The sequence below is a fragment of the Saliphagus sp. GCM10025334 genome (genome assembly GCF_042663485.1).
Lineage (GTDB): Archaea > Halobacteriota > Halobacteria > Halobacteriales > Natrialbaceae > Natronosalvus.
The window spans coordinates 1-112,290 of sequence record NZ_JBHTAF010000001.1; the positions used below are offsets into that span (position 1 = coordinate 1).

108 protein-coding genes, 1 tRNA gene and 3 pseudogenes (1 of these 112 only partly in view) are annotated in these 112,290 nt (G+C 59.5%); 58 read left to right on the top strand and 54 right to left on the bottom strand.

The features are described 5' to 3' along the window. Positions 1–387: 387 nt before the first annotated feature. From ACFQO4_RS00005 to ACFQO4_RS00025, 5 genes are all read right to left on the bottom strand, one after another. A complete protein-coding gene (locus tag ACFQO4_RS00005) occupies positions 388–2,964 on the bottom strand; it encodes a disk-shape morphogenesis protein volactin (protein ID WP_500258976.1) in 2,577 nt (858 codons plus the stop codon). 105 nt (positions 2,965–3,069) lie between these two features. After that, positions 3,070–4,038, bottom strand: a complete 969-nt coding sequence (locus ACFQO4_RS00010) for an NAD-dependent epimerase/dehydratase family protein (protein ID WP_500258977.1) — start codon at positions 4,036–4,038, stop codon at positions 3,070–3,072. Positions 4,039–4,170: 132 nt separating this feature from the next. Then, positions 4,171–4,971: an MOSC domain-containing protein gene (locus tag ACFQO4_RS00015; RefSeq protein WP_500258978.1), complete on the bottom strand. Its 801-nt coding sequence runs from the start codon at positions 4,969–4,971 to the stop codon at positions 4,171–4,173. 57 nt (positions 4,972–5,028) lie between these two features. Next, positions 5,029–6,774: a thiamine pyrophosphate-binding protein gene (locus tag ACFQO4_RS00020; RefSeq protein WP_500258979.1), complete on the bottom strand. Its 1,746-nt coding sequence runs from the start codon at positions 6,772–6,774 to the stop codon at positions 5,029–5,031. A 10-nt stretch (positions 6,775–6,784) separates the two neighbouring features. Continuing rightward, positions 6,785–7,126, bottom strand: a complete 342-nt coding sequence (locus tag ACFQO4_RS00025; RefSeq protein WP_500258980.1) for an EthD family reductase — start codon at positions 7,124–7,126, stop codon at positions 6,785–6,787. Between the two features lie 258 nt (positions 7,127–7,384). Here ACFQO4_RS00025 and ACFQO4_RS00030 point away from each other — a divergent pair, with 258 nt between their 5' ends. Next, on the top strand, positions 7,385–9,019 hold the full coding sequence (locus ACFQO4_RS00030) for a phosphoenolpyruvate carboxykinase (ATP) (protein WP_500258981.1): 1,635 nt from the start codon (positions 7,385–7,387) through the stop codon (positions 9,017–9,019). Between the two features lie 150 nt (positions 9,020–9,169). Continuing rightward, the gene (locus tag ACFQO4_RS00035) at positions 9,170–9,340 is read left to right on the top strand and encodes an HEWD family protein (protein ID WP_500258982.1); all 171 of its coding nucleotides are present in this window, start codon (positions 9,170–9,172) and stop codon (positions 9,338–9,340) included. A gap of 70 nt (positions 9,341–9,410) precedes the next feature. On the opposite strand, the gene ACFQO4_RS00040 is transcribed toward ACFQO4_RS00035, so the two are convergent. Both ACFQO4_RS00040 and ACFQO4_RS00045 read right to left on the bottom strand, forming a co-directional pair. Then, a complete protein-coding gene (locus tag ACFQO4_RS00040; protein WP_500258983.1) occupies positions 9,411–10,607 on the bottom strand; it encodes a TIGR04347 family pseudo-SAM/SPASM protein in 1,197 nt (398 codons plus the stop codon). After that, positions 10,604–10,945, bottom strand: coding sequence for an Htur_1727 family rSAM-partnered candidate RiPP (locus tag ACFQO4_RS00045; RefSeq protein ID WP_500258984.1), 342 nt, complete (start codon positions 10,943–10,945; stop codon positions 10,604–10,606). Before ACFQO4_RS00045 ends, ACFQO4_RS00040 begins: the two co-directional genes overlap by 4 nt. Positions 10,946–11,074: 129 nt before the next feature. On the opposite strand from ACFQO4_RS00045, the gene ACFQO4_RS00050 reads away from it, so the two are divergent. After that, positions 11,075–12,217 carry a TIGR04053 family radical SAM/SPASM domain-containing protein gene (locus tag ACFQO4_RS00050; RefSeq protein ID WP_500258985.1) on the top strand — a complete coding sequence of 381 codons (1,143 nt, stop codon included), beginning with the start codon at positions 11,075–11,077 and terminating at the stop codon, positions 12,215–12,217. Positions 12,218–12,351: 134 nt separating this feature from the next. Beyond that, the gene (locus ACFQO4_RS00055) at positions 12,352–13,017 is read left to right on the top strand and encodes a helix-turn-helix domain-containing protein (RefSeq protein WP_500258986.1); all 666 of its coding nucleotides are present in this window, start codon (positions 12,352–12,354) and stop codon (positions 13,015–13,017) included. Here the strand turns inward: ACFQO4_RS00055 and gcvPB are convergent. The 7 genes from gcvPB to ACFQO4_RS00090 all read right to left on the bottom strand — a co-directional run bounded on the left by gcvPB (position 13,009) and on the right by ACFQO4_RS00090 (position 21,688). Continuing rightward, entirely contained in the window at positions 13,009–14,532 is a 1,524-nt protein-coding gene (gcvPB, locus tag ACFQO4_RS00060; RefSeq protein WP_500258987.1) for an aminomethyl-transferring glycine dehydrogenase subunit GcvPB, read from the bottom strand. The genes ACFQO4_RS00055 and gcvPB overlap by 9 nt on opposite strands. After that, complete coding sequence (gcvPA, locus tag ACFQO4_RS00065) at positions 14,529–15,866, bottom strand: aminomethyl-transferring glycine dehydrogenase subunit GcvPA (protein ID WP_500258988.1); 1,338 nt, start codon at positions 15,864–15,866, stop codon at positions 14,529–14,531. The genes gcvPB and gcvPA overlap by 4 nt, the downstream gene beginning before the upstream one ends. A 153-nt stretch (positions 15,867–16,019) precedes the next feature. Next, the gene (gene hmgB, locus ACFQO4_RS00070; RefSeq protein WP_500258989.1) at positions 16,020–17,357 is read right to left on the bottom strand and encodes a hydroxymethylglutaryl-CoA synthase; all 1,338 of its coding nucleotides are present in this window, start codon (positions 17,355–17,357) and stop codon (positions 16,020–16,022) included. Positions 17,358–17,461: 104 nt separating this feature from the next. Next, positions 17,462–19,486 (bottom strand): CARDB domain-containing protein, encoded by a 2,025-nt coding sequence (locus tag ACFQO4_RS00075; RefSeq protein WP_500258990.1) that lies wholly within the window; start codon positions 19,484–19,486, stop codon positions 17,462–17,464. A 97-nt stretch (positions 19,487–19,583) separates the two neighbouring features. After that, complete coding sequence (locus tag ACFQO4_RS00080) at positions 19,584–20,162, bottom strand: DUF2150 family protein (RefSeq protein WP_254156223.1); 579 nt, start codon at positions 20,160–20,162, stop codon at positions 19,584–19,586. Positions 20,163–20,240: 78 nt separating this feature from the next. Then, complete coding sequence (locus ACFQO4_RS00085; RefSeq protein WP_500258991.1) at positions 20,241–21,110, bottom strand: TatD family hydrolase; 870 nt, start codon at positions 21,108–21,110, stop codon at positions 20,241–20,243. Between the two features lie 119 nt (positions 21,111–21,229). Further along, entirely contained in the window at positions 21,230–21,688 is a 459-nt protein-coding gene (locus ACFQO4_RS00090) for an NYN domain-containing protein (protein ID WP_500258992.1), read from the bottom strand. A gap of 337 nt (positions 21,689–22,025) precedes the next feature. Here ACFQO4_RS00090 and ACFQO4_RS00095 point away from each other — a divergent pair, with 337 nt between their 5' ends. From ACFQO4_RS00095 to gcvH, 3 genes are all read left to right on the top strand, one after another. Beyond that, positions 22,026–23,618, top strand: coding sequence for a S8 family serine peptidase (locus ACFQO4_RS00095; RefSeq protein ID WP_500260428.1), 1,593 nt, complete (start codon positions 22,026–22,028; stop codon positions 23,616–23,618). Between the two features lie 127 nt (positions 23,619–23,745). Continuing rightward, the gene (gcvT, locus tag ACFQO4_RS00100) at positions 23,746–24,867 is read left to right on the top strand and encodes a glycine cleavage system aminomethyltransferase GcvT (RefSeq protein ID WP_500258993.1); all 1,122 of its coding nucleotides are present in this window, start codon (positions 23,746–23,748) and stop codon (positions 24,865–24,867) included. Beyond that, a complete protein-coding gene (gene gcvH, locus ACFQO4_RS00105) occupies positions 24,867–25,250 on the top strand; it encodes a glycine cleavage system protein GcvH (protein ID WP_500258994.1) in 384 nt (127 codons plus the stop codon). The genes gcvT and gcvH overlap by 1 nt, the downstream gene beginning before the upstream one ends. A gap of 84 nt (positions 25,251–25,334) precedes the next feature. On the opposite strand, the gene ACFQO4_RS00110 is transcribed toward gcvH, so the two are convergent. Then, positions 25,335–26,057: a helix-turn-helix domain-containing protein gene (locus tag ACFQO4_RS00110; RefSeq protein WP_500258995.1), complete on the bottom strand. Its 723-nt coding sequence runs from the start codon at positions 26,055–26,057 to the stop codon at positions 25,335–25,337. An 88-nt stretch (positions 26,058–26,145) separates the two neighbouring features. Here ACFQO4_RS00110 and ACFQO4_RS00115 point away from each other — a divergent pair, with 88 nt between their 5' ends. Continuing rightward, complete coding sequence (locus tag ACFQO4_RS00115) at positions 26,146–26,808, top strand: metal-dependent hydrolase (protein WP_500258996.1); 663 nt, start codon at positions 26,146–26,148, stop codon at positions 26,806–26,808. 57 nt (positions 26,809–26,865) lie between these two features. Here ACFQO4_RS00115 and ACFQO4_RS00120 read toward each other — a convergent pair whose 3' ends face one another. Both ACFQO4_RS00120 and dacZ read right to left on the bottom strand, forming a co-directional pair. Then, positions 26,866–27,630: a mechanosensitive ion channel domain-containing protein gene (locus tag ACFQO4_RS00120; RefSeq protein WP_500258997.1), complete on the bottom strand. Its 765-nt coding sequence runs from the start codon at positions 27,628–27,630 to the stop codon at positions 26,866–26,868. Position 27,631: 1 nt separating this feature from the next. Continuing rightward, positions 27,632–28,444, bottom strand: coding sequence for a diadenylate cyclase DacZ (dacZ, locus tag ACFQO4_RS00125; RefSeq protein WP_254156206.1), 813 nt, complete (start codon positions 28,442–28,444; stop codon positions 27,632–27,634). A gap of 185 nt (positions 28,445–28,629) precedes the next feature. On the opposite strand from dacZ, the gene ACFQO4_RS00130 reads away from it, so the two are divergent. Further along, positions 28,630–29,256, top strand: a complete 627-nt coding sequence (locus tag ACFQO4_RS00130; protein ID WP_500258998.1) for an RAD55 family ATPase — start codon at positions 28,630–28,632, stop codon at positions 29,254–29,256. Positions 29,257–29,363: 107 nt separating this feature from the next. Here ACFQO4_RS00130 and ACFQO4_RS00135 read toward each other — a convergent pair whose 3' ends face one another. Together ACFQO4_RS00135 and ACFQO4_RS00140 are read right to left on the bottom strand one after the other, a co-directional pair. Then, positions 29,364–30,419 (bottom strand): sensor histidine kinase, encoded by a 1,056-nt coding sequence (locus ACFQO4_RS00135; RefSeq protein WP_500258999.1) that lies wholly within the window; start codon positions 30,417–30,419, stop codon positions 29,364–29,366. 120 nt (positions 30,420–30,539) lie between these two features. Beyond that, positions 30,540–31,544: an FKBP-type peptidyl-prolyl cis-trans isomerase gene (locus tag ACFQO4_RS00140; protein WP_500259000.1), complete on the bottom strand. Its 1,005-nt coding sequence runs from the start codon at positions 31,542–31,544 to the stop codon at positions 30,540–30,542. Between the two features lie 165 nt (positions 31,545–31,709). Here ACFQO4_RS00140 and cyaB point away from each other — a divergent pair, with 165 nt between their 5' ends. Continuing rightward, positions 31,710–32,303 (top strand): class IV adenylate cyclase, encoded by a 594-nt coding sequence (gene cyaB / locus ACFQO4_RS00145; RefSeq protein ID WP_500259001.1) that lies wholly within the window; start codon positions 31,710–31,712, stop codon positions 32,301–32,303. Positions 32,304–32,381: 78 nt separating this feature from the next. Here the strand turns inward: cyaB and ACFQO4_RS00150 are convergent, their stop codons facing one another. Together ACFQO4_RS00150 and ACFQO4_RS00155 are read right to left on the bottom strand one after the other, a co-directional pair. Continuing rightward, on the bottom strand, positions 32,382–32,969 hold the full coding sequence (locus tag ACFQO4_RS00150; protein WP_500259002.1) for a DJ-1/PfpI family protein: 588 nt from the start codon (positions 32,967–32,969) through the stop codon (positions 32,382–32,384). A gap of 118 nt (positions 32,970–33,087) precedes the next feature. Next, complete coding sequence (locus ACFQO4_RS00155; protein WP_500259003.1) at positions 33,088–33,633, bottom strand: GNAT family N-acetyltransferase; 546 nt, start codon at positions 33,631–33,633, stop codon at positions 33,088–33,090. Positions 33,634–33,943: 310 nt separating this feature from the next. On the opposite strand from ACFQO4_RS00155, the gene ACFQO4_RS00160 reads away from it, so the two are divergent. Further along, entirely contained in the window at positions 33,944–34,507 is a 564-nt protein-coding gene (locus ACFQO4_RS00160) for a hypothetical protein (protein ID WP_500259004.1), read from the top strand. Here ACFQO4_RS00160 and ACFQO4_RS00165 read toward each other — a convergent pair. Beyond that, complete coding sequence (locus tag ACFQO4_RS00165) at positions 34,498–34,875, bottom strand: DUF1428 domain-containing protein (protein WP_500259005.1); 378 nt, start codon at positions 34,873–34,875, stop codon at positions 34,498–34,500. The two genes, ACFQO4_RS00160 and ACFQO4_RS00165, sit on opposite strands and share 10 nt — an antisense overlap. Positions 34,876–35,194: 319 nt before the next feature. Here ACFQO4_RS00165 and ACFQO4_RS00170 point away from each other — a divergent pair, with 319 nt between their 5' ends. Continuing rightward, complete coding sequence (locus tag ACFQO4_RS00170; protein ID WP_500259006.1) at positions 35,195–35,791, top strand: arsinothricin resistance N-acetyltransferase ArsN1 family B; 597 nt, start codon at positions 35,195–35,197, stop codon at positions 35,789–35,791. Positions 35,792–35,837: 46 nt separating this feature from the next. Here ACFQO4_RS00170 and ACFQO4_RS00175 read toward each other — a convergent pair whose 3' ends face one another. Then, a complete protein-coding gene (locus ACFQO4_RS00175) occupies positions 35,838–36,056 on the bottom strand; it encodes a DUF8066 domain-containing protein (RefSeq protein ID WP_500259007.1) in 219 nt (72 codons plus the stop codon). 275 nt (positions 36,057–36,331) lie between these two features. Here ACFQO4_RS00175 and ACFQO4_RS00180 point away from each other — a divergent pair, with 275 nt between their 5' ends. Together ACFQO4_RS00180 and ACFQO4_RS00185 are read left to right on the top strand one after the other, a co-directional pair. Then, positions 36,332–37,537, top strand: coding sequence for a methionine adenosyltransferase (locus ACFQO4_RS00180; protein ID WP_500259008.1), 1,206 nt, complete (start codon positions 36,332–36,334; stop codon positions 37,535–37,537). 144 nt (positions 37,538–37,681) lie between these two features. Further along, entirely contained in the window at positions 37,682–38,989 is a 1,308-nt protein-coding gene (locus tag ACFQO4_RS00185; RefSeq protein WP_500259009.1) for an MFS transporter, read from the top strand. Here ACFQO4_RS00185 and ACFQO4_RS00190 read toward each other — a convergent pair. Next, on the bottom strand, positions 38,986–39,846 hold the full coding sequence (locus ACFQO4_RS00190; RefSeq protein WP_500259010.1) for a UbiA family prenyltransferase: 861 nt from the start codon (positions 39,844–39,846) through the stop codon (positions 38,986–38,988). The genes ACFQO4_RS00185 and ACFQO4_RS00190 overlap by 4 nt on opposite strands. Before the next feature lie 272 nt (positions 39,847–40,118). On the opposite strand from ACFQO4_RS00190, the gene ACFQO4_RS00195 reads away from it, so the two are divergent. Next, complete coding sequence (locus ACFQO4_RS00195) at positions 40,119–41,393, top strand: S8 family peptidase (RefSeq protein ID WP_500259011.1); 1,275 nt, start codon at positions 40,119–40,121, stop codon at positions 41,391–41,393. Positions 41,394–41,499: 106 nt separating this feature from the next. Then, a complete protein-coding gene (locus tag ACFQO4_RS00200; protein WP_500259012.1) occupies positions 41,500–41,799 on the top strand; it encodes a DUF8152 family protein in 300 nt (99 codons plus the stop codon). A gap of 226 nt (positions 41,800–42,025) precedes the next feature. On the opposite strand, the gene ACFQO4_RS00205 is transcribed toward ACFQO4_RS00200, so the two are convergent. Next, entirely contained in the window at positions 42,026–43,147 is a 1,122-nt protein-coding gene (locus tag ACFQO4_RS00205; RefSeq protein WP_500259013.1) for a pyridoxal phosphate-dependent aminotransferase, read from the bottom strand. Between the two features lie 134 nt (positions 43,148–43,281). Here ACFQO4_RS00205 and ACFQO4_RS00210 point away from each other — a divergent pair, with 134 nt between their 5' ends. Then, on the top strand, positions 43,282–43,959 hold the full coding sequence (locus ACFQO4_RS00210; RefSeq protein WP_500259014.1) for a DUF6517 family protein: 678 nt from the start codon (positions 43,282–43,284) through the stop codon (positions 43,957–43,959). Between the two features lie 79 nt (positions 43,960–44,038). On the opposite strand, the gene ACFQO4_RS00215 is transcribed toward ACFQO4_RS00210, so the two are convergent. The 3 genes from ACFQO4_RS00215 to ACFQO4_RS00225 form a co-directional block, all read right to left on the bottom strand. Next, positions 44,039–44,902: a 2-oxoacid:ferredoxin oxidoreductase subunit beta gene (locus ACFQO4_RS00215; protein ID WP_500259015.1), complete on the bottom strand. Its 864-nt coding sequence runs from the start codon at positions 44,900–44,902 to the stop codon at positions 44,039–44,041. Then, entirely contained in the window at positions 44,899–46,653 is a 1,755-nt protein-coding gene (locus tag ACFQO4_RS00220) for a 2-oxoacid:acceptor oxidoreductase subunit alpha (RefSeq protein WP_500259016.1), read from the bottom strand. Before ACFQO4_RS00220 ends, ACFQO4_RS00215 begins: the two co-directional genes overlap by 4 nt. A 148-nt stretch (positions 46,654–46,801) precedes the next feature. Next, a complete protein-coding gene (locus ACFQO4_RS00225; RefSeq protein WP_500259017.1) occupies positions 46,802–48,109 on the bottom strand; it encodes a nucleotide exchange factor GrpE in 1,308 nt (435 codons plus the stop codon). A gap of 149 nt (positions 48,110–48,258) precedes the next feature. Here ACFQO4_RS00225 and ACFQO4_RS00230 point away from each other — a divergent pair, with 149 nt between their 5' ends. Then, complete coding sequence (locus tag ACFQO4_RS00230) at positions 48,259–49,704, top strand: DEAD/DEAH box helicase (protein ID WP_500259018.1); 1,446 nt, start codon at positions 48,259–48,261, stop codon at positions 49,702–49,704. Between the two features lie 101 nt (positions 49,705–49,805). Continuing rightward, positions 49,806–50,405, top strand: a complete 600-nt coding sequence (locus ACFQO4_RS00235) for a VOC family protein (protein ID WP_500259019.1) — start codon at positions 49,806–49,808, stop codon at positions 50,403–50,405. Between the two features lie 84 nt (positions 50,406–50,489). Here the strand turns inward: ACFQO4_RS00235 and tmcA are convergent, their stop codons facing one another. Next, complete coding sequence (gene tmcA, locus ACFQO4_RS00240; protein ID WP_500259020.1) at positions 50,490–52,817, bottom strand: tRNA(Met) cytidine acetyltransferase TmcA; 2,328 nt, start codon at positions 52,815–52,817, stop codon at positions 50,490–50,492. A gap of 342 nt (positions 52,818–53,159) precedes the next feature. On the opposite strand from tmcA, the gene rpl7ae reads away from it, so the two are divergent. The 7 genes from rpl7ae (at position 53,160) to ACFQO4_RS00275 (ending at position 56,479) form a co-directional block, all read left to right on the top strand. Then, a complete protein-coding gene (gene rpl7ae, locus ACFQO4_RS00245; protein WP_254156170.1) occupies positions 53,160–53,522 on the top strand; it encodes a 50S ribosomal protein L7Ae in 363 nt (120 codons plus the stop codon). Between the two features lie 11 nt (positions 53,523–53,533). After that, on the top strand, positions 53,534–53,758 hold the full coding sequence (locus tag ACFQO4_RS00250) for a 30S ribosomal protein S28e (RefSeq protein ID WP_253435051.1): 225 nt from the start codon (positions 53,534–53,536) through the stop codon (positions 53,756–53,758). Then, a complete protein-coding gene (locus ACFQO4_RS00255) occupies positions 53,758–54,240 on the top strand; it encodes a 50S ribosomal protein L24e (RefSeq protein ID WP_500259021.1) in 483 nt (160 codons plus the stop codon). Before ACFQO4_RS00250 ends, ACFQO4_RS00255 begins: the two co-directional genes overlap by 1 nt. Then, entirely contained in the window at positions 54,237–54,701 is a 465-nt protein-coding gene (gene ndk, locus ACFQO4_RS00260) for a nucleoside-diphosphate kinase (RefSeq protein ID WP_500259022.1), read from the top strand. The genes ACFQO4_RS00255 and ndk overlap by 4 nt, the downstream gene beginning before the upstream one ends. Positions 54,702–54,917: 216 nt before the next feature. Continuing rightward, the gene (locus ACFQO4_RS00265) at positions 54,918–55,283 is read left to right on the top strand and encodes a DUF7344 domain-containing protein (protein WP_500259023.1); all 366 of its coding nucleotides are present in this window, start codon (positions 54,918–54,920) and stop codon (positions 55,281–55,283) included. A 129-nt stretch (positions 55,284–55,412) separates the two neighbouring features. Beyond that, complete coding sequence (gene sod, locus ACFQO4_RS00270) at positions 55,413–56,015, top strand: superoxide dismutase [Mn] (protein WP_497901425.1); 603 nt, start codon at positions 55,413–55,415, stop codon at positions 56,013–56,015. 197 nt (positions 56,016–56,212) lie between these two features. After that, positions 56,213–56,479: a DUF5827 family protein gene (locus tag ACFQO4_RS00275; RefSeq protein WP_312907645.1), complete on the top strand. Its 267-nt coding sequence runs from the start codon at positions 56,213–56,215 to the stop codon at positions 56,477–56,479. 43 nt (positions 56,480–56,522) lie between these two features. Here ACFQO4_RS00275 and ACFQO4_RS00280 read toward each other — a convergent pair whose 3' ends face one another. Next, positions 56,523–57,101 carry an MBL fold metallo-hydrolase gene (locus ACFQO4_RS00280; protein WP_500260429.1) on the bottom strand — a complete coding sequence of 193 codons (579 nt, stop codon included), beginning with the start codon at positions 57,099–57,101 and terminating at the stop codon, positions 56,523–56,525. 127 nt (positions 57,102–57,228) lie between these two features. Here ACFQO4_RS00280 and ACFQO4_RS00285 point away from each other — a divergent pair, with 127 nt between their 5' ends. The 3 genes from ACFQO4_RS00285 to ACFQO4_RS00295 all read left to right on the top strand — a co-directional run bounded on the left by ACFQO4_RS00285 (position 57,229) and on the right by ACFQO4_RS00295 (position 59,853). Further along, positions 57,229–58,425, top strand: a complete 1,197-nt coding sequence (locus tag ACFQO4_RS00285) for a DUF4897 domain-containing protein (RefSeq protein ID WP_500259024.1) — start codon at positions 57,229–57,231, stop codon at positions 58,423–58,425. An 82-nt stretch (positions 58,426–58,507) separates the two neighbouring features. Continuing rightward, positions 58,508–58,582: transfer RNA gene (locus ACFQO4_RS00290), tRNA-Glu, on the top strand. Between the two features lie 167 nt (positions 58,583–58,749). Then, positions 58,750–59,853: a tyrosine-type recombinase/integrase gene (locus ACFQO4_RS00295; RefSeq protein ID WP_500259025.1), complete on the top strand. Its 1,104-nt coding sequence runs from the start codon at positions 58,750–58,752 to the stop codon at positions 59,851–59,853. Between the two features lie 142 nt (positions 59,854–59,995). Here ACFQO4_RS00295 and ACFQO4_RS00300 read toward each other — a convergent pair whose 3' ends face one another. Continuing rightward, positions 59,996–60,427: an ester cyclase gene (locus ACFQO4_RS00300; protein ID WP_500259026.1), complete on the bottom strand. Its 432-nt coding sequence runs from the start codon at positions 60,425–60,427 to the stop codon at positions 59,996–59,998. Between the two features lie 509 nt (positions 60,428–60,936). On the opposite strand from ACFQO4_RS00300, the gene ACFQO4_RS00305 reads away from it, so the two are divergent. Then, a complete protein-coding gene (locus ACFQO4_RS00305; protein WP_500259027.1) occupies positions 60,937–61,599 on the top strand; it encodes a helix-turn-helix domain-containing protein in 663 nt (220 codons plus the stop codon). 93 nt (positions 61,600–61,692) lie between these two features. Further along, positions 61,693–62,082, top strand: a complete 390-nt coding sequence (locus ACFQO4_RS00310; RefSeq protein WP_500259028.1) for a DUF7344 domain-containing protein — start codon at positions 61,693–61,695, stop codon at positions 62,080–62,082. 529 nt (positions 62,083–62,611) lie between these two features. On the opposite strand, the gene ACFQO4_RS00315 is transcribed toward ACFQO4_RS00310, so the two are convergent. Then, positions 62,612–63,010, bottom strand: coding sequence for a carboxymuconolactone decarboxylase family protein (locus ACFQO4_RS00315; RefSeq protein ID WP_500259029.1), 399 nt, complete (start codon positions 63,008–63,010; stop codon positions 62,612–62,614). A 609-nt stretch (positions 63,011–63,619) separates the two neighbouring features. On the opposite strand from ACFQO4_RS00315, the gene ACFQO4_RS00320 reads away from it, so the two are divergent. The 5 genes from ACFQO4_RS00320 (at position 63,620) to ACFQO4_RS00340 (ending at position 66,761) form a co-directional block, all read left to right on the top strand. Further along, positions 63,620–64,057: a hypothetical protein gene (locus ACFQO4_RS00320; protein ID WP_500259030.1), complete on the top strand. Its 438-nt coding sequence runs from the start codon at positions 63,620–63,622 to the stop codon at positions 64,055–64,057. 284 nt (positions 64,058–64,341) lie between these two features. Beyond that, positions 64,342–65,004: a helix-turn-helix domain-containing protein gene (locus tag ACFQO4_RS00325; RefSeq protein WP_500259031.1), complete on the top strand. Its 663-nt coding sequence runs from the start codon at positions 64,342–64,344 to the stop codon at positions 65,002–65,004. A 75-nt stretch (positions 65,005–65,079) separates the two neighbouring features. Continuing rightward, on the top strand, positions 65,080–65,433 hold the full coding sequence (locus ACFQO4_RS00330) for a DUF7344 domain-containing protein (RefSeq protein ID WP_500259032.1): 354 nt from the start codon (positions 65,080–65,082) through the stop codon (positions 65,431–65,433). 584 nt (positions 65,434–66,017) lie between these two features. Continuing rightward, a complete protein-coding gene (locus tag ACFQO4_RS00335; RefSeq protein ID WP_500259033.1) occupies positions 66,018–66,416 on the top strand; it encodes a cupin domain-containing protein in 399 nt (132 codons plus the stop codon). Positions 66,417–66,599: 183 nt separating this feature from the next. Next, the gene (locus ACFQO4_RS00340) at positions 66,600–66,761 is read left to right on the top strand and encodes a rubrerythrin-like domain-containing protein (protein ID WP_500259034.1); all 162 of its coding nucleotides are present in this window, start codon (positions 66,600–66,602) and stop codon (positions 66,759–66,761) included. Positions 66,762–67,072: 311 nt separating this feature from the next. Here the strand turns inward: ACFQO4_RS00340 and ACFQO4_RS00345 are convergent, their stop codons facing one another. From ACFQO4_RS00345 to ACFQO4_RS00355, 3 genes are all read right to left on the bottom strand, one after another. Next, positions 67,073–67,504: a plastocyanin/azurin family copper-binding protein gene (locus ACFQO4_RS00345; RefSeq protein ID WP_500259035.1), complete on the bottom strand. Its 432-nt coding sequence runs from the start codon at positions 67,502–67,504 to the stop codon at positions 67,073–67,075. Positions 67,505–68,059: 555 nt separating this feature from the next. Continuing rightward, the gene (locus ACFQO4_RS00350) at positions 68,060–68,407 is read right to left on the bottom strand and encodes a DUF7344 domain-containing protein (RefSeq protein WP_500259036.1); all 348 of its coding nucleotides are present in this window, start codon (positions 68,405–68,407) and stop codon (positions 68,060–68,062) included. Between the two features lie 65 nt (positions 68,408–68,472). Then, positions 68,473–69,111, bottom strand: a complete 639-nt coding sequence (locus ACFQO4_RS00355) for a helix-turn-helix domain-containing protein (protein ID WP_500259037.1) — start codon at positions 69,109–69,111, stop codon at positions 68,473–68,475. Between the two features lie 547 nt (positions 69,112–69,658). Between ACFQO4_RS00355 and ACFQO4_RS00360 the strand changes: the two genes are divergently transcribed. Beyond that, on the top strand, positions 69,659–69,922 hold the full coding sequence (locus ACFQO4_RS00360; protein ID WP_500259038.1) for a hypothetical protein: 264 nt from the start codon (positions 69,659–69,661) through the stop codon (positions 69,920–69,922). A 190-nt stretch (positions 69,923–70,112) separates the two neighbouring features. Next, the gene (locus ACFQO4_RS00365; protein ID WP_500259039.1) at positions 70,113–70,469 is read left to right on the top strand and encodes a DUF7344 domain-containing protein; all 357 of its coding nucleotides are present in this window, start codon (positions 70,113–70,115) and stop codon (positions 70,467–70,469) included. A gap of 258 nt (positions 70,470–70,727) precedes the next feature. Here ACFQO4_RS00365 and ACFQO4_RS00370 read toward each other — a convergent pair whose 3' ends face one another. Further along, a complete protein-coding gene (locus tag ACFQO4_RS00370) occupies positions 70,728–71,096 on the bottom strand; it encodes a DUF7344 domain-containing protein (protein ID WP_500259040.1) in 369 nt (122 codons plus the stop codon). Between the two features lie 136 nt (positions 71,097–71,232). After that, positions 71,233–71,637 (bottom strand): Lrp/AsnC family transcriptional regulator, encoded by a 405-nt coding sequence (locus tag ACFQO4_RS00375; protein WP_500259041.1) that lies wholly within the window; start codon positions 71,635–71,637, stop codon positions 71,233–71,235. A 186-nt stretch (positions 71,638–71,823) separates the two neighbouring features. On the opposite strand from ACFQO4_RS00375, the gene ACFQO4_RS00380 reads away from it, so the two are divergent. The 5 genes from ACFQO4_RS00380 to ACFQO4_RS00400 all read left to right on the top strand — a co-directional run bounded on the left by ACFQO4_RS00380 (position 71,824) and on the right by ACFQO4_RS00400 (position 77,580). Continuing rightward, the gene (locus ACFQO4_RS00380) at positions 71,824–72,474 is read left to right on the top strand and encodes a helix-turn-helix domain-containing protein (RefSeq protein WP_500259042.1); all 651 of its coding nucleotides are present in this window, start codon (positions 71,824–71,826) and stop codon (positions 72,472–72,474) included. A 78-nt stretch (positions 72,475–72,552) separates the two neighbouring features. Next, positions 72,553–72,894, top strand: a complete 342-nt coding sequence (ddfA, locus tag ACFQO4_RS00385; RefSeq protein ID WP_500259043.1) for a DdfA family disk-determining factor — start codon at positions 72,553–72,555, stop codon at positions 72,892–72,894. Between the two features lie 144 nt (positions 72,895–73,038). Continuing rightward, on the top strand, positions 73,039–73,287 hold the full coding sequence (locus tag ACFQO4_RS00390) for a hypothetical protein (protein WP_500259044.1): 249 nt from the start codon (positions 73,039–73,041) through the stop codon (positions 73,285–73,287). 129 nt (positions 73,288–73,416) lie between these two features. Then, positions 73,417–74,073 (top strand): helix-turn-helix domain-containing protein, encoded by a 657-nt coding sequence (locus ACFQO4_RS00395; protein ID WP_500259045.1) that lies wholly within the window; start codon positions 73,417–73,419, stop codon positions 74,071–74,073. 1,167 nt (positions 74,074–75,240) lie between these two features. Continuing rightward, a complete protein-coding gene (locus ACFQO4_RS00400; RefSeq protein ID WP_500259046.1) occupies positions 75,241–77,580 on the top strand; it encodes a PAS domain S-box protein in 2,340 nt (779 codons plus the stop codon). 263 nt (positions 77,581–77,843) lie between these two features. Here ACFQO4_RS00400 and ACFQO4_RS00405 read toward each other — a convergent pair whose 3' ends face one another. The 4 genes from ACFQO4_RS00405 to ACFQO4_RS00420 all read right to left on the bottom strand — a co-directional run bounded on the left by ACFQO4_RS00405 (position 77,844) and on the right by ACFQO4_RS00420 (position 80,362). Then, positions 77,844–78,458 carry a class I SAM-dependent methyltransferase gene (locus tag ACFQO4_RS00405; RefSeq protein ID WP_500259047.1) on the bottom strand — a complete coding sequence of 205 codons (615 nt, stop codon included), beginning with the start codon at positions 78,456–78,458 and terminating at the stop codon, positions 77,844–77,846. Between the two features lie 300 nt (positions 78,459–78,758). Beyond that, positions 78,759–79,217: a response regulator gene (locus tag ACFQO4_RS00410; RefSeq protein WP_500259048.1), complete on the bottom strand. Its 459-nt coding sequence runs from the start codon at positions 79,215–79,217 to the stop codon at positions 78,759–78,761. Positions 79,218–79,514: 297 nt separating this feature from the next. Further along, positions 79,515–79,946 (bottom strand): response regulator, encoded by a 432-nt coding sequence (locus ACFQO4_RS00415; protein WP_500259049.1) that lies wholly within the window; start codon positions 79,944–79,946, stop codon positions 79,515–79,517. Positions 79,947–80,236: 290 nt separating this feature from the next. Further along, complete coding sequence (locus tag ACFQO4_RS00420; RefSeq protein WP_500260486.1) at positions 80,237–80,362, bottom strand: hypothetical protein; 126 nt, start codon at positions 80,360–80,362, stop codon at positions 80,237–80,239. On the opposite strand from ACFQO4_RS00420, the gene ACFQO4_RS00425 reads away from it, so the two are divergent. Then, entirely contained in the window at positions 80,357–80,530 is a 174-nt protein-coding gene (locus tag ACFQO4_RS00425; RefSeq protein WP_500260430.1) for a hypothetical protein, read from the top strand. The two genes, ACFQO4_RS00420 and ACFQO4_RS00425, sit on opposite strands and share 6 nt — an antisense overlap. Positions 80,531–80,778: 248 nt before the next feature. Here the strand turns inward: ACFQO4_RS00425 and ACFQO4_RS00430 are convergent, their stop codons facing one another. After that, positions 80,779–83,205 (bottom strand): sensor histidine kinase, encoded by a 2,427-nt coding sequence (locus tag ACFQO4_RS00430; protein ID WP_500259050.1) that lies wholly within the window; start codon positions 83,203–83,205, stop codon positions 80,779–80,781. A gap of 377 nt (positions 83,206–83,582) precedes the next feature. Here ACFQO4_RS00430 and ACFQO4_RS00435 point away from each other — a divergent pair, with 377 nt between their 5' ends. Next, complete coding sequence (locus tag ACFQO4_RS00435; RefSeq protein WP_500259051.1) at positions 83,583–84,188, top strand: DUF1326 domain-containing protein; 606 nt, start codon at positions 83,583–83,585, stop codon at positions 84,186–84,188. A 26-nt stretch (positions 84,189–84,214) separates the two neighbouring features. Further along, positions 84,215–85,006 carry a DUF2182 domain-containing protein gene (locus tag ACFQO4_RS00440; RefSeq protein ID WP_500259052.1) on the top strand — a complete coding sequence of 264 codons (792 nt, stop codon included), beginning with the start codon at positions 84,215–84,217 and terminating at the stop codon, positions 85,004–85,006. Between the two features lie 233 nt (positions 85,007–85,239). On the opposite strand, the gene ACFQO4_RS00445 is transcribed toward ACFQO4_RS00440, so the two are convergent. Continuing rightward, the gene (locus ACFQO4_RS00445; RefSeq protein ID WP_500259053.1) at positions 85,240–86,001 is read right to left on the bottom strand and encodes an MBL fold metallo-hydrolase; all 762 of its coding nucleotides are present in this window, start codon (positions 85,999–86,001) and stop codon (positions 85,240–85,242) included. Positions 86,002–86,286: 285 nt separating this feature from the next. Between ACFQO4_RS00445 and ACFQO4_RS00450 the strand changes: the two genes are divergently transcribed. After that, positions 86,287–87,090 carry an alpha/beta fold hydrolase gene (locus ACFQO4_RS00450; protein ID WP_500259054.1) on the top strand — a complete coding sequence of 268 codons (804 nt, stop codon included), beginning with the start codon at positions 86,287–86,289 and terminating at the stop codon, positions 87,088–87,090. A gap of 182 nt (positions 87,091–87,272) precedes the next feature. Here the strand turns inward: ACFQO4_RS00450 and ACFQO4_RS00455 are convergent, their stop codons facing one another. Together ACFQO4_RS00455 and ACFQO4_RS00460 are read right to left on the bottom strand one after the other, a co-directional pair. After that, positions 87,273–87,593 (bottom strand): hypothetical protein, encoded by a 321-nt coding sequence (locus tag ACFQO4_RS00455; RefSeq protein ID WP_500259055.1) that lies wholly within the window; start codon positions 87,591–87,593, stop codon positions 87,273–87,275. Positions 87,594–87,688: 95 nt separating this feature from the next. Next, positions 87,689–88,036 (bottom strand): four-helix bundle copper-binding protein, encoded by a 348-nt coding sequence (locus ACFQO4_RS00460; RefSeq protein ID WP_500259056.1) that lies wholly within the window; start codon positions 88,034–88,036, stop codon positions 87,689–87,691. Between the two features lie 423 nt (positions 88,037–88,459). On the opposite strand from ACFQO4_RS00460, the gene ACFQO4_RS00465 reads away from it, so the two are divergent. Both ACFQO4_RS00465 and ACFQO4_RS00470 read left to right on the top strand, forming a co-directional pair. Then, positions 88,460–89,530 (top strand): hemolysin family protein, encoded by a 1,071-nt coding sequence (locus ACFQO4_RS00465; protein ID WP_500259057.1) that lies wholly within the window; start codon positions 88,460–88,462, stop codon positions 89,528–89,530. 73 nt (positions 89,531–89,603) lie between these two features. Continuing rightward, complete coding sequence (locus tag ACFQO4_RS00470) at positions 89,604–90,029, top strand: universal stress protein (protein WP_500259058.1); 426 nt, start codon at positions 89,604–89,606, stop codon at positions 90,027–90,029. Positions 90,030–90,103: 74 nt separating this feature from the next. Here ACFQO4_RS00470 and ACFQO4_RS00475 read toward each other — a convergent pair whose 3' ends face one another. Then, the gene (locus tag ACFQO4_RS00475) at positions 90,104–91,015 is read right to left on the bottom strand and encodes a DUF7972 family membrane protein (protein WP_500259059.1); all 912 of its coding nucleotides are present in this window, start codon (positions 91,013–91,015) and stop codon (positions 90,104–90,106) included. A 269-nt stretch (positions 91,016–91,284) separates the two neighbouring features. Between ACFQO4_RS00475 and ACFQO4_RS00480 the strand changes: the two genes are divergently transcribed. Together ACFQO4_RS00480 and ACFQO4_RS00485 are read left to right on the top strand one after the other, a co-directional pair. After that, positions 91,285–91,926: a DUF2238 domain-containing protein gene (locus ACFQO4_RS00480; RefSeq protein ID WP_500259060.1), complete on the top strand. Its 642-nt coding sequence runs from the start codon at positions 91,285–91,287 to the stop codon at positions 91,924–91,926. Positions 91,927–92,075: 149 nt separating this feature from the next. After that, positions 92,076–92,335 (top strand): annotated as a pseudogene (locus ACFQO4_RS00485) (hypothetical protein). Positions 92,336–92,475: 140 nt separating this feature from the next. Here ACFQO4_RS00485 and ACFQO4_RS00490 read toward each other — a convergent pair. Further along, positions 92,476–93,758 (bottom strand): annotated as a pseudogene (locus ACFQO4_RS00490) (cation:proton antiporter domain-containing protein). Positions 93,759–93,940: 182 nt separating this feature from the next. Here ACFQO4_RS00490 and ACFQO4_RS00495 point away from each other — a divergent pair. The 4 genes from ACFQO4_RS00495 (at position 93,941) to ACFQO4_RS00510 (ending at position 102,264) form a co-directional block, all read left to right on the top strand. After that, positions 93,941–94,171, top strand: a complete 231-nt coding sequence (locus ACFQO4_RS00495; RefSeq protein WP_500259061.1) for a hypothetical protein — start codon at positions 93,941–93,943, stop codon at positions 94,169–94,171. Then, on the top strand, positions 94,161–95,096 hold the full coding sequence (locus ACFQO4_RS00500; protein ID WP_500259062.1) for a diacylglycerol/lipid kinase family protein: 936 nt from the start codon (positions 94,161–94,163) through the stop codon (positions 95,094–95,096). The genes ACFQO4_RS00495 and ACFQO4_RS00500 overlap by 11 nt, the downstream gene beginning before the upstream one ends. Before the next feature lie 339 nt (positions 95,097–95,435). Then, positions 95,436–98,612 (top strand): PD-(D/E)XK nuclease family protein, encoded by a 3,177-nt coding sequence (locus ACFQO4_RS00505; protein WP_500259063.1) that lies wholly within the window; start codon positions 95,436–95,438, stop codon positions 98,610–98,612. Then, positions 98,605–102,264 (top strand): UvrD-helicase domain-containing protein, encoded by a 3,660-nt coding sequence (locus ACFQO4_RS00510; RefSeq protein ID WP_500259064.1) that lies wholly within the window; start codon positions 98,605–98,607, stop codon positions 102,262–102,264. Before ACFQO4_RS00505 ends, ACFQO4_RS00510 begins: the two co-directional genes overlap by 8 nt. Before the next feature lie 27 nt (positions 102,265–102,291). Here ACFQO4_RS00510 and ACFQO4_RS00515 read toward each other — a convergent pair whose 3' ends face one another. Next, positions 102,292–102,711: a winged helix-turn-helix transcriptional regulator gene (locus ACFQO4_RS00515; RefSeq protein WP_500259065.1), complete on the bottom strand. Its 420-nt coding sequence runs from the start codon at positions 102,709–102,711 to the stop codon at positions 102,292–102,294. A 128-nt stretch (positions 102,712–102,839) separates the two neighbouring features. On the opposite strand from ACFQO4_RS00515, the gene ACFQO4_RS00520 reads away from it, so the two are divergent. Genes ACFQO4_RS00520 through ACFQO4_RS00530 form a run of 3 tightly spaced genes read left to right on the top strand, consistent with a single transcriptional unit; the run spans position 102,840 to position 104,874 of the window. Then, positions 102,840–103,298: a DUF6069 family protein gene (locus tag ACFQO4_RS00520; RefSeq protein ID WP_500259066.1), complete on the top strand. Its 459-nt coding sequence runs from the start codon at positions 102,840–102,842 to the stop codon at positions 103,296–103,298. Next, positions 103,295–103,909, top strand: coding sequence for an NADPH-dependent FMN reductase (locus ACFQO4_RS00525; protein WP_500259067.1), 615 nt, complete (start codon positions 103,295–103,297; stop codon positions 103,907–103,909). Before ACFQO4_RS00520 ends, ACFQO4_RS00525 begins: the two co-directional genes overlap by 4 nt. Continuing rightward, positions 103,906–104,874, top strand: coding sequence for a WD40/YVTN/BNR-like repeat-containing protein (locus tag ACFQO4_RS00530; protein WP_500259068.1), 969 nt, complete (start codon positions 103,906–103,908; stop codon positions 104,872–104,874). The genes ACFQO4_RS00525 and ACFQO4_RS00530 overlap by 4 nt, the downstream gene beginning before the upstream one ends. Before the next feature lie 154 nt (positions 104,875–105,028). On the opposite strand, the gene ACFQO4_RS00535 is transcribed toward ACFQO4_RS00530, so the two are convergent. The 6 genes and pseudogenes from ACFQO4_RS00535 to ACFQO4_RS00560 all read right to left on the bottom strand — a co-directional run. Next, on the bottom strand, positions 105,029–106,066 hold the full coding sequence (locus ACFQO4_RS00535; protein ID WP_500259069.1) for a PIN domain-containing protein: 1,038 nt from the start codon (positions 106,064–106,066) through the stop codon (positions 105,029–105,031). After that, entirely contained in the window at positions 106,066–106,545 is a 480-nt protein-coding gene (locus ACFQO4_RS00540) for a hypothetical protein (RefSeq protein ID WP_500259070.1), read from the bottom strand. Before ACFQO4_RS00540 ends, ACFQO4_RS00535 begins: the two co-directional genes overlap by 1 nt. A 216-nt stretch (positions 106,546–106,761) precedes the next feature. Further along, a pseudogene (locus tag ACFQO4_RS00545) lies at positions 106,762–107,322 on the bottom strand (integrase core domain-containing protein); the annotation flags it as partial. Between the two features lie 189 nt (positions 107,323–107,511). Beyond that, on the bottom strand, positions 107,512–109,344 hold the full coding sequence (locus ACFQO4_RS00550; protein WP_500259071.1) for a BCCT family transporter: 1,833 nt from the start codon (positions 109,342–109,344) through the stop codon (positions 107,512–107,514). An 855-nt stretch (positions 109,345–110,199) separates the two neighbouring features. Beyond that, positions 110,200–111,150 carry a hypothetical protein gene (locus tag ACFQO4_RS00555; RefSeq protein ID WP_500259072.1) on the bottom strand — a complete coding sequence of 317 codons (951 nt, stop codon included), beginning with the start codon at positions 111,148–111,150 and terminating at the stop codon, positions 110,200–110,202. Then, positions 111,147–112,290 carry the 3' portion of a hypothetical protein gene (locus tag ACFQO4_RS00560; protein WP_500259073.1) on the bottom strand. It continues 437 nt past the right edge of the window, so 1,144 of the gene's 1,581 nt are visible here — the last part of the coding sequence; its start codon lies beyond the right edge, outside the window; its stop codon occupies positions 111,147–111,149. The genes ACFQO4_RS00555 and ACFQO4_RS00560 overlap by 4 nt, the downstream gene beginning before the upstream one ends.

Sequence of the window (112,290 nt, forward strand, 5' to 3'; positions counted from 1 at the left end):
GCTCCCAGCACTCCGGCCAGTTCTCCTCGAACTCCTCGTAAATCCCCGGATCACTCACGTTCGCTTGCTCGACGAACGACGACGGCGGCTCGTACGTCTCCCCCTCGGCTAACCGTGCCTCGAGTTCGGTTCCCTCCTCAGTATCTGGTTCCTCGGCCATGACTAGTGCAAACATCGGGCATGAGCGGGATAAACGTTATCCTCGTCGCCGTTTCTCGTGGCGATTTTGGGTCGTCGGCGCGACGAGAGCGATTCCCCGCTCGGCGCGGCAGTTCTCGAGCAAGCGTATGTCTCCGATTCCGGCGGCGGAGTCCGGCGCAGCAAAAGAAGTGCGTCGGCGATCAGTACGTGGAGTCAGGTCCGTGGAAAGCGACCGATGAAAGGAATTCAGATCCGCTCGCCCGCCACAAACGCGAACGCGAGCGCAGCGAGTCCGAGGACGACGGCCGCTAGGCCCACTGGGGTCGCACCCGACATCGCCACCGTTCCACCGGCGACGACGCCGGCGCTGCCGCCACCGACGGCTACGATCCGAACGAGGTCGGCGTTCTCGGTCGGTTTCGATTCCTCGGACTGCACATCGAGGTCGTCGACCGCCAACGCGAGTGTCTCGAGGCGGTCGGCCTGGACCGACTGCTGGTTTTCGATGGCCTCGAATCGGTCCAACTGGCCCTCTCGTTCGTCGGCCAGTGCGTCGATCTGTTCGGTCACCGTGGCTCCCGAATCGACCGAGGATTCGACGTCCGCGAGGCGGTCTGCGAGTGCGGACGTTCCTTCCTCGAGCGACGACTCGATCGATTCGACGCGCTCGAGTGCCGCCACCGCGCGTTCGTCGGTTGACTCGATCCGATCGTCGCGCTCGGACGCGTCCGCCTCGAGCGCGGAGACTGCGTCGTCGAGACTCGATACGTCGTTCTCGAGGGCGGTAACAGCGTTTCGGGTCGTCTCGAGGTCGTCGGATTGAGACTCGAGTGCTGCCGCCTGATCCTCGAGAACGACTTCCATCTCGCGAACGGTGACCACCTGTTCGTCGACTTCCGCCTCGACGTCGTGAATCGCCGTCCCGTGGTCCTCCAGTGTGGTCTCGACAGCGTCGACCCTCTGGGTGACGTGCTCGATGTCCAACGAGACCGACTCAACTGCCGCGGTGGCGGTGTCGACGTCCCGGACCGCCTCGTCGAGGTCCGATCGGACGGCCTCGATCGCGTCGTCCGAGGGGACCGTCTCTTCGAGCGCTGAGAGGTCATCCTCGAGGGACGATACGCTGTCGGCGAGTTCGTCGCGGACCTGGGCCGCGTCCGAGAACCGCTCGTCGGTGTCGGACTTGAGCACCGAGAGGTCCGCCTCGAGTTCGTCCGCGGTCTCGGTGATCGATTCGACGGTTTGCTCGAGTCGACGAACCGCTTCCAGCGTCGATTCCACGTCGTCCTCGACGGCCGTCAGCGACGTCTGCGTCGCGCGAGCGTCAAGCGCTGATTCGACGGATTCGAGGTCGTCGGCGAGCGCCTGGACCGCCGAACTGGTCGACTCCACCGCTTCGGTCGTCGACTCGAGGTCACCTGTAACGTCCTCGAGGCGGGTCTCGAGCGTATCAACGTCCTCGGTCGTCGCACTGGCGTCGGAGACGTCCTCGAGGTCGTCGGCGAGCGACTCGACGTCGGTCGTGATCGCCTCGACAGTCTCATCGATCCCCGAGATCGACGAGTCCATCGCCGAAACCGTCGACTCGAGGGCCTCGAGGTCGCCGATCACTGTATCGATCTCGTCGTTTCTCGAGCCCAGGCGCTCGAACAGTTGCGTGATGGCGTCGTCACTTCGAGCGCGCTCGGTCTGGCTGGCCGCGTCGTCGAACGAGAGCGTGGTATCGGTATCGGTATCAGCACCGGACGACGCGCTCGCACCTCCTCCCGCCTCCGCATCAGGCAAGGGCGACGAGGCGTCGACTGCCGCGTTCGACTGGCCGGAGTGGTGGCCGTGACCCCAGAGGACCCCCTCGTACGCGACGACGCCGTCTCTGGCGGCCTCGAGTGCACCTCGGACCGGGCTCTCGGCAGGGTTCTCGGCGAGGCGAACGCCGCGAATCGAGAACGGGAGCGACGCGGCGTCGAACCGGCCGCCGAGGAGGAACTCGATTCCAACGACCGCCTCGTCCCCGGCGACCGCGACGGGAACGCTGAGTCCTCGCTGGAAGTCGGCGTCGCCCGCACGAGCGCGTATCAGGGCGATCAGGTCGGCCACAAGTTCGTCGTGAGCCCGTGCGAGGGCGCTCTCGACGTCGCCGGTCGCCGCACTCGGATCGAGCGTGAAGCCCTCGAGGATCGCCGCTATCTGGTCGGGAGCGTGATCGGTCTGGGCGGCGGCGCGCTCGACGAGCCAGTCGCTCCCCCGTGCGAGCGAGCAGGTGAGCACCGGGACGCCGTAGTACGACAGGCCGACGCTCGTCGTCTGAGACTCGATGCAGACACCCAGCCCCGTGTAGTTGTCCTCGCCGAGTTGATCGTAGACGACGGCGAAGCCCTTGCCGATCGGCGTCGCCTCGTCGACGCACTCGGCGACGGCGGCCGCGACCGTCTCTCGCACCTCGGCCGCGGTTCCGTCGGTCTCGACGAGCGTTCCCGGCGTTGTGTACCAGCACTCCGTCGCGTCCGATCCATCCAAGACGGCGGCCACGAGCGTCTCGAGAGCGCGGCCGCACCACTCGTGCTCGAGCGTTCCGTTCGTGAACAACGGGACCGTTTCGTCGCCGTTCGCTCGGGCGGCTGAACGGGCCGCCCTCCCGACGAGGTACGTCGTTCCGTCGTGTTCGAACGACAGTTTCGATTGTTCTTCCTCCGGTACGTCTGCGCCGTCCACGCCGTCTTCGAGCGGGAACACCGCAGCCGGTTGACTCGTGACGACCGTCTCCGAGCCGTCGTCTCTCGCCGACCGGAGGGCCCCCGTTCCGATATCGAGACCGATAGCCATGCGACCGGATGACGGGGTGGCCTCTTTGCCTTTTGGCTCAAAATACCAGAATTGAAAATCAGCGCGTCGCGAAACGCGGATCGGCCGTCGCTCGCTGTCGTCCGATCAGAGGGGCTCGAGACCGTTTTCGGCCCGCAAGACGTCGATGTACTCCCGGAACCCGGTCTCGAGGTCGTACTCGGGGTCGTACCCCAGGTCGTCCTTCGCGGCAGTCATGTCGAGTTTCTGCGTCCACGGGAGCTCGCCCTCGTCGGACACCTCGAGGTCGGCGTCGGGGACGATGGATTCGACCGTCTCGGCGGCCTCGCGGATGGTCGCCACGGTCCCGCGAACGTTGTAGACGCGACGAGAGAGGCGCTCGTCGGGGGCGAACGTCGCCTTGCGGAACGCCTGGGCGATGTCGCGGACGTACTGCCAGTCGATTACCTGGTCGCCATACTCCACGCTGAACGGCTCGCCGAGGGCGGGCTTCTCGATGATGTTCGCCAGGAACGCGGAGCCCCCGGTCTCGCGGTAGGGGCCGTACGCGACGGTCGGGCGGAGCGCGACGTGGGAGACGCCGTGGTCCTCGTAGTACACTCGCGCCTGGTGTTCGTTGTACTCCTTGGTCGCCCCGTAGAGCGTGTCGGGGTAGACGAGGTCGTCCTCGGTGACCCAGCCGTCGTTTTCCGTGTAGTTCGTCGGCGGCGCGAACACCGCGGCCGAGGACGCCCAGGCGACGCGCTCGACCTGGTCGTCGAGGATTCGAGCGGCTTCGAAGACGTTGTTCGTCCCCTCGATGTTGACGGTCATCGCCGCGCGGGGGTTCTCGCGCGCGGTAGTCGTCAGCAGCGCTGCGAGGTGGACGATGTGCGTCGCGCCGGTCTCGCGAACGGCGCCGATGACGTCGGTCACCTCGGAGACGTCCCCGCGGCGGATGTCGACGTCGTCGGCGACGCCGAGTTTCTCGAGGATCCGCGGATCGGTCGAGAGGTCGAACGCGACGACGTCGTGACCCGCTTCGACCAGGTCCTCGACGACGTACGAACCGATGAATCCCGTGCCACCCGTGACGAGTACTGTGTCCGCAGACATTATCACGAATCTCCATCGTAGACGGCAAAAGCGTTCTGACATGGCGCCGTGGCTCGAGGCCGTGTTGCGAACACCCGAGAGTCGACGTACTGACCTGGATTGGACGAAAGAACCTCGAGATCTGGGGGACGGTTACGAACTGGCGACTCGAGTCGACTCGCCGAGGCGCACGTCGTCGCCGACCGAGAGGGTGGTTTCCCACTGGTCGTTGGGGACCCTCGTGTTGACCATAAGTCGGAAGTAGTGGTCGAACCAGTCCGACCCGGCCCACGACGGGAGCGTCGCTTCCCGGCGTTCGACGAACGTCCCGCGAAAACCAGGGGTGTCCTCACCCGTGTCCGGATCACGCGTCGGTACGACGCAGCGCTGGCAGGGGTTGATTCCCAGAAGCGTCACGTCGCCGAGTTCGAACGCGACCGCCCGGCCCGGCCGGTCGTACAGGCGATCCTCCCAGAACGCCTCGTCGGCGTTGACCTCGAGGTTCGCCCGCAGACGCCGGCGTATCTCGTCGACGTCGATGCCCTCGTACCAGTCGGCGACGGCCTCGAGCGTCTCCATGCTGATGACCGTCGGCCCGGAGGCGTCGGTGTCGTCCGGGAACCCGCCTTCGTCGTCACAGACGACCTGGACGGGGTAGCCGAAGAAGTCCGTGAGCCACGACTCGAGTGAATCCCGGTCGACGTCGAGGTGGTAGGTTCGCGTCTTTCCGCCTCGTTCGCCGATCGCGACCGTCTTCCGCTCGAGGTCGTACTCCGTGTGCAACCGGTGGACTGCCCGCTCGCGCTTTCCGTTGACGTACGCGTCGGACTCGTCGACGATCGCGTACCGTCGGTCCCACTCGAGCGCTCCGTTTGCACCAATCTGGGCCGCATCCACGGAAACGGGATCGAGTGACTTGATCGGGTAGACGGAGAGCCGCTCGAGGTGTGCCATCAACGAGGAGTAGCGATCAGCGGATAAATAAATTCGCGAAGCTATCGATGCGGCGACTTATTCGTGGAGACCGCCGACCTCGTCGTAGAACGACGACGAGAGCTGGTCGGCCATCTCCTCGTCGGGGTCGATCCGGACGTCGACGACCGTCGGCACCGATGCAGCCTTCGTGTCCGCGATGGCATCCTCGAGGTTCGCGGGGTCGGTGACCTGGACGCCCTCTCCGCCGAGCGCCTCCGCCACACCGACGAAGTCCGTGTCGTGGAAGTGCGCGCCGGGGATGGCGTCGTCCATCTGGCGAACCATGCCCAGCGAGGTGTCGTTGAGGACGACGAACGTCGGCGCGACGTCGCAGTCCACGGCAGTCTCGAGGGCCGTCATCGTCATGGCGAAGCCGCCGTCCCCGGCGACGCAGATGGCGTCCTTCCCGAGGAGGGCACCCGTGACGGCGGCTGGCGCCGCCCACCCCATCGCGCCGACGCCGCCACTCCCGTAGTAGCTTCCCGCCGTCTCGGTCTGGAGGTAGTTCAGGAGCCAGAAGCGGTTGTTTCCGGAGTCCGCAGTGACGACCGTGTCCTCGTCGACGACCGCCTCGATCGCCTTGCACACCCGCTGGGGTTTGATGGGTGTGCTCTCGGCCTCGCACGCGGGCACGTGGAAGTCGTCACGCGCTTCGGCCGCTCGCTCGAGCGCCCAGTCGTTTTCGGCGCCGCGGCCATCGCTCGCCTCGAGCAGCGCAGCGAGCGTTTCGCCGGCATCGCCGATCAGGCCGACGTCGGCCGGATAGACCCAGCCGGCGTTTCGCGAGTCGACGTCCGCGTGGATGATCGTCTGTTCGTCGGGGCGGATGAACGACTCGGCCTGCCAGTTCGTGTCCATCGGGTTCATCCGACAGCCGACGACGACCAGGACGTCCGCCTCGCTGACGACGCGGTTCGCCCCCTCGTGGCCGAACGAGCCGATGACGCCTGCTGCGCGCTCGTGGGTCTCGGGAATCGTCGACTTGCCCAAATAGGAGGTGGCGACGACGGCATCGTAGGCGTCGGCCACAGCCTCGAGTCGGTCGTAGGCGTCGGGCTCGCCGGTTTCATTGCCGCCAGCGCTCGCGTGAACGCCGTTACCGGCCAGGATAACGGGGCGGTCGGCGTTCTCGAGCGCGTCCGCGGCGGCTTCGACGTCGCGGTCCGTCGGTCGGGAATCCCAGTTTCTGACCTGCGTCTCATCGTCCCAGAGACCGGGCGTGACGTCTTCGGGTAGGTCGTCCGTAATCGCCGAGCCGTCGAAGATGACGGCGCATGGGCCGTTCCGACCGGCGGTCGCGTGCTTGAACGCGAGCTGAACCGTGCGGACGGTTTCCGGCGGCGTGCGCGGGAACCACCACTCCTTGGTCACGCCGTCGAGAATCTTCGGCAGCGAGAGGCCGCCGTAGTCGCCCCTGGACTGCTGATAGGGCGCGAGCGTGGAGTAGTCGCCGCGCTCGGAAGCCTCGGTGAGCACGACCATCGGCGAGGAGCCGAGACGGGCCTCCATCTGGCCGATGGCGCCGAGACTGCCGATCCAGGGCCCCTGTCCGGCGAGTACAGCAGGGGAGCCGGTCATCCGGCCGTAGGCTTCGGCCATGACGCTCGCCTCGCGCTCGTCGCGCGGGCGGACGACCGTCACCTCGGTGTCCCGGTGGCCGATCGTCTCGAACACCTCGATGAGGCGCCCCCCAGGATAGCCGAAGACGTACTCGACGTCGAGCGCCTCGAGCGTGTCGACGACGCGGTCGGCGGTCGTCTGCGTGGAGTGCGTGTCGTCCATGGTAGTCGGCTCAGTCGTCCTCCGACGGGAGCGGCGTCTCGGTGACGTGGGCGGTCTCCTCGACGACCATCGTCTCGCTCGCCTCCATGTCGGCGAACGTCGCCGCGTCGGCCTGCACCTCCTGGCCCACATCGGACTCGAACGCGGCGGCCATCGCCGCGCCGTCCGCGAACGTCAGCCGGACGATGCCGTCGTACGCCGACTTCGAGGGATCGATCGGCGTCGACGTGACGTACCGCTCGAGGCCGGGAAGATCAGACGCGAGGTCGGTGTGGTCGCCCAGCCAGCGCTCACAGAACTCCTCGTGACTGAGGTCGTCGTCGCGTACCAGCAAGTTGACGAACGTGATCATGTTCCGTGCGTGGCGTCTTCGGGTTCGACCTTTGCTCTGTCGGTCCGGTCCTCTCACTCGAGCAAGATACATTGTTTCGCCATCGAGTAAATTTGGACTACCTATCTCATTTCGAACATTGGATTTCGGGAGATTACTCTCCAGATAATCGCGACCAGAGAGCGCAAAATCGAGTTACTGAACCGGGTCGTAGAAATGGAGGCATACCGACTGGCAAATCCTTCGGATTTATGTATCAGAGTGGTGGTTTTTCCTAGTATGTCCGAAACCGGGACGCAGCCGCGTCACGTCCGTGAGTCCCTGGCCGATCCGAAGCGCGCCCCGAACGTCCAGTACTACGGCCCGGTGGGCTCGACGACTGTCGAGGAACCGCCCACCCATCGCACCGACGACGACCTGATCTCCGGGCTCCGTGAACTCGCCGCCGTCGACGAGACGACGACCGAGTTCGGCTCCGCGTCGTACGTGAGCGAGTTCCGGTCCAGAAGCGCCGATAGGACGAAAAACGCCGTCGATGACGACTTCGGTGAGACGGATTACGCCGTCATCGACCGGGCGACCGAGGCCGTCGAGAACCGCGCGATGCTCTGTGTCGACCGGCTCGTCGGCACGCACCCGGAGGCGACGTTTTGCTGTCGACTGTACGTCCCGGTCGAGTACGCGCGAATCGCTCACGGGTGGGCGATGCTGTTCGACCCGACCGACGGACGCGACCCGGATTTCGTCACGGTACAGGTTCCGGACGCGTCGGAGACGGCGATCCGAGTCCTCCCGGACGACGGGTTTACCGCCGTCGTCGGCAGCGACTACACCGGCGAAGCGAAGAAATCGTTCCTCCGGCTGTTCATGCACCGGGCGAAACGACTCGGGGGCCTCGGCCTGCACGCCGGCAGCAAGCGCGTTCGCGTGGCTCGAGCGGCCGACGACGACAGTGTCGAACCCGAGAACCACCTCGAACGCGAGGACGGAACCGACGCCGACCCCGACCTCGAGACCGTCGGCCAACTCTTCATGGGGCTCTCAGCGACCGGAAAATCGACGCTCACAGCCCACGGCTGCTGGCTCGAGGCCCCCGAGGAGGCGGTCATGGTTCAGGACGACGTCTGTGCACTCCTCCCCGATGGATCGGTCGCCGGCAGCGAGGGCGGCGGCCTCTACGTGAAGACGCACGGCCTGGACGCCGACGAGCAACCGGGAATACACGCCGCAGTCACCGACGAATCGGCTGCGTTCGAGAACGTCGTCGTCGACGAAGACGGGACGGTCGACTTCGACGACGACCGATACACGAAGAACGGTCGCGCCGTCATCCGGCGCTCGAAACTGCCCAGCGCGAGCGAGGACATCGACCTCGAGGACGTCGATCAGCTCTTTTTCATCACCCGGAACCCGCTGATGCCGCCGGTTGCCAGACTCGACGACGAACAGGCGGCGGTCGCGTTCATGCTGGGCGAATCGATCGAAACGAGCGCCGGCGACCCCGACCGCGCCGGCGAACGCATCCGGGTCGTGGGGACGAATCCGTTCATCATCGGTCCGGAAGGCGAGGAGGGGAACCGGCTGCGAGAGCTGGTCGCCTCGCTCGACCTCGAGTGCTACGTCGTGAACACGGGCACGGTCGGCTACCCCGACGCGAACTCGAGAGACGTCGGTGTAACCGAGTCCGTGACGATCCTGACCGAACTCGCACGAGGGACCGTCGAGTGGACCCGGGACGAGCAACTCGGCCTCGACGTCCCTGCGAACGTGCCCGGGATGGACGTCGAGGCGTTCCGCGTCGCAGACTACGTCGACGATTACGACGGCGAACTCGAGACCCTGCGCGAGGAGCGACGCGAGTACCTCGAGTCGTTCGAACGACTCGACCCGGAGATCGTCGACGCGGTGTACTGACCGCTCAGCGCCTTCCCAAAGTGGTCTCGAGCGAGGAGGACTGACCTCGACTGCCTGATGTGAGGACGGAACTCGAGCGAAGGAGGTGGAGGTGGGCAGCACTTGCCGGTCACAGCTACTGTTATATGCACAGCGTTCTCATCGTGGGCAATGAGCGTCCAGATGCAGAAACCAACGACGCGGGTATGCGAACGCTGTGGCCGGACGGAACGCTGGGACGACACCCAGTCCGCCTGGCAACACGCACCCGACGTTGAGCGCGGTCACCCCCACTGTATTCACGAGTGGGACATCAACGGGTCGTTCACCCCCTACGAGTAACGCGACCGGTCTGTGCCCGAGGCCCGCCTCGAGGGCCCCACATGCCCCTGGCGAGCATCTAATATGGCTATCAACGAGCGATCGGCAACTCGCCGTGACGCTCAGTTTCTGTGAGATAACACTGGGGGTCGGGTCCGAAGAGGGAATCACTCGAGAGCGCCCGTAATCGAGATCCACCGCGACAGATCGACCGATACTGGCACGTCGAACACCGCCCGGTGAGGTGGTCCTCGCGCGCTCGAAGATCGTCGAGCAACGGATTCGTCTCGTCGTCCCAGATGTTGCCGAACGGTCGGTCGCGAACGTTACCCAGACTGTAAGCCTGCCAGAACTGGGTCAGGTGGACGTTGCCCTCGTAGTCGACGTCCGCGATGCGCTCGCCCGTCGGGTCGCCCCCGTTTCGTACGAGATGGCGGTAGACCGACTCGGCTTTTTCGGGGCCAAAGCGGTCGGCGGCGTACTCGACGAGGAAGGGCGCGTCGACGTAGTTGCCGACTAGCAGAGTCTCGATCTCCTCGCCGCGGTCGTGGTACTCGAGCGTCAGGTCACAGAGTCGCCTGACCGCGTCGCGGGTCGCCTCGAGGCTGAGGTCGATGTCGGTGATGTCGGCGGCGCGGCCGCCGTAATCGAGGTGATAGAAGCAAAAGCGGTCTACCCCCACGTCGGTCAGCAGGTCGACGACGCCCTCGAGGTCGGCGGCGTTCGCCTCGGTAATCGTGTATCGCAGTCCGGTCTTGAGGCCGGCGGACTGACAGGCCTCGATCCCCCGGACGGCGGCATTGAAGGCACCCTCCTTCCCACGGAATGCGTCGTTGCGCTCCGGGAGTCCGTCGACGGAGATGCCGGCGTACTGTAGCCCGGCTGCCTCGAGTCGAGCCGCTTTCTCCGGCGTGATGAGCGTCCCGTTAGTCGAGAGAACGGGCCGGAGGCCGAGGTCCGCAGCGTACGAAACGAGTTCGGGAAGGTCCGGCCTGACGAGTGGTTCCCCGCCGGAAAAGAGCACGACGGGGACGCCGTAGTCGGCCAGCTGCTCGAGGAACCGTCGGGCTTCAGTCGTCGAAAACTCGCCCGCCGCGGGCTCGGTTTCGGCCGCCGCGTAACAGTGTGCGCAGTGGAGATTGCAGCGGCGAGTCGCGTTCCAGACGACGACCGGACGCCGCTGCTTTCCGGTCGTGATCTGGGGCTTGCTCGAGCCATCGGCGGCGTCGTAGCGCATCCCGTCCCCCTCGGCGTCGAGGTCACAGAGGAGCTTGCTGATCGAGATCACGAGTCGTTCACCTGCGGGACTCCGCCGCCTTCTTCGGAAGCGCGAGGTTCGAGAGAAACCTCGCGATCCACCGCCTCGTCCGGCGAGTCGGCTGCGGTGGACAGCGGGCGCGTCGAGTACCGCCCGACCGCCTCGGCCGGGCACACCCAGAGGTCTGCGGCGTACCGGCCGAAGAGCCGCGAGGCGTATTCGACGGCCTCTTCGGCGCTCGTCGCCGAAACGCTACCGACGTGGTGCAGCCGTTCGTCTCGATTCTCCCGAAGGAAGACCTCCCACTGGGGAAGGGGCGTTCCGCGGCGATTCCCCGCCACTCGCTCGCGACGTGCAGGTTCGACCATCGTATTCGTTTGCCGTTGGGTTTTCGGGGGTATATCGCTCGTTGCGAACGTCTTCGGGCGGCGTTCTCAGGTCCCGAGAACGAGAACCGACCCTTTGTAGGCGGCGTCTCCAACGGCGGGTGAGTATCTATGCCAGCGCCACCCGGTCGCCGGTCGATCGACACGTCGAAACGCCCGTTCGTGCTGATCTGGGAGGTGACCCAGGCCTGTGCGCTCGCGTGCACGCACTGTCGGGCCGACGCCCAACCGGAACGCCACCCCGACGAGTTGACGACCGCCGACGGGAAGCGACTGCTCGAGGACGCGAGCGACTTCGGAGAGGGCCAGCTCGTGGTGCTCTCGGGCGGCGACCCGCTGGTCCGTGACGATGTCCCGGAGCTGGTCGAGTACGGAACCGACCTCGGTCTACGGATGACGATTACACCGAGCGGGACCCGATCGGTCACGAGAGACCGCATCGAGGCGCTCTCCGACGCGGGGCTCCGACGGATGGCGCTCAGCCTCGACGGCGCGACCCCCGAGAGCCACGACGCCTTCCGTGGCGAGGCAGGAAGCTTCGGGGAGACGATTCGGGCGATGAAGGACGCCCGTGCGGCCGGCGTTCCCGCCCAGATCAACACGACCGTCTGCCGGCAGACCGTCGACGAACTTCCGGCGATCAGGTCCCTGATCGCCGACCTCGGCGTCGTCATGTGGAGCGTCTTCTTCCTCGTCCCCGTCGGACGCGGGCGAATCCTCGAGCCGATTTCCCCCGAGGAAGCCGACGCGGTCATGTCGTGGCTGGCCGAGGTCAGTGACAGTGAACCGTTCGGGGTCAAGACCACCGAGGCGCCACAGTACCGACGCGTGCGTCTGCAAGAGCGACGGGAATCGGACGACGGGGCCGTGGACGCATCGGGCCTCCGACGTCGAAGCGGAATCGTCGCCGGCGACGGCTTCGCGTTCGTCAGCCACGTCGGCGAGGTCTACCCGTCCGGCTTCCTCCCGGCCTCTGCGGGCAACGTCCGCGAGGAGCCGATTTCGGACATCTATCGCGACTCGGCGCTGTTTCGATCCCTCCGTGATCGAGGTCAACTTCGTGGCAAATGCGGGGCCTGTGAGTTCCGAACGGTCTGTGGAGGGAGTCGCTCTCGAGCCTACGCCTACACCGACGATCCCCTCGAGAGCGACCCGCTGTGTCCGTACGTTCCAGCGGAGTACGACGGCCCGCTGCCGTGGGACGATCCGACGAGTGCTCCCTCGCCACCCTCGAGGCCGGCCGACGTCGATTGAGCGGGTCCGGCGGTCGAACGGTGAGGGAGAAAAGAGGAGGGTCCGAGAGACGGGGAGGTAGAGGGATTCGATGAACAGTAACCACCGAACGTGTTCGTACTGAAGTCCTTCGACCCGCAGTACGACGGGTACCTATGAACGCTTTGAACGAGACGATTCGCGTCGAGATCGACGTACGGACACCGTCGACCTGTCCGGTCGCTGCAGCCTCCGAAACGACCGGCACCCCCGTCGAGACCGTGACGCGGGCATCCGGGCGAAACATGGGGCCGCACGTCGACGAGGAATTTACCATCGCGAGCGACGCTGCCGTCGACCTCGAGACGTACGACGCGGTCGAGGACGCCGACCGAATCTTCGACCTCGACTCGCACGCGGTCTATCGATTCACTCGCTCGGCGACGTCCCCGTGCGTCTGTGATCGCATCGAGGAACTCGGCTGGCCAGTCTCGGACATCAGCGCGGAGAACGGATCGCTGCTAGTCACCTGCTACGTCGACGATCAGACTGGGTTTTCGGAACTCATGTCGGACCTCCAGGACCGGTTCGGAGACGTCCGCGTACGGCGACTGCTTCGCTCTGGGGGCGACGGCGACGGTAACGGACCACTGGTCCTCGAGGTCGATTCCCTGACCGCCCGACAACGGGAAGTGCTCGAGACGGCCCACGAGATGGGGTACTTCGAGTATCCCCGCGAGTCGAACGCCGGGGACGTCGCCGACGCACTCGGGATCACGCGCTCGACGTTCGGCGAACACCTCGCGGCGGCCCAGCGAAAAGTTCTGCAGACGTTAGGCTGAGTCCTCGCCCGAGTTGGTATCCTGAAGCGCCTGCCAGGAGAGCCGCGGGTTTCGCGCCGCGCTCGTCTGATCGATCCGGCCCACGGCGGTTCGGTTGGGCGCGGACTCGAGTTCGTCGTCGCTCGAGGCCGCCGCCTGCTGGAAGGCCTTCGCGAGGGTGTCGAGCGTTTCCTTGCTCTCGACCTCGGTCGGTTCGGTCATCAGCGCCTGCGGGACGATCTCGGGCCACTTCGTCGTCGGCGGGTGGACGCCGAAGTCGAGCATCCGTCTGGCGACGTCGGCCGCGTCCTGGTCGCCCGCGCTGGCGACGAACTCGTGGTGGAAGGGACCGTAGGGAACCTCGTAGTCGATCTGACTGGCGAGGTAATTCGCGTTGAGGACGGCCTTCGCGCTCGCGTCGAGCAGTCCCTCGTCTCCGAGTCGGGCGATGTAGGCGAACGCCTTGACCAGGACGAGCCAGTTGCCCTGGAAGCCGTGGACGTGGCCGATCGAGTGTTCCGGGGTGAACAGTTCGAACTCGCTTCCGTCCTCCTCTGCGCCATCGCCCCCACACTCACGAACGCGAACGCGAGGTTCGGGCAGGAACGGCGCTAACTCGTCGACGACGCCGACCGGCCCGGCCCCCGGACCGCCGCCGCCGTGGGGCGTCGCGAACGTCTTGTGGACGTTGTAGTGCATCACGTCGAAGCCCATGTCCCCCGGGCGCGCCCGCCCGAGGAGCGCGTTGAGGTTCGCGCCGTCGTAGTACAGGAGACCGCCCACGTCGTGAACCATCTCGGCGATTTCGGTGATGTCACGTTCGAACAACCCGAGGGTATTCGGGTTCGTCAGCATGAGCGCCGCCGTTCGCTCGGAGAGGGCCGCCTCAAGGGCCTCCAGGTCGACGCGACCGCCGTCGTCGCTCGGGAGCGTGACGACGTCGTACCCGCCCAGGGCCGCGGTCGCGAAGTTCGTTCCGTGGGCGCTCTCGGGAACGATCACCTCGTCTCGCTGGTCGTCCCCGTTGTGCTCGTGATAGGCGCTGGCGACCCGAATGCCGACGAACTCGCCCGCGGCGCCGGCCGGCGGTTGGAGCGTCACGGCGTCCATCCCGCCGATTCGCGCGAGGTAATCTTGTAGCCGGTAGAGCAACTCGAGGGTCCCCTGGATCGACCCTGCAGAGCGGTCGGGGTGGACCGCTGCAGTGTCGAGGGCGGCGACGTCCTCGGTGAACTTCGGGTTGTACTTCATCGTACACGACCCCAGCGGGTACGGCCCGCTGTCGATCCCGTAGATCATCTGGGAGAGGCGTGTGTAGTGACGGGCGAGTTCCGGTTCGGAGAGTTCCGGGAGCTCGAGGGAATCGCGCGTCAGGTCGTTCGGGAGCGGCGAGTCACTACCGACGTCGACGCGAGTGCTGTCTTTCTCCGACAGAAGCGGTTCGTAGTGACCGTTGCTGACGTATCTTGCCTGATCGTACCGTCGGCCCTGTCTCTCTCCCTGTTCGAGCTCTCGTTTCCGTCCCTGATCGCTCATCGAAGCACCTCCTCGAACGTGTCGACGAACGCGTCGATCTCTTCGTCCGAGACGCCCGCGACACAGACCTGCAGTTCGTGTTCGCCGACGACGTGCACCGCGAAGCCCCGCTCCTCGAGGTCGTCCGCGATCACCTGGGCGGGCTGATCGACGTGTGCGACGAACTCGCGAATGTGGTGGCGGTCGTGGACAGGCGCGGTCGCGCCGACGAGGTCGTCGATGCGTGCGGCGAGGTCCTCGGCTCGAGTCACGTCCCGTTTCGCGAGGTCGACCAGTCCCGAGGGGCCGAGCGAGGCGGCGTGCATCGCGGTCCGCAGGGCGACCCAGGCCTGGTTCGTACAGATGTTGCTCGTCGCCCGCTCACGACGGATGTGCTGCTCGCGGGTCTGGAGGGTGAGCGTGAACGCCCGGCGATCGGTTGCGTCCTCGCTCACGCCGACCAGGCGACCGGGAACCTGCCGGAGGTAGCTCTCCCGGGTCGCGAACAGTCCCAGCCCCATGCCGTAACTCGTCGGCAGTCCGAGGACGCTCGCGTCGCCAACGACGACGTCAACGCCCACGTCGGCCGGCCGCTGGAGCAGCGAGAGTGCGACGGGATCCGATCCAAGCACGTACAGCGCGTCGTGCTCGTGGGCGAGGTCGCCGATCTCTGTGAGGCGTTCCTCGATCGTGCCGCGAACGGTGGGGTTCTCGACGTAGCACAGGACGACCTCCTCGTCGATGGTATCCGTGAGGGCCTCGACGTCCACGGTGCTGTCGTCGGTCGGGTACGTCTCGACCTCCAGGTCCGTGCCGGCGACGTAGTTCTCGAGGGTGCTCCGGCGTCCCTCGAGCAGGAGGTCCGGAACGAGCACGCGGTGGCCCGAGGTGTCTCGAACGCGGTCGGCGAGCGTCGCCGCCTCCCCGAGAGCCGTCGCTGCGTCGTACATCGAACAGTTCGCAATCTCGAGTCCGGTGAGTTCGACCAGCAACGACTGGTACTCGAACAGCGCCTGCAGGAAGCCCTGGGAGACCTCGGGCTGATACTGGGTGTAGGAGGTCAGAAACTCCGATCGATCCGCGAGGTGATCGACCAGCGACGGTACGTAGTAGCCGTAGTGGCCCCGACCCAGTAACTCGACCAGGTCGTCGTTTCGCTCGAGCGTCTGGCGGACCAGCTGGCGCGTCTCGCGTTCGCTTCGCGCGTCGATTCCGAACTCGTCGTCGAACCATACCGCCGACGGAATGTCGAACAGGTCGTCGACGGAGTCGGCGCCTACCGCCTCGAGCATCGCCGCCGTGTCGTCGTCCGTGTGAGGAGCGTACGGACTCCCCGTGGTGCGTGTTCCGTTCATGGTAGCGCAGGTGTGCCTTCGCTGATTGAAAAGTCGGTCGCCCCCACTGCTTGCCGGCCGCAGGGTTCGGTCCCAGACACGTTACGTGCGGGTTCGGAGCACGGGGTTATCAACGCATCTCTTTCCCGCCGTCCGCTCGGGTTTCGCGCCGAGTCACTCGACGTACCGATACTTCCGCTCGCCCATCCGGCCCCAGCCGTCGAAGGCGAACTCGCCTTCCGGGGTCGTCAGCGGCTCGATGTCGACGTCCATCTCGTGGTTGTGCGCGTCGTGGATCTCCTCGTAGTCGTCCCAGTCGATGTCGTAGCGCGATTCGAGTTGCTCGTCGACGTTCAGCGCCTCGATCTCCTCGAGCCAGTTTTCCTGGACGGTTTCGGTGTGAATTTCGGCCTGGGCGCCGCTCCCGTAGGAGCCGACCAGGAGTTGCTCGCCGACCATGTCGCGGTCGTTCTCCGCGGCGTGTTTTAACGCGCTCGCGCGGGCGACGTGGACCGAGCCGGTGTACCAGTTGCCGACGTCTCGAGCGATCGTCAGCGTCGGGTCGATGGTTTCGGCGTACCACGCCTGGTAGCGCTCGGTGCGCTTCAGTCCGTCCATGTACTCCCGGATCGCGTCGGTGTACGCCTCCTCGTCCTCGAATGCTTCCTCGCGGGGCTGGCGACCGATCTCCTCGGCCAGTTCCTCTTCGATCTCCGTGTCGCGGGTGATGTGGCGATACGCCAGCAGGGCGGCCTTCCGGACCATGCCCGGGAACGGCGTGTGGAACGGCGCGTACTGGAAGTCGTCGACCGTGATCTCGCCGGCCTCGCGCTGGTAGTCGATCAACGCCTCGCGCATGCGGGCGAGGTAGACCTGGACCGAGCGCTTGCCGTCGACGCTCGGGAACTGCTGGTTGGGCTTGAGGAAGTCGGTCTCGTCGGCCGAGCCGAAGCCCTGTTCGGCCGAGAGTTCGACCAGGTTGGGGTCCTCGCTGATGAGCATGGCGACCGCGCCCGCGCCCTGGGTCGCCTCGCCGGCGTCGCCGCGGGCGTACAGGGCGGTGTCGGTGGCGATGACGATGGCCGAGCGGCCGCGATGTCGATCCGCGCGGATCCAGTTGTACGCGTCGTCGAGGCTCTGGGTGCCGGCGATGCAGGCGAACTTCCGCTCGCCCTTGTTCGCGTGGTGGAAGTCACCCTCGAACACCTGCTCGAGGCAGCCTGCGACGTACGTCGAAACCGGCTTCGAGTTGTCGAAGGCGCTTTCGGTTGCGACGTCGATCCGGCCGATGTCGTCGGGCTCGAGGCCCTTGCGGTCCATGAGGCGGTAGGCGGCGTTGGCGCCCATGGTGACGATGTCCTCGTAGCTGTCGGGGAACGAGGAGGCGTTGAGTCCCAGCCCTTTGGTGTACTTTTCGGGGTCTTCGCCCTTCTGTGGAGCGAAGGTGCCGGGCAAGTCGAGTTTGAGGTTGCCCGTCCAGATTTCGACGGCGTCGATACCGACGGATGTCATACCGTAATGCTACCGGTGCGGATACATGATATTGTCGTTCGTGGTTTCGACGAATGTCGAGTTCCTCCGATTGGGCATCTCTGCCTCGAAGCGACGAGAATAGGTTAGTTAATTGGTTCGCTTTCTATCGTTTGATCGCCTTTTTCATCGGTTACTGTCAGTTGGACCCGAGCGGCATTACCGCTCGATAGCGAGGTCGTCCTGCTCGCGGTTGCTCCAGCCACATTGATTGTCGTAGAGTCGCCGATATCCCCGTTTCCTTTGTACAGTTCAACGGTGACCTGCGCCAAGTCGCCATCTGGATCGCTGACTTTCCAATTTACATTATATGAGTTTCCGTTATTCGAAGTTACGTTGAGTGAATCGACGACCGGAGACTGCCCGGATTCTTCGACGGTCACTGTTTTCGAATGCGAGTTGTCGGCGCTCGAAACCGTCGCCGTATATTCGCCCGCATCACCAGTTTGGGTGACCCATTCGAAGGAGATCGACCGAAAGCCTCCGTCCTCAAGGTTCTCGACGGAGATCGTCTCCGTGTACGTTCCATCACCGATGTCCAGCGTAACGTCCTGCGTATCCGCATTCTCGCCCGTGTTTTCAACGGTCGCGTCGAGGATCAGGGTATCACCCTCGGAGATTGGGTCGTTCGTATCCGTGATCTCGACCGCGAAGAACGGCGCATTAGCCCCGATCACCTCGGTCGCGTCAGTATCGAGTTCGCTCGCTCTGGAATCGATTTCGTAGAGCGTCGCCGTCAGTAAGTCACCCCGAGCAAACTCGAGACCGGTGACCGTGACGGTATCCTCGCCAACCGTGTCGAAGGTAACCTCGTGCGATTCGTTCTCGACGACGAGGTAGCCGCCCGTCGTGGAATCGAGATTGTCGAAGTCAGAGGTACTAACCTCGAACTCGCCGTCGTTCTCCCGAATTTCGTCGTGAATGTCGACGGCGCCACTTGCCCCTCCAGCGTTCGAGGAATCGGAGACGAACACCTCCCTGGTCACGTTTTCCGGGCGGTCGCCGTCGAGTTCTGGCGGCGCATGATCGACAGTAAAGCTGGTTCCGAGCGTTACCGTCTTCCCTCCGTCGTCCTGGACTGCCTCGTACGAAAAGGTCACTCGACCGTTTGGTCCAGTCGAGCGGTTCTCCGGGGAGATACTTCCGGCACCGTCGGTGCTAGCGTTCACCAAGACGCTCGAGACCGGGTTGTTGTACTGATCTCGAACTTCGACGGTCATTCGGGTCGTTTCGCCGACGCGAACGTCTCGAGGTTCGTCGACGACGGTGAGATAGGCAGAGCCGTCGTCCGCTGATTCAGCGTTGTTCCCGAGACCAACTTTCGCAACCTGTAACTGGTAGTCGCCGTCCTCGAGTGTAATCTGTACGATCCCACTGCCGCCGTCGACGGAGACGACTCGAGGTTCGTCCTCGAGCAATCGTTCCCACTTCTCGACGCTTAACGTGGTCGGAATTGCCAGCGTCACGTTCCCCTGAGACTCGAGCGAGATCGCGTTCTCGGAGGCGCTCACTGTTTCGAAGTCGACCGCGACCGTTCCGGATCGACTCGAGGAGTATTCCCCATCGAGCGACACGAGTTGAATCGTATTGCCGTCGATGAGTCGCTGACCCGTCAGCGTAGCCTGGTTCCCATCCTGAGCGTTATAGAGGACCGAATTCTCGTAGATTACGGTGGGTGCGTTGCGATACTCGCTGTATCGGGATTGGTAGACCAGACCGCCCGTTTCGAAGGAAAGATCCCGGCCGTCCCAGTAGTCCGCTGCGTCCTCGTCCGTGACCGTCACGTTCTCGAGCCGTATCGACTCGTTCGCCTCCACGAGTTCCAGCGACCCCGATGAAGGCGGCGGATTCACCGTGAAACTCCGCGGCGGATACGTCGTTCCGAGCGAAACCGAGTACGAACCGACGCGGCGATCGGGTGCGTTCACGAGACCGTTTCGGACGTCCAGGAGCTGGCCCTGCACGGTCTGGTGGTGCTCGTGCTCTACCGCCTGATTCTCGTCGGGAACCACGTTCACCTGGTACAGCGCGAGCGCCGATACCAGAATCCCGAGCATGAGGACCGCTCCGACCACCGTGGACACGCCACGCTCCTCACCTCGGCCTATCATACGCAGTGATAGTCCCGATGACGTATACGCTTATTGGCTCCCACCAAACCGCAGCGCGAGCCCCGAAAAGCAGTCTATTCGCCGCTCGTCTCCTCCGTTACTCGTCTTCCTCGACAACTTCTGGATCGCTCATCGCACTCTGGAGGCTGTCCAGCCCGTTGACCCACTCCGTCACGAGGCCGTACTCGAGTTGCTCCGCGATCGTCATGTCGAGTTCCTCGCCGTCGATGATGAGCGTCCCTGCCTGGGCCGCGTACCCGAGCGCGGCGTCCAGGTCCTCCTCGGCTTCGGCGTCCGCGGCCGCGCCGATGTAGTCGTTGACGCTCGCCTCCTCGGCCGGTCCGCTGGCGACGTACTCCTCGGCGGCGATGAAGACACAGACCAGACTCGTCTGGACGCCGTCGACCAGCATCCGGGTCTCCTCGTCGTCGATGTCGACCTCCGAGAGGACGATCTCGCGGACGTCGGCGATCTCCTCGAGGGCCTGCTCCTGGTCGAGTTCGTCGTCGTCGTACGCCGCGACGATTTTGGCAATGGCGATGGCGGTGTCGTCCTGGAGGTTCAGGAGGAGGCGGGCAGAGGACTCGTCCTCCGGATCGATCTCTTCGTCGTCGATGCGGTCGATCCAGTTCTGCCAGCGTTCGGCCGAATAGAACTCGGTCGGGGAATTGCTCATACTCTCACCTACACCGGCCGCTTGAAATGCCTTTCTCTACTCTTCGCTTTCTCGACCGGCGGTGAAATCCGTCGGCGATCAATCCTCGAGCGTCGCTTCGGACTCCTCGAGTGTCGCCTCGGTGTCGATTCCGTACACCAGTTGCGGTGTCTCGACGTGGGCGTTCCTGATCGCCTCGTCGTGCCCCTCCTCGAGGAGCCAGCGAACCCGCCGCGGGACCGTCTTCGGGCCGAGGACGGCTCCTGGCCGGTCGGGGTCGTCGACGAAGTCGGTCTCCATGAGGAACGGATCGCCAGCCTCCGCAGCGGTCTCGAGGCGATCCTTCTCGCTCATCACGCTGGGCGTGACGCCCGCGAGGCGGCCACCGGCGTAGTGTTTGACGACCCGATGTGCCGGCAAGCCGGCGTCTTCGGCCCACTCGGCGACCGTCGTCAGGTCCTCGGTGGCCTCGGTGTGGAGCTGGACGGCACACTCGAGGTCGGCGCCGAGTTCGAACGCGTGGCGCATGACGTTGTTCGACGCAGCCCAGACCTCGTCGTCCACGTCGTAGTGTGGGCGTCCCGATTTCAGCCCCAGCGCGTCGCCCGCGTCGACGTACTCGGCGGCGACCTCGAGGCCGGCCCGCATGATGGATTCGGCTTCGTCGGGTGTCTTTCCGCGTTCGTCGACCAGCCGCGAGATCAGTCCGGGGTGGACGCCCAGGATGGGCCAGGCGCGGCCTTCGAGTCGCTCGCTCGCTTCGGAAACGATCTCGAGGGTTCGCTCGAAGACCGGTCGGAAGTCCTCGCCCGCGTCGGCTTCGACGTCGAGGTGCCAGGAAGGTTTGTTGACGACTAAAAGGTGTGTCCCGCCCATGCGTGCGAAGTCGTCGACTGCCTCGAGACCCCGGCCGTGATCCGGGTCGAGGTGGAGGTGATCGTCGAGGATCGGCGTCTCGTGATCGTTCATGAATCGACCTTGGGTGAGCGGTGGCGGAAAAGGCATCGGCTTCGCGCCAATCCCCTCGACGCTCGAAACAATGGCTCGTGAACGTCTCGCCGCTCTAACCGGTGGTCTGTCGCCTCGAGTCAGTCCTCGAGCGTCAACGCCGTGTCGGCGGCGTTCTGGAGGGCGTCCGACCGTCCGTACGAACCGGGCGCGATGGCGACCGTCTCCACGCCTCTCGCACCGGCGTACTCGAGAACGGGTTTGAAGTCCGTGTCACGCGAGGCGATGGCGAGGACGTCGATTCGGTCCTCGACGACGCTGGCCGTGGCGTCGACGGCGAGTTTGACGTCTACGTCGCCGCTGGTGATGACCACCTCGAAGCCCCGAGCTTCGGCCGCCTGGATCAGCCCTGGCGTGGCGTGTTCGTCGAGGTAGAGCCGACGAATCGCGGTTCGCCCCTGGTCGGAGACGGCGGTTCGGAGGTCGTCGAGGTCGACGTCGAACTCCTCGCGAAAGACGTTCGGTCCGTCGACGAAGAGGCCGACTCCCGACTGTTTCGTTTGGTCGGCCGACACCCACTCGCGCACGGACTCGAACATACTCACGGTCACGGTAGCCAGTGTGGTACAATAGGTGTAGCGAAGAAACTCGAGATGCGGAGCTATTCCTCGTTACAGTAATAGCGTCACCGCCATCTCGTCAGTCGGAAATTGGCGTGTCCAGCCAACTATCGTATCCTGGTAATCGATTATTTTAATAAACTTACACTTCGTTGTTTTCCCCTCTCGAGGTATATTTCAAACCTGGATCGATCAATATTCGCGTCAATATTTACTTTCCCAACCCCGAACTCTCAAATCAATTGACCTACTGACAGTAAATTCCGCCGAGTTTCATAACTATTTAATTATAGATGGCGGTATGCATAGTCACACCATGCCAGAACATGGCAGTCCAGGTTACGATCGCCGTTCCGTACTGAAAGCAGCCGGTGCCCTCGGTGCGTTCATGGGTCTTGGCGGGATCACCGCCGCTACTCCCGGACGCACCCCTGGCCCGAAGGAGAACGAAATTCTCGTCGGAAAATCGAACACAGTGGGGCTGGCCACTGCGCGAGCCAAAGTCGAAGAGAACACACCCGACCACGCCGCCGTCGTTCACGAGAACGAGACGCTCGGCTACATGGCGCTCGAGGTCGACGAAGATCGAGTCGGAACGATGGACTCGATCATCGACCAGCTCGAACGGCGACCGGAAGTGGAGTACGCGGAGCGAAACGCGACGTTCGAGACGCAACTTCAGCCGAACGACCCAAGTTACAGCGATCAGTACGCCCCACAGCAGGTTCGCGCCGACCAGGCGTGGGACACCACCCTCGGCTCGATGGACGTGACTGTTTCAGTCGTGGACCAGGGCATCGAATACGGTCACGCCGACCTTACTGACCGATTCGGAAGTAACAAAGGATACGATTTCGTCGACAACGACAGCGACCCCGCGCCAGTCGACTCGAGCGAAAACCACGGTACGCACGTCGGTGGGATCGCGGCCGCAACGACCGACAACGGAACCGGGATTGCCGGCATCTCTAACTCTCGATTGCTCTCGGCGCGAGCGCTCGGTGCGGATGGCGGCGGTTCGCTCTCGGACATCGCCGACGCGATCCAGTGGTCGGCCGACCAGGGCGCGGATATCATCAACCTGTCGCTCGGTGGTGGTGGCTACACGGACACGATGAACAACGCGATCAACTACGCGGTCGACAACGGGTCGCTGCCGATCGCCGCTGCCGGGAACGATTACGGCAGTTCGGTTTCATATCCGGCCGCCTACGAGAACTGCGTCGCGGTTTCTGCCGTGGACGAGAACGAAAATCTCGCGAGTTTCTCGAACAAGGGGCCGGAGATCGACGTCGCTGCACCTGGCGTCGATATCCTGTCGACGGTACCCTACGGCGGCTACGACACCCTCTCGGGGACCTCGATGGCCTGTCCCGCGGCGGCCGGCGTCGCCGCGCTCGGGAAGGCAGCCTACCCCAACGATACGCCCGGCGAACTCCGCCAGCGCCTCAAGGACGCGGCCGTCGACATCGGCCTCCAGTCCGACGAACAGGGTGCCGGTCGCGTCGACGCCCTGAACATGGTCGAGGGTGGGTCCGATGATCCGGACGACCCGGACGACCCCGACGACCCCGGAGACGGAGAGTGCGGTGACGTCGTCGAGACGGCGTCGGCCGAGGACTACCTTTACAGTGGTGACAGTCACTCGTACTCGTACTCGCTCCAGACGGCGAACCCGTGTAGCGCGACAGTGACGCTCTCCGGCCCGTCCGACGCCGACTTCGACCTCTACCTGACCCTCGACGGCCGCACGCCGTCGACCTGGGACTACGACGAGCGCTCGATCACCTACGACAGCGAGGAGGAGATCACCGTCTCGCTCTCCGGTGACGAAGAGCTCGGCATCCTCGTCGACTCCTACAGCGGCAGCGGGTACTACACCCTCTCCGTCGAAGAACTCGGCAAGTAACGCCAGCCAATCACCCTCGCCATCACGGCAGGCACCCACCCGTACACCCCTCTTTTTTGAAAGAACTGGTCCCTCGAGCACCGGCTGAATGTAAAAACATTACTTACCCGCGGGTGACGTGACGTGTATGTCGCTGCAGATGCCGCCGTTGCGTGGGGTCCACGACGAGCGGGGAGCGAAAGTCACCGAATTCGGCGGCTGGGAGATGCCAGTCGAGTTCGACTCGATCCAGGAAGAACACCGCGCAGTCCGGGAATCCGTCGGCAAGTTCGACGTCTCCCACATGGGCGAGATCGAGGTCAGCGGTCCGGACGCCCGGGCGTTGATGCAACGGCTCACGTCGAACGACGTGACCGCCCTCGACGTCGGTGACTCCCAGTACGCGACGATCACCGACGAGGACGGCGTGATCATCGACGACACGGTGATCTACCGACTCCCGGACGAGGGTGACGACCACGTCTTCCTCTTCATCCCGAACGCCGGCAACGACGAGGCTATGACCGAACGCTGGCGAACCCACCGCGACGAGTGGGGGCTCGAGGCGTCCGTCGAGAACCAGACGCACGAGTACGCGATGTTCGCGATCCAGGGGCCGGACGCCCGCGAACTGGCGCTCGACGTCGTCGCCGACCCCGACCGGGTGAGCGACCTCAGTCGGTTCGAGGCGACGTACACAACGGTTAAGGGTACGGAGTCCGAGTCCGAATCCAAGTGCTGGGTCGCCCGCACCGGCTACACCGGCGAGGACGGTCTCGAGGTCATCGCCCCGTGGGACGACGCGGAATCTGTCTGGTCGGCCTTCGACTGTCAGCCCTGTGGCCTGGGCGCGAGGGATACCCTCCGCCTCGAGGCCGGATTCGTCCTGGCCGGGCAGGACTTCGACCGCGAGACGAACCCGCGCACACCGTACGAGTGTGGCATCGGTTTCACGGTCAAACTCGACACCGAGTTCGTCGGCCGGGACGCACTCGAGCGTGCGAAAGAGGAGGGCGTCGAGGAGAAACTCGTCGGCTTCCGCCTCGTCGACCGCGGGATCGCCCGCCACGGCTACGACATCACGACCACCGACGGCGACGTCATCGGGACGGTCACGAGCGGGACGATGAGCCCGACACTCGAGGCAGCCATCGGCCTGGGCTACGTGCCCGTCGAGTACGCCGATGCTGGGACGAAAATTCGCGTCGATGTCCGCGGCCGGCCCAAAAAGGCAAAGATTGAAACGCCTCCCTTCGTCGATACAGTATAATGAGCTTCGATACCCCAGACGACCGACGGTACCAGGAATCGCACGAGTGGGCGCTCGAGACAGACGACGGCGTCAGAATCGGTATCACCGACTTCGCGCAGGACGAACTCGGCGACGTGGTCTTCGTGGAACTGCCCGACGAGGGCGAGGATATCACGGCGGGAGAGAGCTTCGGCGTCGTCGAGTCGATCAAGGCGGTCTCCGATCTGTACGCGCCGATCAGTGGCACGGTGACGGCCGTCAACGAGGACCTGTTCGACGCCCCCGAACTCGTCAACGAGGACCCCTTCGACGAGGGGTGGATGCTCGCGATCGACCCCGACGACGAGAGCGAACTCGAGGACCTGCTCACTGCCGAGGAGTACGAAGAACAGGTCGCCTGAGCGCTCGACGTTCACCCTTCAGCAGTAGCGTTCAACAGAAACGCTCAGCGTTAAACCCTCAGCAGAAGCATATAGCAGCCTTTCTTACTCGAGCCCAGCCAGCCGCTCCAGTAATTCCTCGAGCGGTAGCGTCGACGTCGACAGCGCGTAACCGTCGATTCGCGCGAGATCGGCGGCGTGCTCCCAGAGGTCGTCGGACTCGAGTCCGTGGAGGACCACGGCGTTGGGAGTCGGGTTGACGACGCGAAGGGCGACCAGCGGCGACTCCCCGCGCGTGACGCCGGTGAACACCAGCGCCCGATTGGTGCTCTGGCCGTAGAGGCGGAAGAACTCCTCGCTCGAGAGGCGAGTGATCGCTTCGATGCTGTTGATGACCGTGTGACCGCTGATCCGGTCGGAGTGACCCGGGGCGATTTCGGTCGCCTCGATCGTCTCGTAGAGGTGGTCGAGCGGATACGTCGTCGCGTACTCGCGCAGGTCGTAGATGACGTCGCTGTCGAAGCCCGCCGAGAGCACGCGGCCGTACTGTCGAATTCGATCGCCGCCGCGGCGTTCGTCGATCTCGAGGAGCCCCTCGACGAGTCGGCGGACGACCCCGATACCGGGGCTCTCGCGACGGCCGCTCTCGTAGTCCGAGATCACCGACGAGGAGACGTCGAGTTCGCTCGCGAGATCGGTCTGGGAGACATCGAAGTCCGTTCGCCACTTTCGAAGCGTCGCGCCTGGGTCGTTGCTCAGCGTGATCTCTCCCGCGATCTTCTCCGCCAGTTCTCGCTTTGGCCCGCGTCCACGTCCACGTCCGCCCATACCCCTGGCTCTCGTGGGCGCGGCAAGTAGCTACCGGCATTTGACCGACGAGGCGAACACTCAAGGTCCGAGGCTCTGAGGTGTGGACATGCCGTCGACCGTCGTACACGTCGGGCTGGCGGGCCTGGTCGGGGTCGCCCTCCTCGCCGATCGTTTCGACACGCGAGCGATCCTGTTCGTCATGGCCGTGACTGCCCTCCTCGACCTCGATACGTTGCTCGGCATCGTCGTTCCTGGAACCCATCGCGCTGCCTTCCACAATCTCTGGATCGTCCTGGTTCCCGCACTCGTCCTGTACTGGGACTGGAGGCGTGACCGATCAGTCGTCCGCTCGCGGTGGGGCGCCTACGGCTACCGAATCGGGTGGGTGACCCTCGTCGCCGTGCTGTTCGCCCACATCCTGCTCGATGCGTTCTACAACGGCGTCAACCTCTTCTGGCCCGTCTACGACCGATTCTTCGACCTCTCGGGCAAACTCCTGGTCACCGACCAGCGCGGGCTCGTTCAGACGTTCGTCGAACTCGAGTCCAGTGAATCTGGAACCACAGTCTCGGAGTCGACAGCTCGCGGCACGACGGCGGATACCCACTACTCGACGGGCTTCGATCCCTCGCGCGGATCGGACCCAGAACCGGCGGACGTCGAGCGAATCTTTCCGATCGCGAGTTCCGGCGAGCTGTTCGTCGTGACGCTCGTCGGGTATCTGACCGTCGGGTATCGAGTGCTCGAGTCGCGTTGGCGGCGCGAGTGATGGCCAGTGCCAGCGTCAGCACCAGCACCAGCGCACGAACCCGCCCTCGAAGAACAGTCAGTCTCGGATCCGGACGAACCCGTCCTCGAAGACTACACGATTCGGGATGACGTGTTCCCTCGAGTCCGACTCGATCTTCGTCACGAAGAGGTCCACCTCCTGGACGATCCCCGCGTGGTCGCCGATCTCGACGCGATCGCCGATCCCGTAGGGCTGGTTGAGCAGCAGGTAAATGCCGACCGCACTCGAGACCAGGAAGTCCTTGAACGCGAACGCGCCGATCAGGACGAGGCCGGTGGTGTAGACGGTCAGGAGGATCAGAAGCGGCAAGACCGCCACGTTGATCTGGGCGAGCGCGATGAGAAAGGCGACGAAGAGGACGGAGTACTTGACGACCCTGGGGATGATCGAGACCTCGGGGAGTTTGACCCCCCGAAGGTACTCGCTGACAGCCAGTTCGGCCTTATCGGCAACGACGAACCCGACGAGGACGACGAGGACCGCGACGAACACCTGCGGAACGAACGTCCAGATGGTCTGCCAGAACGCCTCCGTCGGTAGGAGCTGGGCGATGTGAATCGCCGTTAGCAGGGCGATGCCGTAAATGAACCAGGAACTGAGACGGGCGACGATCTTGACCGTCGAGGTGCCGAGCGACTGGGCGGTTCGCTCGAACGGCGTTCCCTCGACGGCCTCCGGGACCTCGGCTGCCCGCAGGAGTTCTTCGTTCAGTCGACCGACGACGTATCCGACGACGAGGCCGAGAACCAGTACGGCCAGCGCTATCACGACGGGTTCGTCGACGATCGTCTGTATCTCCATGTCAGTACTCCTCCGGGTCGACCTCCAGAATAATCTCTCCGGCCTTGAACGCGCGCACCATCCCGTCGCTCTCGGAGAGGACGATCGCGATCGCGTTCGTATCTCGCGTAATCGCCCCGCCGGCCATGTGCCGGGCGCCCAGCCCCTTCGGGATGTCGACGCCCTCTGCGGAAGGCTCGAGGTAGCGGTACGCCGAGACGAGTTTGCCCGAGTCCGAGATGACGAACGCGCCGTCGAGCCGGGAGAACTCCTTGAGCATGACGTTCACAATCGGATCGCCGACGTGGACGTGGGACTTCTCGAAGGGGTTGTACGAAAGCGGCCGGGACTTGTTCATCACTTTTCCGGCGTCGCCGACGATGAACAGCGCGCCGACGGGTTTGCCCTTCTGGCCCTTCTTCCCGAGTTCGACCGCCAGTTCGAGGACGGCCTTGATGACGTCGGGGTCGGCCCGCGATTTCGCGAAGAGGTTGTAGATACCCGACTGGTTGTCGATGTTCGCCCGGACCCGCGAGACGGTGTCGATGCCGTCGCCGAAGACGCTCGTCGCGCAGGCCAGTTCGTCGCCGTCCTCGATGATGCCCTGTTCCAGACCACCTTCGAGTCCGAACCGGATCCGCTCGGAGACGTCCTGGAACTCGAGGGGCAACTCAACGAACGTCTCGGCGCTGACGGTGTTTTCGGTCCCGACGACGATTACCTCGAGGTCGTCGACGGCCGCCAGGCGGTCGTAGTACGATCCGCTGGGCGCAAAGAGCGCGACCGCGTCGACGTCCGAAAAGAGATCCCCAAATACGTCGCCTAGTTCGACCATTGTCTCTTACAAGCAGTTCGCGGCCGAATAAACGTTTTGGGCCGTCTGACGTACGTCCGCCGATTATTCGAGTTCGACTGGTCAATAATACAATGCCGCACGGTGAGATTTCCCGGAACCGCCCGAGTGAACGGCGATTCGGGCCAAAGAGTTATGCGGGCGCTGCGACAAGAGGTCACAATCGCATGGTTGGTCGGCTGGAAACGGGTATCGACGTGCTTGATCGGAAGTTAGACGGCGGATTGCCCCCGGGTTGTGTCGTTGCCTACACCGCGAGCCCCGCCAGCCAGTCGGAACTGCTCCTGTACGAACTGACGGCCGCTCGCGGCACCCTGTACCTGACGACCGAGCGAACCGACGACACCGTCCGCCACGCCATCGAATCCTCGATGAGTCGAGTCGGCAGTCCCACCGTTCGCCAGGTCACCGAATCCGACCCACTCGAGGAAGCGACCCGCCTCATCAGCGCCCTGCCCGACGGCGCGAACCTCATCATCGACACGATGGACGTCCTCGAGCGCGCCAACGGCGACGCCTACCTCGAGTTTCTCAACGACCTCAAGTCCCACATGCTCGAGACTGGCTCGATCGCCGTCCTTCACTGTCTCAAGCGCCCCAACCCGCCGGACAACCGTCCGACTACCGAACACGTGGCCGACGCGGTCTTCGATCTGCGAACCTCCCTCGACGGAACCGAAATCGAGAACCACCTGGCGATCCCGAAGTTCCGTGGTGGCGGCGCCTCCCCGGAGATCATCAAGCTCCAGCTCTCCGAACGGGTCGAGATCGACACGAGTCGGGACATCGCGTGACGACGGATGCTTTTACGGACGGTTCGGGTCTCGAGAGCGGGCCACTCGAGTCTCGGCAGCGCGCGATTCAACTCTCGAGAACGAGCTACCCGTGTCTCAGCAACGGACTACCCGAGGTCGACCTCGGTGAACTCGAACCGGGCGCCACCATCTCCACTCTCGGCGAGCACCCACTCCCAGTCGTAGATCGCAGCTAGCTGCGTGACGAGCGTCAGGCCGAGCCCGGTCCCGCGTGAACTCGTCGTAAATCCCGGTTCGACGACCTGGCTGTGCGTCTCAGGCGGGATACCGGGGCCGTCGTCCTCGACGAAGAAGCCGTCCTCGAGGTCGCCGACGCGAACGGTCACGCCCTCGTGAGCGTGTTCCAAGCTGTTTTGGAAGAGGTTCGCCAGCAGATAATGCAGGTGCACCGCGTCGCCGCGGATCGATCGGTCGGTGTCGAGGACGAGCGTGGCCGTCGCCGTTTCCTCGGTGGCGTCCCACGCCTGCTCGGCCACGGCCGCGAGGTCGACCCGTTCCTCGTCGACGTGGATGGGCGATTCACCGACGATAACGAGGAGGATGTCGATCATCTCCTCGATACGCTCGTGGGCGAGTGCCACCTGTCTGGCGGCGTCTTCGTCCCGCGGACGGGACTGGTCGTGGTAGCCTTTCGCGATCGTCAATGGGTTCCGCAGTTCGTGGGCGAGCATGCCCGCGAAGCTCTCCAGTCGATTGTTCTGGTAGGCGAGTTCCTGGCTCCGTTGCTCGGCCTCCCGTGCTCGAGTTCGCGCCTGTGCATCGTAGACGCCCATTCCGAACCCGGCGAGGGCGCTCAGTGCAGTGAGGATCAGCACGTTCGGAACGACGCTCGTCAGGTCGCTGACGAGACTCGAGGTGGCGATAATCGTGACCATGACCCCGATCGCGCCGAGACACCAGCCGGCGATCCGGCCGTAGAGCGCCGCGTGAATGGTCGATTGTGGCAATCGATAGCCGCCGTAGAGCAGAACCAGTCCTGGCATAGCCGTCAGGACGACGACCATCAGGAGGGCGCCCCGTGGGAGCTCGTCGCTCCCAGGAAAAACGATGGGGAGGACGGACAACACGACGTACGCGACGCCGAGCGCCATCACGACGCGCTGGCCGTCGGCTACCGAACGTACTGGGAGGACGTGCCGCATTGTCGTCTACAAAAAAGTGGACGACTATCACAGTATCGGCCGACCAGTACGTCCGCTCGAGAAGTCACGAACCACAGGACAGCGACCGCTGCTGGGGTTCGAAGAATCGAAAAACTGGGCTTACTCGTCGTTGGCTTCGACTTCGGCTTCGAGTTCCTCGACGATTTCGTCGGCGTCGACGTCGGCGTCCTCGAGCGCGGCCTCGATGTCGGCCTCGTCGCCAGCGCCGGCACCACCCATGCCGCCCATCATGCCACCCATACCGCCCATCATGCCGCCCATCCCCTCGATGACTTCCTGGACGATGACGCGGTCGACGCCGACCTTGTCCATGACGTCCTGTGCGATCTGTTGCTTCTGGAACATCCACTGCTGGTTCATCGCCATCTGGGGCGTGGACTCGACGTAGAGGGTCTTCTTCTCGACAACTTCGGTTTCGAACTCGGGTTCGGCGTCTTCGTCTTCCTCGTCATCGTCGTCGGACTCGATGGGAACCTCTTCTTCGACCTCGTCGGTTTCGATCCAGAGGTCGGGCTCCGTCTCGAGGTACATCCCGAAGAGACCAGCGGCCTGCTCCTCGCGGTCGTCGACTTCCTCGACGACCTCGTACTCGTACTCGACGTCCTCTCCGGCGAGGGGGTGATTGAAGTCGACGCGGGCGCGCCCGCCGACGATGGTACTGATGTAGCCGTGACGGCCGTCGATGTGGACGTGCGCGCCGGGGTAGCGGTCGTCCTCGTCGATCTTGTCCGCGCTGATCGTCTCGACGGCGTCGTTGTCGTACTCGCCGAAGGCCTCCTCGGCGGGGATGGTAACCTCGCCCTCCTCACCGGCTTCGCTGCCGATGATGGCGTCCTCGACGGCGCCGAAGATGTGGCCCTCTCCGAGGACGATCGTTCGCGGGGCGAACTCTCGATCCTGGGCGTCGACGCCCTCCTCCTCAGCGACCTCGGCGTCGGTCGTGTCGACGAGCTGGTCACCCTCGACGGTGCGAGCGGTGTAGGCGATCTTCACGAAGTCACCGGGCTGGAACCCGCTCTCGGGCTCGCTCTCCTCGGCTTCGGTGTCTTCGGCTTCCGTTTCGACGTCATCGGCCGATGTCTCGGCCTCCTCTTCCTCGGTCATACGTGGTACCATCAGCCGTCCGCATTTAAGACCGACGTTTTCGTTCGGGCGCTCGGTTTCCGCTCGTTACCAGTTCCTTCCCGCTCGAACACCGAGTTCGTGACCGAGAGCGAGAGTCAACCGTGGAACGACACGTTCCTATGGCTCCCGGCCCTCGAGCGACGTATGTACGAAGTCGAACTCAAGGTCGAGGTTCCCGCGACTCTCGAGCCGGTCCGAGCGCGTCTCGAGGCCCTCGGTGCGACGCACGAGGCGACGGTCGTCCAAGCGGATACCTACTACGACGCCCCTCACCGGTCGTTCGCCAAGTCCGACGAGGCGCTTCGCATTCGGCGAGAGACGGAAGACGACTCAGATACCGACGCTGATGCCGACACCGCCGTCGCCATCCACGACGTCGACCACGAGGCTCGAGTGACCTACAAAGGGCCGCTGCTCGAAGACGACTCGAAGACCCGTACCGAACACGAAACGGCCGTTGGCGACGGCGAGACGATGGACGCCGCGCTCACGGAGCTCGGCTTCGAGCCCGTCGCGACGGTCGAGAAACGCCGCGAGCGCTACTCGCTCGAGGGGTACACCGTCACGCTCGACGCAGTCGAGGGGGCCGGCGAGTTCGTCGAGGTGGAGGCCGACGCCGAGACTGAAGCCGAGATCGAGGCGGTTCGTGAGGGAGCGGCAACGATTCTCGAACGTCTCGACCTCGATCCTGCGGCACAGCTTCGAACGTCGTACCTGGAGCTCTTACTCGAGGGATGAGCGGGGTGGAAGAGCGGAGAAAGGATTGCGAAAAGGCGGTTCAGCAGCTGGCGCGGGACGAGTTGTGAAACAGGCGATTCAGTCGGCCGTCGCGGCCTCGGCGTGGCTGATGTCCGTTCCGAGCAGGTCGAGGAACTCCGCAAGCCACTCGGCGTGGTCGGGCCAGGCCTGGCCGGTGACGAGGTTGCCGTCGCGGACGACACCGTCGACCCACGAACAGCCAGCAGCCTCACACTCCGCGCGGACCGCCGGGTACGAGGTCATCTCGTAGCCCTCGAGGACGTCCGCCGCGGCGAGAATCTGCGGGCCGTGACAGAGCGTCGCCACGGGTTTGTCTTCCTCGAAGAAGTGCTGGACGGCGTCGATGACCTCGTCGTAGGTCCGGAGGTACTCCGGCGCGCGGCCGCCGGGGACGCAGAGTGCGTCGTAGTCGGCAGGGTCGATCTCGTCCATCGTCGCGTTCAACTCGAAGTCGTGACCGCGCTCCTCGAGGTACGTCTGATCGCCGCGGAAGTCGTGAATCGCCGTCTTGACCGTCTCGCCCGCGTCTTTGTCCGGACACACGGCGTCGACGTCGTGGCCGACCATCTGCAACGCCTGGAACGGGACCATTATCTCGAGGTCTTCGCCGAAGTCGCCGACGATCATGAGGATGTCTTTGCCCATTGGGAACACCGGAGTCGTGTACGGCCTCGAGTGTTATAAGTTCACAACTCACAGGGGAAACGATTCCGACGTGTCGACCGGGGTGACCGTTCCTGCCAATGTTCACAGACGCCGCCGACTACCGCTCTCGCCACGCCTCGCGAAGGAGGCCGTACTGAATCATATCGCGGTACGCGCCGTCGATGAACCGATCACGACGGATCCGCCCCTCCTCCTCGAAACCCAGCGACTCGAGCAGGCCTCGAGAGGCGTCGTTGAAGTCGAAGACGCCGGCGCCGACGGCGGGGTGATCGTAGACGCGAAAGACGTAGTCGACGACGAGCGAGACGGCCTCGGAGCCGTACCCCTGACCGTGGTACGCTGGCGAGAGCCAGTAGCCCAGTTCCGGTCGTCGGTAGTGGGCGTCGCCGACGTAGACGACGCCGAGTCGCTCCACGTCGTCCTCGTCGGGTTGACCCGGCCGCCCGTCGTCGAGGCAGACGAGAAACTGGTCGCTGTCGTCGTCATCGGTGGAGATTTCTACTTGCTCTTGATTCCGGAGGGGGTTACCGATCGGATACCTGATCTCGGGGTTGGCGAACGCCCGCTGGAGAAACGGAACATCTTCGCGTTCCACCGTGCGAAGCGTGACTCGCTCACTGCTCGTGATGCGTGCACCCGGCATACGTTGACGGATCGATGCCTCGACAATAGGTCTTCTGGGGACCGAATACCTGGACAGTGGAAACGAGCGATCAGCGCCCGTTCGTCGTGATCGGGTTCGGCTGCTCGAGAATGATACTCTCCTTAGAGGTTTTGGGCTCTGTTGAACCCCTCAGAAGTTGATAGAAACTGTGTGCTGAATACACGACGTGTATTTGCATGAAGTTCAACATGTGTTCGGGTTTAGTACGGATGACGAGGGGATAGAGCCCTTAGTACACAATTGAAGTTTCAGCGCCAATGATTTGGCTCTCGATGTCCATCTCTGCCAAATGGGACAAACAGGAATTCCCCTGGCTGAAGTAGCCCGGAATTGGCTCCGTCGTGAAAATAAAAAACTCTATCGAGACTTTGACTTTGAGCGGAAGGAAGCGGAGTGGGAGCTCGTTGGGGAACTACTCTGTCAGTGCCCGTTTCAGGCCGCATTCATTTGGCAACATCATATCACGTGGTATGCAGCGGAGCTGGATAAGACGGAATTTCTACGTCTCAAAGTAATTGACGGACCAGCAGACAGCTCGTGGCGAAAGCTCTCGCCAGATAACACGATACGAGGGGCCGCAAAGCGTATCGTCGAGTCGGAATTACCGGACACGTTCGAAGATATTGACGTAGCCCATATCAAGCGGCTCGCTGACAGCTTCGAAACGACGACGCACGAGGAACGATTAACACTCTTTCAACCCGACCCCGATGAAGCGTCGATTGTCGTGGACGGGAACCACTATTCGACGGCGAAGGCGATTCATCAGATCCGAAGTGGCGCGTACGACCCACAACCAGTCTATCTCGGGGTTCGTCAAGACTGCACGATACACGACGATGGTTACTCGTAGCTGACGAGTGAACGGAAACCACCGTACGCCATGCGCTCCGGATCGAAGGGCATCTCCTCTCCGTAGTTGTCGGAGTCCATTGTAGGATCTTCCATCACCTTCGCGTTCACTTCGTCGCGGTGATCCCGCGACTCGAAGACGATAAATGAAAACACGACCGTCTCGTCGTCCCCTGTGTCTGCGAGTTGTGGGAAGGTTACCATCGGCATGCCGTCCATGTCGGGCTCCATGTCGTCTCCGACCCCTTCGAAATACTCGAGAGCGCCGTGTTCGATCCAGAGCTTTCCGGCCTCGCTGGCCATTTCACGGTATGCATCGAGCTGTTCGTTCAGGATCGGGATGACGAATCCATCGACGTATCGTTCCATAGCTTTCGTAAGGAGGACATGAGAGGAGTTGAACTTTTTTGCACCAATCTAGAGCTATCTCAAAAACGAATCTTGCTCTGCTCCATACATTCTCTCTATTCAGCATAGCTCCGCTAAACTATCACTAATTGAGGATTTCGACGGCGCCAGGTTTTACTGAACCTCGCTGGCAGAGGTGCTCCACGAAAGGATACGGTCATTACTGCTGTACAACTCACGCAAATACTGGGTGGGGAAATGATGGTGGTCGTAAGAGATACTCGTGTATGCATCACCTCGCCGGACGGTACTTTTGGTGCATGGTTCCGTATTCCCGCAAATGGAACCGACAATTCGGCTGGCAACGGAGGGGGATGCAGATGCTATTACAGCGATTTATACCCCGATCGTCGAAAAGACGCACATTTCGTTTGAAACTCATCCCCCGACCGTCGAAGAGATGGCTCAACGCATCCGAAATACTGTGGAACGATTGCCGTGGCTGGTGTGTGAGTACGACGGCCAAATAACGGGCTACGCGTACGCGAGCACGCACAACGAGCGCCCAGCGTACCAGTGGGCAGTCGACGTCTCCGTGTACGTGAACGAGGCCTGGCAACGGAAGGGAATTGCGAGCGCGCTCTACGAATCGCTCTTCGCGCTCCTGGACCTGCAGGGATTGCGCAATGCGTACGCTGTAATCGCACTACCGAACCCTCGGAGCGTCGCGTTTCACGAATCGCGTGGATTCGAAAAAGTCGGTGTGTACCGCAACGTTGGATACAAGAACGGAACGTGGCGTGATGTGGGACACTGGGAATTACCGGTTCAGTCCCTTGGGGCACCCCCATCGCCACCGACTCCTCTCGAGGAACTCCGGAACACCGACGGATACACCAGTGCGCTCCTGACAGGTGAATCGTCGCTTCGATCGTGATTTCTCCGTTTTAGCACACCTGCGACTCGAGCGAACTGCTCCTCGATCACTGTTCGTAGGCGATCCGTTCGACAGCACGCACCAGCCGATAGAAGAGGTAGACCACGAACACGGATAGTCCGAGGGAGAGCAACGCGAAGAGCCCCCATACCCAGAGGAGGATTTTCGCAGTGATCACCGCGTAGGCGAAACTAACCAATACAATCGCTCCGAGGACGATGCCGTATCGGGTAGGAATACGTCGCCGATTGTAGATGGAGGACATGGAACTACGTCAACACTAACTGGTAAATCGGTTTCGGTCAACGAGTCGCGCTCACCACCGTTTTTACTTCCTGTGTCGGTCGAACTGGGCATCAAAAGGATCAGACAGCACCGACGTCGACAGGTCTTGCACCAGTACACCGTGGGACGTGAGCGCTCGAGTATTCGACAGTCGAACGATGGACAGACCCGGCCATCGGTGTATAACCCCGCCGCATATTTCTGCCCGTCAACGTTTTCGCAAGTTATAGAACCACCCCAGCGCAACCTCGAGTAATGAGCGAACGGAACATCAGGGTCGAACGGATCGACCGCAGCGCAGTCGAGGACCAGGAGGTCGAAATCGTCGAGCGAAAGGGGATCGGTCACCCCGATTCGATCTGTGACGGAATCGCCGAGAGCGTCGGCAGCGCACTCGCCCGCGAGTACCTCGACAGGGTCGGGAAGGTGCTTCACTTCAACACGGACGAGACCCAGCTGGTCGCCGGGGAAGCCGCCCCCGCCTTCGGCGGCGGCGAGGTCGTCGACCCGATCTACATTTTGATCGTCGGTCGCGCGACCAAACACTACGATGGACAGACCATCCCCACCGAGCGCATCGCGCTGACGGCCGCCCGCGAGTACCTCGAGGCCGAGATCCCTAAACTCACCTTCGGCGAGGACGTCGTCGTCGACGTGAAGCTGGGCGAGGGGAGCGGTGACCTGCAGGACGTCTTCGGGGAGGACGAAGTGCAGGTGCCGATGGCCAACGACACGAGTTTCGGCGTCGGTCACGCGCCGCTGTCGGAGACCGAACAGATCGTCTACAACGCCGAGCAGCGCCTCAACCGCGAGTTCGCCGCCGAGAACCCCTACCTCGGCTCGGACGTGAAGATTATGGGCAAGCGCGAGGGCGACAGCATCGACGTGACCGTCGCCGCGGCGATGATCGACGAGCACGTGCCCGACATGGACGCCTACGTCGACGCCGTGGCGTCGGTACGTGAGTACGTCGCCGACGTCGCGAGCGAGTACACCGACCGCGACGTCTCGGTCTACGTCAACACCGCCGACGCCGTCGAGGCTGGATCGATCTACCTGACTGTCACCGGCACCTCCGCCGAACAGGGTGACGACGGCTCCGTCGGCCGCGGCAATCGCGCAAACGGCCTCATTACCCCAAATCGGTCGATGTCGATGGAGGCCACGAGCGGGAAGAACCCGGTCAACCACATCGGCAAGATCTACAATCTCCTCTCGACGGACATCGCGGAGAACGTCGTGAGCGAAGTCGACGGCATCCGTGACCTCCGGGTGCGCCTCCTGAGCCAAATCGGGCGACCGATCGACGAACCTCACGTCGCCGACGTTCACGTCGTCACCGAAGACAACGTCGACCTCGAGACCGTCCGCCCCGAAATCGAGGCTATCGTGGATGACGGCCTCGCGAACGTCACGGACATCACCCAGCGCGTCATCGACGGCGAGTTGGATACGTTCTGACGGCGTCTGAAAGCGCCTGAACGCATCCGGAAGCGCTACTTTTCATCAGCGTCGTCGAACTCGCGTTCGCCCCTCGAATGCCGCCTTCGCAAGAACCAAACGGGCGTCGACCGTGTCTCGAAACGAAACACCGAGTGTCTCGCCGTGCCGGACTCGATCTCTGCCGAACCCAGCCCCCGCCGTGTCGTGTTCGCCGTCGTCGCGAGTACCTTCTTCGTCGGCTTCGGCGGCGGGGTCGTCTTCCCGATTTTGCCGAACCTCGGCGAGGTGCTCGGCATCTCGGCGGTCATGGTGGGTCTCATTCTCTCGGCGAACCGCTGGACGCGACTGGTGGCGAACGCGCCTGCGGGTGTGCTCATCGACCGGATCGGCACCCGCACACCGTTCGTCGTCGGACTGGCGATCGAGGGAGTAGCCACCTTTGGGTACGTGCTCGCAATGTACGCTTCGAGGCCCGACACCCCCCTCGGTTCCGCGGTGGGCGTCGTCTCCTCGAGTCCGGAAGCGTGGTTCGTGCTCGCCAGGGTTCTCTGGGGACTCGGAAGCGCGCTCGTGTTCGCCACGGCGTACACCATCACCGCGGACGTGAGCGAGGCCGATTCTCGGGGAACGAGCATGGGCATCGTCCGGGCGGGGATCACGTTCGGGTTTCCGGCGGGGCTGGTACTCGGCGGGGTCGCGAGCGAGGTGTACGGCAACTCGACGGCGTTCGTCCTCGCGGCGGCCTTCGCCGGGTTGGCGAGCATTATTGCCTACGCCGTGGTTCCGGAGACTCACGTCGAGGAACACGATTCGTCGGTGAGTCCACTCGACCTCGAGGTGACGGTGCCGGCGCTGACGGTCGGGTTCGTGAACTTCGGGCTCTACTTCGCCTACGTGGGCATCCTGTTCTCGACGCTGGTGCTCTACCTCGGCGCTGAGTCGCTGACCATTTCGACGACGCTCCTGGGTTTCGATGTCAACTTCGGGGAGCAGGGAACCTCGGGGATGCTCATGGCGATTACCGTGCTCATAGGTGCCATCTTCACCATCTCTGGTGGCGTCGCGAGCGACACTGTCGGCGCGCGAGTACCCGTGCTCGTGTCTTTCCTGCTGTTGAACGCGGTCGGCTTCCTGGTGTTGACCCTCGCAGGCTCGTTCGTCGCCGTGGTCGTCGGCTGTGCCCTCATCGGTGCCGGCCAGGGTGGCGTCGGCGGTCCGCTCACGGCTCTCCTGGCGGACCTCACCCCTGAAGACCGTATGGGGCGAGCGATGGGAACGAACAACGTCCTCGGCGACGTCGGTGGTGGACTCGGTCCCCTGGTGTCCCTCCCGCTGGCGAGGACCGTCGGTTTCGAGGTGATGTACGCCGCCAGCGCGGGAATCGCCCTCCTCGCAGGGCTCCTCCTCGTCGTCGGCATCTACGCCCACACGGGGAGCGTCAGCCCGTCTGTCGAGGAGTCGGTCATCTAGAAGAGGGCCTCGAGCGGTTCGAACCAGGCCGCGGCGACGAGCACGGCGAGAAAGACGTACGATCCCCGGATGAGGAGCATCGTCGCCAGTTCCGGTTCCGCCCGCCGGGCGACGACGGCGACTGCACCGAACGCGAGCACTGCGAGCACGCTCGAGGGAGGGAACACGCGAGCGATAGCCAGGCCGGTGACGACGAACAGGCCCGCGATCATCAGTCCGTAGGCGACGGCGTAGGCCCGGTCCGGGCCGACGACGACGGCGACGGTTCGCTTGCGGATCGAGCGGTCGTAGTCGTAGTCCTGCGTGTCGTCGATCACCTTGATTCCCGACAGCAAGACGAGGAAGACGACCGCAAAGCCGAACGCGAGGAGGGTGATCGCTGTCGCCTGTGTGTAGTACCCACCGAGAACGCTCAGGGCGATTCCCAGCGGATAGCCGGTCGTCGCCGTGAGGGGATTCGTGTCGAGTTGTGGGGCGTGGTGGTAGGCGACGAGCCACGTCGGAACGGTGAGCGCGACGGCGACCCAGTCGACGGAGTGGTACAAGAAGAGACAGCACGCGGCGAACAGACTCGACGAGGCCAGGAGACCGACGCGACAGCCAGCGACGGTGAGCGGGTGGTCGTCGTCCTCGCCCCGAACGTGGAAGTCGACGTAGCCGTCCTTGAGGTGGGCGGTGTAAACCGCCGCGAACATCGCGAGGACGTGAACGCCCGCGACACCGGGGTCGATCCCTCGCGCGAGAATCGCACCGAATAGCGACGCGGCGAGTGGCGGCAGCATGAACACCGGATGCACCTGTGACCAGTATGCTCGAGCGGCCGCCTCGAGTCCGGACCCGCGTCTGGCGAGTGCCATAGTTCCCCAGACGTTCGCACGAAACATAATACCGGAGGGACGTTTCGACTCGCGAGAATACTACCGCGGAACGCGTCCGTAGCGACGTCGATGCAATCCAGTGTAGCCATCCTCTCCGCCGAAAAACGGATCGATCAATCTCGAGGTGACCCGGGGCGGCGACCACGCCGATGTATAGCTACCGGTCGCGTTCATCTCACGTGCAAGCACATAACATATATACTGGTAGTCGCCTGTGTTATACTATCCCTCCCACGGGACATTCACACACAATGACGACACGACGATCACTCTTGCAGGGACTGGGTGCACTGGGCGCAACGATGACGTTTACCGGACTCGCGACCGCGAGCGACGGACAGGCGCGCTACCTCGCCAGAACAACGGGCGACGCAGCCGATGCCGTCTCGGCCGCCGGATTCGACGTTCGGTCTACGCTCGCGAACGGCCGCGTGCTCCTCGTGACCGGTCCGGCAGACGCGACCGACGACCTCGAGTCCGTCAGCGGCGTCTCGCTCGCGGTGCCCGACCTCGCGTTCGAACTTGAGACGCCCGCCGTCGTGGAGATGTCGGGAACCGAGGACAGCACGGCGGTCGATCAGGTCTACGACCAGCTCCTCTGGGACAAACAGGTACAGGAGGTCAGGGAAGCTCACGAACACGCGACCGGCGCGGGTCGGACCGTCGCGATCATCGACACCGGCGTCGACGACACGCATCCCGACCTCACTGTCGATACCGACGCAAGCATTTCGATCATCGAGGGTCAGGTCGGCGACCACACGGGCGACGTCGGGTATCACGGCACGCACGTGGCCGGGACGACGGCTGCAAACGGCAGCGTCGGTATGCTCGGTACGGCGCCCGATGCGACCATCGTCTCGATTCGCGTCTTCGGCGCCGAGGGTGGAGCCACCTTCGGCGACATTCTTACCGGCATGGAGTACGCCGCGGAAATCGGGGCCGACGCCGCGAACATGAGCATCGGTACGGATCCGATCCCGCCAGCGGCGAACGCCGACCAGTATCGGCGAGTCATGGAACCGATCGCCCAGTCGGTCACGAGCGCCGGAACCTTACTCGTCGGCTCCGCGGGTAACTCCGATGCGAACCTCCAGCAGACCGGCCTCTTCACGCTCCCCAACAGCCTCTCCGGGGTGCTCTCGGTGAGCGCAACTGCCCCGAACGACGAGCGGGCGTTCTACTCGAACTACGGGGCGAACGAGATCGCCGTCGGCGCGCCTGGCGGCGGGTACGAGACTCTCGAGAAGACCCTCAGCGAGGACTCCGACGAGGTTGAGTGGCCGTACCCCACCAACCTCGTGTACTCGACCGTTCCCGGAGGCTACGGCTGGGCCGCCGGCACCTCGATGGCCGCCCCGCAGGTCACCGGCCTCGCCGGACTCGTGCGCGAACTCACACCCGACAGCAACACTCGGCGAGTCTGGGACGCAATCGCTCAGGGCGCCGAGGGAACGGACGGACGAAGCGACCCCGAGTTCGGGGCCGGTCGGACGAACGCGCTTAAAACGGTCGAACGTCTCTAGGCATCTAGAGCCGATCCGCCTCGATCACTTTTCTTCGCGTTCGAGCCAGCAACCAGGGAACCGACGGTCCAGAACAACCACGTTGCTGGCGTTCGTACGTGAAGCGATGGCTGACCCGGACTCCCTCGAGGCTCGCCTCCATCGCCTCCACGACCACCTCGAGGCCACGGCCGAACTCCCGATCGACCACCGCACGAACCGTTGGCTCGGCGAAGCCGAAGCTGTGGCCCGCGACGCCACGGAGAACGACCTGGACGAGGCGACGACTCGAAAGCGAGTTCGACAGGTCGCACACTTGCTCGCGGAAGCGGACTCGCCCGAACACGAGCGGGCGAAGATACATCTCGAATCCGCTCGTGAGCTGTGTACGGCGATTCTGGGTGACTCGAGTGATGCTTCAAGGTGAACAGTATCACCGACTGAATCGTACTGGCCCAATTACTTCAAAAAATGCATCAATTCGCTACTGATTCTATAGTTACGCATTGACGCTGGGCAGGTCATCTATCAGCCGAAGGGATCTGCCTGCCCTCCCGATCTATTTCGCTTATTTCACCTACCCCACCTATTGTGGCTATTCTACCTATTGTTCCCCGCCAGCTACCGGGCTAGTTCCGCTGTACGTACCGAGCTTACCGGACCGCTTGAGTTGCTTCCTGAATAATCTCGAGGGCCTCCTCGAGTTCGTCCATGCTGGTCGCGTAGGAGAGTCGAGCGTAGCCCGCACCGTTTTCCCCGAAGGCTTCGCCGGGGACGACGACGACGTCGCGGGAGAGTACCTCGTCGCACCAGCCCTCGGGAACCTTCGGCATCACGTAGAACGCGCCCTTGGGCGTCGGGACCTCGAGTCCGGCCGCCTCGAGGCCTTCGACGACGACGTCGCGGCGCTCTTCGAAGGCGGCGACCATCTCGTCGACGGGATCCTGGGGACCCGTGAGGGCGGCCTCGGCGGCGTACTGGGCGGGGGCAGAGGCACAGGCCTGGCAGTACTGGTGGACCCGGAGCATTCGCTCGATGCGGCGGTTCGAACCGACGACCCAGCCCAGCCGCCAGCCGGTCATCGAGTAGGTCTTCGAGCACGCGCTGACGACGACGACGTTGTCGGTGCTCGCGAACTCCATTGGCGAGCGGTGCTCGCCGTCGAAGACGATATGCTCGTACACCTCGTCGGAGATGCAGAGCACGTCGTGTTCGTCGGCAATTCGGGCGAACTCTCGCATGTCGGTTTCGCTCTGGACGGCCCCCGTGGGGTTGCCGGGACTGTTGACGACGAAGGCGGCCGTGTCGACGGTGATCGCGTCCTCGACGTCGCCGGGGTCGAGGGTCAGGTCCTCGCGCAGGTCGACCGGCTTCGGCGTTCCGCTCGCGAGTCGGGTCAGGGCGTCGTACGCGACGAAACCCGGGTCCGGGAAGATGACCTCCTGGCCGGGGTCGACGTGGGCCTCGAGCGCCAGGTGGAGCGCCTCGCTGCCGCCCGCGGTGACGATGGCGTCGCCCGGGTCGACATCGAGCCCGTAGTCCCGGTCGTACTTCGCGGAGATTGCCTCGCGCAACTCGAGGGTGCCCTTGTTGGAGGTGTAGGCGTCGGCCTTCCCGGCCTCGATGGCGTCGACGGCCGCCTGGCGAGCGTGCTCGGGGGTCGGGAAGTCCGGCTGTCCGATGCCGAGGTTGATCGCGTCCTCGCCCGCGGCCTCGAACACTTCGCGGATTCCACTGATCGACACCGCTTCCACTCGGCTGGAAAATGCCGTCATACCAGAACGCGCGTGGCCCACCCCGATAACTGTTGATACGTTCGCTCGACACTCCCTCGAGCCGACCCGGATAATTGTCGTCCGCTCGACTGGTAGCCAGAACGCATATACTTCCGCTGTGACTCTTACCGGTAATGATCAACCGGAGATCGGTCCTGGCTGGCGCCGGTACCGGGGTGCTCGCGGCGACCGCCGGCTGTCTCGACTTTCTGCTGGGAAATGAACCACTCGAGTACACCGCCGAACCGGTGCTCCCTGCCGAGGCGACTCTCGAGTCGACGGGCTACGCCGAGTACCAGTCGGGCTGGCAACGCGTGACCGAGGAGGCCGCCGGTCGAGAAATCGCCGCCTCGGCCTGGTCGGTCGCGTACACGAACGAGGTGACCATCCAGGGAAAGAGTCGGGATGCCGCCGTCTTCGCCGCCATCTCCATGCCGAAGATGTCGGTCGGGGGAAAGACGATGAACCCGCTCGCCGACATGGATACCGACGAACTGCTCGAGGAACTCGGCGGCGAACTCGAGGGCGAGTTCGACGGCCTGGCAGAACCGCAACCGACCGGCGAATCGTTTGCCCTCGGTATTCTGGGCGCGAACCGGACCGTCGACGAGTTCGCCTCCGAGGCTCAGTTCGACGACGAACGCCTCGAGATCACCCTCTGGGTGACGAAGTTCACACACGACGACGATCTGATCGTGCTGATCGGCGGTTTCCCGACGCAACTGCCCGACGAAGGCGTCTACATCGAGGATCTGATGCGGTCGGTCGAACACCCGGCGTCTCGAGACGTGCCCGCACCGACTCTCGAGTAGTGACGGCGGGCCGAAACGCGGTACGAAACGAAAATTGAGCCGTGGCGGTACTCTGTACTGGGTACTCAGTACCCGATACTCAGTAGAACTCGCGAACGAGGTCCGTAGCGTTCTCGGGCGCGCCGTCGGGAATCTCGGCCATGTTCTCGGTGACCCCGTGTCGCTCGTGGTAGGGGATCGAGTTCTCGTTCTGGTACATGACGCCCTGGTACTCCTTGTCAGTGTCGAGGATGACTCCCTTCGCTGCTTCGTAATCGTGACGGTCGTGGTCCTCCTCCTTCAGGTCGACGAGCGAGTCACGGAAGTAGTCGTAGGTGTCGACGTCGTTGAACGTCACGCAGGGGCTGAACACGTTGACGAAGCCGAAGCCGTCGTGTTCGATGGCCTCCTCGATAATCTCGGCGTGGCGAATCGCGTCCGAGGCGAAGGACTGGGCGATGAACGTCGCTCCCGAGGCGAGCGCGAGCGCGAGGGGATTGACTGGCGGCTGCTGGGACCCTTCGGGCGTCGTCGACGTCTCGAAGTCCGAGCGCGAGGTCGGCGAGGCCTGTCCCTTCGTCAGCCCGTAGATGCGGTTGTCCATGACGACGTAGGTCATGTCGACGTTACGCCGGGTGGCGTGGACGAAGTGACCGGCACCGATCGAGTAGCCGTCGCCGTCGCCGCCGGCGGCCATGACCTCGATGTCGGGGCGGGCCATCTTGACGCCCGTCGCGACGGGCAGGGCCCGGCCGTGGACGCCGTGGATGGCGTAGCTGTGCATGTAGGTCCCGATTTTCCCCGAACAGCCGATGCCGGCCACGAGGAACGTGTTGTCGGGATCGTTGCCCGTGTTCGCGAGGGCCTTCATCATGCCGTTCATCGTCCCGAAGTCGCCACAGCCGGGACACCAGGTCGGTTGCTTGTCGGATTTGAAGTCGGTGAATCGTACCTCAGAGCTCATTGTGCTGGCACCTCCTCTTTCAGTTTCGCGGTAATTTCCTCGGCGAGTTCGTCGGCCTTGAACCGCACGCCAGTGTACTTGTTGATCCGCTTGACCCGCTGGAGCGTGTCGTGCTCGAGCACGTCGGCGAACTGGCCGGTCGCGTTACACTCGACGACGATGACGTCGTCGGCGGCCTCGAACTCCTCGGAGAGGTCTGGTCGCGGGAAGATGTACGGCACCGAGATGACCCGGACCGGGACGTCGTCGTCCTCGAGCAGGGCGACCGCCTCTCGAAGGGCCCCCTCGTTGGAGCCCCAGGAGACGACGAGGTCGTCGGCGTCTTCGTCGCCGAACTCGCGGTAATCCCACTCTTCTTCGGTCTTCGCGGTCTCGACCTTGCGGTTGCGCTTGTCGACCTGCTCGACGCGGACCTCGGTGTCCTCGGTTCGCCGCCCGAGTTCGTCGTGCTCGAGACCCGTGCTCATGTGTGCGCCGTCGGTCATGCCGGGAATCGCGCGCGGGCTGATACCGTCCTCGGTGGCGGCGTGGGCGCGGAAGTGGCCCTGGTCGTCGAGCCACTCGGCGACCTGGTCGTCCTCGAGCAAGTTTCCGCGATCGATTTCGACGGCGTCCATGTCGAACGTCTCGGGGGAGAACGTCTGTTCGGTGACTGCCAACGCGAGGTCGGCGACGACGTAGACGGGCGTCTGGTATTTCTCGGCGTAGTTGAACGCTTCGACGGTCTTCCAGAAGCACTCGTCGATGGTCGTCGGCGCGACGACGAAGCGCGGAATCTCGCCGTGGCCGCCGTAGAGGGTCATGTTGAGGTCGCCCTGTTCCTGCTTGGTCGGCATCCCTGTCGAGGGGCCCGAGCGCATCACGTCCACGATGACCAGCGGCGTCTCGCTGGTCGCCACGAGGCCGAACGTCTCGGCCATCAGGTCGATGCCGGGGCCGGAGGTCGCGGTCATCGACCGGGCGCCGCCGCGGGCCGCGCCGAGGGCCATGTTGATCGCCGAGAGTTCGTCCTCGGCCTGGACGACGTGGCCGCCGTACTGTTCGATTCGCCCGATCAGGTACTCCATCACGTTCGTCGCGGGCGTGATCGGGTAGCCGGCGTAGAAGCGACACCCGGCAGCGAGTGCGCCCATTCCGATGGCCTCGTCCCCGTTGAGCAGGACGTAATCCTCGTCGGTCGTCTCGAGGGCGTAGCCCAGGTCCAGGTCGTAGTTCTCCTGGACGTAGTCTCGCCCCTTGCGGGCTGCGTCTTTGTTGTTGTCGACGATCTTCGACCCTTTCCCGCCGAAGCGCTTCTCGAGCGCCTCGTCGAGGTAAGCGACGTCGAAGCCCGTGAGTTCGCAGGCGGCCCCGAGGGCGACGACGTTGAGCATGATCGCGCCGCCGGCCTCCTCGGCCAGCGATTTGAGCGGTACGTCGACGGCGGTGATTTCGTCCGGAATCTCGGCGTCCCAGGAGCGTTCGCCGTCGTAGATGACGGCGCTTCCTTCGTGGAGTTCGTCGAGGTTCTCGTCGATGGTTCGCTGGGTGAGCGCGACGAGAATGTCGAGCCGATCGACGACACTCTGGACGCGGTCCGTGGAGGTGCGTATCTTGTAGGCGGTGTAGCCGCCCCGGATTCGCGATGCGAAATCCTTCGACGTAAAGACGTGTCGTCCGGCCCTGGAGAGTGCCTGGGCGAAGATCTTCCCGGTGGAGTCGATGCCGTCCCCGGCCTCGCCTCCGATAGCCCAGTTCAAGTCCTCGGTCATGTCGTAGCGAACGTTGCCTCTAGCCCGTCAAAAGACTTCTGAAACCCCACCCGAAACCGCGCTCGAACGGAGTTATTACACCGATCGTAGTGAATGTTTTATCAGCCGATCGCGGTCTCGAGTCAGTGTGGTCGAGCAACCAGAAGGGCTATTCCTCGGCGTCCTCGAGGTCGTCCTCGGAGGCGACTTCGCCGCCGAGTTCGATCGCGTCGTCGGTTTCGTCGGACGTCTCGTCCGATGATTCGCCGGCTTCGCCTTCATCGTCCTCGTCGACTGTATCGCTCTCGTCGACTTCGCCGTCTTCGGCCTCCTCGACGTCGTCGTCTTCGTCCGTCGATGCGTCGGTTTCCCCGGATTCGTCGTCGGGTGCTGGCTCTTCGATGTCGCCGTCTTCGTCGGCGTCGGCCTCGCTGCCGTCACCGCCTTCGTCGTCAGGTTCACCGTCGTCGTCCGCTTCTGCACCCGCGTCGTCGGCGTTCTCGTCCTCGTCCTCTCCCTCGAGCTCGCCGTTGCTCACCGTCACCTGGGCGTTCTGGATCACTTTCTCGCCCATCTCGTAGCCAGGCGTGAACACCTCGGCGATCGTCCCCTCCGGCTGGTCACTGTCGATTTGCACCATGACCTCGTGACGCTGGGGGTCGACTTCGGTTCCTGGATCGGGATCGATCTCCTCGACGTTCTCCTCGGCCAAGACGCGGTCGAACTCGCGAAGCGTCATCTCGACGCCCTCCCGCAGCGTCTCGACGTCGCCGCTCTCCTCCGAAAGCGCTCGCTTGAGATTGTCGCGGACGCCGACGAGCCGCCCGACGAGGTCCTCGGTCGCGCGCTCTTTGAGCTGTTCCTGGCGCTTCTTCGCTCGCTTCTTGTAGTTCTGGAAGTCCGCCTGGGTCCGCTTGACGTGGCCCTTGAGGTCCTCAATCTGTTGCTCGTGCTCCTCGATCGTTGCCTCGCGGTCGGCGAGTTCCTCCTCGCGCTCCTCGAGTTGGTCCTGGAGTTCGCCGATGGTTTCGGCCTGGGCCTCGACGCGCTCGCTCAGGTCCTCGAGTTCCTCGCGCTGGTCGGTGACGGTCCCGTTCAGCTCGCGGGCCATCTCGACGATGGAGGTGACGTCGCGGGCGATTTCGGCGTCGTAGCCCCGCAGCGTCTCGAGCAGGTCGCGGATCTCGTCGCTAGTCTGTGGAACTGCGTCCCCGTTTTCGGGAGTCGTCTCCGCCGATTCTGCGGGTTCCGCAGCCTCTGTGAGTTCTCCAGTATCCCGCGCCGAATCCGACACCCCCTCGTTCTCGTCCTCCCCGGCAGGCGAGTCCTCGACGTTCTCGTCACGGTCCTCCGGACGCTCGTTGTCAGCGTCGGCGTCCGAACCATCACCATCGGTTTCGGTATCGGTCCCCGGTTCGGCGTCGCCTTCCGCAGGCACGCCCTGGGCTGTGGGGGTTGCGCCCTCGTCTTCGCTCATGTCCCAGACAAGGCACAGCGGTAATAAAAGGGTTGAGGTATGCGTTCTCGTTTCCACTCTCTGGACTGGAGGTCGAGGACTCGAGTCACCGAAGCCGTCGTGAACGAACACGGGAATTATGTACTCGTCGTCCCGACTGTCGGTAGTCGATGCCACTTGCTGGCTCCCCGTCGTCGATCCGTCTCCGGTACGAGGACGGGACGATCCGGATCGAGGCGCCCGAGGCTGGAGCCGAGGCGCTCCTCGAGGACGTCTCACTGGCCACGGTCGAACTCGAGTTCGACCATCGTTCGGACACTCTGCGAACCGAAGCCGTTCACTACGCTCGACTTCGGGCGGCGCTCGCCCGACGCGGCGAGTCGGTCGAGGACGCGGTCCTCGCGGCGACTACCAGTATGCCTGAGGGCCTCGCCTCCGAGTACGAACTTCGATCCTACCAGCGGACGGGCCTCGAGCGCTGGCTCGAGACGGACCGCTGGGAGGGCCTGTCGTTCGCCGACGGTGGCCCGTCCCACCCGGCGCCCGCGGGCGTCCTCGAGTTGCCGACTGGCAGCGGGAAGACCGTCATCGCCATCGAGGCCATCGAACGACTCGCGGTCCCGACGCTGGTCGTCGTTCCGACGATCGACCTGCTCGAGCAATGGGCGACGGAACTCGAGGCGGAGTTCGACGTCCCCATCGGCCGATTCGGTGGCGGCGAGCAGCGACTCGAGGCGCTGACCGTCTCGACGTACGACTCCGCGTACCTGAAAGCTGACGCAGTCGGCGACCGGTTCGGGTTCGTCGTCTTCGACGAGGTCCACCACCTTGGCGGCGAGGGCTACCGCCAGATCGCCCGGCTGCTGGCCGCACCGGCCAGGCTGGGACTCACCGCGACGTTCGAGCGGCCCGACGACGCCCACGAGGTGATCGAAGAGCTCGTCGGTCCCGTCGTCCACCGACTCTCGCCCGACGACCTCGCGGGCCAACATCTGGCGCCCTACGACGTCAAGCGCCGGGAGATCGAGCTCTCGGAGCGCGAGCGCGAGGCCTACGAGCGCCACCAGGGAACCTTCACCGACTACCTCGCGCGCTCGAACATCCGAATGCAGTCGGGTTCGGACTACCAGGAACTCGTCAAGCGCTCGGGAAGCGACCCGGCCGCGCGAGAGGCGCTCCTGGCCCGCCAGCGCGCCCGCGAGATCATGCTCGGCGCCGAGGGGAAGATCGAGGCGCTCGCGGAGGTGCTCGAGACCCACCGCGGCGAGCGGACGATCGTCTTCACGGCCTACAACGACCTCGCCTACGAGGTCGGCGAGCGATTTTTGATCCCGGTGATCACCCATCAGACGGGAACCGCCGAGCGACGGGAGGTCCTCGAGCGGTTTCGCGACGGGACCTACTCCCGCGTCGTGACCTCGAACGTCCTGGACGAGGGGGTCGACGTGCCCGACGCCTCGGTCGCAGTCGTGCTCTCGGGGAGCGGAAGCGAGCGGGAGTTCACCCAGCGCCTGGGTCGAATCCTGCGCCCGAAGGGCGACGGCGGGCGGGCGATCCTCTACGAACTCGTGGCCGCCGAGACGAGCGAGGAATCGATCGCCGATCGCCGTCGGTAACGGTGAACTCGAGTCGGTGGTCTCCAGGTCCTCGCCCGCGCCGGGATTCGCCACTCGGCGTATCCCACAGCGTTATTCTGTGTTCTCACGAGGGTACGCGTATGGCCCAATCGACGCTCTTTCACCTCCATTTCAACACGCCGTCCGTCGACGAAGCCGCCGCTCGTCTCGAGCGGGCCGGTCTCCCACTCGATCAGCGGTTCGGGAGCGTCTGCGGCGAGGGCGTTTCCCTCGAGCCGGACGACGAGACTCCCGACGGGTTTCGGTTCAAACTTCAGGTCCACCAGCGAGGGGGTGCGAACGTTACGCTCGCTCCCGGCCGTCGTCCGCACTTCGACCACCTTGGCCTGATCGTGGACGATTTCGAGGGGGCACTCGACCGCGCGGAATCGCGGGGTTGGTCGGTCCGTCGAAACGAACGACGAACGTTCGTGATGACACCGTGGGGGTTTCGCGTCGAAGCCCACCCGTCAGACGGCGAGGGGGTCGTGGGCCTCGGAGACGTTTCCGACTGTCGGCTCGAGGAAACAGTCCTCTATCTTCCCGAGGCCGATGCGGCGCGAGCGGCCTTTGTCGACGTGTTCGGAGAGGTCCCAGCGCTTCGAATCGAACCTGGTGAGAGTGCGTGGGTGGAGACGTTCGTCCTGGCAACGAGTCGAACGTCCAAGAAAGTGGCCGCTGACGAACTCCTCGGCGCGTAGGCTACCGTATCGATCGAAAAACGTAGGATCCCGAATCGACCGAAACGACCGCAGCCTGTTCTCAGTGTCTAATGGGACCGTCAGTTACTCACGTGTCTCGTCGAGAAACCGGTCACGAACTGTCTGCGCAACGTCCGTGCCGTAGTGATCGACTAGCGGCTGGAGCGCTGATCCGAACGCCCGCATGCACTGGCGCGAGGAGTGGTACTCGAGTCCCGCCGTCACTTCGTCCCAGGTGTGAGCCTGAAGGACGCGCCGAACCAGCAACCGCTCCTGACGCGTGGTGAGCGCGTCCTCGAGTTCCGGCGGTCGCTCGATCAGCGCCGAAATTACCAGTCGCCTGAACGGCCCGGGATCGACGTCGTAGAGGCCAGGGCCGTACGCCGCGCCGGCGACGACCCGCCACTCGTGGGACGATAGCTCGAGCGGGAGCGTGTACTCGGTCCCGACCGATCGGGTAACTGCCCGAACCACGTCAGGATCGAGGTCGTGCAGGGTGTCGGAGAGCACTCTCGGCAAGCGCCTGGCGAAGCGAGTCGCGTGGCGCTCGAGCAGGGCCTCCCCCGCCTCGGTCATCGGTGCGAGCATGATTGCCGAGTACTCTCCGCTCGTGTCGTTGCGAGTCGTCGAGAGGTGGACCGTCCGGTAGCCGTTCGCCCGCCAGAACGAGACGAGGTTGGGGGTCGCACCGAAGCCGGTGCCGAGCCAGTCGACCGCCCCGTCGAACTCCTCCTGGATGCGCTCCAGGAGGTGTGATCCGAGCCCCCGTTCGCGCCGCGCGTGGTGGGTCGCGATCCGAACCACGCGAATCCCGGCGTACTCGCCTGCCGACTCGTCGCGCACGTGACTCGTCAGTATGTCCGGGATCATGTTCCCGCGGATGCGCCCGCCCTCGTACATCCGTTCTCGATCCGCTGCCGAGAGATTCCCCTCCCGTGCCAGCAGGGCAACGCTGACGACGTGACTGTCGTGGAGCAAGGCCCGCGTCTCGAGGTTCGGCGCGTCGAGCAGTCGGGCGAGGTCGTTCGGCTCGGTTCGGTAGTGGGCGAGCACGAGCAGGCCGACGACCTCCCGGAGGAGCGACTCGTCTTCGAGGAGGGCATCGGGCTCGAGGCGGCGATACTCGACCGACTCCGGGGTCGCGCCCTCGATCAGTGGAGCTACCGGTGGGCTGGCGTCGAGCAACAGCGCTCGAAACGACCAAACCTCGAGCGGGTCTCCGGCGGCGTACCGGATCGGCTCCTGCAGGGCGTACTCGAAGACGTCGTGGTCGCTCGCCTCGAGCCGATCCCGAAAGCGAACCGAGAATCCGCGTCCGGCTCCCTCGTAGCCGTGGATCGTCGTCGCGAACGCGATTCGATCGGCGGCCAGCAGCGACTCGAGTACCGTCACCGAGAGGGCGGCGGCCTCGTCGACCAGCACGACGTCGGCGGTTTCGATGCGGGAGACGGCCTCGAGCGGTGGGGCGTACTCTATGGTTCCGCCGTCGACGGTCTGCAGTACCTGACTGGTCGCCCCGTGGTCTCCCTCGAGGTCGCCGCGCCCCTCGAGCAACTCACTCGCCCGCGCGAAGGCTTCAGCCGCGTTCGCCCAGGCGGGCGCGGTAACCAGGACGTGATCGCCCGTTGCGGCGAAACAGCCGGCTGCCAGCCCGATCGCACTCGACTTGCCGCGGCCGCGGTCAGCCTCGAGGACGACCGCGTTCTCGGGAGCGCGAAGGCGCTCGAGGCTCTCGAGTGCCGTTCGCTGGTCGTCGGTGTAACAAGCATCGTATGCGTCCCGAGGGAACGCTCGAGTCTCCCTGACGCCGTCTGCAGCGTCCGTCTCGCGGGCGAAGTCGTCGGGCACTTCTCGCGTCTGAATGGGGTCCCCGCGGTACACTAGCCGGGGGGCCGGGTGCGTCAACCCGTCGTCCTCGAGGTGGTCGTCGTCGACGTTCACGATAGCGATCCCGCGGTGGGCGCGAAGCGTCTCGACGAGCCGCGCTCGAAAGCGTCCGGTCACGTCCGCGAGGTCGAACGGGGGAACGGCCATCGACCGCTCGAACGAACCTCGCTCGTCGGGCCACTCTTCGAGCGGCGGCGTCAACAGGATCAAGAGTCCTCCGGCGTCGATCGTTCCCACGAGTTTCCCCAGTGCGTTCGGCTCGAGGGTGTCGTGGGCGTCGAGGATTACGATCTCTCGGGTCGTCCCCAGGAGTGCTCCGGCTTCGGACTGGGTCCGGTGTTCACAGCGAAGTCGATCCCCGGGGCCGACCAGCGTCGTCCGCGAAATCGGGACGTCGAGGGACTCGAGGACGGTCGCCAGTACCTCGTACCCCCGCTCGCGATCGCCCGCGAGCACGAGACCGCGACGCTCGTCGACAGAGGCGGCCTCCTCCCTGAGGACTCGAGCGTGCGCGGCGACGTTCATGTGGGCTCATCGGACAGGTGATCGTAAGTTACTGTCGGCTGGCACTCCCCCGCGAGTTACTGTCGACTGACACCTGCTCACGACTCTCTCCTGACGAGTGGTCGTCGGTAGCGACAAAAGCGACCGTGAGCCGTCGGCCAGCCTCCGTCCCGTGCAACGGTTTCCCACGCCTCCGTTCGTTTGAACACGCTTTTAAGGGGGGCACCGTTACTGGGAAGTACACCCTACGCGGGGTTGATGATACTCCTAGCCTCACAGGACTTTCGCCGGACGAACCCGGCCCGGGCCCAGCCCCGGACGGCAGGGGAGTGCGAGCCCGCGCGTAGGAGAGGTGAACAACCAATGGCAGTCTACGTAACCACAGACATCCCAGCCGACCTCGCCGACGACGCCCTCGAGGCGCTCGAGGTCGCCCGAGACACAGGCAGCGTAAAGAAAGGAACCAACGAAACGACCAAGGCCATCGAGCGCGGCAACGCCGAGCTCGTCTACGTCGCCGAGGACGTCTCGCCAGAGGAGATCGTGATGCACCTCCCCGAACTCGCCGACGAGAAGGGCATCCCGGTCGTCTTCGTCGAGACCCAGGACGACGTCGGTCACGCCGCCGGCCTCGAGGTCGGCTCGGCGGCCGCGGCGATCGTCGACGCCGGCGAGGCGTCGAGCGACGTCGAAGACATCGCCGGAAAGGTCGAGGACCTCGACTGAGGTGATCACAGATGAGTGCTGAAGAAGCAGAAAACGGGTCAACGCCCGCCGAGGTCATCGAGATCGTCGGCAAGACCGGCATGCACGGCGAAGCCATGCAGGTCAAGTGTCGGATCAAGGAGGGCGAGAACCAGGGACGCATCATCACCCGAAACTGCCTCGGGCCGGTCCGCGAGGGGGACATCCTCCAGCTGCGCGAGACCGCCCGCGAGGCCGACTCCATCGGAGGACAATAATGGTCGAGAAGCGAACCTGCGACTACACGGGCGAAGAGATCGAGCCCGGCACGGGCATCATGTACGTTCGCACCGACGGTACCGTGCTCCACTTCGTCGACTCGAAGGCGGAGAAAAACTACAAGCTCGGCCGCGAACCGCGCGACCTCGAGTGGACCGAAGAAGGCCGACGCGGCAAGGGTCCAACCCAGGTCGACACGTCGGCGGACGAATCCACGGAACCCGACCAGGAGGACGAAGCAGGAGAAGACGAAGGCGAAGCTGACGAGGACACCGAGTCCGCCGGCGACGAAGAGGACTCCGAGGAGGAGGCCGTCGAAGGCGAGGCGGAAGCCGAGGACGACGCCGGAACGGGCGAGGAAGGTGAAGCGGAAGCCGATGCGGAAGCCGAGGAGGAAGCGGAAGCCGATGCGGAAGCCGAGGAGGAAGCTGAAGCCGAGGAGGAAGCTGAAGCCGATGCGGAAGCAGGTGAAGAAGCGTGAGCGATCACGAACGCACCTTCGTCATGGTCAAACCCGACGCCTTCGCCCGCGGACTCGTGGGCGAAGTCGTCTCTCGACTCGAGGACCGCGGCCTCAAACTCGTCGGCATCAAAGTGATCAACATGCCCGAAGAGCGGGCCAGAGAGCACTACGCCGAGCACGAGGACAAGCCGTTCTTCGACGGTCTGATCGAGTTCATCACCGCGGGACCCGTCGTCCCGATGGTCTGGGAAGGCCAGGACGCCACGCGTCAGGTCCGACAGATGATCGGCGCGACCGATCCGCTCGAAGCTGCCCCCGGAACGATCCGCGGCGACTACGCACTGGACCTCGGTCGGAACGTCGTTCACGCGGCAGATCACGAGGACGAAGGCGCGAACGAGCGCGAAATCGCGATCCACTTCGACGAGGACGAACTGATCGACTACGACCAGCACGACGCGTCCTGGCTCTACGAATAACTCGAGCGGGTTCCGGAGCCCCTCTCGGTATCTGGCCCGAGAGTAGACCAGCGTCGAACGGAACGACCCGCGCGACGACCGGCGAATTTTTGCCATCTCGATCGACTGTATGAAGAAATACAGGTACGTATTCGGATAGACGTAACATCTAATGTGTACCCACCAGTATAAGTGGGTGGTGGTTTCGAATGTTAAGTTACGGTAGGTGGTTTGTAAATGAGTAACAGGGAGAAGGGATCCACGGCTCGAGCATGTTATACGACGCCCTCACTGGACTTGGTTTTTGAACTGCTCTCGAGCCGTCGTCGTCGCCAGGCGCTCTATTATCTGTCCGAGCGATCGGACGGCGTCGCGTCGGTCGACGAGATCGCCGACTACGTACACACCAATGACGACCGGAGCGATTGTTCGGCGGACGGACGGTCCGAGATTGCCGCGGGTCTCAGACACGTTCATCTTCCAAAACTCGAGGATGCTGGCGTGATCGACCACGATCCGCGGAGCCAAACGGTCAGGTACTGGTCCCAGCCGTCGCTGGAGGAGTGGCTCGAACACGCCTATCACAAGGAGTCGATCAAATAGTACCGCTCTCGACAGAGATCCGTCGGAGACGGTGACGGTCACGAAAGCCGATATATTATGGGGTGTGATAGCGTTTCCCTCCTCAATGTTTAACAGGTCAGCGGTCGATTGCTCAACCGGTGTTCACCAATGACTGACCACGAACTGCCACCGCTGCCGTACGATTACGACGCACTCGAGCCATCTATCTCCGAACAGGTCGTGACCTGGCACCACGACACCCACCATCAGGGCTACGTCAACGGCCTGAACTCGGCCGAGGAGGAACTGGCGCAGAACCGCGAGGACGGCGACTTCGATTCGACCCCGGCGGCGCTGGAGAACGTCACGCACAACGGCTGTGGGCACTATCTCCACACGCTGTTCTGGGAGAACATGTCCCCGAACGGCGGCGGCGAACCCGAGGGTGACCTCGCCGACCGCATCGAGGAAGACTTCGGCTCCTACGAGGCCTGGGAGGGCGAGTTCAAGGCCGCCGCGGGCGCTGCCGGCGGCTGGGCGCTGCTGGTCTACGACCCCGTCGCGAAGCAGCTCCGCAACCTCAAGGTCGACCGGCACGACCTCCACGCGCTCTGGGGCGCTCACCCCATCCTCGCGCTGGACGTCTGGGAACACTCGTACTACTACGACTACGGCCCGGACCGTGGAAGCTTCATCGACAGCTTCTTCGACGTCGTCAACTGGGACTCCGTCGCCGAGGAGTACCAGACGTGCCTCGACCACTTCGAGTAAGCGACGACTCCGTACACTATCGCACTTTTTTGGCACGACAGTGAGCGAGTAGTGGTGCGAGTCTCGCCTCGTGTCGAGCGGTAAGCGGCGAACAGTGAACAGTGAGCAGCGAACGACGAACGACGAGCACGTCGAGCACGACGAACGACGAACGGCAAAACCCACACCGTTTAGCCACGAGGCCCGTTAGTCGAGATATGCCCGTTCCGAAGGACGAATTCGACACCTTGCCACCGTGTGATTTCTACACGCCCGAGGAACTCCTCGAGGCCGACCAGATGTACAGCGTCTACGAAATCGCCCGACTCTTGCAGGGGCTGGATCCGAACGCGGAAATCGACCGCGAGACGGAGGACATCCTCCTCGACTGGGCGATTCCGTGGATCATGACCAACGCAGAGGACCTGGTGGTGGGCGAACCGCGAACCGACGACGAACCGGGCTACTACGGCCTCAAATCCTGATCGTCGAGGAGACCAGTGAGACCAGTGAGGCCAGCGAGCGCTGTCAGGCCTGCCTGGCCATCCGACTCGCCAGTTCGACGTGTTCGTACGGCTCGTCGGTGACGCTCGGCCCGTGGCCGACGTGAAGCGCCTCGAGTCCGGGGTCGATTCGCTCGAGTAGCCGATCGATGCTGTCGATGAGCGTCGATCGATCACCTTCCGGGAGGTCGGTACGCCCGAATGCACCGTTCTGGAAGACGAGGTCGCCAGCGAACAGCACGCCTGTCTCGCGTGCGTACAGACAGAGGTGATCGTCCTTGTGGCCCGGCGTGTGCAACGCGACGTACTCGCCGTCGCCGAGGACTACCGTCGCCTCGTCTGCAAGTTCGTGGTCGACGCCATCGGCCGACGCGTCGAACCCCCAGACCTCGACGTCGAAGGCCGTCGCAACGGCCTCGAGATTACCGACGTGATCGGGGTGGGTGTGAGTGAGCACGACGGCATCGAGCGCGTCGACGTGTTCGCGGATCGCCTCGACGACGTCGAAGTTCGCTCCCGTATCCACGAGGACGGTCCGATCGCCAGTGACCAGGAACGCGTTGCTCGTGAACACCTGCTTGCCCGCGGCGAGATTTACGATCATCGCCAGCAGGTACGTCTCGGGCCACTTTGTGCGTGTCGACACGCAATTTCGGGCGGTTGGGTGTGCGTACCGCAGTGGAATCGACATTCACAAGGTCTTTTACTGAGAGCACGTACAAGAGAGACGAATGAACGGGTCGGCTCTTCGAACAGGGATCCTCGTGATCACTCTCCTCGTCGCCGCAGTCGGTGGCGGAACGCTGGTGGCCGCCAACGATTCGACCACCGCGGTCGAACGGGAACGGCAACCGGGTATGGACACCGGGCAGCCAGCGTTCGGCGCTAGCGACGATCGATTCGCGAACACCGCCGCCTCGTTCCAGGAGCAGGGCTTCGAAACGACGACGTTCATCGTTACAGTCAACGACGACGGATCGGCCATCTGGACGTTCCGATACGAACGCATTCTCGAGGACGACGAGGCTGAGGCGGAATTCGAGACGTTCGCCGAGGAGTTCGAGTCCGAAGAGACCGAACGATACACGGACTTCAAGGACCAGGCAAACGCCCTCCTCACTATCGGTCGAGAGGAGACCGGCCGCGAAATGAAGGCGACCGACTTCAACCGAACGGCCAGAATCGAACAGCGGTTCAATACGAGAGGCGTCGTCGAGATGTCGTTCACGTGGAACGGATTCGCGCAGGTAAACGACGGCGAAGTCGTCGCTGGCGACGTGTTCGAAGGGAACTTCGTCATCTCCTCCGACCAGACACTCGTCATCGAAACGGGTGACGACCTGCGGTTCGCCGACGTCCAACCGGCCGGCGAGCTCAGTGCATCGTCCCTCGAAGCCAGCGATTCGGTCACCTGGACCGGCCGAAAGCAATTCCTGGACGGTCAGCCACGCGTCATTTTCGAGAGCGAATCGGCGGGTGGATCGGTCGAACCAGACGAGGACACGGAAAACGAGTCGGCGCTCCCGATATCCACCATCGCACTGGCACTCGCTGGCGGCGCGATCTTGCTCGGTCTCCTCGCCGCCGGTATCTCCCGGTACGGCCTCCTGTCGAGGACAGACCAATCGGATCCGGACGTCCACCCCGAACCGACTCGAGAACCCGATCAATCGGCCGCCCAGCCGATACCGGACGACGAACTCCTCAGCGACGAGGATCGGGTCATCTCACTCATTCGAGAGCGAGGCGGCCGAATGAAGCAGGTCAACATCGTCGACGAAACCGGCTGGTCGAAGTCGAAGGTGAGCATGTTGCTCTCAGAGATGGAATCCGACGGCACCATCAGCAAACTCCGGGTCGGTCGAGAGAACATCATCAGCCTCGAGGGATTCGAACCAGAGGCCACCAGGTCACCGTTCGAGGAGTAATTTGCGCATGCGACGGCTGGACACGGTACCGATGAAACGCAACCCTTAAACAGTCTTCTCGGCAAGCATAGATTGCAAACCCGCTCCGTTGGTGTAGTCCGGCCAATCATATTGCCCTCTCACGGCAATGACCAGGGTTCGAATCCCTGACGGAGCATCCTTTTCCCGACGCCGTCTCCCGATTTCGAGCCCGTGCTAACCTCACGTAAGCATGAAACTCGAAGGCAATGCGATTGAGATGGTCGGGTTACCCCGACGCCGTATAGCGATTCCAATTATTTGCCCTGCAATCCGATTCGCAGGATTCGTTCGGGAGGTAACGCGATGGATCTAAGTGATTTCACGCTCGTTCCGGGCCCGACTGAAGACCGCCTCGGTAAACGACAACTGGTCGATTACCGAACCGAACGAGAGGGCATGGTCAAGTGGCTCCTCACGTTCGGTATCGAACCGGAGAAAGCGAACGGCTACGCAGAGAGCACGGTCAAAAACCGGATCTACCGGATGGACCAGTTCTGCCGGTTCGTCTGGGACCGCGAGGGCCAGTACACGACGGCAGTCACGCACGAGCACGCGGATGCATGGATGCAGGAACTGGCCTACGCCGAGTGTAGCGACACCCACCGTGACCTGTGTCAGAAGGCTGTGCGGATGCTGTTCAAGTGGCGTGCTCACGAGCGCGGTGGGAAAGAGTGGGAGCCGACGATCACGTTCAGTTCGAACGACGGGACGACAACGCCGCGCGACTACCTCACGCTCCAGGAGCGAAAGCTCATCCGCGAAGCGGCGCTGGAGTACGGAAGCATCCCGTCCTACAACAACGTCAGTCCACGAGAGCGCAGCGAGATTAACGCCTATCTCGCCCAGCGGTTCGAGAAACCCGGTGCGGAGATCACGAAACGCGACTGGGAGCGTGCGAACAACTGGAAGATCCCCAGCCTCGTCAGCGTCAGCCTCGACGCTGCGCTCCGACCGATCGAAGTCGAGCGGTCCGTGACCGGATGGGTCGATCTCGGAAACGGGATTTTGCGCATCCCGATCGAGGATAGCTCGAAAAACGAAGATAACTGGCGCGTTAGCCTCAGCAAGCGCTCTGTCAGTATGCTCGAGCGGTGGCTCGAACAACGAGCAACCTACGACCTGTACGATGGACGCGATGAACTGTGGTTGACGCGCGAGGGAAACCCATACGGGTCCGCGTCGCTCCGTCGCATCCTCCACCAACTATGTGAAATCGCTGATATCGACTACGAGAACCGGAAGATGAGTTGGTACACCATCCGCCACTCCACAGGAACGTATATGACACGCGAAGAAGATCTGGCGGCTGCACAGACACAGTTACGGCACAAGAGCCCGGAGACGACGATGAAGTACGACCAGGCACCAGTTGAGGATCGACAGGATGCGCTCGATCGCATCGGTTGATCCAGAAATTCAGCTTGTTTAAACCCATAGCATTTGATAGGATTTGTCTGCTGAATATAGAGGATATAGTCAGCAGATCAGAATTGACCGTGGATGGAACTCTCTCTTCTCGTGCGTGTGCTGAAAAATTTCTGTGACCGGGTTACTCTCCCGGCGATTCGACGACCCCGAGTTGCTGCATGAGCCCGAACTGGTCGGGTTGAATCCACCGTTCGGCCAACTTTCCATCCTTCATGCGGGTGAACACCATGTTCTGGATTTCGAACTCTTTGCCAGTCGGTTCGATTCCCATAAATTCGCCCACGTGGGTCCCCCGCAGGGTCACCCGCATTGCGACGGTATCGCTTTCGGCGATAATGTCCTCAACGGTCGCCGAGAAGTCCCCAAACGCCGAGAGCAGATATTCAGTCTGTTTCTTGAGTTCTTCTCGACCCTTGATCTCGCCGAGCGGGCTGTGATCGATTACGTCCTCGGCGCAGATCTCGTCGATGACGTCAATATTTCCGGTCGCCACCTCTTCTGGGAAGCGACGAACGACTCGCTTGTTCTCCCCTGTTGTGGATGTTGCTGCCATTGGCTCCTCCGTTCATAGCGCCTCACTCAACAAATCCCATCTCCCACGTGACTCCGAAGTGAACGCTGGTATCCTCTACGCGGCCCAATATGTTAGATGTTACCATGCCACGTTGTCTCGTCCGATTCGACTGCTCCGATCAGTCCACTGCCCTATCCAAGAGACGCGCTCTTTATTCAGTATACTCTGAGCGATCTATCGAAATGCTGCCAAGAAGAGCATGCAAGATACAGAGGATGAGTGCAGCACGGCACCTACGTTTATTCCATGTGCTTAGTCCGAAACCAACCCGCACATACGGATGCGTACTTACTGCTGACTCGAACTTGTCTGTTTGACTCTGCCGTGCTTCTTGATCACACTGGTCCCAAAGTTAGTGAATGTATAAATAAATTATCGGAGATTTTTCATAAACTACCACAGTGCAGGATTGTTGGAATTCAGTCTGCCATCAGCCAATAGAAATAGTTACGACCATCAACAACTAGGTTGAATCAACAGTCCTCATAATGACTCTCAGCACGAAGTTTCGAGTTCCAGTCAAAGTCCTTCCGTTGGGATCTATTTTATCAAACTTCGACGATATTGTGTTTGAACTCGTTCGTGTTATCCCGACCCGAGATGGATTCATTCCGTACTTTTGGGTGTCGGGTGAGAATTTGGATGAGTTTGAACACGCCCTTGAAGACCATCCTCGTATCCTCTCACTCAAACTGCTTGATACTGTTAATCACGACCGTCTCTATCAAGCCGAATGGGACGTGAAACATGGAGAGTTCTTCGCAGGCCTTATCGACACGGATGCCGCAGTTCTGGAGGCATATAGCACCGACAGAAACTGGTTTTTTCATTTCCGTTTCCCGGATCATGACCAATTGACTCAGTTCTACAACTATTGCGTGGAGAACGAGATTACGGGAATTGAACTAGAACACGTCTATTCGTTGAATGAGCGGTCAAGCCACTTTTTCGAGTACAATCTTACTCCAGAACAACGAGAGGCGCTTGTCCTTGCCGCTCAACACGGATACTTCAGCACACCACGTGAGGTAACTCTTGAGGAACTCGCTACTGAACTTGACATCTCTCAACAAGCGCTTTCGCAACGGATTAGAGGCGCCATCGAAAAAGTCATATTAGGTGCATTGAACCTGCCTCTCAAACCGGAATAGGATTGAAGTGAAATGCCAAATTCCAATCCCTCCTTACTAAGACCCTTGTTTGGACAAGGGTTAAAATCAGTACCACAAGGGTCAGTGGCCTATATGAATATGGATACCAATCCACAACAAGATCAGTTATTCGACTGTCTGGCACATCACCATCGGCGGATAATCATAGAGGTATTGCGGAACTCAAACTCGCCAAAACCGACTATCGAATTAACACAGGACGTCATAGAGAGAATCCGTAAAATGTCTGATGAAGATATTTTATCTCCCGAATCTATGCAAACATCCCTCTATCACTCGCACCTTCCGAAACTGAAAGAAGCTGGTCTCGTCGAATTTGATGAGGAGAGAGATCTGGTAGCGCCTACTGAGTACGTATCTCATTTAGGTATTCTTGTGGATCTGGCAGAGCTAATTGCTGGGGAACGTCGCCAACTAGATCTTGAGGCTCGTGACTGGGATGATGAACAGATTACAGGCTAGGAAATAAGAATGTAATATTAAAAATAATGTCTGGTCAGTGATTATTTTGGCCCGGAAATATACCTTGTCGTATTCTGTTGATCTGTGCTTCACCTGTACTGATCGATCACTCCCATCCAGATTGGCTCTCAGTCCGTGCCACATTCGCGCTGTGTAGTCAACAACCCGTTCTCAAGATCCACGCTAACTGGCAGATTCTTTAGCGATCAATAGGCAGCCGCATATATCGGTTGGTTTCGAACTGAGCAATTGGAATAAACGAACTCGCCGTACTGCACACATCCTCTGTACTGACAAATTATCACTCTCGAAGATCGACATCTGAACCGTGCCATATTCGTGCCTGTATCTTGCAGAGACTCGAACAACCACCGAGTTGCTGTCTGAAGAGGGGTGCAAGATACAGGTCAAGCGAGTAACGGAGCGGGGGTCAATTTCACTGATTACCTTCAAGAAACCGTGCTAAAGACAGAGAATAGATGCAGCAGATCGATCTCCCACAGGAGACGTTCCTCTCGTAGCGGTCGACTTAGTCGTCTGCTGCTGCTTCTTGTTCTTTGATGTACTCGACAATCTCGTCCGTTTCGGTAACGAAGTCGTCATAATCGATCTCATTTCCGTGGAGTACTGTCGAGAAATATTTGGTAACACCGGCTAGGTTCACCGCCTCTTCGAGTTCATCCTCTGTCACCTCCGCCAGCCGTGCTTCTTGCTTGTGGAAGTAGGTGCAGTAGGGGCATTTCATTGCAGCGGCTGCACTCACCTCGACGAGCGCCTTCTCGCGTGGGGAGAGGTCAGTTTCTCCGAGGCCAAGATCCCGAAAGATTCCCCAACTGTGATCACTGGCTGACTCTGCAAGCATCTCCATCCAACTCGGTACCTGTCCGAGATACTCCTCAATCTCCTGTTGTGTTTGCTTTGTTGCCATAGTCTCTCACCTCCCGTTCTTCGACGGAACGGAGCTTTGTGCTCAATACTATGTCTGCTGGTACCGAGCACCATTCTCTCTATCCCAATACGTTACTTAGTCCTTTCTGGTGAAAATAATCCATAACTCGTGCCGAATATTCGCTGCTCAATCCAGTTGTCCAGCCAACCACACCGGGAGTGATACCCTGCAAGAGACACGTAGGAGGTCCACATACGGCTCTGGGAATACGAGAGCTGGTCGATAGAACCCCAGCAATGAATCCGCATCCGCCTATATCGGTTGGTTCTGCTCTGGGTAAGTGAAAGAAACGAACTCATCGTGCTGTACACATCCTCTATTTTGACCGATCCCCCCCCCACCCTCCCCCTCCCTCTGATCAGCCACCAACTCCTGCCACATTCGCGCTATGTATCTTGCACATTACTCTCGACCTATTCATCAAGAGTCACAAACGACGAGTGAGATACAGAAGATGAGTTCAGTACGGCGAATCCATTTATTTCACACACTCTGACCGGACAACCGATACATGCAGATGCCTATTGTGTACATGAGCAGAAGCAGTGAGTGAAACTATTTACCTCTGTATTGATAAATAGATGATTAATGGTCGGATTGTCCGCAACGCCCTCTACTCATACTGAAGGCGTTTCTCGGCGAAAAGTGCTTGCTTTGACGGGAGTATTAGCCTCAATCTCTGTTTCGGGATGTAGCGAACTCGTCTTCTCTAATGACACGAGAGGAGAAGCTGATTCAATTGAAATTATAGTTGAGAATCAAACGGAAGAACTCACAATGATAGGTGTTCGGGTAGAAGACGATGAGGGAGAGCTGTTGTTTAGTCAGGTGTACGAACTTGAACCCGGTCACCTTGATTCAGCTGCTGCTATCGAAACGACTCCGTCAACGGTGACGGTTTTCACTCAAGATGGTAACTCCGCTACGTGGGAGTATGCACCTGATTTGGACATCGACTGTGACGGCGAAGATATCGGAGTTACATTACAATCAGATCACTCAATCGATTCGTGGTACGCCTGCTAAGTACACCTCCTGGACTGATCGATCGGCGCCCTACGCAAACTGAACCGAACCGAGTGCCACATTCGCGCTTTGTATCCTGCAGAGATGTATCGAGCTATCGATTTTCTGTTGGTAGGAGCATGCGAGATACAGAGAATGAGTGCAGCACGACAACTTCATTTGCTTTCACGCCGAAACAGGTGAACTAACCACCCGCTACACGTACTTATCGAGCATTTCCGGATTAGAACTCTCCACAAAAACAGGAGAATCCATACGCGTGTAGTGCGTGTATAGTCACGGTAATGAGCGTCATCGTAGAGTTCACAATCGAGGCAGAGGCGTTTACACTCGGCAGGGTGCTGTCGGGGCCACCGAAGATGCACATCGAACTTGAGCGAATTGTCCCGACAGGGTCAATGGAGATGCCGTTCCTGTGGGCGACCGGAACCGGCTTCAACGCGTTCGAAACGAAGGTACGAGACAGTCCTTACGTCAAAGAACTCCACACTCTCGACAGAATCGGGGACAGCGGCCTGTACCGGGTCGAATGGAACGAACCCCGCGAGGGCGACCTCACGGAAGGGATTGCACGGGTGAACGCAATCGTCCTCGAAGCGCACGGGGGTGACACGTGGGAGTTTCGACTTCGCTTTACCAATCACGATGCCCTCTCACGATTTCATAACTACTGCACTACTCACGACCTCCCACTCGTCATTGAGCGTACCTACACGTTACGAGAGACGACCGACAGTGGCCACCAGTTAAATCTCTCGCAGAAACAACGCGAAGCGCTCGTCCTCGCCCTCCAATGGGGCTATTTCGGCACGCCACGTGAAACCTCCCTCGACGAGTTGGCGGACGAGCTGAGCCTCTCGAAGCAGGCACTGTCAGACCGCATCCGTCGGGGCAACGAGAAGGTACTTCACTCTGTGTTGCTCTCGTCAGTGGCCGATTCCGACTGACTGGGAGCAGGTGGTATAAAAATAACCAGACCGGTCAAGACACACACTCTCACGCCTAAGACTTGTACGTGTCGTATGCCGCCTGCTACCAATAACGATGAGTCCACTTGCTCACACGAGAATATCGCCGTTGGTGAGGTGTGTTCTGGGCTTGCAGATGAGCGGTGTCGCTCGGTCCTCTACTACTTTCAGGAATCAACGCTCACTGTGGCGTCGTACGAAGCCCTCATCACGTACAGTTGCGAGCACGACGATACCATCGACACTCGAGAGCAGGCAATCATCGCCCTCCAGCATGTTACGTTGCCAAAACTGGAAGAAGCTGGAATTATCGAGCATGATGAACGCAGTTCCACCGTTCGGTATCGAGGGTTTCCGAAGTTGGAGACGATGGTCCGTCTTGTGGCCGACATGGAAGATGAACTCTAGTACAGGTCCCTCCTTTTTTCGCCTTGATAGTATCTGAATAGCCTGCTACGTATATTCGCTGTACTGAGCGTTTGACCTTCCGTGTTGATCGCTCCTCAGTCAATGCCACAGTCGCGCTTTGTATTCAGCACGCTTGCTGAAACATATCTCTGACAGAGGGTTTCAACAAGGCCAGTTGTTCAACACCAAATCGAAATACTATAGCTCAAAAATACTTCGACCACCAAACGAACGCATCGCCGATCTCCTCTTTCCGAACGAGACCGTCCTCCTGAGGTTTATTCAATAGATACCGAGCTGAATTCCGATGAATATCGAGGTCCTCAGCGATCTCGTCGGTTTGAATTGCAAGTCAGCCATCTGGTATATTGTTAATCGCTCTTGTGAAGTACATTGTTGGGGGAGAGCCCGCTGGTGGTTTCTTGACCACAGTGACCGCGATCTGGTCGAGGTTAGTACGACGCGTTCACCGTTGAACAAGTGTATCTACTCTTCCGGATCAGGCGTCACTGTCGCTTTCGCCAACCTCCGTCACAAGAGCGGACTACTAATATGTGGTCCTCGAATGTGAGGTCCCCCTCAAAATGACCTCAGACATGTACTCTGTGATCAGCCTAGATGAAGCTGAAGAACACACAACCCATGATTCGATTCCAGTTGTGAAGGCCCTCGGGTATGAACTGCGCGCTCGTAATGAGCCACGCCCGCGCGAATCGCGCTTCAACTATTTCTACTACGACGAAGGGCAGGCCGTTCCACGACATAGCCAGCGTGAACAGGAGGAACTGTTCTTCGTTGTTACAGGTCGTTGTCGAATTGAAGTTAATGGAGACGAGTTCGAGGTTGAAGCGAACGACTTCGTTGTTATCGACCCCGGCCCATGGCGACAGATTACCGCTCTTGAGCCATCAGAAATTTTCGCTGTCGGCGCACCGAATGTCCGGGATGATGCCGTCTTTGAGGGAGATAACCCATTCGACTGATTTAATCACCCAGTGGATAATCATAGGTGGGACATGGAGATTTTGTTTTGCGCTCTTACGAAGTAGATTGTTGGTCGGGTAGAGCTGTCGCTGTGAAAGCGTAGCGGGCAACTGTGTTCCCAGTTGAAGTGTTTCGTATAGCGCAGCGTGACCTATAATCGGCTGCGGGTCGTATTTCGTCATATGGCGGATCGAGACACTGATCCCGATTCGGGAGGCGAAGAGCCTGCGAGAAAGACCTATGAATGTAGCAATTGCGGTCACCGGATACAAGCCGAGCACCAGCCAGGCACGTGTCCGGAATGTGGTGGAGAGCTGACCGATATCAGCGTATCCAGGGAGTGAGATGCTGGTCGATCTTTCCAAACCACGATGGTAGATACGCGCACTCTATTTAGCAAGACCTGATCGAATTACCGAACCACTGACAAGATCGGCGTGTTGGATAGAGAGGATGAGTTTAGCACAATAATTTCGCTTCTTTCACCCTGGAACTGGTGAACCACCTGCTCACTATACGTGCGAACGTAGCGTTGATACCTCTGCTAATTACCGGCGATTTCAGCGAAAGAGGATTCGACGGTCAGTCGGCAGAAGTGCTACGAAGGCTTCACCGTCGCGCTGATGATTCGTCGTTTCAGTGTTCTGCGCAACATTTACTGGATTTCGATTTCACCGCGCATCGTCTCGGGATGGACCCGGCAGACGTACTCGACGATTTCATCGGTCGCGTCGAACTCGATGAACTGATCCTCGCCACCTTCGGTTGCTTCTTCAGTCTCATAGTCTTCGACGACATCATCGTCCTCGTCAACGAGTTCGATATTGTGGGGCTGGCCGTCGCCTTCTTCCCAGCCGATTTCATACGATTCACCCTCTTGTAGCGTGAGTGTCGGATTCTCTTCGTCCGCAATTTCGTCCGGCTCGACGCCGACCCAGCCTTCGGTCAGGGCTTCGAGCACAATCTGTGTATCGGGCTCGAGAGCTTCATCGTCCTCCTGTGCACTTGCAGACGCACTTCCCAATCCGATTAGAAGCGCTCCGCCGGTTATCTGAAGAACTCGCCGCCGTGATGTCTCTCGTGCCATCAAACGCGTCTGGCCACGACGAGTTCCTTAAACCATTCATCACAACAACGAGACTGAAACGTGATGCAAACTTTTGAGCCGTGAAGACTCTCAGAAATACGCAACTGAAGTAACTCAAAGCGGTTTGCCGTGTAACGATGGTTAGTCTGGAACCGATTGACTGGTAGATGGACCTACAGGTGTACAATCCAGCCTTGAATCAGATGGTGTTCTCGACATCTATGGCAGACTCGAGTATTTTTCCGTTTACCTGCTTTGCCTGTATTGACCAATCCCCCTTCCACCTGATCGGCCATCAACCCCTGCCACATTCGCGCCCTGTATTCAGCAGATCGTGATCGAACTACCGAAGCGCTGTCAAAAGTGGCGTGTTGAATACAGAGCATAAGTTCAGCACAGTGCCTTCGTTTGTTTCACGCCGAAATTGGCGAACTAGCCGCTCGATACACGTGCATAGTGACCGCTGACCGTTCTATCAAGTGTAATTAATATCTACAGGGTTCTGCTACATACAAAACGCGTGTCGGTCACTGAAGATGTATGCAGATAGAGCGTTTATGGGTTCGGGGTTGCATTTTCAGTGGGTTTCTGCATAATCTTAATGAGTTCGATAGCTGCCGGTAGTTCCGATTCTACATATATTGTTTTTTGGTCGACATCATACTGTAGTACGGCTGCATCGGCCAGTTTCGGAAGATGTCGATGGTGGAGTTCGATAAGAATGCGCTGGTAAAATCCCCTATCTGCTACGGAGCTATCGCTTTCAGTCTGTTCGTCCGTGGCAACGTGCGTCGCTACCTCCTCAAGCGTCACCATGGTGCTCTCAGTAGCTGCCAAGTACTGACAAACTGCACGACACCGTGGCGCCCCAACCGCTTCGTAGGTCGTCGTTTGAGTTGCCATCAGTATAGAGAAATAACACCCGCAGTCCCATCGCTTCAGTGGGGATATATTCTGGGGTTTAAGTTCTATGGAGCGATGTCTGCCGCCTCAATGAGAGTTCGTATCCCTCGCTGGAGCCGTTCAGATAGTGCCTGAGGAGAGACACCTAACTTTGCTGCAACGTCGGTCTGCGACGCAGTCTGAGGAGTATCGAAATGTCCGGCCTCATAAGCAGCGACAAGAGCCTCTTTCTGTTTGTCCGTTAACAACGCATCAACATCATTCTGTGCTTCGGACTCACGATAAATCGATTGGAGGCGGAAAGGCCACCCCTGCTCCTGGAAGAACCTGTGATATTGGGTAAGCGCCTCCCGGTCAGGAAACCGCATTCGAAGCGTCCAACCTTCATGAGTTCCTTCTCCTCCAAGCATAACAAGGTTAAGGTCACGCCACACTTGGAGTGTTCCTGTGCCTCCTTCCTGTTCAGTGGATGTGGCCCGGTACAGCCGACGCGTTTCCAATTCGGTCAGTGTTTTTGGATTGGTGACCGTCGGGTCGGTATCAAGGCCCTCTTCAAAGGCATTGAAATCACCGCCCTCAGCCCAGAAAATGTAGTGAGCAGTCTCGTCAATATACCCTTCTTCAGGATACACAATCATGTCTGGGGCGCGTTCAAAAGCATTTTTCAATAAAGGTAAATCTGTCCAATACTCCACGATAAGCATACAAAATGGTAACAGGCGATAGGAGAAAAAGAGATTGGTCAGATATATAATCTTTCCTCACTTAACTCACTTCATGACGGATTCCAAGGTTCCTCATAAAACGTGGAGAATTTTGCATAGTTACTGGATATTTGATTCTGTTGATTTCAGAGAAGAAAAATTCAGTCTCTAAAATAGTTATATGTAATGCGAGTACTGACGGATACTATCTGAATAGATAGTTGTTCCGGTAACGCCTTCACCTGTATTGAGCGATCCTCCCCATCACAAATTGAGTCAGATCTCGTGCCACACTCGCGCTGTGTATTCAGCATTGTCTGAACGTCTTACCAGAATACAGTCAAGACCGTCGTGCGAGATACAGAGGCTGTATTCATCAAGGAACCCCCTTTCTTTCATCCCGATTCCTGTGATTCAATTGTTGTATAGAGGTGCGTAGTGGGCGATAGTTTCACTAGAGCTGCTGTCTAAGAAAGAAGAGTTCATCAGAGTCTTGTGAACGTAATCGCTGAACGACATCGTTATCTATGTCCCATGCATGAATACTGTGAGCGTTCCGAGCGTGATCACCGCCCTGACGCCTCTATCCATCATGGAAGCCAATCACCCCTCAACATCCTCCACTGACGCATCGGCCGCATTCGAACACGAACTCAAGGACCTGATCATCTCGGCGTATGGCCGTGGAGCCGCCGTTGAACATACGTGGGAGTTTCCCGGGCCTGTTTCCGATGCCCCGAATTGGCGAGTCACGATCGAAAAAGTGCCGCCCGCTGAGCGGACATACGATCCATCACTGCTCGAAGAGTGATCAGGAAATTGAATAGATAACCCGAGCCGATCGACAGCATATACAGTATGTTAGTTTTCTAGCACTTTGTGGGAACAAGAAGATATATGAGGGTTCCTAATGCATGTAGTGCCAGACGTACTCTGCTGAAGTTGGCGCGCGATGATGTGTTGGATAGAACGCCGTGTAGGTACAGTACCAGCAGATAACCATGACAGCACTAACCGGAGACCCGAACCAGCCCGACGATGAGCGCCGCGATATCACCCCGACGCAACTGTTTACGGCCTTTTCCCACGACCGTCGACAGCACGTAGTGGCATATCTGGTGCAAAAACCGGCGGCCATCCCGCTCGGCGATCTAGCTGAGTACATCGCGATCCAGGAAGGCGAGCCGACGAACGAACGGTACGAGCGCGTTCTCACCGACTTGGCGCACTGTCACCTGCCGCACCTCCATGATGCGGGACTCGTTCGATACAGCCCGGACGAGGAACAGGTGGAATTAGCGGTCGGGCGAACGGTAGTTGCGCCGTATCTGGAACTCGGCGGTCACGCTAACGCATAGACGACTGTCCAGGGGTTTTCGCGAGACGTTCCGGTGTGGTGACGATAGTAGGGTGCAAATTCGTTCACTACAACGCCTGTACTGGTCAATCACCACTCCTCGTTGATTGACTCTCACCACATTCTGCATTCGCGCTGTGTATCTTGCAGAGATTCAACGAACTACCAAGTTGTTGCCAGAAGCGGTGTGCGAGATACAGAGTATAAGTTCAGCACGACATCCTTGTTTGTTTCACGCCGAATTCGTCGGATTAGTAGCTCAAATTTCAGAGGCGCACGAAAGGAAGGGCTCTATCTGCTCAAGCTTTTCCGTCGGTTCCACGATCATCCGTTCTCGATCGTAGGTGACAATGTCAGCCTCGGCCAGTTTCGGAATGTGGACGTGGTGGAGCGACACCAGCGTTTGTTTGACTTGCTCGTTGTCAAGCTCCGTTATCTCGGTGCCGTGTTCCCGTTCAACGATCTCATTGCGGAGATCCCGGAGTGTCAATTCCCGATCCTGGGCGAGGAGCAAAACGAGGACTGCACGACGGTGGCGGTGAGAAAGCAACGTAAAGACCGTATCGTGCGATAGACCGTTGGAACGGGGATCCGAGCCGCCTTGCTCAGTTGGGGAATTCGTAGTCACATATACAGTAAAGGGTCATATGGCAAAGCGCATTACGGGTGGCTCAGCACAAAATGCCGAGATTTCCACAGCGTATCGCGGAAACCACTCTGGTTTGAACAGTCGATCCCATTTGATTGAAGATCGGTGGTGAGAACTATTCTTCGACTTCGTCGGTGCTGGGAGCCGGACCGAAATGATTGAACGGTTGAACGTGTTCTTCCTTCACAATCTCCGTAGTGACGATTTCAAGGCCAAGATCCGTTATCTCCCCGGTTACGGTATCTACTGCATCGGAATCTTCAGCGATAGCCTCGATGTGAAGGTTGTTTGCTCCAGTCAACATCTCACGGACAGTGACCGTACCGACGATTTCCAACGCTTCTTCGGCGAGTTCTGCACGCTCGTCAGGCGGCACCCGACTAATGACAAAGATGTGGAGTTGGTAGTTCGCCGCCTCGTAATCGATGTGTGGGTGGTATCCTTCGATCACACCCGCAACCTCCAACCGCTCGATTCGGTTGCGTATGGTGCTGGCGGAGACACCTGCCTCCTCGCCCATCTCTTCGGCAGTAGTCGTGCGTGCGTCCTCTTGAACTCGTGAAGGATTGAGCGATCGACCTCATCAAGTTCAAGCCCCGTCATAGACCCGTTAGATTCGTTTGACCGAAGAGAGTTTCCCCTGTGCAGTACTTGGCCGGTAAAGAGTCAACGAGCAACTCAAAGGGACGCATCGCTATTCGTGTCTATGGCCATAGAAGCCTCATTCACCATCGACCAGGAAGACTTCCCGCTGAGTGCCGTTTTCAATCAATTGGCCGATGCCACTATCGAACTGGATCGGATTGTTCCCACGAGCGAGGCTATAATTCCCTACTTCTGGATTTATGCCGAGGACACCAGTGACCTCACAACCGATTTGAGTGACGATATCGGGATTAGCTCGTTGAAGATAATTGATGAACTCGAGGAGCAGATGTTTGTTCGGATTGAGTGGAACCTCGATCATGAAAGTGTTCTCACGGCAATCACCAACTCGGAGGTCAATCTCCTTTCCGGGATAGGAGATGCAGAAACGTGGACATTTGAAATTCGCGCCGATGAACAACAAGAAATATCGGATTTCCAGACATACTGTCGAGAACATGATATCCCCCTTGAGCTCACCCAGCTCCATGCACTCTCATCACTCAAATCCGATCGGGAGTACGATCTGACAGAGGGACAACGGACAGCATTAGTGATGGCGTATTCTCGCGGGTACTTCGATTCGCCACGAGATGCGACGCAGGACGATCTCGCGGAGGAGCTTGAGATCACCAGGCAGGCGGTCTCATCGCGGTTACAGCGTGGCATTCGACGGCTTGTGGCGAGTACGTTGATAACGCCTCAAGAGTGACCAGCACAGACGCTGCTTAAATACGTATTGCGGGAGCAAAATCCAGCGTCATCCCAGTGGAGCGCGTCTATTCTGGTGATGGAATTCTCCAATAAGTCAGTGGCCACCGGCGAAATCGTTCCTTCAATGGAAACTATCAAATTCGTCGGTGATGATGGTGTCTACCAAGCGAAGTACGACAGTAGCCATGAGCAGCCGAGTCTAGCAATTGTCGCGGCGATAGCAGCTGTTGCCCAACGAGATCCCCTCGAATTACCACCACTCCACTCCGAGATTAATACTAATGCGCTCGATGAATTATTTTCCTCGACAGCCAACGGAGGGCAGAGAAATGGCTGCCTCTCATTTTCGTATGAAGGTTTTGAGGTGACTGTATTCAGCGAGGGAGTCATCGAGGCCAAACCGACGGAGAACGCGTAGTTGGAATGATGGTTATGAGTGTACCATCATCGACGAGCACGAGGTACGATTCGATGGAGAGAAACGGGAGATCACCTATGGTTGAGAACTCAACCAGTACTGATCAGACGTACCTGGACGACGCTCTAGATAGGGCTGGTTCGTATGGGTGACTCGGACGACCTACCGGGCTCCCAGTCGGATCGAGTAGTCAAACGGGATGAAACCTACGAACATGACGACTTCGGTCTCGTCGAAGTGACCGGGATATGGCGGGGAATTCACCAAGTCGATGCAGCACGTCACACCGAGCAAAAGGACGTCATCATCGTTCGGTACTCGACGGAAGAGGACGGCGAACAGGTTGACGAACTTACGGAACCGCTCGATGAGTTCATCAATGCCACGGAATGAGAACACGATCTCGGGTACACATGTTAGGTAAAGGAGACACACGTGTCGGGCAGGACAGTACTTCGAACAGCTCACCATGGAGGGTGTACTGGCACCGGTCCTCTCCGTACAGAACGCATCAATCCGGTTATGACTACTGAGGCGACGTTCAGGGTGCCGTCTGACCAATTCCCCTTGGGAAGAATATTCGAACAATTACAGGATGTGTCAGTCAGACTCGAGCGGATCATTCCCGTACGGGACGTGGTGATTCCGTACTTCTGGGTCCGAGGAACAGATGTCGATGATATTGAGGGGGCATTTACCGACCACCCGGGCGTGAAACAAATCCAATTCGTCGATTCCGTCGAGGACGAGTTTCTACTGCGCGTTGAATGGTCGCTCGATTATGACGATGTGCTGACTGTACTGACTGAGACTGAGATTGCGCTCATCAAGGCGACGGGCTCGAATCTGCGGTGGACGTTTGAGATCCGTGGAGATGATCAATATGACATTTCGGCCTTCCAGTCTCGTTGTCGGGAGTTAGACATCCCGATCACACTGACTGAGTTGTACGCACTCACACCGGTCGAGACGGGCACCCGGGCAGCGCTCACCGACACGCAGCAGGAGGCACTGGTACTCGCCTATGACCGTGGCTACTTCGAATCTCCCCGCGAGGTGACCACGGAGGAACTCGGTGATGAACTCGGCATCACACACCAAGCCGTTGCGTCTCGCCTTCGGCGCGGGATCAACCAGATCCTCGGGAATACGCTTTCGGACGTAACTCTTGCACGGTAATCCTGACAAGAGTCGAATAAATGAAAGCTACATCGGTATGTGTGCCTCCTGTACTGAGCGATCACAGGTCTTCGTAAATCAACTCTCAGCCTGTGCCACATTTGCGCTGTGTATTCAGCACGGCCACAGATACCTATCATCGGTCAAGGATTTCAACAGAGCCAGTGGATAGGAATAGCGCGGAGGAAACAATGATGTGGTAGCTGGTTGACTATGAGGGCGACGTTGGCAACGACTAACCCCCTCCCCCGCGCTGTTAGAGAATTGGTCTCAGTGAACGTAACCGTATTGGCCGCGTCGGCCCGCCCTACCCAAACTCACCAGTCTGTGCTATCCTGGTTCCACTGCCATCAACAGGACGGTAGATGGCACGAGATGCCCGTTTTCAACCCATTAACCAGACCTTGAGCGTGGCGTGCGTTCTTTGCGCCACAAGATTACCTTGCCCATTAACGGCACTTGCTGTAGGGAGGCCTGGCAACTGCAGAAGGCGGATGACGCATGTTGTCCACTTCTGTGGCTATCGACGTTTATTCGGCGGTCGATACATGGGCTCAACCTCGATCAAAACTCGAGATGACGGTATCCCAGCCCAAAAGTGAAGATCGGTTCCGATGACCCAGTTTCACCACTCCGAACACCTCCGGAAACAGTGTCGCGTCCATAGGTCGGCGATAACGTATTCCCGAAAATTCAAACCGCACGTAGCGGCTACAACACTTCTATTTTCGAGCGATCGACGTGCAGCGGACGTTAGCTACGTGAGTAAAACTGCTTCTCCGTACTGAATTGAGGCCGTAACATCGTGAGCGCGCGAGCATGAATACGACGGGCCAACAGCCTTGTCACTCATCGGTGGAGGTCAGCCCGGTCTGATACCTTTCCATGCCAGAGGATACAGACCGTTAGGCATCGAAGCGGACGGAAATCGCACCACCATAACCCGGCCACTCCCCAGGTGGCCGTCCTCTGTCACCGATCTACGTACCGGAACCCTCGAGTTACCGGCTTACTCGTACAGTTTCCCGAGGAGATACACGGTGGCTCCCATCACGAAAATGGCGGAAAGCTATCCAAAAAGGTGATGTAGTATCAAAATGATTTAATGAAGAATTCGCAGAGCAATATAGAAGGCTTTACCCCTGACAACTGAGTAACACACTCCAAATGGATTCGACTTCCGATACCGGTACGGAATCCGGCCCGCAGGTCCGGCAACAGGAAGTCGTCGCCGAACTCGGACAACAGGCCCTCCGGACAAACGACCTCGACCAGTTGATGCACGACACCGCGGTCGCCGTCGCCGAGACCCTTGACGCCGAGTACGCGAAAGTGCTCGAGCTGTGCCCCGACGACAATACTGTCTTGCTCAGGCAGGGTGTCGGCTGGCGCGATGGGCTCGTAGGTTCAGCGACCGCCACCACCAATCTGGATTCACAGGCGGGCTATACCCTGCTTTCCGAAGCGCCGGTTATCGTCGATGACCTCCGTACGGATGAGCGCTTTTCCGGCCCTGAGCTGCTGACCGAACACGACGTCGTGAGCGGTATCAGCGTCATTATCGGGACTGTCGACGATCCGTGGGGTGTCTTTGGGGTCCACACGACAAGCCACCGCGAGTTTACTGACAGGGACGTTACTTTCGTCACGAACATCGCAAACGTCCTCGCCGCGGCGATCGACCGCGCCGAGACGGAACGCCGACTGCACAAGCGCGAACGGCGACTCGAGCGATACAAGGAGTACACCGACGACATCTTCGCCGCTGTCGACGACGTGTTCTACGTCATCGACGAATCCGGCACGTTCCAGCGCTGGAACGAAACCCTGACCGAAGTGACTGGCTATTCGGACGCAGAGATCGGGTCGATGCATCCTGTGGAGTTTTTTAGCGACGAGGATCACGAGTCGATCGCGGCCGCGGTCGCCGAGGTGTTCGAAACCGGTCGTGCTCGAGTCAAGGCAGATATCCTGACCAAAGGTGGCGACCGGATCCCGTTCGAGTTCGCCGCGACCAGACTCGAGGCCCCCGACGGAACGCCGGTGCTGGCCGGGATCGGCCGTGACGTCACAGGGCGAAAGGAACGGACCCGGGAGCTCGCCACGTACGAACGCATCGTCGAAACGATCAACGACGGCATCTACGTAGCCGATGACAACCTGCAGTATACGATGGTCAACGACGCGTTCGCCGCGTTGACCGGCTACACTCGCGAGGAGCTACGCGGGTCCCACGCCACTCGCCTCATCGACGAGGCAACCATCGAGGAGGCAACGGAAATGCGCGCGGCGATAGCCAGCGACGAGACGGCTAATTCGACGTTGGAAACGACCGTCGAGACGGCGGACGGCGACCGCGTCCCCGTTGAAGTGACCATCGCATCGTTTACCGCCGACGGCAAGGAGAACCGCGTCGGGGTGGTCCGAGATATCACCGACCGCAAGGAGCGTGAGCGAGCCCTTGCAGAGAGCGAGCGTCGCTACAGGACGCTCGTCAAGAACTTCCCGAACGGAGCCGTCGGTCTCTACGACGAGGACCTCACCTACACTGTCGCCGGTGGCGAGCTGCTAAGCGAACTGGAGATCCCACCAAACGAGGTCGTCGGGACCTCGATCTACGAGCGCTATCCCGACGAACTGGTCGAAGAGATCAAACCTCACTTCCGCGCCGCGTTTGAGGACGACTCGCGAACGTTCGAGGTGGAGTACCACGACCGCCACCTGCTGGCGCACACCCTTCCCGTTCGAAACGGCGACGACGAAATCTACGCGGGGATGTTGCTGATACAGGACATCACCGAACGGACGGAATACCGTCGACAAATCGAGGAATCGAACGAGCGTCTCGAACAGTTCGCCTACGCCGCCTCCCACGACCTCAAAGAGCCCCTGCGGATGATCTCGAGTTACCTCTCGTTGCTCGAGCGACGGTATGAAGACGCACTTGACGAGGATGGTGAAGAATTCCTCTCGTTCGCTGTTGACGGGGCCGATCGGATGCGCGAGATGATCGACGGCCTCCTCGAGTACTCACGGATCAACAGGCAGAATGAGCCGCTCGAGCCGGTTGCACTGGAAGACGTCCTTGACGATGCAATCGACAACCTGCACGTAAAATTCGAAGAGAGTAATGCCGAACTCACAGTTGCCTCTCTCCCTCGTGTGCGGGGTGACGAACGCCAGCTCCAGCAAGTCTTCCAGAACCTCCTGAGCAATGCGGTCGAGTACAGCGGCGACGAGCCCCCGCGAATCCATGTCGACGCCGAAGAGGCTGGTCATGAGTGGGTAATCTCCGTTCGCGACGAGGGAATCGGCATCGACTCCGAGGAGACCGACCGTATCTTCGAGGTGTTCCAGCGTCTTCACAGCCACGACGAGCACGCGGGGACGGGGATCGGACTCGCCCTGTGCCAGCGAATCGTCGAGCGTCACGGCGGCGAGATCTGGGTCGACTCCGAGTCCGGCAAGGGGGCGACTTTCCGATTTACGCTGGCGGCGACTGAGTAGGCCTGGCCTCGACTGGAACGAGCGTGATTAAATTTTGTAGATACCCATCGCCGAGTGCCGTATGCGTGGGTAGCAACAGATGCCTACCGAATCACATACTTTCCCCCTTGAGTGTACCCAGCAGACTCTGGACGAGCTGCCGAATCGTTGTCAAGAGAGGCATGCAAGATACAGAGGATATAGTCAGCAATTGAGTCACGTATGTTTCACCTCCGAATAAATGAAACGCTGACAAGACCAGCGTGCGTGCCGGTCATCAACATTCAGACTCGTTCGACAATCGCAAGTAACCCTGGGAACGAGGTTTCGCGCGTTTCGAACGCTACTTCCCGTGTTTCCAGGACGTTCCACTCTTTTGTGAAGGCAGAGGATACGTCATCAGGAGTGATCGGGTTCGGTCCCCCATCCTCCGGGGCACCAGCACCAAATCCGACAAGGAATACACGACCCCCCACCGAGACGATACTGGCGAGTTCGCAAGCGTAGTCCTCACGATCTTCGCTCTCAAACGCGTGGAACAGACCACTGTCCAGCACGGTATCGAACGTTCCGATGTCGTTGGGAAAGTCCAGTGCATTTGCGACTCGGAACGTTGCGTTAAGACCTCGTTCTTCGGCGTTCTTTCGCGCTTGCGCGATTCCCTTTCTGGAGAAATCTATGCCCACAGCTGTGTGTCCCTCGGTTGCTACCCAGAGTGCATGTATTCCAGTTCCGCATCCAACATCAAGGACGCAGCCGGATAATCCGTCACTCCCGACGGCGTTCACGAGAGCTGGCTGTGGCTTGCCAATATCCCAGGGAGGGGCGGTCTCGCTTTCGTATACCCCGTTCCACCACTCCGCTTGACCACCTGTTTCAGAATCCGATTGGTCCGACATGGACTGGTACTCAATTCAACCACGGACAATAATTCTGTTGAAATAAAACGGACGTGACTGTGTTGCTTCGGCTTTTAAGTCGTGACACATTCGCGCTCTGAATTCAGCGGACGCTAAATGAACTACCCGGCTCTTGTTAGAAACGACGTGACGGACTCAGAGGATGAATCCAGCACGGCAACATGATTTATTCCACACCGAAAATAACTCGCTCAGTAGACGTGCGTACTGACTGTGGAATAATAGAGTGCTTTTGAGGCCGGACTCGATGAACTCGTCTATCGAATCGCCAGTACGCGCTCAGGCCTCTGCGGGTTCCTCTTGAATGAGTGCCATCCAAAATCCCTCGATTTCCTGAACGAATCCGATATAATCTTCTGGCTCAACTGGTTTTTGGACAAAGTGATCCGCATCAAGGCCCTTTGATTTGACAATGTCCTCTCCTGCCTTCGAACTCGTGAGGACAACAACAGGGATATCACATAGTGATGGTTCATTCTTCAGTTCAGATATTACGTCCGTACCACTTCTTCCAGGTAACTTCGGCTCAAGAACGATGAGATCAGGACGTGGCTCATCTGCATACTCTCCCCGTTGATTGGCGAAGTCAAGGGCGGCGTCAGCATCAGCGACGGTATATAGAGTATTCTTGAGTTTCGCATCTTTGAATGATTCCGTAAAGAGACGGGTGTCTCCGGGATTTGGTTCAACCAATAATATGGTTACCAGCTTCTCCTCCTGCTCATTGCCTGAAGCCATTACGAATTATATTAGCCGAGCAGTGAAAAGGCTGAGGCCGATTGGCATTGATATGTGATCCCTCTGCACTGAGTGATCACCCTTCCATCTGATCGACCACCAACTCCTACCACATTCGCGCTTTCTATCTTAGAAACTCAGCGAACCCCCGAGTTGCTGTCAGAAGTGATATGAAAATATAGAGAATGGATGTAGCATACTGAAGTCGTTCATTTCACTCACTCAGTGCGGAACCAGCCGATACATACGGATGTGAACTTTCCATAAGTATTCAATCAGCTGGCTCGCTTTGATCACTTAAGAACACGATGGGAATCGAACATTTCCGATCCAAAACTCCTCAACAACCTGCACCAATTCGACAAAAGATCCCGGATTGTCAGGCTTTGTTAAGTAAGCGTTTGCATACCGTTCATAGCTCGAAAGAATATCCTCTTTCGCTGTTGAACTGGTCAACACAAGTATTGGAAGATGAGTCAGATCTGGATCGTTTCTGATCTCTTCCATCACGTCGAATCCATCTTTACGTGGAAGATTCAAATCTAATAATATAAGATCGGGACAGGGTGATTCTTCATCTCTCAAGAAATTTAGCGCCTTAATGCCATCAACGGCGATATGCAATCTCGCGTCGAACTTAGCATCCCGGAAGGCTTCTTGTGTTAGTCGAACATCTCCGGGATTATCCTCTACAAGCAGAATATGGGGAATAGAATCGTTTTCAGTCACGTATATCAATGGGTTTCCGTCGTATATTCGAAGTTGCCTGAATAATTGAATCCATCCTTGTTAAACCTACTCGCCAACCACTTTGGTAGCTGATCGAAGAGATTGCCCCTCGCTCCAGCAACGCCTTCTCTTCTACTGAGAAATCGCTACTCATTAGCTCGACGGACTGACGCCAACTTTATACCCTCCGCTTTTCTTGAGTCCTAAGATGCTTTACCCAAAATTTTTTGGCGACTTCTTTTTTGTAATACCGTCGGAAGAAAGATCCAATGGACCGACTATTCACGGCATTATCCGCTGGCCCGCGTCGCCGAGTCCTGGTCGAATTGTACGACCAGCCAGCAGATGGTGTACAGGTCCCCGAGGCCCTTCTCAATGACGGGGAGGAACGAAGAGATTTCGAAATCGCGTTGCACCACAAGCACCTCCCCTTGCTGGATGACTATGGTTTCATCAACTGGGACCCAGAGACGAACAGAGTAACGAAGGGGCGCAGATTTGACGACCTCCAACCAGTTCTTGAATCGCTCAATGACCAGGCCGACGAAGTCAGCATTCCGTGTCCCAGAGAGGTCCAGTCGTAGGCGTACACCTCGGGGGTCACGATCTCCGGAGGGCGTCTTGAGTAACGGATCACTGGCTCCATGAGTGGCGTCGTCGAACACCAATCACTCCCCCTTTCAAATCGGCTTTTAAGCCGTGACACATTCGCGCTCTGTATGCAGCAACGTCTCTACGAACTACCAGCGTTCAATCAGAAACTGCGTGCGAGATATAGAGGATGTATGTAGCAGATCATTTTGAACAGGCGAGCGTGATACCGATAGCGAGTTCATGGACTGCGTACGGCTGGAAGCGTAAATAAGAAGGTCGCGCCCTCGCCGGGTTCGGATTCGACCCAGATGTCACCGCCGTGGCGCTCGACGATTCGCTCGCACAGTGCGAGGCCGATGCCAGTTCCATCGTACTCGTCCTGGCTGTGAAGGCTCTCGAATACCTCGAACACCCGGTCGGCCTGCTCCGGGTCGATGCCGATCCCCTCGTCACTGACCGAGATCACCCGCTCGTCGCCATTGTCAGTCTGCTCGACGGAGACGTGCACTCGCGGCGGGAGGTCGCCGCTATACTCGATCGCGTTGTCCAGCAGATTCTGGAAGAGCTGGCGGAGTTGCTCAGCGTCGCCTATGACGTGAGGGAGCCCTTCGGCAGTGATCTCGGCATCGTGCTCCTCGATTTTCACATGGAGATCCTGATAGACGTCCGAGAATACGCTGTCGAGGTCGACCGGTTCGAGGGGGTCTCCGCGAGTGTCGACACGGGAGTACTCGAGGAGACCGTCAATCATCGCTCGCATTCGGTCGGCGCCGTCGACGGCGAACGCGATGAACTCTTGGGCGTCTTCGTCGAGGCTGTCGGCGTAGCGGTGCTCGAGCAACTGGAGGTAGGTTGAAACCATCCGTAGTGGCTCCTGGAGGTCGTGGGAGGCAGCATAGGCGAACTGTTCGAGACGTTCGTTGGATTCCTCGAGTTTCTTGACCACCTCCTCTAACCGTCGCTCGCGCTGTCTGCGTTCGGTGACGTCTTGGGCGGCCCCTCGGAAGGAAACAACCTCACCGTCGACGGTCTCCGGTACGCCCTGGAGTCGAAGCCAGCGCACGTCGTCACTGTCCGTTCGGATCCGTGCCTCCACGTCGAAGGAATCACCAGAGTCGAGTGCGTTTTCGACGGCTTCCTGGACGGTCGGCTGGTCGTCCTCGTGGTACATGTCGATTGCTTCCTCCAGCGGCGGTTCCTCGTCGGCGTCCACCTCCAGAACCTCGAAGATGTGGTCGGTCCAGAACACGTCCTGTGTCTCCACGTCGATCTCCCAGCCGCCGACATCTGCGATGCGTTCGGTCTTCTCGAGCAAGTCCAGTGCTCGTTCGAGTTCTCGTTCGCGATACTTCTGCTCGGTGATGTCGCTCGCCATACCGATCCATTCGACGATATCTCCGTCATCATCCAGCATCGGTACCGCACGCGAGAACGTCCAGCCCAGGCTTCCATCGACCTGCTCTACCCTGTGTTCCAGTTCGAAGGCGCTCTTGGTCCGGATCGCTTCGTTGATACCCCTCTTGACACGCTCCAGGTCGTCCGAGTGAATGTATTTGTCGAGCCAATCGCTGGTCGATTCGTGTGTATCGGCGATGAAGTCCCGGCCTTCGAGATGGTGCATTTCGCTCCAATCGGGACTCATCCGATATACGACATCCGAGCTGGCGTTGACCAACGCTCGGAATCGCTCCTTGCTTTTCTGAAGCGCCTCCTCGGCTTTCTTATGGCCGGTGATATCACGCGTTGTTCCGGCGATGGCTTCGACGTCCCCCTCATCATTGAGTACCGGTGCAAAGATGTAGTCGTAGATTCGGTGGCCGAGTTCGGCGTGTTCGAACGCTACCTCGCCGCGGATGGGCTCTTTCGTCTCCACGACCTGATCGAGCTCGCGCTCGTGCATCTCAGCGTGCCACGGCTCGTAGCCAATTTCCAGCAGGGTCTTTCCTATGGACTCTTCGAGGGTCTGACCCCACATTTCCAGCAGTGCCTCGTTGGCAAATATGAAGCGGTAGTCGAGGTTGAACGCGTAGACGAGGTCGGGAGTACTGGTGATAATGGTCTCGTAAAGCCGCCGCTCCTGTTCAGGCTCAGCGGTCACTCTTGTCAACTCTGTCTCCGAATCTTTGTGTTCGGTGCTATCAGTATTCGCGGGCGACTCCGCGATCTCGACGGCGTATGCGATTGTCACTCCTAACTCTGCGAGCGATTCTCGTTCAGCCGTCCCGAATCCTTGCGACCGGTTGGTGGCCAGATGCAAGACACCGTATAGCGTCTCTTCGTAAACGAGGGGGATGAACGCACACGTTTGGTAGTCGTATTTGAGGGCGTGGTCGCGCCAATTCTCGCAAGGTGGGTCGTCAACGAGGTTCTGTCTGACCGTGACCTCCCGTGTGCGCGCTGCTTCGTTTGCCAGTTCCTGTGGAGGTGATTCCCCTATTTCGAGCATTCCATCGAGCGTATTCTCTGCAATTCCGGCGGCCCCCGCCGGAATTACCTCCTTTGCCTCTGGATTATAGCGTCCAATCCATGCAAAGGCGTATAGCTCAGATGCGGCGAACTGCTCGCAAACGCGTTGTTGAATCTCGTTTTCGGTGTTAGCAGGAATCAACGCTCGGGTGACTCCTCCTATCACCTCGTTTATGGAATGTCGTCCGCAAAGGCTCATTGATGACTCCATAATACTATAATTGGTTTACTCTACCGATTTCTGAAGTTGAGATATTATATCTTTTCGAACCAGTCTGATCGAGATTGAACAGTCCCCGTATGTTCAACGCATCAAGTGCGACATTCGCGCTCTGAGTTCAGTACGGGTTATTCGAACTACTCAGCTTCTGTCAGGAGTGGCGTGACCGATTTAGAGGATGAGTTCAGCACGAAGGTTTCGTTTGTTTCACGTTGAAGCCATTGAACCAGCCATTCAATTGATGATCGAATCGATCGAGGGTCATTCTATTAGATACCTTGTTCTACGCTTGTAGATCTTTCAGGGAGTGAATCTATGTTACTGGGTCTCGTGGTGTGTGAGGGAGGCGAAAACTGATGACACAAGACTGGAGCCTGGAAGGAAACTTCATCGAAGCGTGCAACTGTTCAGTTCCGTGCCAATGTTTGTGGTACGAACCAGCAGATGACGGTGGGTGTACCTTCGCCGGGTTCTGGAATATCGAGGAAGGAACCTACGGAGACGTACCATTGGACGGGCTGGGGGCTGGAATGCTCGTCTTAGACGAGGGAATACTCCTTGAAGGTGGGTGGCACGTCGTTCTCGTAATCGACGAAGCTGCCGACGAAGAGCAAGCGGAGGCGCTCGAAACGATTTTCTCCGGTCAAGCGGGCGGCCTGTTCGAAGCCGCTGCACCGCTCATCGATTCAGTCGAAGACAGCGTCGTGGTGCCCTTTTCCTACTCGGCAGAGAACGGCCACCTCTCGTTCAGTGCTGGCGATATCGTCACGATCAAGACCGAGAAGAGGGTCGGCTTCGGGGACGAACAGGGAACGGCGTACCCGCACCCGTTCATTCAGCCAGACGAGGAGGCAAATGTCGGCAAGACGACCGAAGCGAGCGTCGCCTTCAACGACGACTTTTCGTGGGACGTAGATGGCAATAACTCATACTTCGGTGAGTTCGAGATGGCGAACGCCTGAGCTCACCATCCACTATCACGCCTGGTATGACCACACGAGAGACGGAACGGCGGATTTTCACCGTTCGCCAGCTGCCGTTCATCGCCATCGTTATGTATGTATTCACGCTCGGAGCGTGGATTGCGATCCTGTGGCGATGGGTCCCGATGCCGGGAGGAGAAATGGACGGGCAGATGTCCGATCCGGGCATCCCCGAGGCGATGGCGATCGGACAGGGTCCCGTCGGCATCGGACTGTATCTGCTCATGTGGGGGGCGATGATGATCGCCATGATGTATCCTTCAACGGTGCCGCTGTTCCGGCTGTATAACGGAACACTTCGGGAGATCCCCAGAACTGGAAAAGTCGCCCGGTTGAGTGCGTTACTCGGGGTGTATACACTCGTCTGGACGCTCACTGGCTTGATCCCGCTCGCAGTCAACTCTATGATTCCACTCGCACCGCTCGCCAGCGATCATGGACCGCTCCTCTTTGGAGGAGTGTTACTACTGCTCGGGGGATATCAACTGTCGTCGTACAAGTACCAGTGCCTGGACAAATGTCGGTCTCCCTTTGGGTTTCTGCTGACCTATCATCGACCCGGGATCCGCGGGGCTGCGAGCATGGGCTTACGCTTTAGCTTCTTCTGCGTCGGATGCTGTTGGGCATTGTTCGCGTTCATGGTCATCGCAGGCTCAATGAACATCCTCTGGATGGCGACTATCGCGCTCGTGCTGTCGCTCGAACGGACAGTGTCGTGGGGCCCACGATTGGCCAAGGCGGTTGGTTTATTCGCTGGCGTTGCCGGGATTGGCCTTGTCGCGGTTACGATGGTGTGATGCATCCGTAGATAATCGAGAGATATGCGCCTTGTATCTTGCAGAGATTCGATGGACTTTCGAAATTGTGTCAGAAGAAGCGTGCAAAATACAGAGCATGGATGCAGCAGGAGATCGTGGTCGTTCCGGACGGTCTCGTCGTATCAGCTTGGGACTGTGGCGGCACCCGACCGTGTACCGACCGGATTCAATCAGTCTCGTCGTCACTAGCCGTTGGATAACCCGACTGAAGATCAACCAACCTCGATTTCGAGGCCATCGTGAGCTATCCGAACCTCACCATCGTAGTACTCACCGATCGATTCGAGCATCTCATCGTCCACCCCATCGGTTTCGGGAGCGAGGTGCGTGAGGTACGTTCGACCGATCCGGGCGCCGTCGAGCGCCCGCCCCAATTCCAATGGGGTCGCGTGCGGAGCGTCGGCCAGTTCATCCGGATATGCGCAATCGTGGACGAGGAGATCCGAGCCATCGGCGAACGCGACGACCTCGGATGACGCTTCAGAATCGCCGCTTAACGTAATCGTCGGGGAGTCGTCTCCCTCGGGCGTTATCCGATATGCCAGGCAGTACATCACGTGCTGCGTTTCGATAGCGGCTACGTCGAACCCCGCGACGGAGAACGAGCCCGGTGTAACTTCTCTGACGACGAGGTTCAGCCCGTCTCGCAGATAGTCATACGCCGAGAGCAGATTTGTGATGAGTTCAGTAGTTCCTTCCGGCCCAACCACCGTGAGCGACGGTTCGCCGAGAAACAGTCTGGCTTTCAATAATGGAACGAGGTCAGCCACGTGATCGACGTGATGGTGAGTGAATACCACGGCGGCGATATCCACGAGTTCGACCCCCGCTTGTGCGAGCCGGTGGAGGACGCCACTTCCACAGTCGATCAGAACGCGGGAATCATCGGACTCGATCAAGTACCCGGTCTGGACACGCTCGCCGGTCGGTACCGGCGCACCGGTTCCTAGAAACGTGATATGAAGTGAGCCCATTGGATATGGTTCGATTTGGTGGTATATAGCGTAGCAGGGTGACCGTCAACGCCTCGCTGTGAACGAGTCCTCTCCAGGACGCTCGATGGGGTCGCTACTGGTCGATGCTATCGGCGCCCTAATCAGACCGTGATGCGTGCTGCATTGCGCCCTGAATTTTGCAGAGACGCAACGAACTACCCAACTACTGTCAGAAACGACATGACCGACTCAGAGGATGTATTCACCACCTCTCATTAGCCTGTGGCGTAGGCTTATCATCGAGTGAAGCGTACAATCATCGTTATGCCGTACGTCCAGTGTAACGGGGCAGACCTCTATTACGAGGACCACGGCGAGGGCCAGCCGATCATTTTTCTTCACGGCGTGATGTGTGGTCTCAGGTTTTTCGAGCCGCAGTTAGCCAGTCTCTCGAACGAGTACCGCACAGTCGCCGTCGATTTCAGAGGGCATGGCCGATCTGAGAAGACGGAACTCGGACACACAGTCGCGCAGTACGCCCGTGATCTTCACACGTTCCTCAAACAGCGAGACCTCGAAGAAGTTGTCATGGTGGGGTGGTCGATGGGAGCGTTCGTCTCGTGGGACTACGTGAATCAATTCGGCACAGAGCGGATACGGGGACTGGTTGATATCGATATCGAGGCATCGCGTTTTCAGTGGGATGATTACGACTATGGACTCACCGATTTAGTGGGACTGAAAGATACGCTCGCACTGGTCCAGGAAGATCAGACGAGTTTCATCCAACGCCTCACGGAGCAAGTCTTCTCAAACCCTACCACGGAGATGAGAACGTTGCAGGTCGACGAGACGTCTCGGACTCCGTCCCCCATCAAAAGCGCCATCCTGTTCGATGCGCTCACACGTGATTACCGAGCAGTCCTCCCCGAGATCGATGTCCCGATGTTGGTGTGCGCCGGCGGGGACGAAACGCGGGGAACGGGGACCGTCGAAGCGGTGAGACACGTCACAAACCTCGTCCCGGACGCCACGTTCGAACTCTTCGAAAACTGCGGCCACTGTCCGCCTATAGAGCAACCCGAGCGGTTCAACCGGGTAGTGAGCCAGTTCATCAACTCACTGTGACCGATACGCGCTCTGTATTCAGCAGAAACTGAACGTTCTATTCAAATCCTGCCATAAGGTGTCTGCTGAATATAGAGAATGAGTTCAACACAACGGCTTCGTTTGGTTCACGCCAAACCCAGTGAACGGCTCGCTCAGTAGAAGTGGAACTGAGCATACTTAATACTGCGTTTCGCTTGAAATCAGTCCTTTGAGTCAGGAGCTGACCGTTGGTCGTCCGTCGATTCGGGCTGTAACTGGCGGACGAGATTCAAATGCATCAAGTGAAGATGCATTCCAATTCCGTACAGAATGGTCCCCAGTCCGACGAACGTAAGCGGCATAAGTATCGACTCGATTGCCTGTGAGGGACTGTCAAGATTTGCGGGAAGGACGACACCAACAGCTAACAAAAACGCAGTGAGGATGATTATCAATCCTATACGGACCGCGTGGGAGTATTTTCCGACCTGTTGGATGCGTCTTTCAATCTCCTCTCGGGAGGGTGCAGTCTCACGAGCCATAGCGTATGATTTCTAGCATCGTACAAAGTTATTCAAGCCGACAATACGCTGGTGACAAAAAAGGGTTTGTGGACGGGCAGGATTAGTTGAGGGTTCTACGTTGACGTCATTTCCCGGCAGGAGTCGGCACACTCGCGAAGCACGTCAGCACAGACCTGACAGTGTTCTTCATCGTGTTGTTCGCACTCGTCCGCACACTCTTCGCATGCACTAGCACAGGCTTCTGCAAGTTGCGTGCTGTAGTTCGAGTTCCGTGCCATGAAGCGTGCGTGTAGCGTCGTGAGATCGGCGACATCCCGACAGAGACGAAGGCACTTGGCCATCCCTTCGCCTTCACCAGCACATTCATCAGCGCACCATTCACACGCTTGAGCGGCTTCGAGACAGTTGTCGATGCAGTCTCCCATCTGGTCGTTCACGTGGTCGATTTGAGTTAAAGCCATTACTCACAGTACCAGCACTCTACGGCGTAAAACCTGGGCTGGAATAGGCAACCGTTCACTGAATACCTGTACTGAGCACTCACCACTTCGGAGATTGAACTAAATTACGTGCTGTATTCGCGCTGTGTATTCAGCATTGTCTGACGTCTTATCAGAATGCAGTCAGGAACGTCGTGCGAGATACAGAGCATGAACTCAGCACGCCGGCTCTTTTGTTCCATGCAGAAAATGTCGAATCATCCACCCACTATCCGTCTGTAATGATACCCTGAAATTGCCGGGTTCACGTTTTATGCCATCACACAAAACGGTCTCTACTACGACCTGGCTCCCCGCCACCAGTTCTGCTGGTAGGGAATGTCTGTCGCAAAAACAACCCGTTTTTCCACACTAATTTGTACCTTCTCATGCTATTGTCCGGTGATGGAGCCATTCGAGATCAGTCTACGGATCATGGCGGGGATCCTCCTCATCGGGCTGAACGCGTTTTTCGTCGCGATCGAGTTCGGGCTGACCCGTGCCCGGCAGTATCCCAAGGCAGAGTTCGACACCCCGTCACTCCAACTCGCGTGGGAAATGACCGACGATCTCGAATTCTACCTGACGACGTGTCAGATCTGGATTTCCGGAACCAGCATCGCGTTAGGAATCGTCGCCGAACCCGGGTTGGCAGCGCTATTCGAGCCGCTGTTCGACAATACGGCGCTCGCCTCGATCGGGGCTGGCTCGTTGCTCGGATTTTTTCTAATTAACCTCGTCCACCTCACCCACGGGGAACAGACGCCCACGTATCTCGGCGTCGAACGTTCGAAGCAGGTCTGTCGGTACGGGTCGCGGCCGCTGTACTGGTTCGCCAAGGTGCTTGCTCCAGCGATCTGGTTCGGTGACTGGATTGCGAAGCGGACGCTCGGACTGTTCGGCATCGAAATGACTGGAGCGTGGCGCGAAACCGAACAGGAAGTCATCGAGTCTCGCGCCGATCTCCGGAATCGACTCGGATCAGTCCTCGAAGAAGGCGATCTATCGGACGAACGTCGCGAGGAAGTGATGAACGCGTTCAACATCGGCGAGCAATCCATCAGTGAAGTGATGGTGCCGTCCGAGGAGATCGTTGCCGTATCAACCGAAGACGATTCCGAAGTGAATCTGCAGAAGATGGAAGACCGACCGCAAACCCGGTATCCGCTGATCGGCGACGACCTGACCGATTTCCGTGGCATCGTCTACACTCCAGTCCTCCTCAGACATCGCGAGGAAGTGGCCGACGGTGACATTGACTTCGCCGAATTAGCAGCGCCGCCGATGACGCTCTCGCCAGACGCGGACGTCAGCGACGCGATCGATCAGTTCCAGACGGAACGGCAAGAACTCGCCCTTGTGATCGAAGACGGTGACGTCGTCGGGCTGGTCACCGTGACCGATCTGCTAGAGGCGATCATGGGCGACATCGAAGATCCGCTCGATCAAGAACACTTCGAAGCCACCGACGAGTGAGAGCGAGCCGTGGGGGAAGATTGCCTTCTGTTGTGGTCGAGTTTTATGGCCACAGATACTGTGATTGGAACCAATGTACGATACGATTCTGGTTCCGACGGACGGGAGTGAGTCGAGTGCTGCTGCCGAAGATCACGGTGTCAGTGTCGCTAAACCACATGCAGCGACGGTCCACTTTCTACACGTGATAGACGCCGGGACGGAGATGGCCGCCTCCGGGAGTATTGCACCAGAGCTCACAGAGACGCTTGAACAAGAGGCAGACGAAATCCTCGAGACGGCATCAACGAAGGCTGACAATAGTGATGTGACATCCGAACAAGTCGTGCGCGAAGGCGTCCCTCACGAAGTGATCGCCGAGTACAGTACCGACAATGGGATCGATCTCATCGTCATGGGAGGGAGTGGCCGATCTGGAATCAAAGACCACCTGCTGGGAAGTTCGACGGATCGTGTCATCCGGTCGGTTGATACGTCTGTCCTCATCGCCCGCCCCTAATAACCGATATTCTCGACGATCGATACGCTCCTATTTTCCTCAGCGTGGCTCCGCCTTTGACCAGCAGGGTGTTGTTAAGAAGTGAACGGCGTAATCGCTGCGATCTGTTGAGCGACCGTTGCGATACGAAGGACGAACGCTATCAAGATCGCAAGCGGTAGAAGTCCAATTAAGACGGTGAGGACACTCAGAATGACCACCCTCGGCATAGAGGGCGAAGACCCTGTATAGGTGGTAAGTTGGAAGAGAAGCGTGAGAGGGACCGAGACAGATAATAGGCCGATATAGAGGAGCGATCGCGATAGTTTAGCAAGCTCTTCTTTCATAAAGATTGTCGTGAAGTATTGACGAGCAACGTCGAGGTTCTCCAGGTCCGACGCGACCTGGTCAAGCATCGTGTGGAGCTGTTCGCGGCTCTCTTCGCCGTATCTCGCCTGTAGCCGGTGGCACTGGTGGATGAAGTCTCCAAAGTCGACGCCGAGAATTGGAGCGATCACGTTTGAGAGGGTATCAGAAGCCGGTTCCAACTGATCGCTAATCTGTTCGCACTGCTTTGGAAGATCTGTTACAAGCTCGTCCCTCCCTTCGTCGGGCGTTCCGGGAAGGACCGCTTCGAGTGAGAGGGCGTGCTGACGGGTCTGTTGGAGGAGTTGGTGAAGAAAGTTCGATGGGTCGGTTGGAATCGGCTGCTGGTCGAGCGCTGCCTGCCGATACTCCGCTGTCCGTTCGATTTCTTCTTTCAACGAATCGGGTGATTCCAGTTCTTGCGAGAGAATCACCTGGTTGATTGCCACTACGACAGTAATGAGCGTGATATTTCCCGTTACGAATGCACTCGCCATATACGTCAGTGGAGTAATATTTCGAACACTGAATCGAGTAAGGTTTGGAACGAGTACTACCCCTAGCATGAGAAAAAGCATCCCGATGGCGACAAGATGCCGATGACCGGAGATGAGAACCCATGTTTTGAATTGTGCTCTCATTTCCCCACCTGATGAACCACTAGTAGTGCAAAAAGACCTTGGTGAAACCGGATGCCGTAAGCTATTGTGTCCGGCACAGTTACAGTACCCGACGAGCCCAACAGAGTTGGGGTTTTGTCATCACGACTATTAAACAATTAGAATGCTGATCTACCTGATTAGTTCACTACCCTGGATACCGTTCTTCGTAACATATGCCTGGTTTCAATGGAATGAAAACGCGAAGCATCTTTAGCCAGTCGGCAATAAACGGAGACATCGGTCCCCGCATGATTACTGCTTTCGCAGCCTGGTTCCGCTCGCAGAGAGGGAACAATACTGAACGGACCGCGAACCTCACTCTTCAATTCGCTATCGTCGCTTCGCTCGTCGAAGGCGTCCGTCGGCGCGATCCGAGCGTAATCGTCAACAGCATCGTCTCGCTTCTGTTTGCAGCGATGCCAAGATATCTAGAGAACAGATACGGTACCCGTTTCCAACCGTGGCAACGGCTGTGGGTCTCGGCAGCTGCGTTGGTCCACACGCTGGGGATGCTGGGGCCGTACGATCGGATTTGGTGGTGGGATCACCTCGCTCATACGTTATCCGGTGTCGTCGTCGCAGGGGCCACAGATGTCGCGATTCGGGCAGAGGCCAAAGAGGACACCCCAAGGAAATTTCCGTCGAAATCAAGACCGGCGGTAATTACGGGGGTGACACTCGGATTCGGAGTCCTCTGGGAGGCACTTGAGTACATCATCCACACAATCGCCGGTCGGAGAGGGTTCGAACCACTACTCGTCCACTACGGACGGTTAGACGCGATTGGAGACATCATCTTCGACCTATTAGGGGCGGGTCTCGTGGTCGTATTTGGTCGACAGAGGCTCTCCAATATCATTGCATCAATTTCGGATGAGGGCGACGGATGATAAGTAGATGTGACCGCAAGCGAGAATCAGTGACTCGGGTCAAATGGATAACAGAGGGTTCGTCAATATCGTGAAAATCACCGCGAGGAACTCTACACCTTGCTAATACTGCCACCTCTCTTATAATCGTCTGAATGCTAGCCAAAAGCATGGTTGAAGTAAACAAGGTAGAAACGGAGGACGACTATATTCACGTCCGGTTTAGAGATCCGGATCAATTCGACGAAATTCGGACACCCGATTGGGCCGAAGAACCCGCCCAATCGGTCTCTGAGGGGAGTGAAGTACGAATGGGGCAAAAAGAAGATAGTGACGACTGGAAGGTAGAGTCCGTTCTCATCAAAAAAGTGTAGGGGGAGAGAAGGCCAAAGACCAGGCACGAGATATCGTCGAAAAGATCGAATCGTAAAGAGTCCCTTTCCATCGCCTAATCGAGACGATCGCGAGACTCGCGACTACAGCAGCGAACCTGTCCAGGTCACTCAAGGTTTCAACCGATCGGATTGTATCGGTTTATCAGATTACTCGAGACGGCCATACTCTGGACGTTCACCCCTCCGAGAACGCTGCCGATTCGTCGCTTCCGTTCGACGACTCTGGCTGGAGACGATCAATCGCCTGACCGTACAGTTTCGTGAACGGCGTAGCCGTAATCCCGTGAACGAGTATTGAACTCGCGATGACGAGACTGGCTACCTCCCAGATGATCGCGTTACCCAGTATTCGGTGAGCAACCGTCGCGTAGAACAGCGCTGCGATCCCGATCGGGCCAAACCAGCCCGCGAATAGCGAGTCGCGACCACTGTCGATTGACCGCACTGCCTGCCAGAAGATCACCAACATCGGCAGGCGCCGTAGAAGCAAGATACCGGCCGCGAGAGCTACGCCGGCCCAGTCGAGCGAAAACCACTGCTCGACTGGGAGAACGATACCGAAAAACACGAAGATCGGGAACGTGAATAGACGAAGTACCGTCTCCTGAACCCTTTGCTCGTCGGCTTCGTCCGCGGCGTCAGCGAACTGGTTGAAGAGGAGCCCGGCCACGAACGCCGCGAGAATTCCGTCGCTGCCGAGCAACTTGACCCCGCCCAGGACAGCAAAGGTGAGCGCGATGGTGACGCTCAACAGCGACGTCTGCTCGAGAAACTTGTGCTGGTGGGATTTACGTTCAATCCAGTCGGCGGCCGCGCCAACCGCCGCGCCGACGAGCACAGCAACGCCGACTTCCCACAGGAGCGTCGAGACTAGCCAGTCCGTGATCGCCCGCTGGGGCGGATGCTGGAGTACCAAAATTGGAAGGAAGACGAGCGGATACGCGAGACCGTCGTAGGCTCCTGATTCGGCCGTGAGAAGGTTCCGGATCGACTCCGGAATATACTGCTCTGCGGTAGTGCCGGTGACAATTGTCCCGGCGAGAACTGGATCTGTAGGCGTAACGATTGCTCCGATGAGCAACGCGATCCAGACGGCACATCCAGGAATGCATACACCAGTACGCCGCTCACAACCCACATTCCGATCATTCCCGGAACGAGAATCGCCGCCATTGAACGCACGTGATCCCGGATGTACCGTTGCGGGAGTCGGAGTGCGGCGGCCATAACGGCGAGCCCTACCGTGAGACGTGCGAACTGTTCTATGATCGTGAACGGATCGCCCCAACTGGAAAGGTGAATCAACTCCAGTCCTAAAGGTCCAATCACGAGGCCGAGGACCACTGCTACTATCGGCTCGGAGATGAAATACACTTTACTTCGCATCAGTCCAGCGGCGAGGCTCAACAACAGCGCCAGGCTACCGATCGTAACGAATGCGATGTTTAACTCTTCCATACGTGTCGCTTCTTCAAGTGGTGAGATCGTTATCGCGAGCTGGCAGCTTGGAAACGTATGTGTCGACTAGATGGACCTTGAGAGACGAAATAGTGATTCGGCCTGCAAACGCTGCAACACCATTTCAGCCCAGACAAAAGCTGATGCAGGCACTCATTCCGCGTACCACGTAGCCTCAGCCGATGGTCAATGCCTTCTGGCTCAACCACAATCTTGAACAGACCAAGGCTATCTCGTCGATTAGCAAGCTGCCGGAGCACCATCGTGTGTTCAACGTTACGAACGACCGCGATACAGCGGCGAAGGCGGCCGCCCAAAACGGTTCGTGGCTGCTCGTGGGGAACAAGAACCCGGCCGCATCCAGCCCAGAGTACTTGGGCACTCACTCCATCCGATTCTACAATGATCAATAGAGATGTGGATTCGACGGAGGAGACGACCGAGAACGGGCGGCGTCTCGTTCTCAATCCGACGAGCGGGGAGGGTGGTCACGTTGAACAGGCCACTCGACTCGCCGCTGATCACGGATTTCAGACCGCCGAGACAGAACGCGCCGGCCATGCAGTCGACCTCACGATGCAGGCCGCGGCCGACAGTGTCGACCTCCTCGCAGTCTGCGGCGGTGATGGAACCGTCCACGAAGCCGTTCAGGGACTCGTCGCGGCCGACGCACTCGAGGACGTGACGCTTTGTATCATCCCTGCAGGAACCGCGAATATCACCGCGTCGGCGCTGGGGGTCGATAACATCCGCGACGGATTCGCGGCCGTAGAGCGGGGCAACACAAAGCGACTCGACCTGGGGACGGCCGACGGCGAGCCGTTCGTGATGTCGGCCATCGCAGGCCTCCCCGCTGCAGCGAGCACATCCGCCTCTGGAGACCTCAAACAGCGGATCGGCACGCTCGCGTTCATCGTCGAGGGGTTGCGGACCGCTCGGGAGTTCGATGGGCTGAAGGTGGCGGTCGGTGCCGTCGCCGGCGATGAGAAGTACGCGTGGCACGGAGAAGCGCTGTGTCTGCTGATCGGCACTCTCCGACACTTCACCGGGGAAAACGAGCCATCGAACGCCGAAGGTGGCCACTTCGAGGTGACGATCGTCGATCGAGTACCGCCGACGGACGCGATTACCGAGGCCGTCGAACGACGGCTCTTCAGTCGCGATACACCCCACGTTACGACGATCGAAGCGTCCGAACTCGAAGTTGTCGCCCTCGAGGACGAGCCGGTTCGGTTCAGTCTTGACGGGGAACGCAGAGAGTATGAGAAGGTCGAGATCGGCGTTCTGCCACGGGCACTTCGCGTTTGCGTGGGAGCAGAATATGGTTCGCAAACGTGAGCGAGGGCTCTAACAATAGACGGTGTAAAACAGGGATTGAAATAGGCAACCTCTCAGTGAAGTTCTTGGACATACCGATCGCTACCTTTCACAATCGGCTCTCAGTCTGTGCCACATTTGCGTCCTGAACTGACCGGTCACTACCTTCGTAAACCGAACCAGATTTCGTGCCACATTCGCGCCCTATATTCAGCACGCTCTCAGAAACCTATCACTGTTTGAGGGGTCCAACAAAGCCGAAAATTTGTATCGAAGCTAGCCCCGAATATTCTGTGAACACTGACCAACACGTAGCCAGATAGTTTAAAGTGGTTGCTATGTCCTGTCTTTGTATATTCGATGGATTCGACGCTTCTAATTGGGCCACGACATCAGGCGCTGGAATCTCGAGCGTTTGACCTCGCTGATGACCTCGTCGGCGACGGACTCGGGAGCGTCCTCTACGTGACGCGGAACGACGCCCGCCGAAGTGACGTGGAGGACGCTTGGGCGAAAGACCACCGACCGTTGCGGTTGCGAGCGGAGACCCTCGACGCAGTTGTTCTCGAGTGGCACGAGAAACTCGCCGGCCCGGTGGACCGCCTGTCAGGACAGTTGAATCGACGCCTCGCGGAGTATGCTCTCGACGAAGCGACGACCGACGGGGAAGGCGCGCTGTCCGGTGAACCAGCGTCTGCGGCACTCGCTGACGCGTTCAGTAGCCGGTTTTCGCTCTTTGACGAAGCTGGACTTGCAACGGCAGACGAACTCGCATCGGAGTTTGACGAATCGCTACTGGATGAGCGCATCGCCGAAGCGACGGTAAGCGCGTATCGCCACTACAACGACCTCCGAAGTAAATCGGTCGACGACTGGACGCTCACACGCGGGGAACTCGTTCGGACGGTCCTCGAATCCGAACGATCGCTGGCGGCCCTCTCACCGGAGGTCGACGTCGTCATTATCTCGGGCTTCTACGAGTTCCGACCGGTCGAGCGCGCACTCTTCGAACGAATCACGGACGCGTTCGATACGATTGCAGTGCTGCCACGTCACCAGCCCGGAACGGCGAGCGTCGATGCCGTGACAACAGAGGCACTCGACGTGTACGCCGATCTCGGATACGAATTTGAGGGAGTTGCCGATTCGACGACGCTCACCGATATTACGGCCGAGATGTACCAGCCGAACCCCGACATCGTTAGCGCTGGAGATTGGTTGGTCTGGAGGGAGTTACCGACACCTGAACGTGAAATCCGGTTCGTCGCCCGAGAACTCCGGAGCGAACTCGCTGCTGGCCGCGACCCGGACGAGCTAGCGGTCGTCATTCCGGGAGTGGATACGTACGCCGGATACGTCGAGGACGTGTTCGACACGTTTGAGGTACCCTACGCGATGACGGCCGCATCGCAACTGAACCGTACGTTCGCAGGGAGCGTCGTACACGACCTACTTGCACTCGCCGAACCAGATCCACGAGCGGAGGAACTGACGTCGCTGCTGGCGAACCCGCTGACGTCGGTTCTCCCGGCAGCGCGTGCGAATGCGATCACTGCCGAGACGCGTCGCAGAGAGACCGTCTCACTGGAGTCGGTCCTCCACACCGTAGACCAAGACACCTCGCGTCCGATGAACGAATTACTCGAGACCCTACAGGGACTGCGAACGGATGACGTAGACGTTGCAGTAGCGACGTTGCGTCGACTGTTGACTGACGAACTCGGCGTTAAGGAGGCAATTGACGAGTACGCAACCGGCGCCGAGAGGAAACTCGAGGAGCGGGCGTACGCGCTCATCGAGGAAGTGTTCGACTCCTTTGAGACGATGTCGCCACTCGACACTGAGCTATCACCGTTAGCGTTGCTCACGCGAGCGTTCGATGGGATCCCACTCCGAGTCCCGCATCGCGGAGCGGGTGGGAGCGTACCGGTGATGGGGATGCTCGATGCGCGAATGCGAGCGTTCGAGAAAGTGTTCGTCGTGGGGTTGACCGCCGGCCAGTTCCCATCGATACCGAACCGGCCAGCGTTCTTCGAGGAGATGACTGACGCGCATCCGGAGCTGGATACGGGCGATGAGCAACTTCGCGGCCGATATCTCTTTGCGACGCTGCTCGCTAACGTCGACGCCGTCACACTAACGACACCGAAATCGGGCGCCGGCGACGACGCGATCGTTCGGTCCCCCGTGCTGGACGAACTCCAGCGCGTCACGGAGATCGAACCTGTGGAGGGGATCGACGAACGGATCAGTTCGCACGAAGATAGTTACCGCTACATCGCAGACTGCCACGATCCACACACGGCGATCGACCATTTCGCCGAGCGGGATGTCCTCTCGACTGCTCAAACGACGCGCCTCGCTCGCGGGTTCGAATGTGCGGATAATCGAAGCCAGGCAACGTTCACGCCACACGACGCGATTCTCGAGGCCGAAACCGTACGCAAGGTGTATCCCTCGTCTGCGCGAGAGCCCTACAGCGCGAGTCGCCTCGAACGATACGTCGAGTGTGGGTTCAAATTCTATGCGGAAAATGTACTGGGCCTCGAGGAACCGGATGACGTATCGGTGACGCCGGACCCGCTCGAGACCGGGAGTTACGTCCACGACGTATTCGAGCGGTTCTACGCCGACCTCCATGCAGACGCCGACGACGAGGTCGATCTCGCGGCGTACGACCGCGAAGAACTCGAGACACACCTGCTCGAGGTCGCTTTCGACGAGCTCGAACAGGCGGATTTCGCCTACGAAGGCGTGTTTTACGAGCGCTGGCTAACTGAACTGTTTGCCGGTCTGGGGGACACGGACACGAATCCGTACGTAGTCAGTCATCGACCACACGAAGCGCCGGAACATGGATTGTTCGCCTCGTTCCTCGATACGGAACTCGACCGGAGCGGTGACAGTCAGCCGACGTGGTTCGAACGACCGTTCGGCGAGGGATTACCCGATCCGGATACCGTCCCGTTCGAGGTCGAACGGCCGGATGGTTCGTCGATTGCTGTTCGAGGTTATATCGACCGAGTTGATGTCGCTACTACTGACGAGTCAGAACGGCTGACGCTGTACGATTACAAGACCGGAAGGGTGCCGTACATGACGACAACGACCGGCGGCACGACGTTCCAGCTCCCGATTTACCTGTTAGCTGCGGATGCGGTGTTGGGTAACGGCGAGTTCGACGAAGCGGCGCTCTCGGCGACGTACTATCAGGCTCGACCTCCGAACGACGTGCGGGTTCTCCGTGGCATCGAATCAAAGTTCGATTCGCAGGCTGAGCTACGTCGGTTCCTCACCGACGTGGTCCCCGAGTGGCTCGGAACGATCGATGACGCGATCGCAAATGGGCGCTTCCACACGACCTTGCTCTCGGATCGTGAAGCCAACTGTACCTACTGTGAGTACCGTCGCGTTTGTGACGTTCGTCACCATCGGAAACGTGATACTATCGACGTCGCTCGTGACGAGGAAGCGACGTACGTGCCGTTACGCGTTCAGGACGAACGCGACCTCGAGGAGGTGATGGCCGATGACTGAGAACTCCGGTGAGATTCAGCTGACGCCTGAACAGCAAGATTCCCTCGTCCTGGATCGAAACGTCGCCATCACTGCTGGCGCCGGAACGGGGAAGACCACCGCATTGACCGAGCGATACGTGACGGTACTCGAGGCGAATCCAGCGCTGACACCCGAGAACATCGTGACGATCACGTTCACCCGAAAAGCAGCGGCTGAGTTGACCGAGCGAGTGCGAGAGGAGGTGTACGACCGACTCGCAGCCGCTGGATCCGACGACGCGTATCACCGGTGGCGTGACGTCCTCGACGACCTCGAGAACGGATACGTTCACACGATCCACGCGTTTTGTGCTCGACTGCTCAAAGAACACGCCGTTGAAGCGCCTGTCCCGCTCGGGTTCGACGTCCTCGACGAAGAAGGCACATCGATTCTGCAGCGCGAAGTCGTAACGGAGTTTCTCGAACGGAATCAGACGGACGACGACGTCGTCCTTCTCGCACAGCTGTGGGGACCGAGTCAGTTACGCTCGATTCTCGCGGGACTCCTTGATGACCGGCCGCGAAGTGGGGCGGTGCTCGAGTACTGGCGGGACGCTGACGTTGACTCGTACGTCGCCTGCCTGTGGGACGTTGCGTGTGAACTCGATGCCGACGAGGTTCGTGCCACGCTCTACGATGATGGATTGCTCACGCAACTGGAGCAACTCCATGGCCGAGTGCCACCGGACCACGCTGTCAGTGATAGCACTGGTCTCCATGCACTCGAAGTGATCAGCGAGATCGTCGACCAGCTACCCGAGGCGGCTGCAACGGACGATGAGACTTCTCGGCCCTATCTGCGAGCCGTCGCCGATCTGTATGCCCTGTGTGAGAAGAAAAACGGCGGGCTGTACAGTAGCTCCGGCTATATCGTGGGGAGTCGAGACGAGTGGGGTGACCACAGTGACGTGTATGATGATCTCAAAGAGGTCCTCAATACGGTGATCGATGCGGTCGAACCGTACGAAGACGCAGTTGAGACGACGCCTGGAACGCTCGAGGAGGCCAGCGCCCACTATACGCTTGCGTTACTCCGCGTCTTCGATCGGGTGAACGAACGCTACGTCGAGGCCAAAGCCAAGCGTGACGCACTCGATTTCCAGGACATCATCGAAACGACGATCGATTTCCTGGACGAACACGACGAGGTTCGTGCTCGAGTGCAGGATCAGTTTGCCGCGGTGATGGTCGATGAATTCCAGGATACCGACCCGCACCAGTGGCGATTAGTGAAACTGCTCGCCGGCGTTGATTCAGGGAGTGCGACGAACGTCTTTCTGGTCGGCGACGAAAAACAGAGCATCTACGGGTTCCGCGGAGCAGACGTCACGACGTTCGGAACGGCACGCAGCGAACTACAATCGGTGAACGAGGCCCTCGGACTCGATGACGTGCCAGCGTCGGAGAGTGGTGCAGACAGTCCGACGTCGCTCGAACTCTCGGGAAACTTCCGTACACTGGACGAGCCGCTGTCGTTTTGTAACGAACTGTTCGACCAGTTATTCTGCCCGGAAGGTGACGAACACGAACCCTTCGAGGCAATGCCCCAGCCGCTCTCGATGGAACGCGACCGAATCGATGATGTTGACGGACTCAGTGGCAGTGTCGAATACCTCCCTGTTCCGGACGATGCCGAAGTTGCACAGGCACTTCTCGGAGACGAACATCCAGTTACTGACGGGGTCCAGGATCATCGAATCGAGGCCGAAGCGCGAGCGCTCGCTGCACGGTTGACCCACCTCTTTGACGACCCGCCACACGTCCAGGATCAGGAAGATGGCGAGCATCGTCCCGCACACCCAGATGACGTCGCGATTCTCCTTCGTCGACGCACCCATCTCGATCGGTACCAGCGAGCACTCGACGAGTGCGCCATCCCGTACACGGTTATCGGCGGGACTGGCTTCCACGAGACGCCGGAGATCCAGGCACTGACCAATCTCTTGCGTGTCCTTGGTGATCCGAACGATGGCGTCTCCCTGTACGGCGTCCTTCGATCCCCGCTGTTCGGCTTCACGGACGATCAGCTCGCGCCAGTCGTTGCTGACGCGGATTCCGTCTGGGACGCACTCGAAGACACCGACGATCCACAGCTCACCGATGCGTTCGAACTGTTACGGGAATGGCGTGCGTTGAGCGGGTGTGGGACGCCAGATGAGGATGGCGTGCTCCCGTGGCATCGCGTAATCTCGCGCGTTATCGATGAAACCGGCTATCTGGCTAGTGTGAGCGCCGATGAACGCGGCAAACAAGCGGTTGTGAACGTCGAGAAATTCCGTGATCAGGTTCGAACCTGGAGCGAAAACGGAATCAATACGGCCGCTGGGCTGCTGCATCGGATCGACCGGCAAGCAGAGGCCAGCGCACGCGAAGGCGAAGCCGAGATTCCCGGCGACGCTGACGGTGTGCGCCTCATGACGATCCACACAGCCAAAGGGCTGGAGTTCCCGATCGTAGCGATCCCGGATATCGGCTCCAAGCACAACTTCGGTCGGAGTATCGACGATTACGGCTACGTCCAACTCGTCGATGGATCCGGTGAGAGACCGCCGCTCCCTGCCGTCGCTGGCCCAGATCCCGATGATGCCTTTTCCGTCGAGAAGACGGCCGCACACGAGTACGCCACTCGTGTAACTCGCCCTCAGGAACGAGCGGAAGCAAAACGATTGCTCTACGTTGCCTGTACCAGAGCGCGCGATCACCTCCTGCTCTGTGGAACGCACGATCTGTCTACCGATGCGGGAGCGGAGACGCTCACGGTCGGTGACGCCGACGACTTCGACGAGGCGAAACGGTGGCGTGACTGGGTACAACCCGTGTTACTCGAGCAAGAGGGACTTCTCAGAGATGCCTTCCATTACGGAGCCGCTACCGGTCAGCTGGGAGAGACGAGGTATACGGTACGCACCCCGCCACGTCCAGTGTCCTGGCAAGCGGAGACTGACGAGACGGATCCAGTACCTGAGATCACGAGAGCCACGATTCCGGACGCTGAACCCGCCATACGGATTTCGGCGACAGCGCTCGTCCAGGCCGTCGCCGATCACCGTCATGGGACCAGTGGTTCTAACGATCGATCATCGTCGTCTGCGCCTGGACTGGAACCGACCACCTTCGGGACCGTCGTTCACCGCCTCGCCGAATTGCGACCACCACAAGACGACTGGCAAGCGTTTACTGACCGCGTCAGCGCAATAGCTGGCGACGAACCGACGCAAGCCGACCACGAGGCGATTCTGGAGCACGCGACAGACGCGATCTCGTTCGTCGAAGACCTCGAGGCTGCAGTCGAGCTCGAGGCTGCTTACGACGAGTACGCCGTGACGGCACGGCTCGACGAACACAAGATCGTCGGCGACATCGACCGGTTGCTCGTCACGCCCGATCGCTATCACATCGTTGACTACAAAACAAATGATCTGTCCAGCACCTCCACGTCGGAGTTGGCTACACACTATCGGCCACAACTGCTGTCGTACGCACTCGCGCTCATGCAACACGACCCCGACCGTGAGGTTCGAGCGTCGTTGCGATTCACGGACGCTGGCGTGGCGGAAACCAGTACGTGGTCGCCTTTGGACGTAGATGTGGTCGAAAACGAACTCCGGTCAATGTTCGACTCACTCGAATAGTTTACAGGTTTCAACTCACGGCGTTTCTTACCCACTTTCGTCAGCGGCGGAAACTGGTTCGAGTTCGTGCTGTTCGGTCCACACACCGAGATACCAGAAGACCGGGGCGAGATCCTGCGCCTTCTCCGTGGCATTGTATTCGACGCGGGGCGGGATCTCATTGTACGATTTCCGCGTCAGTAACCCGACCTCAGTCAGTTCCTCGAGGCGATTCGAGAGGGTGTTCGGCGCGATATCGACTACTTTCTCCAGATCACTGAATCGCAATGGCCCCGCCCCGGTTGCAAACTGGTGAAGGATTACGATAGTGTGTTTCTTCCCCAGCAGGTTCAGGAGTGCAGACATCGTCTGATTGTCCACCGCTGCCTGTTCGGACCCGGGAGGCCGCGCCTGCTCGTTGGAGAGGATCGTCTCGAGAAACTCTTCAGCATGCGGTGGTTCGACCATGCCACGATTATACCAGATGAAGCCGTATAACTTGTTCCTTCGAAGTCCCTAAGTAACGTAGTATTGAGTGAGCTACTTCATGGCTTCGAACTTGATAGTATATTACTTCACCTGGTGTAGTACCAGATATGGCCTCAATCGAAGCCACCGACAACCCAGCCATCGAACCGTCGATCAGCCTGACCCGGATCGCCGTCTACGGACTACTGGCGATCATCCTCACCAGCCTCGTCAACGGACTCATCCACGTCCTCGCGGTCACCGTATTCGACGTTCCGAATGTCTTCGCGCTCTGGTGGGAACCAGTTCTCATCGCCTCAACGGTCGGGGCGATCGGAGCAACCCTCGTGTACGGCGTTCTGACTCGGCTTTCGAGCCGACCGAACCGGACCTTCACGACCGTCGCGGTAGTCGTGCTCGTCCTCTCGTTTGCTGGCCCAGTGAACGCATACCTGTCTCCACCACCCGACCTCGTTGACGCACCCTGGACCGTGTTTGCCACGCTCGTCGTCATGCACGTGGCTGCCGCAGCCACCATTATCGGCGTGCTGACCCGCACCACGAACCAGGAGGTCGCATCCCGATGACGCCGACCGGTCGATCCAACCGTTCCACAGGCAAGGCCCGGCCACACGTCGTTGCCGTGTCTGGCAGTCGACGTGACGGGAGTTACACCCGGAGGGGACTCGAGGAGGCACTGGGTGGAAGTGAAGCAGCTGGCGGAACAACTGAGTTGCTAGACCTGGCAGACTTACAGCTCCCTCCGCTCGACCCGAGCACGGATCCACCGGGAGACAGCGAGACAGTGAGACGGACGATCCGTGAGGCTGATGCAGTCGTCCTCGGGACGCCTATGTATCACGGCTCGTATTCGGGTGTGTTGAAGAACGCCCTCGACTACTGCAGGTTCGACGAGTTCGAAGACACGACCGTCGGCTTGCTCGTCGTTTCCGGCGGGGCATTTCCCATGCCAGCGCTCGATCATCTTCGCGCCGTTTGCAGGTCACTGAACGCCTGGGTGCTCCCGCATCAGGCAGCAGTCCCGCGGGCACGCTCCGCGTTCGATGAGAGCGGATTCACCGACGACGATCTTCGAGATCGTGTTCGGACACTTGGTACACGTGCCGTCGAGTTTGCCGCAATCGAACCGGGACGAGCCCCGACAATTGTGTGTCAGGAGGTGGGACCCGAATCATGACACTGCTTATCGCCACAGAGGACGGCGTCTACCGCTCACAACGCGGCGGTCTCGACGACGTCGAGCGGGTGCTTGATTCAGGGGTCACACTCGGCGTGCAGTCGTTCGACGAACACGGGACGTTCGCCACATCGAAAACTGGCCTGTACCGCTCTACAGATAGTGGGAGTACCTGGCGCCAGCTGGATGTACCACGACCCGAGGTGTACGCCGTTGCGGTCAGCCCCGACGGCACCCGGCTGTACGTGGGCACACATCCAGCCCACCTCTACGTCTCAACCGATGAGGGAGACACATGGACCGAGCTAGACGTATTTCAGGCGCTTCCCTCCCGCGATCGCTGGCACACGCCTCGTCATCGGGGGGAATCCCACGTCCGAAGCCTCAGTGTCTCCTCCGACGCTCCGAATCGCGTGGTCGCTGGCGTTGAAGTCGGCGGCATCCACGTCAGCGATGATAACGGCGAGACGTGGACCGAACGACGTGACGATCTCCAAACCGTACGAGAAGACGATCTCCAGTACGATGTCCACCATCTGCTCGTCGTCTCCAGCGAGGAGTACGTCGTATCGTGTGGCGGTGGCCTCTATCGAACCCGCGATACCGGGTACTCGTGGACGCGGCTGGATACCGGACTGGACCAATCGTATTTCCAGGAGGCGTTTGCCCATCGGGGGACGTTGTTCGCTGCTGCTCAGACGCTCCCGCCAACCCTGCCAGCAGGAAGCAGGTACCGGAAACAGGACGTGAACGCTGCCCTGTTCGAATCCACGGACGGTGGAGACACGTTCGAGACCAAGTCGTATCCCGGTGCACCAGACGAGTTCATCTACGCCTGGACAGCAGTCGACGATCGGGTACTCGCTGGGACCACTGAGGGACGGGTGATCATCCGTGAGGACGGCACCTGGACCTCGCTCGGCCACATTCCGGGCTGGATCCGGTCGCTTTCACACGACTCGTGACAGTGATAGCGAAGTGGATGAAGAGCACTGATGGGTGCCGCCAAACAATTCTATTCCATCCCTCGTTTCTAGAGGATGATATTCGGAACGGTCATTCCAGCCATATTTGCAATCGCGGTGACCACGAGAGACACAAACCCGGTCATCGCAACGCTCACCGAGTACTCAGTTCTTCGTACGATTCGACGATCGAGAGACCACCCGCCAGCTTCGACTCGAGTGTCGGACTGCGCGCGTCGAGTTTGACGCGTTCGTGCTGCCAGTCGAGTTCGTCTTTGCCGCGCCAGACGCCGTAGACGGTGACGCTCGGCACCTCGATTATCCCGAAGACGATGGCCAGCATGTAGAGGAGCAGCTCGAGTTCACGCCAGCTAGCCGTCGCCTTCTGGGGAAAGTGGTCGGGGATATCGACCCACTGTCCGAGCAACCGGTGAGCCTGTGCCCGTTCGACGAAATTCCGGTCGTTGCTAAACAACAGGATGTCGCTCCGGTATTCGCGGTCGTACTCGTCGTAGGCCGCGATAATATACTCGTCACCACGATCGCTCTGGACTTCGACGGCTTGCTCGATATCGCGGATTCGTCGGTACGTGAGCAGGCCCAATCTACCGAGTCGAGCGGATCCTAACGGCTGATTCCAGTATTCTTCATACGGTTTACTGAACGCGTCGACGAAGGGGTCGGTGTCGTGACACTTGTAGTCCCACTCCAGTTCGTCACGGACGCCGGTCGCGAGGACGAACCCGTTGACGTAGCCAAGTCCCATATCGGGGTCGTGCAAGCCGAGGACGCGATCGATCCGCCACGGCATGAGATTCGTATCGAAGCCTGCGAACGCGGGGGCGTGGCCTGCCATCAGGTCCGGGTCGCCGTACCGGTCGAGGAACGTCTTGATTTCGTCCCGGTTCGCAGGGTTGAGGATGCCGCTGGCCAACAGGGCCTTTCGGAACTCGTCTGCGGTTGGCAAATCGTTGAATACGTCTTCACCGTACTGCCGGCCGACTGCCTGTCTGGCTGTTTCGTATTCGTCTGCGTCTGTCACGAAGTGGATCGTACAGTCGTCGTAGTCACCGAGTTCGATACGCAGGAGTTCGCCAACCTCGTTCGATGGGTGTTCGATTACGAATTCGTCGTCGCCGCGATCGTACAACTGATTCAACAACACCGTCAAGTGGTCGCATCTGACCCGCATCAGATCACCTCTGTGAAATCGATCAGGTTGATCGCTGTCCGTGGAATTGTCGGATAGCACTCGCCGAAGTACTCCTCGGTCTGGACGTGGCCATAATAGAGGTGGTCAACGTCGTGTTTGAGTCCGGCTTGAAAACTGATGATCGACCAGAATCGGCGACCTGGTGTGATGTCGACGGCGATATCGGCACCCGCGTTAGTTCCGGCTTCGATTGCGGATCGAACGTACGCGAGAATCGCATCGAAGTCGGTTTCGTCGTCGATCGTCTCGACCGTAATCGCTGGTTCCTCCCCACCGTGTGCCGTAACGACCGTCTTCATTAGCGACGTTGCGGCGTCGGTGATCTCGCCGATGACTGGATTGTTGAGAACGTAGATATCGGTCGCAACGTACTCTCTGTGGCACGCGGCCGTTAGTGGGTTGACGACTGGAGCGATACTCGTCGAACCGTTCGTGATCCAGACCCGTTCCATAGTCACACGCTCGCAACACTAACATATCAACGTAATGGTGGGTGGATGTTATGGCTCGAGAGAGAGCGCTGCAGCGAGTGTTTCGAGCTCGGCATGTGTTTCAGCGGGTCAATCTATCGCTCAGGTACTGCCTTACGATTGGCCCGAACTCTGACGATGGTGCCAGCGACGTTGTCGGTCAAATTTGTGTCCCACCTGTCGTCACGTCCCGAATGGCACTGTTTAGTTTAGCACCTCGTCAGCTGGCGCTCGTCCGTCAAGCGATTGATGCGGTCTCTGATAGTTGTAGTAATGTACAATCTGAGCAAATCACTCGCGTGCGCTCGCCCGACTGCCCACCCAAGGGTTATGGAAACGGTTGACTCGCATTTGGGGTATGAAACCTCATTTCAATGAGTATTTGTCCGGTATAATCCACCCGGACGTTCAATTAGAATCGACGTAGGGCAGCCCGATATCTAAATTGATTGACGAGAAATACTGCCTCGATGAGACCATGTTTCTCGCGGAGTCCATGCAAGAATGTACCCGCTGGATTAGTTCCGTGACGTCCGAACAACTGGGCGTCAAGAATTAGCTTGGTGTCGAGGTCTATTGCATAATACAACCAATACTATTGATCTTGATATCAGTTTCGTCAACGGCGACCCGCTTCGGTTGCGCCTCAGGCGGGTCGGCAACGTTATCAGAGATTTGACGCACCTATTGAAAGATGCTTGATGTGACCGTTCAACGCCGAGTAGCCGAAGAATTTTTGTGCTTTTTAAGAGAGCAACCGTCTGCTCACGCTCCAACACTCAAGACTCGCTGTCTCCAACGTCTCTCTGAGCAATTCTTAGTTGAGCATAGACACCTGAACCAACAAGCTGCTCATCTCTCAAACTGGCTTATCTAGACAGTGCCGTCGAAAGTGGAAAATACCAGTCGTGGTGTATCGGTTTCTGCCAGTTATTGTTTAATCTAGTCGAGATGTCAATCGTCGCTCACGGTCGAATCGTCTTTCTTGATGCCACTGATGATATCTTCGTCGGAAGTATCCATGCTGTCGTCAGAAGTATCAACCTCGATTTCTCCTTGCTCGATCAACTCCTTCCGCCGTCTCTTGTATTCACTAGACTCTAATATTTCGTGTTCATTATTGAGTCCTCGATAGATAGCATAGCACATGAACAAGAGGACAAAGGCGAAGGGAATTCCTGTCGCAATCGATGCTGCCTGCAGTGCCGTTAGACCACCGCCAATCAACAACACTGCGGCGATCGAACCCTCGATGAGTGCCCAAAGGATCCGTTGGATCTTCGGAGCGTCGTGTTTTCCGCCAGCAGTGAGTTGATCAATGACGAGTGAACCCGAATCCGAGGAGGTAACGAAGATAGTCATGACTAATATCGTCGCGAGGATCGACATCACGAGCCCGAGAGGATACTCCGAAAGCATGGCGTACATCACGGCTTCTTGGCCCTGTTCATTGAGTACAGTGAGAAGATTTCCGCCGTTGAATTGGGCGTACAGCGCCGACCCTCCGAGAGTCGAAAACCAAAAGGTCCCAAAGAGCGTTGGGACTATTAGTACCCCGGCGACGAATTCTCGGATTGTCCGGCCCTTCGAGATGCGTGCAATGAACATACCAACGAACGGGGACCAGGCAATCCACCATGCCCAATAAAAGAACGTCCAACCGCCAAGCCATCCGGTAGCTTCATCTCCACCGAACGTGCCGGTAAAGAAACTGATCTCTATCAATGAGGTGAAATACGTACCTAGAGCCGAACTGAAGGCCCCTAGTAAGTAGAGCGTCGGTCCTGCAATCAGCAGAAAAGCAAGCATCAGAAACATAAAGTACGCGTTGATATTGCTCAGGCGTTTAACTCCTTTTTCCAGCCCTGCGGCGACGGACCCCACCGCGATGAGGGTAATAACCGTGATCAGGACTACATGCGACATTGTCGTCTCCGGAATCGTGACTCCGAAGAGTTGGCTCCCAACATACGCGACCCCGGTGGTGGCCTGTTGGGCTCCAAGCCCAAGCGACGTCGCCAGACCGAACAGTGTAGCGAATACAGCGAGGATGTCGATGACGTGGCCCGGCCAACCGTATATCCGCTCCCCAAGAACCGGCCAGAAAATCGACCGGAAGGTAAGCGGGAGTCCACGATTATACGCGAAGAACCCCAGACCGAGGCCAACAAGCGCGTAAATTCCCCAGGGCGCAAGCCCCCAGTGGAAGAAGCTCTGCACTAAGGCAGCGTGGCCCGCTGCTGGTGTTTCGGCCTCAACACCGGCGAAATAGGGCGGGACGGTCTGAAGATTATACATCGTCTCGGAGACGCTGAAGACGATGAGTCCGATCCCCATGCCGGCGCTGAAGAGCATTGCTATCCACGCGAAGTCACTGAACTCCTTCTCGGCGTTAACGCCGCCGAGGCGTATCCTGCCGTATTTGCTGAGTGCGAAGTAGACCACGGCGATAATAGCCGCGTTCATGGCTAGAATGAGAAGCCAGTCGAACGTGTCGGTTCCCATGGTTTGAAGCGTACCGAACGCTTCAACAGCTGTCATTGGCTCTCCGCTGTCGTTCTGCCATCCTATCAGCGAAGAAATTCGCTGAAATAGCAACGTCACTGCGATAAACAGTCCAATGACAGAGAGCGAGACGGGAAGCACCACGGGGTGTACATCTAATCGCCCGCCCAGCAGTTCACGGTTCGCATGTCCCGCCTCGCGCTTGGTGTCGGGATGAAATAGTTCCTCTTGGAGCGTCTCTGAGTGTTTCTCTTCCGTCTTATCGCTGCCAGTTTCAGTCATGATGTCCCCCCATTTTGCGGTCCGTGCATTCGTAATCGGTAGTCAGTGCCTCTCCACGGTTCAATGTTCGCCCACTTTCTACGTTGAGTGGCCAGTTTGTTTGTTCATTCATTTTTGTTCTCGTAGGTTGCCGTCTCAAACGCAATGGTGACGATCTGCGAAGACTGGGTTTCTGTAGTGATGCGTTTGAGTGGCGCTCGTCCGAGGTGACGATTGATCTTATCGATTTGCCACCCCGCATTAAACGGATCATCAGCTGTGTTACAGATCATCTAGCGCATGACTATCCATGTGGGATGATTATACATAAAGATTCCCCTCCTATTAGGGGAGATGTTTAAATAAGGCTCTCAATGATCGCAGAAGTAGATTGTACCAATAGAAATTCGAATCGGTCCAGTCTCAAATTTGGGGGGGAATTCATTCACTACCACACTCAGGGATCCGTCGAGCTACCGATACAGGCCGCCCACTCTGTCTCAATCTCAGTATCCGCCGAAAGACGGCGCGAGTCGAATTAATTACCCTGCTAAGTTCGAGATAGCGGCTGATCGATCGACGTAAGTAGTCACGTTTGGACCAAGCGATCGCTCCGGCTTCAACCTCGTGACGGTCAGATGGGTGGCTAGAACCGTCCACGGGTTCTGTAACGGATTCTACCACGATTATAGAGACTCACTCGCCACGTCTTTTATCGACCGAGTAAACGACGCAACGATGACCACCACGGCGATTTCAAGCTGCAGTTTGCGCTCAATTGCCGGTACCGGTCCTAACCAGTGCTATTGAACGAGGCGGCAGCCATCCACTGAAGTGAGCTTTGTCGGTCCTCGGATCCAAATCACGTCAATTCTATCACTCCAGACTGGGACCTGCTCCCGTTTTGGACCCCAACGAATTGGGGGCGAAGACGCCATTGCTAAACTCGAACAATTCCTCCCATACTTGTTTCTCGATATCGACACCCTGTTCGATCAACTCTCGCCCCCTCTCGTGTATTTCCGATAATTGATACACGGTTGTAAGCGCATTCGCCTGCCCGTCTACGAACTGGTTTGCGATTCGTTGGATCTCCGCTGAATTCCGGGGGTGGTTCGGATCAATGCAAACTGTGAAGTATCCGAATTCGTCGCTGTCAACGTCTCCTGAATATCGTTCCGTAGCGCCTTCTAGCATTCGCTCCAGCGTAGCCGCGTCCGTGGCGGACCGACCACCGGCCTCACCCCGGTTGAAGAAAGCCTGCACCAGCGGACTGTGTTCCTGACGATATAGGCCGCTATTGATGATGTCTCGAAGCATCATATAGCTCCTCGACGGCCCCTCCAGGAACGCCTCCGCGACGAGTGGGTGTGATCGACCGGGTACTCCGATGAAACTTCCCGTTCCGTCGGGATGATCGGTGAGAACGATGGACACCAACCCTCGGCTTGCTGCATTGTACACTATGTGTCCGATCGTCGGGATGCTCCTGTCGGACTTCGGAATGGATGAGTACGTAAGCCCAATTCCTTCTTGCTTCGCTTGCGAACAGCTGAAGTCTGTCGCCGCCGTGCTCGACACGATACACGGCTGATCGTCGCTATCAATGATCGAGAAGGTCGAAGTTTGATCTTCGAGAGACAACCTGGCCGGATCTAGTGTCGGAGACTCCTCAATAATCCTGTGGAGCGTGGTAAGACCACAGTCTCTGTACAGCTCCGTCCACCAGATAGATTGGGCACTCGCTTTCGAGCCCCCCTTCGACAGTCCAGCGGATGCGAGACATCGATCCGCTATCTGGAACACCTCACGGGAACTCAGCTTCATTGTTTCAACTCCGATTTTTTCGTCTGTTTCGGCCTTGGCGGATACAACCAGTATGAGCCTTCTCCGTCTCGGATATCCTCGGGCAAGGGCGCACCCTGGAAGAAGGTTCCTTTCACCCATCCCTTATTCGCCGGGTGAGTCTTCTGGATCCCCCAGAACGATTTGACCAGCGCGACTAAGTGGAGAGGGATGAAATCGGCATCCAATAGATTCCCTTGGATCTCCGCATACGGGAGCCCGTGTACTGACTGAATTCGCTCGATGATGTACCGATACTCTGGGTGTTCGAACAATACGTCGGCAACCGAGGTCGATCCGTCAAACGACCGAAGCTCGTGTTCGAGCTGTTGCACCTGGAGTGCAATATCAACGGGAAGAGCGTACTTTTCAGCCTCGCTTTTGCCTTTCTTCCCTAGCCGCGGCTCTTCACCTTTGACGGACCGGTACCAAAAGTTCTCATTCGCCCCTGGCTCAGACATGGTGATGTTAAGCGCCCACTGGTAATCCGAAGCGATGATCGATTGCAAACGTGAAACGGTCATTTCAGGCTGGACGTCGGTCTTCTGTGAGGTGATGAGAGCGGATTCTAGCCCCTTGTACACGTCCGGATGGGTGTCCATCAAGAGAGAGTATAGGATTTCTTGGATCTCTGGCTCGAAGTTATCTTCTGCCCAACTGGAGATGTCCTCCCACGTATCGATCTCATTTGATCGCTCTACTCTTTTTCTAATGCGTTTCAGGCCATCAGCGATTCGGGACTTCGAGAGGAAGAACTCCTTCGAGTCGCTCTCGTCCTCCGAGAACCACACCTCCGCTCTACTCATGATATTCACCAGCCGTCGAACATCATCACTTGTTGGCTTAACGGTCTTGACTCGCGCGACAGCGATCTCTCTAGTACGGAGCCACGTATGAATCAACTTCGGGTGGTTCACTGCGAAGAGCGCGACGCCCATCCCCGACGAGTTCCCTGTTCCGAGATATTTTCGGACGCTGTAATCTAGTGTGGCTGCGTCGTCAGCGCGTTCCTTCGCTATGGCGTCCGCTAAATCATACCCGAAAATACGCCACATGTAGGCAGCGAACATCTGAGCCAGATACGGTTCGTTGAGCGGGTGATCCTCTTCAAAGGCCTTGAAC

Coding starts and splice junctions, on each gene's coding strand:
- ACFQO4_RS00005 (WP_500258976.1), bottom strand. CDS start 2,964: ATGGCTATCGGTCTCGATATCGGAACGGGGGCCCTCCGGTCGGCGAGA.
- ACFQO4_RS00010 (WP_500258977.1), bottom strand. CDS start 4,038: ATGTCTGCGGACACAGTACTCGTCACGGGTGGCACGGGATTCATCGGT.
- ACFQO4_RS00015 (WP_500258978.1), bottom strand. CDS start 4,971: ATGGCACACCTCGAGCGGCTCTCCGTCTACCCGATCAAGTCACTCGAT.
- ACFQO4_RS00020 (WP_500258979.1), bottom strand. CDS start 6,774: ATGGACGACACGCACTCCACGCAGACGACCGCCGACCGCGTCGTCGAC.
- ACFQO4_RS00025 (WP_500258980.1), bottom strand. CDS start 7,126: ATGATCACGTTCGTCAACTTGCTGGTACGCGACGACGACCTCAGTCAC.
- ACFQO4_RS00030 (WP_500258981.1), top strand. CDS start 7,385: ATGTCCGAAACCGGGACGCAGCCGCGTCACGTCCGTGAGTCCCTGGCC.
- ACFQO4_RS00035 (WP_500258982.1), top strand. CDS start 9,170: ATGAGCGTCCAGATGCAGAAACCAACGACGCGGGTATGCGAACGCTGT.
- ACFQO4_RS00045 (WP_500258984.1), bottom strand. CDS start 10,945: ATGGTCGAACCTGCACGTCGCGAGCGAGTGGCGGGGAATCGCCGCGGA.
- ACFQO4_RS00050 (WP_500258985.1), top strand. CDS start 11,075: ATGCCAGCGCCACCCGGTCGCCGGTCGATCGACACGTCGAAACGCCCG.
- ACFQO4_RS00055 (WP_500258986.1), top strand. CDS start 12,352: ATGAACGCTTTGAACGAGACGATTCGCGTCGAGATCGACGTACGGACA.
- gcvPB (WP_500258987.1), bottom strand. CDS start 14,532: ATGAGCGATCAGGGACGGAAACGAGAGCTCGAACAGGGAGAGAGACAG.
- gcvPA (WP_500258988.1), bottom strand. CDS start 15,866: ATGAACGGAACACGCACCACGGGGAGTCCGTACGCTCCTCACACGGAC.
- hmgB (WP_500258989.1), bottom strand. CDS start 17,357: ATGACATCCGTCGGTATCGACGCCGTCGAAATCTGGACGGGCAACCTC.
- ACFQO4_RS00075 (WP_500258990.1), bottom strand. CDS start 19,486: ATGATAGGCCGAGGTGAGGAGCGTGGCGTGTCCACGGTGGTCGGAGCG.
- ACFQO4_RS00080 (WP_254156223.1), bottom strand. CDS start 20,162: ATGAGCAATTCCCCGACCGAGTTCTATTCGGCCGAACGCTGGCAGAAC.
- ACFQO4_RS00085 (WP_500258991.1), bottom strand. CDS start 21,110: ATGAACGATCACGAGACGCCGATCCTCGACGATCACCTCCACCTCGAC.
- ACFQO4_RS00090 (WP_500258992.1), bottom strand. CDS start 21,688: ATGTTCGAGTCCGTGCGCGAGTGGGTGTCGGCCGACCAAACGAAACAG.
- ACFQO4_RS00095 (WP_500260428.1), top strand. CDS start 22,026: ATGCCAGAACATGGCAGTCCAGGTTACGATCGCCGTTCCGTACTGAAA.
- gcvT (WP_500258993.1), top strand. CDS start 23,746: ATGTCGCTGCAGATGCCGCCGTTGCGTGGGGTCCACGACGAGCGGGGA.
- gcvH (WP_500258994.1), top strand. CDS start 24,867: ATGAGCTTCGATACCCCAGACGACCGACGGTACCAGGAATCGCACGAG.
- ACFQO4_RS00110 (WP_500258995.1), bottom strand. CDS start 26,057: ATGGGCGGACGTGGACGTGGACGCGGGCCAAAGCGAGAACTGGCGGAG.
- ACFQO4_RS00115 (WP_500258996.1), top strand. CDS start 26,146: ATGCCGTCGACCGTCGTACACGTCGGGCTGGCGGGCCTGGTCGGGGTC.
- ACFQO4_RS00120 (WP_500258997.1), bottom strand. CDS start 27,630: ATGGAGATACAGACGATCGTCGACGAACCCGTCGTGATAGCGCTGGCC.
- dacZ (WP_254156206.1), bottom strand. CDS start 28,444: ATGGTCGAACTAGGCGACGTATTTGGGGATCTCTTTTCGGACGTCGAC.
- ACFQO4_RS00130 (WP_500258998.1), top strand. CDS start 28,630: ATGGTTGGTCGGCTGGAAACGGGTATCGACGTGCTTGATCGGAAGTTA.
- ACFQO4_RS00135 (WP_500258999.1), bottom strand. CDS start 30,419: ATGCGGCACGTCCTCCCAGTACGTTCGGTAGCCGACGGCCAGCGCGTC.
- ACFQO4_RS00140 (WP_500259000.1), bottom strand. CDS start 31,544: ATGACCGAGGAAGAGGAGGCCGAGACATCGGCCGATGACGTCGAAACG.
- cyaB (WP_500259001.1), top strand. CDS start 31,710: ATGTACGAAGTCGAACTCAAGGTCGAGGTTCCCGCGACTCTCGAGCCG.
- ACFQO4_RS00150 (WP_500259002.1), bottom strand. CDS start 32,969: ATGGGCAAAGACATCCTCATGATCGTCGGCGACTTCGGCGAAGACCTC.
- ACFQO4_RS00155 (WP_500259003.1), bottom strand. CDS start 33,633: ATGCCGGGTGCACGCATCACGAGCAGTGAGCGAGTCACGCTTCGCACG.
- ACFQO4_RS00160 (WP_500259004.1), top strand. CDS start 33,944: ATGGGACAAACAGGAATTCCCCTGGCTGAAGTAGCCCGGAATTGGCTC.
- ACFQO4_RS00165 (WP_500259005.1), bottom strand. CDS start 34,875: ATGGAACGATACGTCGATGGATTCGTCATCCCGATCCTGAACGAACAG.
- ACFQO4_RS00170 (WP_500259006.1), top strand. CDS start 35,195: ATGGAACCGACAATTCGGCTGGCAACGGAGGGGGATGCAGATGCTATT.
- ACFQO4_RS00175 (WP_500259007.1), bottom strand. CDS start 36,056: ATGTCCTCCATCTACAATCGGCGACGTATTCCTACCCGATACGGCATC.
- ACFQO4_RS00180 (WP_500259008.1), top strand. CDS start 36,332: ATGAGCGAACGGAACATCAGGGTCGAACGGATCGACCGCAGCGCAGTC.
- ACFQO4_RS00190 (WP_500259010.1), bottom strand. CDS start 39,846: ATGGCACTCGCCAGACGCGGGTCCGGACTCGAGGCGGCCGCTCGAGCA.
- ACFQO4_RS00195 (WP_500259011.1), top strand. CDS start 40,119: ATGACGACACGACGATCACTCTTGCAGGGACTGGGTGCACTGGGCGCA.
- ACFQO4_RS00200 (WP_500259012.1), top strand. CDS start 41,500: ATGGCTGACCCGGACTCCCTCGAGGCTCGCCTCCATCGCCTCCACGAC.
- ACFQO4_RS00205 (WP_500259013.1), bottom strand. CDS start 43,147: ATGACGGCATTTTCCAGCCGAGTGGAAGCGGTGTCGATCAGTGGAATC.
- ACFQO4_RS00210 (WP_500259014.1), top strand. CDS start 43,282: ATGATCAACCGGAGATCGGTCCTGGCTGGCGCCGGTACCGGGGTGCTC.
- ACFQO4_RS00215 (WP_500259015.1), bottom strand. CDS start 44,902: ATGAGCTCTGAGGTACGATTCACCGACTTCAAATCCGACAAGCAACCG.
- ACFQO4_RS00220 (WP_500259016.1), bottom strand. CDS start 46,653: ATGACCGAGGACTTGAACTGGGCTATCGGAGGCGAGGCCGGGGACGGC.
- ACFQO4_RS00225 (WP_500259017.1), bottom strand. CDS start 48,109: ATGAGCGAAGACGAGGGCGCAACCCCCACAGCCCAGGGCGTGCCTGCG.
- ACFQO4_RS00230 (WP_500259018.1), top strand. CDS start 48,259: ATGCCACTTGCTGGCTCCCCGTCGTCGATCCGTCTCCGGTACGAGGAC.
- ACFQO4_RS00235 (WP_500259019.1), top strand. CDS start 49,806: ATGGCCCAATCGACGCTCTTTCACCTCCATTTCAACACGCCGTCCGTC.
- tmcA (WP_500259020.1), bottom strand. CDS start 52,817: ATGAACGTCGCCGCGCACGCTCGAGTCCTCAGGGAGGAGGCCGCCTCT.
- rpl7ae (WP_254156170.1), top strand. CDS start 53,160: ATGGCAGTCTACGTAACCACAGACATCCCAGCCGACCTCGCCGACGAC.
- ACFQO4_RS00250 (WP_253435051.1), top strand. CDS start 53,534: ATGAGTGCTGAAGAAGCAGAAAACGGGTCAACGCCCGCCGAGGTCATC.
- ACFQO4_RS00255 (WP_500259021.1), top strand. CDS start 53,758: ATGGTCGAGAAGCGAACCTGCGACTACACGGGCGAAGAGATCGAGCCC.
- ACFQO4_RS00265 (WP_500259023.1), top strand. CDS start 54,918: ATGAGTAACAGGGAGAAGGGATCCACGGCTCGAGCATGTTATACGACG.
- sod (WP_497901425.1), top strand. CDS start 55,413: ATGACTGACCACGAACTGCCACCGCTGCCGTACGATTACGACGCACTC.
- ACFQO4_RS00275 (WP_312907645.1), top strand. CDS start 56,213: ATGCCCGTTCCGAAGGACGAATTCGACACCTTGCCACCGTGTGATTTC.
- ACFQO4_RS00280 (WP_500260429.1), bottom strand. CDS start 57,101: ATGATCGTAAATCTCGCCGCGGGCAAGCAGGTGTTCACGAGCAACGCG.
- ACFQO4_RS00285 (WP_500259024.1), top strand. CDS start 57,229: ATGAACGGGTCGGCTCTTCGAACAGGGATCCTCGTGATCACTCTCCTC.
- ACFQO4_RS00295 (WP_500259025.1), top strand. CDS start 58,750: ATGGATCTAAGTGATTTCACGCTCGTTCCGGGCCCGACTGAAGACCGC.
- ACFQO4_RS00300 (WP_500259026.1), bottom strand. CDS start 60,427: ATGGCAGCAACATCCACAACAGGGGAGAACAAGCGAGTCGTTCGTCGC.
- ACFQO4_RS00305 (WP_500259027.1), top strand. CDS start 60,937: ATGACTCTCAGCACGAAGTTTCGAGTTCCAGTCAAAGTCCTTCCGTTG.
- ACFQO4_RS00310 (WP_500259028.1), top strand. CDS start 61,693: ATGAATATGGATACCAATCCACAACAAGATCAGTTATTCGACTGTCTG.
- ACFQO4_RS00315 (WP_500259029.1), bottom strand. CDS start 63,010: ATGGCAACAAAGCAAACACAACAGGAGATTGAGGAGTATCTCGGACAG.
- ACFQO4_RS00320 (WP_500259030.1), top strand. CDS start 63,620: ATGGTCGGATTGTCCGCAACGCCCTCTACTCATACTGAAGGCGTTTCT.
- ACFQO4_RS00325 (WP_500259031.1), top strand. CDS start 64,342: ATGAGCGTCATCGTAGAGTTCACAATCGAGGCAGAGGCGTTTACACTC.
- ACFQO4_RS00330 (WP_500259032.1), top strand. CDS start 65,080: ATGCCGCCTGCTACCAATAACGATGAGTCCACTTGCTCACACGAGAAT.
- ACFQO4_RS00335 (WP_500259033.1), top strand. CDS start 66,018: ATGACCTCAGACATGTACTCTGTGATCAGCCTAGATGAAGCTGAAGAA.
- ACFQO4_RS00340 (WP_500259034.1), top strand. CDS start 66,600: ATGGCGGATCGAGACACTGATCCCGATTCGGGAGGCGAAGAGCCTGCG.
- ACFQO4_RS00345 (WP_500259035.1), bottom strand. CDS start 67,504: ATGGCACGAGAGACATCACGGCGGCGAGTTCTTCAGATAACCGGCGGA.
- ACFQO4_RS00350 (WP_500259036.1), bottom strand. CDS start 68,407: ATGGCAACTCAAACGACGACCTACGAAGCGGTTGGGGCGCCACGGTGT.
- ACFQO4_RS00355 (WP_500259037.1), bottom strand. CDS start 69,111: ATGCTTATCGTGGAGTATTGGACAGATTTACCTTTATTGAAAAATGCT.
- ACFQO4_RS00365 (WP_500259039.1), top strand. CDS start 70,113: ATGACAGCACTAACCGGAGACCCGAACCAGCCCGACGATGAGCGCCGC.
- ACFQO4_RS00375 (WP_500259041.1), bottom strand. CDS start 71,637: ATGGGCGAGGAGGCAGGTGTCTCCGCCAGCACCATACGCAACCGAATC.
- ACFQO4_RS00380 (WP_500259042.1), top strand. CDS start 71,824: ATGGCCATAGAAGCCTCATTCACCATCGACCAGGAAGACTTCCCGCTG.
- ddfA (WP_500259043.1), top strand. CDS start 72,553: ATGGAATTCTCCAATAAGTCAGTGGCCACCGGCGAAATCGTTCCTTCA.
- ACFQO4_RS00390 (WP_500259044.1), top strand. CDS start 73,039: ATGGGTGACTCGGACGACCTACCGGGCTCCCAGTCGGATCGAGTAGTC.
- ACFQO4_RS00395 (WP_500259045.1), top strand. CDS start 73,417: ATGACTACTGAGGCGACGTTCAGGGTGCCGTCTGACCAATTCCCCTTG.
- ACFQO4_RS00400 (WP_500259046.1), top strand. CDS start 75,241: ATGGATTCGACTTCCGATACCGGTACGGAATCCGGCCCGCAGGTCCGG.
- ACFQO4_RS00405 (WP_500259047.1), bottom strand. CDS start 78,458: ATGTCGGACCAATCGGATTCTGAAACAGGTGGTCAAGCGGAGTGGTGG.
- ACFQO4_RS00410 (WP_500259048.1), bottom strand. CDS start 79,217: ATGGCTTCAGGCAATGAGCAGGAGGAGAAGCTGGTAACCATATTATTG.
- ACFQO4_RS00430 (WP_500259050.1), bottom strand. CDS start 83,205: ATGAGCCTTTGCGGACGACATTCCATAAACGAGGTGATAGGAGGAGTC.
- ACFQO4_RS00435 (WP_500259051.1), top strand. CDS start 83,583: ATGACACAAGACTGGAGCCTGGAAGGAAACTTCATCGAAGCGTGCAAC.
- ACFQO4_RS00440 (WP_500259052.1), top strand. CDS start 84,215: ATGACCACACGAGAGACGGAACGGCGGATTTTCACCGTTCGCCAGCTG.
- ACFQO4_RS00445 (WP_500259053.1), bottom strand. CDS start 86,001: ATGGGCTCACTTCATATCACGTTTCTAGGAACCGGTGCGCCGGTACCG.
- ACFQO4_RS00450 (WP_500259054.1), top strand. CDS start 86,287: ATGCCGTACGTCCAGTGTAACGGGGCAGACCTCTATTACGAGGACCAC.
- ACFQO4_RS00455 (WP_500259055.1), bottom strand. CDS start 87,593: ATGGCTCGTGAGACTGCACCCTCCCGAGAGGAGATTGAAAGACGCATC.
- ACFQO4_RS00460 (WP_500259056.1), bottom strand. CDS start 88,036: ATGGCTTTAACTCAAATCGACCACGTGAACGACCAGATGGGAGACTGC.
- ACFQO4_RS00465 (WP_500259057.1), top strand. CDS start 88,460: ATGGAGCCATTCGAGATCAGTCTACGGATCATGGCGGGGATCCTCCTC.
- ACFQO4_RS00470 (WP_500259058.1), top strand. CDS start 89,604: ATGTACGATACGATTCTGGTTCCGACGGACGGGAGTGAGTCGAGTGCT.
- ACFQO4_RS00475 (WP_500259059.1), bottom strand. CDS start 91,015: ATGAGAGCACAATTCAAAACATGGGTTCTCATCTCCGGTCATCGGCAT.
- ACFQO4_RS00480 (WP_500259060.1), top strand. CDS start 91,285: ATGATTACTGCTTTCGCAGCCTGGTTCCGCTCGCAGAGAGGGAACAAT.
- ACFQO4_RS00495 (WP_500259061.1), top strand. CDS start 93,941: ATGGTCAATGCCTTCTGGCTCAACCACAATCTTGAACAGACCAAGGCT.
- ACFQO4_RS00500 (WP_500259062.1), top strand. CDS start 94,161: ATGATCAATAGAGATGTGGATTCGACGGAGGAGACGACCGAGAACGGG.
- ACFQO4_RS00505 (WP_500259063.1), top strand. CDS start 95,436: ATGGATTCGACGCTTCTAATTGGGCCACGACATCAGGCGCTGGAATCT.
- ACFQO4_RS00510 (WP_500259064.1), top strand. CDS start 98,605: ATGACTGAGAACTCCGGTGAGATTCAGCTGACGCCTGAACAGCAAGAT.
- ACFQO4_RS00515 (WP_500259065.1), bottom strand. CDS start 102,711: ATGGTCGAACCACCGCATGCTGAAGAGTTTCTCGAGACGATCCTCTCC.
- ACFQO4_RS00520 (WP_500259066.1), top strand. CDS start 102,840: ATGGCCTCAATCGAAGCCACCGACAACCCAGCCATCGAACCGTCGATC.
- ACFQO4_RS00525 (WP_500259067.1), top strand. CDS start 103,295: ATGACGCCGACCGGTCGATCCAACCGTTCCACAGGCAAGGCCCGGCCA.
- ACFQO4_RS00530 (WP_500259068.1), top strand. CDS start 103,906: ATGACACTGCTTATCGCCACAGAGGACGGCGTCTACCGCTCACAACGC.
- ACFQO4_RS00535 (WP_500259069.1), bottom strand. CDS start 106,066: ATGCGGGTCAGATGCGACCACTTGACGGTGTTGTTGAATCAGTTGTAC.
- ACFQO4_RS00550 (WP_500259071.1), bottom strand. CDS start 109,344: ATGACTGAAACTGGCAGCGATAAGACGGAAGAGAAACACTCAGAGACG.
- ACFQO4_RS00555 (WP_500259072.1), bottom strand. CDS start 111,150: ATGAAGCTGAGTTCCCGTGAGGTGTTCCAGATAGCGGATCGATGTCTC.